89 protein-coding genes and 1 other RNA gene (1 of these 90 only partly in view) are annotated in these 102,812 nt (G+C 68.6%); 35 read left to right on the forward strand and 55 right to left on the reverse strand.

Annotated elements, in window-relative coordinates; all coding sequences use genetic code 11:
• The 14 genes from AC1D2H_RS20145 to dusB form a co-directional block, all read right to left on the reverse strand.
• A protein-coding gene (locus AC1D2H_RS20145; RefSeq protein ID WP_477930923.1) for a CehA/McbA family metallohydrolase crosses the window boundary here: on the reverse strand, positions 1 to 1,431 show its 5' portion. It extends 951 nt beyond the left edge of the window; 1,431 of the gene's 2,382 nt are visible here — the first part of the coding sequence; it begins with the start codon at positions 1,429 to 1,431; the stop codon falls past the left edge of the window.
• 95 nt (positions 1,432 to 1,526) lie between these two features.
• Entirely contained in the window at positions 1,527 to 2,222 is a 696-nt protein-coding gene (locus AC1D2H_RS20150; RefSeq protein ID WP_478012207.1) for a PEP-CTERM sorting domain-containing protein, read from the reverse strand.
• A gap of 454 nt (positions 2,223 to 2,676) precedes the next feature.
• The gene (gene ruvC, locus AC1D2H_RS20155) at positions 2,677 to 3,225 is read right to left on the reverse strand and encodes a crossover junction endodeoxyribonuclease RuvC (protein ID WP_477930926.1); all 549 of its coding nucleotides are present in this window, start codon (positions 3,223 to 3,225) and stop codon (positions 2,677 to 2,679) included.
• Positions 3,222 to 4,202: a phosphatidate cytidylyltransferase gene (locus tag AC1D2H_RS20160; RefSeq protein ID WP_478012208.1), complete on the reverse strand. Its 981-nt coding sequence runs from the start codon at positions 4,200 to 4,202 to the stop codon at positions 3,222 to 3,224. Before AC1D2H_RS20160 ends, ruvC begins: the two co-directional genes overlap by 4 nt.
• Positions 4,202 to 4,852, reverse strand: coding sequence for a lysophospholipid acyltransferase family protein (locus AC1D2H_RS20165; RefSeq protein WP_477930929.1), 651 nt, complete (start codon positions 4,850 to 4,852; stop codon positions 4,202 to 4,204). Before AC1D2H_RS20165 ends, AC1D2H_RS20160 begins: the two co-directional genes overlap by 1 nt.
• Before the next feature lie 45 nt (positions 4,853 to 4,897).
• Positions 4,898 to 5,785, reverse strand: coding sequence for a tetratricopeptide repeat protein (locus AC1D2H_RS20170; RefSeq protein ID WP_478012209.1), 888 nt, complete (start codon positions 5,783 to 5,785; stop codon positions 4,898 to 4,900).
• A gap of 82 nt (positions 5,786 to 5,867) precedes the next feature.
• Positions 5,868 to 6,257, reverse strand: coding sequence for a GFA family protein (locus AC1D2H_RS20175; RefSeq protein ID WP_478012210.1), 390 nt, complete (start codon positions 6,255 to 6,257; stop codon positions 5,868 to 5,870).
• The gene (locus AC1D2H_RS20180; protein ID WP_478012211.1) at positions 6,254 to 6,784 is read right to left on the reverse strand and encodes an N-acetyltransferase family protein; all 531 of its coding nucleotides are present in this window, start codon (positions 6,782 to 6,784) and stop codon (positions 6,254 to 6,256) included. Before AC1D2H_RS20180 ends, AC1D2H_RS20175 begins: the two co-directional genes overlap by 4 nt.
• Positions 6,785 to 6,801: 17 nt before the next feature.
• A complete protein-coding gene (locus AC1D2H_RS20185) occupies positions 6,802 to 8,406 on the reverse strand; it encodes a GMC family oxidoreductase N-terminal domain-containing protein (RefSeq protein ID WP_478012212.1) in 1,605 nt (534 codons plus the stop codon).
• Positions 8,407 to 8,482: 76 nt separating this feature from the next.
• A complete protein-coding gene (locus tag AC1D2H_RS20190) occupies positions 8,483 to 8,974 on the reverse strand; it encodes a hypothetical protein (RefSeq protein WP_478012213.1) in 492 nt (163 codons plus the stop codon).
• Positions 8,974 to 10,383, reverse strand: coding sequence for a coniferyl aldehyde dehydrogenase (locus tag AC1D2H_RS20195; protein ID WP_478012214.1), 1,410 nt, complete (start codon positions 10,381 to 10,383; stop codon positions 8,974 to 8,976). Before AC1D2H_RS20195 ends, AC1D2H_RS20190 begins: the two co-directional genes overlap by 1 nt.
• Positions 10,384 to 10,634: 251 nt before the next feature.
• Entirely contained in the window at positions 10,635 to 12,215 is a 1,581-nt protein-coding gene (purH, locus tag AC1D2H_RS20200; protein ID WP_478012215.1) for a bifunctional phosphoribosylaminoimidazolecarboxamide formyltransferase/IMP cyclohydrolase, read from the reverse strand.
• Positions 12,216 to 12,222: 7 nt separating this feature from the next.
• Positions 12,223 to 12,471 carry a helix-turn-helix domain-containing protein gene (locus AC1D2H_RS20205; RefSeq protein WP_478012216.1) on the reverse strand — a complete coding sequence of 83 codons (249 nt, stop codon included), beginning with the start codon at positions 12,469 to 12,471 and terminating at the stop codon, positions 12,223 to 12,225.
• Positions 12,472 to 12,494: 23 nt separating this feature from the next.
• Positions 12,495 to 13,544, reverse strand: coding sequence for a tRNA dihydrouridine synthase DusB (gene dusB, locus AC1D2H_RS20210; protein WP_478012217.1), 1,050 nt, complete (start codon positions 13,542 to 13,544; stop codon positions 12,495 to 12,497).
• Between the two features lie 62 nt (positions 13,545 to 13,606).
• On the opposite strand from dusB, the gene AC1D2H_RS20215 reads away from it, so the two are divergent.
• Together AC1D2H_RS20215 and AC1D2H_RS20220 are read left to right on the forward strand one after the other, a co-directional pair.
• Positions 13,607 to 14,104, forward strand: a complete 498-nt coding sequence (locus AC1D2H_RS20215; RefSeq protein ID WP_477930946.1) for a YqaA family protein — start codon at positions 13,607 to 13,609, stop codon at positions 14,102 to 14,104.
• Positions 14,105 to 14,275: 171 nt separating this feature from the next.
• Positions 14,276 to 15,763 carry a carboxypeptidase M32 gene (locus AC1D2H_RS20220; protein ID WP_478012218.1) on the forward strand — a complete coding sequence of 496 codons (1,488 nt, stop codon included), beginning with the start codon at positions 14,276 to 14,278 and terminating at the stop codon, positions 15,761 to 15,763.
• Between the two features lie 273 nt (positions 15,764 to 16,036).
• Here the strand turns inward: AC1D2H_RS20220 and AC1D2H_RS20225 are convergent, their stop codons facing one another.
• The 4 genes from AC1D2H_RS20225 to AC1D2H_RS20240 form a co-directional block, all read right to left on the reverse strand.
• Positions 16,037 to 16,222, reverse strand: a complete 186-nt coding sequence (locus AC1D2H_RS20225) for a hypothetical protein (RefSeq protein ID WP_478012219.1) — start codon at positions 16,220 to 16,222, stop codon at positions 16,037 to 16,039.
• Positions 16,223 to 16,232: 10 nt separating this feature from the next.
• Positions 16,233 to 17,168 carry a UDP-3-O-acyl-N-acetylglucosamine deacetylase gene (gene lpxC / locus AC1D2H_RS20230; RefSeq protein WP_477930951.1) on the reverse strand — a complete coding sequence of 312 codons (936 nt, stop codon included), beginning with the start codon at positions 17,166 to 17,168 and terminating at the stop codon, positions 16,233 to 16,235.
• Positions 17,169 to 17,185: 17 nt separating this feature from the next.
• Positions 17,186 to 19,147, reverse strand: coding sequence for a sensor histidine kinase (locus tag AC1D2H_RS20235; protein ID WP_478012220.1), 1,962 nt, complete (start codon positions 19,145 to 19,147; stop codon positions 17,186 to 17,188).
• Between the two features lie 98 nt (positions 19,148 to 19,245).
• Complete coding sequence (locus AC1D2H_RS20240; RefSeq protein WP_478012221.1) at positions 19,246 to 19,806, reverse strand: TetR/AcrR family transcriptional regulator; 561 nt, start codon at positions 19,804 to 19,806, stop codon at positions 19,246 to 19,248.
• A gap of 112 nt (positions 19,807 to 19,918) precedes the next feature.
• Here AC1D2H_RS20240 and AC1D2H_RS20245 point away from each other — a divergent pair, with 112 nt between their 5' ends.
• From AC1D2H_RS20245 to AC1D2H_RS20255, 3 genes are read left to right on the forward strand one after another with little or no spacing between them, the layout of a single operon-like run.
• Positions 19,919 to 20,614, forward strand: a complete 696-nt coding sequence (locus AC1D2H_RS20245) for an SDR family oxidoreductase (protein WP_478012222.1) — start codon at positions 19,919 to 19,921, stop codon at positions 20,612 to 20,614.
• 18 nt (positions 20,615 to 20,632) lie between these two features.
• Positions 20,633 to 21,457, forward strand: coding sequence for an alpha/beta hydrolase (locus tag AC1D2H_RS20250; RefSeq protein WP_477930957.1), 825 nt, complete (start codon positions 20,633 to 20,635; stop codon positions 21,455 to 21,457).
• Positions 21,454 to 22,638 (forward strand): Bcr/CflA family efflux MFS transporter, encoded by a 1,185-nt coding sequence (locus AC1D2H_RS20255; protein ID WP_477930959.1) that lies wholly within the window; start codon positions 21,454 to 21,456, stop codon positions 22,636 to 22,638. Before AC1D2H_RS20250 ends, AC1D2H_RS20255 begins: the two co-directional genes overlap by 4 nt.
• A 55-nt stretch (positions 22,639 to 22,693) precedes the next feature.
• On the opposite strand, the gene ftsZ is transcribed toward AC1D2H_RS20255, so the two are convergent.
• From ftsZ to AC1D2H_RS20330, 15 genes are all read right to left on the reverse strand, one after another.
• Entirely contained in the window at positions 22,694 to 23,929 is a 1,236-nt protein-coding gene (gene ftsZ, locus AC1D2H_RS20260; RefSeq protein WP_478012223.1) for a cell division protein FtsZ, read from the reverse strand.
• A gap of 94 nt (positions 23,930 to 24,023) precedes the next feature.
• The gene (gene ftsA, locus AC1D2H_RS20265; protein WP_057296799.1) at positions 24,024 to 25,253 is read right to left on the reverse strand and encodes a cell division protein FtsA; all 1,230 of its coding nucleotides are present in this window, start codon (positions 25,251 to 25,253) and stop codon (positions 24,024 to 24,026) included.
• 8 nt (positions 25,254 to 25,261) lie between these two features.
• Positions 25,262 to 26,089, reverse strand: coding sequence for a cell division protein FtsQ/DivIB (locus AC1D2H_RS20270; RefSeq protein WP_478012224.1), 828 nt, complete (start codon positions 26,087 to 26,089; stop codon positions 25,262 to 25,264).
• Positions 26,086 to 27,057, reverse strand: a complete 972-nt coding sequence (locus AC1D2H_RS20275; protein ID WP_477930965.1) for a D-alanine--D-alanine ligase — start codon at positions 27,055 to 27,057, stop codon at positions 26,086 to 26,088. The genes AC1D2H_RS20270 and AC1D2H_RS20275 overlap by 4 nt, the downstream gene beginning before the upstream one ends.
• Positions 27,054 to 28,442: a UDP-N-acetylmuramate--L-alanine ligase gene (gene murC / locus AC1D2H_RS20280; protein ID WP_478012225.1), complete on the reverse strand. Its 1,389-nt coding sequence runs from the start codon at positions 28,440 to 28,442 to the stop codon at positions 27,054 to 27,056. Before murC ends, AC1D2H_RS20275 begins: the two co-directional genes overlap by 4 nt.
• Before the next feature lie 106 nt (positions 28,443 to 28,548).
• Entirely contained in the window at positions 28,549 to 29,625 is a 1,077-nt protein-coding gene (gene murG, locus AC1D2H_RS20285) for an undecaprenyldiphospho-muramoylpentapeptide beta-N-acetylglucosaminyltransferase (protein ID WP_478012226.1), read from the reverse strand.
• The gene (gene ftsW, locus AC1D2H_RS20290) at positions 29,622 to 30,878 is read right to left on the reverse strand and encodes a putative lipid II flippase FtsW (protein ID WP_477930971.1); all 1,257 of its coding nucleotides are present in this window, start codon (positions 30,876 to 30,878) and stop codon (positions 29,622 to 29,624) included. The genes murG and ftsW overlap by 4 nt, the downstream gene beginning before the upstream one ends.
• 73 nt (positions 30,879 to 30,951) lie before the next feature.
• Positions 30,952 to 32,634 carry a UDP-N-acetylmuramoyl-L-alanine--D-glutamate ligase gene (gene murD / locus AC1D2H_RS20295; protein ID WP_478012227.1) on the reverse strand — a complete coding sequence of 561 codons (1,683 nt, stop codon included), beginning with the start codon at positions 32,632 to 32,634 and terminating at the stop codon, positions 30,952 to 30,954.
• A gap of 4 nt (positions 32,635 to 32,638) precedes the next feature.
• The gene (gene mraY / locus AC1D2H_RS20300) at positions 32,639 to 33,817 is read right to left on the reverse strand and encodes a phospho-N-acetylmuramoyl-pentapeptide-transferase (protein WP_477930975.1); all 1,179 of its coding nucleotides are present in this window, start codon (positions 33,815 to 33,817) and stop codon (positions 32,639 to 32,641) included.
• Positions 33,807 to 35,177 carry a UDP-N-acetylmuramoyl-tripeptide--D-alanyl-D-alanine ligase gene (locus AC1D2H_RS20305; protein ID WP_478012228.1) on the reverse strand — a complete coding sequence of 457 codons (1,371 nt, stop codon included), beginning with the start codon at positions 35,175 to 35,177 and terminating at the stop codon, positions 33,807 to 33,809. The genes mraY and AC1D2H_RS20305 overlap by 11 nt, the downstream gene beginning before the upstream one ends.
• Before the next feature lie 8 nt (positions 35,178 to 35,185).
• The gene (locus AC1D2H_RS20310) at positions 35,186 to 36,652 is read right to left on the reverse strand and encodes a UDP-N-acetylmuramoyl-L-alanyl-D-glutamate--2,6-diaminopimelate ligase (RefSeq protein WP_478012229.1); all 1,467 of its coding nucleotides are present in this window, start codon (positions 36,650 to 36,652) and stop codon (positions 35,186 to 35,188) included.
• On the reverse strand, positions 36,652 to 38,409 hold the full coding sequence (locus AC1D2H_RS20315) for a peptidoglycan D,D-transpeptidase FtsI family protein (protein ID WP_477930980.1): 1,758 nt from the start codon (positions 38,407 to 38,409) through the stop codon (positions 36,652 to 36,654). The genes AC1D2H_RS20310 and AC1D2H_RS20315 overlap by 1 nt, the downstream gene beginning before the upstream one ends.
• Positions 38,406 to 38,669, reverse strand: coding sequence for a cell division protein FtsL (ftsL, locus tag AC1D2H_RS20320; protein ID WP_477930981.1), 264 nt, complete (start codon positions 38,667 to 38,669; stop codon positions 38,406 to 38,408). Before ftsL ends, AC1D2H_RS20315 begins: the two co-directional genes overlap by 4 nt.
• An 80-nt stretch (positions 38,670 to 38,749) precedes the next feature.
• Positions 38,750 to 39,706, reverse strand: a complete 957-nt coding sequence (gene rsmH / locus AC1D2H_RS20325; protein WP_478012230.1) for a 16S rRNA (cytosine(1402)-N(4))-methyltransferase RsmH — start codon at positions 39,704 to 39,706, stop codon at positions 38,750 to 38,752.
• An 11-nt stretch (positions 39,707 to 39,717) separates the two neighbouring features.
• Positions 39,718 to 40,158 carry a division/cell wall cluster transcriptional repressor MraZ gene (locus AC1D2H_RS20330; RefSeq protein ID WP_477930985.1) on the reverse strand — a complete coding sequence of 147 codons (441 nt, stop codon included), beginning with the start codon at positions 40,156 to 40,158 and terminating at the stop codon, positions 39,718 to 39,720.
• 425 nt (positions 40,159 to 40,583) lie between these two features.
• Between AC1D2H_RS20330 and AC1D2H_RS20335 the strand changes: the two genes are divergently transcribed.
• The 3 genes from AC1D2H_RS20335 to AC1D2H_RS20345 all read left to right on the forward strand — a co-directional run bounded on the left by AC1D2H_RS20335 (position 40,584) and on the right by AC1D2H_RS20345 (position 45,177).
• Positions 40,584 to 42,140 (forward strand): methyl-accepting chemotaxis protein, encoded by a 1,557-nt coding sequence (locus AC1D2H_RS20335; protein ID WP_478012231.1) that lies wholly within the window; start codon positions 40,584 to 40,586, stop codon positions 42,138 to 42,140.
• 39 nt (positions 42,141 to 42,179) lie between these two features.
• Entirely contained in the window at positions 42,180 to 42,767 is a 588-nt protein-coding gene (locus AC1D2H_RS20340; protein WP_477930991.1) for a chalcone isomerase family protein, read from the forward strand.
• A 91-nt stretch (positions 42,768 to 42,858) separates the two neighbouring features.
• Positions 42,859 to 45,177: an ATP-binding protein gene (locus tag AC1D2H_RS20345; RefSeq protein WP_478012232.1), complete on the forward strand. Its 2,319-nt coding sequence runs from the start codon at positions 42,859 to 42,861 to the stop codon at positions 45,175 to 45,177.
• Here the strand turns inward: AC1D2H_RS20345 and AC1D2H_RS20350 are convergent.
• The 4 genes from AC1D2H_RS20350 to rnpB form a co-directional block, all read right to left on the reverse strand.
• Positions 45,174 to 46,058 (reverse strand): carbonic anhydrase, encoded by an 885-nt coding sequence (locus AC1D2H_RS20350; protein ID WP_478012233.1) that lies wholly within the window; start codon positions 46,056 to 46,058, stop codon positions 45,174 to 45,176. The two genes, AC1D2H_RS20345 and AC1D2H_RS20350, sit on opposite strands and share 4 nt — an antisense overlap.
• A 30-nt stretch (positions 46,059 to 46,088) precedes the next feature.
• Entirely contained in the window at positions 46,089 to 47,297 is a 1,209-nt protein-coding gene (locus AC1D2H_RS20355; protein WP_478012234.1) for a multidrug effflux MFS transporter, read from the reverse strand.
• Positions 47,298 to 47,395: 98 nt separating this feature from the next.
• A complete protein-coding gene (locus AC1D2H_RS20360) occupies positions 47,396 to 48,976 on the reverse strand; it encodes a methyl-accepting chemotaxis protein (RefSeq protein WP_478012235.1) in 1,581 nt (526 codons plus the stop codon).
• A 346-nt stretch (positions 48,977 to 49,322) separates the two neighbouring features.
• Positions 49,323 to 49,660: RNase P RNA component class A (gene rnpB, locus AC1D2H_RS20365), an RNA gene on the reverse strand.
• Between the two features lie 68 nt (positions 49,661 to 49,728).
• Here rnpB and AC1D2H_RS20370 point away from each other — a divergent pair.
• Together AC1D2H_RS20370 and cysK are read left to right on the forward strand one after the other, a co-directional pair.
• Positions 49,729 to 50,793: a flavodoxin family protein gene (locus AC1D2H_RS20370; protein ID WP_478012236.1), complete on the forward strand. Its 1,065-nt coding sequence runs from the start codon at positions 49,729 to 49,731 to the stop codon at positions 50,791 to 50,793.
• Positions 50,794 to 50,842: 49 nt separating this feature from the next.
• A complete protein-coding gene (gene cysK, locus AC1D2H_RS20375; protein ID WP_478012237.1) occupies positions 50,843 to 51,760 on the forward strand; it encodes a cysteine synthase A in 918 nt (305 codons plus the stop codon).
• Between the two features lie 13 nt (positions 51,761 to 51,773).
• On the opposite strand, the gene AC1D2H_RS20380 is transcribed toward cysK, so the two are convergent.
• The 4 genes from AC1D2H_RS20380 to pyrC form a co-directional block, all read right to left on the reverse strand.
• The gene (locus tag AC1D2H_RS20380; protein WP_477931005.1) at positions 51,774 to 52,808 is read right to left on the reverse strand and encodes an FHA domain-containing protein; all 1,035 of its coding nucleotides are present in this window, start codon (positions 52,806 to 52,808) and stop codon (positions 51,774 to 51,776) included.
• Positions 52,781 to 54,238, reverse strand: a complete 1,458-nt coding sequence (locus AC1D2H_RS20385; protein WP_478012238.1) for a S1 family peptidase — start codon at positions 54,236 to 54,238, stop codon at positions 52,781 to 52,783. The genes AC1D2H_RS20380 and AC1D2H_RS20385 overlap by 28 nt, the downstream gene beginning before the upstream one ends.
• 88 nt (positions 54,239 to 54,326) lie before the next feature.
• On the reverse strand, positions 54,327 to 55,181 hold the full coding sequence (locus AC1D2H_RS20390; RefSeq protein WP_478012239.1) for an NYN domain-containing protein: 855 nt from the start codon (positions 55,179 to 55,181) through the stop codon (positions 54,327 to 54,329).
• Complete coding sequence (pyrC, locus tag AC1D2H_RS20395) at positions 55,181 to 56,221, reverse strand: dihydroorotase (protein ID WP_478012240.1); 1,041 nt, start codon at positions 56,219 to 56,221, stop codon at positions 55,181 to 55,183. Before pyrC ends, AC1D2H_RS20390 begins: the two co-directional genes overlap by 1 nt.
• A gap of 82 nt (positions 56,222 to 56,303) precedes the next feature.
• Between pyrC and AC1D2H_RS20400 the strand changes: the two genes are divergently transcribed.
• The 4 genes from AC1D2H_RS20400 to AC1D2H_RS20415 are packed head-to-tail and all read left to right on the forward strand — an operon-like array spanning position 56,304 to position 60,938.
• Positions 56,304 to 57,428 (forward strand): hypothetical protein, encoded by a 1,125-nt coding sequence (locus AC1D2H_RS20400; protein ID WP_477931013.1) that lies wholly within the window; start codon positions 56,304 to 56,306, stop codon positions 57,426 to 57,428.
• Positions 57,428 to 59,086, forward strand: a complete 1,659-nt coding sequence (locus AC1D2H_RS20405) for a substrate-binding and vWA domain-containing protein (protein WP_478012241.1) — start codon at positions 57,428 to 57,430, stop codon at positions 59,084 to 59,086. The genes AC1D2H_RS20400 and AC1D2H_RS20405 overlap by 1 nt, the downstream gene beginning before the upstream one ends.
• Positions 59,087 to 59,091: 5 nt before the next feature.
• Positions 59,092 to 59,736: a hypothetical protein gene (locus AC1D2H_RS20410; RefSeq protein ID WP_478012242.1), complete on the forward strand. Its 645-nt coding sequence runs from the start codon at positions 59,092 to 59,094 to the stop codon at positions 59,734 to 59,736.
• Positions 59,733 to 60,938, forward strand: coding sequence for a toxic anion resistance protein (locus AC1D2H_RS20415; RefSeq protein ID WP_478012243.1), 1,206 nt, complete (start codon positions 59,733 to 59,735; stop codon positions 60,936 to 60,938). Before AC1D2H_RS20410 ends, AC1D2H_RS20415 begins: the two co-directional genes overlap by 4 nt.
• On the opposite strand, the gene AC1D2H_RS20420 is transcribed toward AC1D2H_RS20415, so the two are convergent.
• Positions 60,935 to 61,867 (reverse strand): LysR substrate-binding domain-containing protein, encoded by a 933-nt coding sequence (locus tag AC1D2H_RS20420; RefSeq protein WP_478012244.1) that lies wholly within the window; start codon positions 61,865 to 61,867, stop codon positions 60,935 to 60,937. The genes AC1D2H_RS20415 and AC1D2H_RS20420 overlap by 4 nt on opposite strands.
• Positions 61,868 to 61,946: 79 nt before the next feature.
• Here AC1D2H_RS20420 and AC1D2H_RS20425 point away from each other — a divergent pair, with 79 nt between their 5' ends.
• Complete coding sequence (locus AC1D2H_RS20425; RefSeq protein ID WP_478012245.1) at positions 61,947 to 62,711, forward strand: SDR family NAD(P)-dependent oxidoreductase; 765 nt, start codon at positions 61,947 to 61,949, stop codon at positions 62,709 to 62,711.
• 62 nt (positions 62,712 to 62,773) lie between these two features.
• On the forward strand, positions 62,774 to 63,178 hold the full coding sequence (locus AC1D2H_RS20430) for a nuclear transport factor 2 family protein (protein ID WP_478012246.1): 405 nt from the start codon (positions 62,774 to 62,776) through the stop codon (positions 63,176 to 63,178).
• On the opposite strand, the gene AC1D2H_RS20435 is transcribed toward AC1D2H_RS20430, so the two are convergent.
• From AC1D2H_RS20435 to AC1D2H_RS20460, 6 genes are all read right to left on the reverse strand, one after another.
• Positions 63,175 to 64,152, reverse strand: a complete 978-nt coding sequence (locus AC1D2H_RS20435) for a catalase family protein (protein ID WP_478012247.1) — start codon at positions 64,150 to 64,152, stop codon at positions 63,175 to 63,177. The genes AC1D2H_RS20430 and AC1D2H_RS20435 overlap by 4 nt on opposite strands.
• Positions 64,153 to 64,162: 10 nt before the next feature.
• Entirely contained in the window at positions 64,163 to 64,897 is a 735-nt protein-coding gene (locus AC1D2H_RS20440; RefSeq protein WP_478012248.1) for an amino acid ABC transporter ATP-binding protein, read from the reverse strand.
• A 13-nt stretch (positions 64,898 to 64,910) separates the two neighbouring features.
• Positions 64,911 to 65,573, reverse strand: a complete 663-nt coding sequence (locus AC1D2H_RS20445) for an amino acid ABC transporter permease (RefSeq protein ID WP_477931028.1) — start codon at positions 65,571 to 65,573, stop codon at positions 64,911 to 64,913.
• Positions 65,573 to 66,313, reverse strand: coding sequence for an amino acid ABC transporter permease (locus AC1D2H_RS20450; RefSeq protein WP_477931030.1), 741 nt, complete (start codon positions 66,311 to 66,313; stop codon positions 65,573 to 65,575). The genes AC1D2H_RS20445 and AC1D2H_RS20450 overlap by 1 nt, the downstream gene beginning before the upstream one ends.
• 80 nt (positions 66,314 to 66,393) lie before the next feature.
• The gene (locus AC1D2H_RS20455) at positions 66,394 to 67,284 is read right to left on the reverse strand and encodes an amino acid ABC transporter substrate-binding protein (RefSeq protein ID WP_477931032.1); all 891 of its coding nucleotides are present in this window, start codon (positions 67,282 to 67,284) and stop codon (positions 66,394 to 66,396) included.
• Positions 67,285 to 67,392: 108 nt separating this feature from the next.
• The gene (locus tag AC1D2H_RS20460; protein WP_477931033.1) at positions 67,393 to 68,310 is read right to left on the reverse strand and encodes a LysR substrate-binding domain-containing protein; all 918 of its coding nucleotides are present in this window, start codon (positions 68,308 to 68,310) and stop codon (positions 67,393 to 67,395) included.
• A 211-nt stretch (positions 68,311 to 68,521) separates the two neighbouring features.
• Here AC1D2H_RS20460 and AC1D2H_RS20465 point away from each other — a divergent pair, with 211 nt between their 5' ends.
• From AC1D2H_RS20465 to groL, 3 genes are all read left to right on the forward strand, one after another.
• Complete coding sequence (locus tag AC1D2H_RS20465; RefSeq protein WP_477931035.1) at positions 68,522 to 69,181, forward strand: hypothetical protein; 660 nt, start codon at positions 68,522 to 68,524, stop codon at positions 69,179 to 69,181.
• A 291-nt stretch (positions 69,182 to 69,472) separates the two neighbouring features.
• Positions 69,473 to 69,763, forward strand: a complete 291-nt coding sequence (locus AC1D2H_RS20470) for a co-chaperone GroES (protein ID WP_056202831.1) — start codon at positions 69,473 to 69,475, stop codon at positions 69,761 to 69,763.
• 98 nt (positions 69,764 to 69,861) lie between these two features.
• Positions 69,862 to 71,511, forward strand: coding sequence for a chaperonin GroEL (gene groL / locus AC1D2H_RS20475; protein ID WP_477931036.1), 1,650 nt, complete (start codon positions 69,862 to 69,864; stop codon positions 71,509 to 71,511).
• Between the two features lie 80 nt (positions 71,512 to 71,591).
• On the opposite strand, the gene AC1D2H_RS20480 is transcribed toward groL, so the two are convergent.
• Both AC1D2H_RS20480 and AC1D2H_RS20485 read right to left on the reverse strand, forming a co-directional pair.
• Positions 71,592 to 72,452 carry a MipA/OmpV family protein gene (locus AC1D2H_RS20480; RefSeq protein ID WP_478012249.1) on the reverse strand — a complete coding sequence of 287 codons (861 nt, stop codon included), beginning with the start codon at positions 72,450 to 72,452 and terminating at the stop codon, positions 71,592 to 71,594.
• Complete coding sequence (locus tag AC1D2H_RS20485; protein ID WP_478012250.1) at positions 72,449 to 74,572, reverse strand: tetratricopeptide repeat protein; 2,124 nt, start codon at positions 74,570 to 74,572, stop codon at positions 72,449 to 72,451. Before AC1D2H_RS20485 ends, AC1D2H_RS20480 begins: the two co-directional genes overlap by 4 nt.
• 148 nt (positions 74,573 to 74,720) lie before the next feature.
• On the opposite strand from AC1D2H_RS20485, the gene AC1D2H_RS20490 reads away from it, so the two are divergent.
• Positions 74,721 to 76,769: a DUF1631 family protein gene (locus AC1D2H_RS20490; RefSeq protein ID WP_478012251.1), complete on the forward strand. Its 2,049-nt coding sequence runs from the start codon at positions 74,721 to 74,723 to the stop codon at positions 76,767 to 76,769.
• A gap of 3 nt (positions 76,770 to 76,772) precedes the next feature.
• Here the strand turns inward: AC1D2H_RS20490 and yihA are convergent, their stop codons facing one another.
• Entirely contained in the window at positions 76,773 to 77,522 is a 750-nt protein-coding gene (yihA, locus tag AC1D2H_RS20495; RefSeq protein ID WP_478012252.1) for a ribosome biogenesis GTP-binding protein YihA/YsxC, read from the reverse strand.
• A gap of 70 nt (positions 77,523 to 77,592) precedes the next feature.
• Between yihA and AC1D2H_RS20500 the strand changes: the two genes are divergently transcribed.
• From AC1D2H_RS20500 to AC1D2H_RS20550, 11 genes are all read left to right on the forward strand, one after another.
• Positions 77,593 to 78,213: a c-type cytochrome gene (locus AC1D2H_RS20500; protein WP_478012253.1), complete on the forward strand. Its 621-nt coding sequence runs from the start codon at positions 77,593 to 77,595 to the stop codon at positions 78,211 to 78,213.
• A 76-nt stretch (positions 78,214 to 78,289) separates the two neighbouring features.
• Complete coding sequence (locus tag AC1D2H_RS20505) at positions 78,290 to 80,368, forward strand: cytochrome c biogenesis protein ResB (protein WP_478012254.1); 2,079 nt, start codon at positions 78,290 to 78,292, stop codon at positions 80,366 to 80,368.
• Positions 80,365 to 81,714 (forward strand): c-type cytochrome biogenesis protein CcsB, encoded by a 1,350-nt coding sequence (gene ccsB, locus AC1D2H_RS20510; protein ID WP_477931050.1) that lies wholly within the window; start codon positions 80,365 to 80,367, stop codon positions 81,712 to 81,714. Before AC1D2H_RS20505 ends, ccsB begins: the two co-directional genes overlap by 4 nt.
• Before the next feature lie 237 nt (positions 81,715 to 81,951).
• Complete coding sequence (locus AC1D2H_RS20515; RefSeq protein ID WP_477931052.1) at positions 81,952 to 83,625, forward strand: PAS domain-containing sensor histidine kinase; 1,674 nt, start codon at positions 81,952 to 81,954, stop codon at positions 83,623 to 83,625.
• A gap of 216 nt (positions 83,626 to 83,841) precedes the next feature.
• The gene (locus AC1D2H_RS20520; RefSeq protein WP_477931054.1) at positions 83,842 to 84,489 is read left to right on the forward strand and encodes a response regulator; all 648 of its coding nucleotides are present in this window, start codon (positions 83,842 to 83,844) and stop codon (positions 84,487 to 84,489) included.
• Between the two features lie 83 nt (positions 84,490 to 84,572).
• Entirely contained in the window at positions 84,573 to 86,159 is a 1,587-nt protein-coding gene (locus tag AC1D2H_RS20525) for a hybrid sensor histidine kinase/response regulator (protein ID WP_477931056.1), read from the forward strand.
• A 28-nt stretch (positions 86,160 to 86,187) separates the two neighbouring features.
• Positions 86,188 to 88,137 carry an ATP-binding response regulator gene (locus AC1D2H_RS20530; protein ID WP_478012255.1) on the forward strand — a complete coding sequence of 650 codons (1,950 nt, stop codon included), beginning with the start codon at positions 86,188 to 86,190 and terminating at the stop codon, positions 88,135 to 88,137.
• Between the two features lie 37 nt (positions 88,138 to 88,174).
• Positions 88,175 to 89,146 carry a response regulator gene (locus AC1D2H_RS20535; RefSeq protein WP_478012256.1) on the forward strand — a complete coding sequence of 324 codons (972 nt, stop codon included), beginning with the start codon at positions 88,175 to 88,177 and terminating at the stop codon, positions 89,144 to 89,146.
• Entirely contained in the window at positions 89,143 to 90,123 is a 981-nt protein-coding gene (locus AC1D2H_RS20540) for a diguanylate cyclase domain-containing protein (protein WP_478012257.1), read from the forward strand. The genes AC1D2H_RS20535 and AC1D2H_RS20540 overlap by 4 nt, the downstream gene beginning before the upstream one ends.
• A 54-nt stretch (positions 90,124 to 90,177) precedes the next feature.
• Complete coding sequence (locus tag AC1D2H_RS20545; RefSeq protein WP_478012258.1) at positions 90,178 to 91,158, forward strand: ABC transporter substrate-binding protein; 981 nt, start codon at positions 90,178 to 90,180, stop codon at positions 91,156 to 91,158.
• A gap of 160 nt (positions 91,159 to 91,318) precedes the next feature.
• On the forward strand, positions 91,319 to 94,576 hold the full coding sequence (locus tag AC1D2H_RS20550; protein ID WP_478012259.1) for a hybrid sensor histidine kinase/response regulator: 3,258 nt from the start codon (positions 91,319 to 91,321) through the stop codon (positions 94,574 to 94,576).
• Here the strand turns inward: AC1D2H_RS20550 and AC1D2H_RS20555 are convergent.
• Together AC1D2H_RS20555 and AC1D2H_RS20560 are read right to left on the reverse strand one after the other, a co-directional pair.
• Complete coding sequence (locus AC1D2H_RS20555; protein WP_478012260.1) at positions 94,548 to 95,558, reverse strand: sensor domain-containing diguanylate cyclase; 1,011 nt, start codon at positions 95,556 to 95,558, stop codon at positions 94,548 to 94,550. The genes AC1D2H_RS20550 and AC1D2H_RS20555 overlap by 29 nt on opposite strands.
• A 39-nt stretch (positions 95,559 to 95,597) precedes the next feature.
• The gene (locus AC1D2H_RS20560) at positions 95,598 to 96,068 is read right to left on the reverse strand and encodes an Lrp/AsnC family transcriptional regulator (RefSeq protein WP_477931069.1); all 471 of its coding nucleotides are present in this window, start codon (positions 96,066 to 96,068) and stop codon (positions 95,598 to 95,600) included.
• A 196-nt stretch (positions 96,069 to 96,264) separates the two neighbouring features.
• On the opposite strand from AC1D2H_RS20560, the gene AC1D2H_RS20565 reads away from it, so the two are divergent.
• Complete coding sequence (locus tag AC1D2H_RS20565; RefSeq protein ID WP_478012261.1) at positions 96,265 to 99,801, forward strand: indolepyruvate ferredoxin oxidoreductase family protein; 3,537 nt, start codon at positions 96,265 to 96,267, stop codon at positions 99,799 to 99,801.
• A 24-nt stretch (positions 99,802 to 99,825) separates the two neighbouring features.
• Here AC1D2H_RS20565 and AC1D2H_RS20570 read toward each other — a convergent pair whose 3' ends face one another.
• A complete protein-coding gene (locus tag AC1D2H_RS20570) occupies positions 99,826 to 100,755 on the reverse strand; it encodes a hypothetical protein (RefSeq protein ID WP_478012262.1) in 930 nt (309 codons plus the stop codon).
• Between AC1D2H_RS20570 and AC1D2H_RS20575 the strand changes: the two genes are divergently transcribed.
• Both AC1D2H_RS20575 and AC1D2H_RS20580 read left to right on the forward strand, forming a co-directional pair.
• Complete coding sequence (locus tag AC1D2H_RS20575; protein WP_478012263.1) at positions 100,737 to 101,177, forward strand: DUF6537 domain-containing protein; 441 nt, start codon at positions 100,737 to 100,739, stop codon at positions 101,175 to 101,177. The two genes, AC1D2H_RS20570 and AC1D2H_RS20575, sit on opposite strands and share 19 nt — an antisense overlap.
• A gap of 106 nt (positions 101,178 to 101,283) precedes the next feature.
• A complete protein-coding gene (locus AC1D2H_RS20580) occupies positions 101,284 to 101,835 on the forward strand; it encodes a pyridoxamine 5'-phosphate oxidase family protein (protein WP_478012264.1) in 552 nt (183 codons plus the stop codon).
• A gap of 10 nt (positions 101,836 to 101,845) precedes the next feature.
• On the opposite strand, the gene AC1D2H_RS20585 is transcribed toward AC1D2H_RS20580, so the two are convergent.
• Positions 101,846 to 102,391, reverse strand: a complete 546-nt coding sequence (locus tag AC1D2H_RS20585) for a DinB family protein (RefSeq protein ID WP_478012265.1) — start codon at positions 102,389 to 102,391, stop codon at positions 101,846 to 101,848.
• A gap of 103 nt (positions 102,392 to 102,494) precedes the next feature.
• Between AC1D2H_RS20585 and AC1D2H_RS20590 the strand changes: the two genes are divergently transcribed.
• Positions 102,495 to 102,812 (forward strand): hypothetical protein (locus tag AC1D2H_RS20590; protein ID WP_478012266.1); only part of this gene is annotated, 318 nt, incomplete at its 3' end.

Genomic DNA, 102,812 nt, shown 5'->3' on the forward strand with positions numbered 1-102,812 from the left:
GCGGGCGCGCAGCGCCTCGACGAAGCTCTCACGGGTCAGAGCTGTGCCGTTTGGGACGAGGATGGCCGTTCGGTTCGTGTACGAGGCACCCCAGTTGGCGCAGTGGTTGTCCTGATTAGTGGCTGGTGCGACGTGGAATCCGCGCTCGAGGATCTTCTTGTAGGCGCTCTCGTAGCCTCCGCCAGGGAGCTGGGTTTCGTCTTCCTTGTTAGAGAAGGCGCTGGTATTGGACACCTCGGCCAGCACCATGACCTCGTCGCCGTCGGCGGTGTAGCCAAAGTCAGTGCCGTTCACAACGAACTGGCCGGACGTATCAGGGTGATTGAATTGCCCCACTTGACCGGCTGCCCGCATCACGGTGTAGAGCGACGCGTAGTCGTTCTTGGCGATGAATCGATGGCCGTAAAGCTGATTGCTTGGGTCGTACTCCCAAGAGTAGAGCTCATCGCTGTTAAAGATGTTCAGATGGCCACCGCCGCTGATGACGCCCCATTCCATGCCGTACATGGCGAGGAAGCCGGGATTGGCGGCGGTGTAGCTGGCGGCGATGCTCACGCCGTTTGTGTAGCGGGTCTTCGCAGTAGCGGCGGGGATATTTCCCAAGCCAGAGCTGCCATCGAAATAATGGTTGTGATCGGTATTGCCGAAGAAGTCCAGACCGCGGTTCTTGGCGTAGGGGAAGGCCGCATCGGGACCGTACTGGCCAGTCTGCGCAGGCTGCGACTCGTTGCATGTCGCCACGTTGCCGCCGCCGTCTGAGTCATTGGTCTGCCCGTGCAGGGAACCATAGAAGACGGTGTAGGGCCAACTGGCGATCGCGCCGGCAGACTGAGCTTTCGCACGAGGCACTTCGCCGCCACTCAATTGGCTGCCCAGAGCCATGGCACGGTAGGCCGGCATCTTGGCAACTGGCGCAGCGCCCATGACGAACTGGAAGGACTCGGTATGGGCGTGACCGTCCGCCGGAGCCAGGGATTGCACGCGCGCCTCGGCGGTATCGCCCTTGGAGGCGATGCCAGCATCGACCGCAAAGGCGGTCAAGCGAGCCTCATAAACACCATCGGCGAGGTTGGCCTTGTCGGTGCGACCGGCCCAATCAAAGTTCAGCGCCACAGGCTTGCCGCTGAAGCGCTCCACGCCGGCATAGGTCTGCACGACCTTGCCGGCCGGAGACACCAGCTCAAGCTTGTAAGCGAACTGCTCGCCCTCCGGGGCTCCCAGGTAGTGCATCGTCACGCTGAAGCGGCGAGCGCCGCTGGCTTGCTCGCTAACAAATGGAGCATTCAGCTCAGCCTCGAACTCGTGATGGTCCGGGTACTTGACGCTCGGGTGCACAGCAGCGGCTTGCGCCATGCCGTCCGTAGCGGCGGGCGTGACCGAAGCGGTGGGCGAGTTGGCGCCGCCGCATGCTGCCAAGAGCAGCGGCAGCATGCACGCGGCAAGCGGGCGCAGGGGGAAGGATTGATCTTTCACAACATCCTCGACGAGAGAGTGAATCTGGGGCTTGGAAGGGCGGGCAGCAACGCTCAGATCGCGCGACGACGGCGGGCCAGCATGCCCACGACGGCGAGGCCGCCCAGCATCAGCGCATAAGTCTGAGGTTCGGGCACAGGCAGCGGGTCGGGGATGGCGGTGCCGCTGAGCAGCACGTTGTCATAGCGGATGGTGCCGGCGGTGCCGTAGGTGGAGCTGAGGCCCGTGGCCAGGTAGGTGCTGGTGCCAGGGGCGAAGCTGGCCAGGAAGCGGATGCCGAAGTGGTCGTTGTTGTCGACTGCAGGGATAGCACTGAAATCGAACGTCAAGCCGGAAACAAACTGGGTGGACTGCGCGGCCGGCATCTGGAAGCTCGCAGCGTTGAGCCAGCTGCTGCCGTCGAGGGTGTACTGAAGCGTCGTCCAGGCCGAGGCCGTGGCGCTGTTGCGCTGGGCGAACGTCAGCACGAGGTCGGTGTAGCCGGTGGTGTCGATCAGGAATTGAACGCCACGCGTCAGGTTGCCTGTCCCTTGTGCGGCGTAGGAGGCAGTGTTCAGCGCTTGGTTCGTCACGCCACCAGCGAAGCTGGTCGTGATCGCACCCACGGTTGCGAAGGAGGCGCCGTTCGCGGTTTGCGTGTGCTTGGTAGTAGTGGGTACGGCGCTGTAGTCCCAAAGCGCGACGGTGTCGGCTTGGACGTTGAGACTGGCGATGGTCAGCGCGGCGAGGGCAAGAAAGCGGTATTTCATGGCGAAGCGGAGGTAAAGGGTTGAGGCTGAATTGACCGCCGTGAAACGCCTTTAGGCCCAGCGGACCGAGGGAGAGTAGTGATGCTTTTTTTACGGAGTAGGAAGACATTCCCGGGGGTATCCCCCCACCGAAGCCGTCACAGAGCCGTCACAGAGCCGTCGAACCAACGCAAATGCTTGTTTTTCCTAGGAAAACCGTGATTTTTCACAACCAGCCCGAACACGCCTATGGCAATTGACTCCCCGCATCCGAGGGGTTACCTACCCTGCGCTCGTTGCGAGGAACACACGTCGGTTGACCTCGGATTACCGCTCCGCAGGGGCGCCCGAGTTTGAGATGGCGGGCGAATAGCGCGGGCCGTTCTTCGTCCGGAAGAAGGCATGCCCCGAGTGCCCTCCGTCAGACTTGTGCGGCGCGCACTGGCAGACCGGCTCGTCCCAACAAACCGACTTCCTAGTACGTCCGGCCGCCCTTGAATGCCGCGTGCTGCCGGCGTGCCAGCGTCGTGTGCCGGCTCATCGCCTCGAAGCTGATGCGCGCATGCGCATGCATGATGGCCAACCCGAGAGCATCGGCGGCGTCCTTGCCCGGGATGCCGGGCAGGTTGAGCAGCCGCTGCACCATGGCCTGGACCTGCTCCTTCTTGGCCTGGCCGTGGCCGACGATGGCCTTCTTCATCTGCGTGGCCGTGTACTCGCTGACGAGCAGATCAGCCGACACCAGCGCCGCCAGCGCCGCACCGCGGGCCTGGCCCAGCAGCAGCGTGGACTGCGGGTTCACGTTGACGAAGACGATCTCGACGGCCGCGCACTGCGGCTGGTAGCGCGCCGTGACCTCGCGGATGCCGTCGAACAGGATCTTCAGCCGTGCCGGCAGGTCGCCGATGTCGACCGCACTGGTCTTGATCGTGCCGCTGGCGACATAGGCGAGGCGCGGACCGTCGGCTTCAATCACTCCGAAGCCTGTGGTTTGCAGACCCGGGTCGATGCCCAGAATCCTCATCGGTAGTACCAGCGCGCCGAGTGGAACAGCACCGGTGCGGCAAAGCACAGCACCGCGATGCGGTCGAGCAGGCCGACGGCGCCGGTGATGGAGCTGCGGTTGCCCCAGTACAGCACGCCGGCGTCCTTCTTCAGGGCTTTCATGACCAGGCCACCGAAGCCCGCGGCACCGGCGGTCAGGAAGGCCATGGCCAGCGCCTGGCCGGCCTTGAACGGCGTGATCCAGTACAGCAGCAGGCCGGCCAGTGCGCCGGTCAGGGTGCCTATCCACCAGGCCCGCATCGAGTAGCTGCGGCTGATCTGCCGGGCCACCGGGCGGCGGCGCAGCGCGCGGGTGGCGATCTCCTGCGCGATCTGCGAGGCGGCCACCACCATGACGAGGAAGAACAGCAGGAAGGCGCCACGGCCGGTGTTGCCCGGGATGTCCAGCAGCAGCAGGGCCGGCGCATGCGACAGGCCGTAGACGCAGACCATCACGCCCCACTGGATCTTGGCGTTGCGCTCCAGGAAGCGGCGCGGGTCGCCCGCCAGCGCGCTGACGATGGGCAGCACCAGGAAGCCATAGACCGGCAGGAAGACCGTGAACAGGTCGAAGAAGCGCGTGCCGCAGATCATGTACTGGACAGGCAGCAGCACGAAGAAGGCGACGATGAGGGTGCGGTGATCGCTGCGCTCGGTGTGCACCAGGGTGATGAACTCGCGCAGCGCCAGGAAGGAGAACAGCGCGAACAGCAGCGTCGCGCCGAGCGGCCCGGAGATCCAGGCGACCCAGAACATGCAGCCGCCGATCCAGGCGGCGCGCAGGTCACGGCGCACGCGTTCCCAGGCGAGCTGGGACTTGACGCGCTCGTCCTCGCTCTCGCGCTCGCGCAGCGAGTTCAGGAACAGCCCCACCGTCAGCAGCATCAGAAAGCCGAACAGCACGACGAAGAGCAGCGCCACCTGCTCGCTGGAGGTCAAGGCCTTGAGCCAGCGCATCAGCCGCCCTCCGCCTCGCGGCCGACCCAGTAGGGGTCGGGCCGTTGCTCCATGACGGCCTCGCGGGCGCGGCACAGGAAGTCGGCCTTGGTTTCGTCAGGGCGCAACTGGATGGGGGCGCCGAAGGTCACCGTGCACAGGATGGGCACGGGCACGACCTCGCCCTTGGGCATGACGCGCTGCACGTTGTCTATCCAGGTCGGGATCAGCTGCACATGCGGGAACTGCTCGGCCAGGTGGTAGATGCCGGACTTGAAGGGCTGCGGGTTGCCCTTGTTGGAGCGCGTGCCCTCGGGAAAGATGACGAGGGAGTCGCCATTGGCCAGCGCTTCGGCGAGAGGTTCCAGCGGGTCTTCGTCGGGGTTGCTGCGCGCGCGGCTGACGTAGATGGCGTTGAAGACCGAGGTGGTCAGCCAGCGCTTGAAGGCGCTGGTGGTCCAGTAGTCGCGTGCGGCGATGGCGCGGGTGCTGGCGCGCAGATCGTGCGGGAAGGCCGCCCAGATCAGGACGAGATCGAAATGGCTCTGGTGGTTGGCGATGTAGATGCGCTGCTCCGCCGTCGGCGGGCAGCCCTTCCAGTGGCCCTGTGCACCCGTGATGAGACGGGCGATGAAGGAGAGCAACTGGCCGGTGAAAGCGGCTGGCGTCATGGGGGCGGATTATCAGGGTCCGCCCTGGCGCCAGCCCGTGACAACTTACCAGTCGTCGCCGCCGCCGCCTCCGCCGAGGTCGCCACCGCCGGCATCACCGCCGCCCCAGCCATCGCCGCTGCCGAAGTCGACATCACGGCGGGCCAGTTCGTCGCCGGCGCCACCGGAGCCGCCGGAATCGAAGCTGCCAGGCAGATAGCCACTGCCCCCGCCGTTGTCGCGCGGGATGCTGCGCTCGTCATGGCCGCCATGCAGCAGCTTCTCGGCCAGCATGCCGGCCGCGACACCGCCCGCCACACCCAGGCCGACGCCCAGCATGCCCGGGCCGCCCGAGCCCGGGGCCTGCATGCCGCCAGGCCCGTAGCCAGCACCACCGTAGCCACCCGGGCCATAACCGCCCGCCATGGCGGGTTGCGCCGCCTGCGCGGCAGTGCGGTTGCGCATCCAGCGCATGGCCAGCCAGATGAAGACGACGACGCCACCGATCAGCAGCCAGATCGGCACGCCACCGCCGCTCTCGCTGCGCTCCACGGGCGCTGCGCGCGCCGGTGGCGCCGCGTTGACGACGGCCGGCGTCGTCACCGATGACTTGGCCACGCCGGCCTGCTCACGCTGCAGCAACTGCTCGAAGGCATTGAACTTGGCCGGGTCGGCGAACTTGATGGCCGGGTCCAGCGCGCGAGCGCGGCGCACCTGCTCGGCGGCCTCGTTGAACTGGCGCTGGTGGGCCAGGATCTCGGCCAGCACATAGCGGGCACGCGGGCTGTCGGGCTTGGCCGCGACCACCTCGCGCATCATCTTCTCGGCGCCGGGGTAGTCGCCGCGTTGCACGGCCGACTGCACCTCGTCGAGTTGAGGCAGGGCCTGGGCCGTACCCAGCCAAAGGCCGGACAGCAGGGCCATGCACAAGAGCAGGAATCGGGGGAACTTCATCGCAACACTCCTCAAGCCATGCGGCAGTTTGCGCCCCTGATCTTGCGGTGGGGTGTCCGGTTTCAAGACCTTACGCGTAGGACTAGAACCAATAATCCCTGACACAGCGCCCGTCACGCGGCAGATCGTCGAATTTGTCGAAGCCGTCGAAGTGATCGATGGGGATGTCCGCCACGGCCTCGGGTTCGGCCAGGCGCAGATTGACGGCAATGCGCCGCCGCCCCGCTTCGTCAAGGCGCAGGCCGCGCCAATGCGTCACGCAGCCGCAGCTTGGGCAGAAGTGGAATTCCAGCGCCTTGCCGCGCACATAGGCCTGCGTCGGGCCGGTGACGTGGATGCCCTCGTCCACATAGTCATAGGCCCAAAGCGTGCCGTAGCGGCGGCAGGCCGTGCAGTTGCAGGCGGTCGCGCCGTCGGGCTGGCCATCGAAGCGCCAGCGCACGCTGCCACACAGGCAGGAACCTTCGATCATGATGAGACCTCTTGAGGGACGGCGACCGCGTAAACGGGGTCGATGTAGATCTGGCCGCCGAACTCGAACTCCTGGCCGCCGACCTTGGCAAAACCGAAACGCTCATAGAACTCGACGGCGCGCACATTGCGATCGTAGACGCCGAGCCAGAGCGTGCGAGCACCGCGCTGGCGGGCCTCGGCATGCACCGCCTGCATCAACCGGGCGCCCAGGCCCTGGCCGATGAAGCCCGCGCCCAGATAGATGCGCCACAGCTTCAGCGGCGCCGGGCCCGTCACGCAGTCGGGCGGCGGCGCGGCGCTCAGGATGGCATAACCGGCCAACTCCTCACCCACCCAGGCCAGCAGCGTCGTGCAGGCCGGGTCGGCGATGACGCCGGCCATGAATTCGGGCTGGAAGTGCTCGCCGACATAGTCGGCGATCTCCTGCGCGTCGCTGAGCTCGCGGTAGGTGTCGGCAAAGGCCTGGGCGGCAAAGGACGCCAGCAGCGTGGCGTCCCCGGGTGTGGCGTGGCGGATCGTCGGCATGCCGACGATTCTCGCCGTCAGGCCAGCATCACCGCCTTGGCACCCAGGCGCTGGATCAGGCCGCTCGTCAGCCGTGTCGCCAGGCCGTAGACGGTCAGCTGCGGGTTGGCGCCCAGGCTGGTCGGGAACAACGAGCCGTCGTGTACCGACAGATTGCCGACTTGCCAGTGCTGGCCGTCGGGCCGCACGACGCCGCGGCCGGCGTCGGCCGCCATCGTGCAGCCGCCCATCACGTGGGCACTGCCAACGGTGGCGAGGAAGGGCTTCATCGTCAACGCGGCGATACCGGCCTTGGCCTCGGCCAGGCTGGCATAGCCCGGTGCCTGCTCGTGCACCGGCCGCACGGTCTTGGCGCCGGCGGCGAACTGGATCTCGGCCATCGTCAGATAGGCGCGGCGGGCGCCTTCGAGCAGATAGTCGGTCAGCGCGTAGTCCAGCACCGGCGAGCCATCGCCGCGCAGCTTGACGGCGCCGCCGGCCGCGTCGGCATGGAAGCCGTCGCGCAGCAGGGCGATCATCAGCTGGGTGCGGGGCATGTCCTTGGCACGCTGGGCCAGTTCGGCGCCGATGCCGCCGCCGTTGGTCAGCGCGAAGGCCGGGTGCACGGGCGCGACCTCGAGCTTGTAGCCCACCGGGCCATCGATGGGGCCGGTGTGCAGGTAGTGGTCGCAGAACACCGACAGCGGCGCGCCCGCCCAGCCGGCCACCTCGTGATCGAACAGCGCCACGCCACCGGCCGTCGGGTGCAGGAAGGTGCGCTTGCCGAGCAAGCCGTTGGGGTCGGGGGCGTTGGAGCGCAGCAGCAGGGCCGGCGAGTTGATGGCGCCGCCGGCAACGACGTAATGCTTGGCGGTGATGCGCACGGTCGCACCCGTGACGGCACCATCGAGCGCCACCGGCTCGGCGACCAAGGCAGTGACCTTGTCGCCCTGCAACTCCAGCTTGGCCGCGCGTGTCTGAACCAGCATGGTCGCACCCAGGTCCAGCGCCGCCGGCAGCGTGCTGACCAGCATGGACTGCTTGGCATTCGTCGGGCAGCCCATGCCGCAGGAGCCGAGGTTCCAGCAGCCCTTGACGTTGCGGCGCACGACCTTGGTCGGGATGCCGAGCTTCTCGGCGCCACGACGCAGCACGTCGTTGTTCTCGTTGGGTTCGGTCAGCCAGTCGCCGATGTTGAGGCGCCGCTCGGCCTGCTCGAACCAGGGCGCCATCGCGGCCTCGTTGAAGTCGGTCAGGCCGAACTCCTCGCCCCAGTAGGCCAGCGCATCGGGTGGCGTGCGAAAGGAGCCGGTCCAGTTGATCGTCGTCGAGCCGCCCACGCAGCGGCCCTGCAGGATGTTCATGGCCTGGTCGACCGTCTTGCGGCCGCCGGCTTCCTGGTAGAGCTGCGGGTAGGCATCGGCCTCGCGCTGCTTGAACTGGCTGCTGGAGCGCAGCGGGCCTTCTTCGACGATGACGATCTTCAGGCCGGCGCGGGCCAGCATCTCGGCCGTGATGCCGGCACCGGCGCCGCTGCCGATGATGGCGACGTCGCAGTCCAGCGTGGCGGGCAGCGCGGCATGCGGGCCGCCGTGGACCTTCCAGCCGCGTTGCAGGCCTTCAAGGATGGGATCGGGAATCATGGGTGCACCCTTCGGCCTGCGGCCTGTCCCGCCAGGCGGGAGTGATCTTGCTTGGGACGGCCCTGCGCGTCGATCCTCATGGGATCTCTCTCGGGCCGGCGTAGCCTGCCGTCTTCCAGTTCGCCGGTTCGGTGAAGAAGGCGATCGCGTTCAGGTCCCGCAGCGCGTGATAGATCTGCTGGCGGGTGTTGGAGGTGGACAGGCGCATGGCGTCGAAGGCCTGCTGGATGTCCTGAGTGCTGGCTTCGGCCCAGGGTTTGGACAGGCCGACGAGGGCATAACGGCCAGCGGCAGTGGACAGCAGGCCCAGCGCATCGGACAGCTCCTTGCGGGTGGCAGCGGGCAGGGCCGCAATGGAGACGTCCAGGCGCGCGAGCTGGGCATCCACGCCATCGGCAGCAAGCAGGTCACCCAATACGGCATGCGCAGCTGCGGCCATCAGCTCGCGCGCACCCGGGCTGAGCTTGCCGTCGACCAGCCCAGGCTTGATGAGGGCGACACCGGCGCCAGCTACACCGATGACGACGGCGGCACCAATGCCCAACTTCAGGAATCCACGGCGCTTCATCACACCACTTTCTTCAACAGGGACAGCAGGCGCTCGAAGGTCGCGCCATAGGGGGGCTGGAACAGCTTGGTGCCGGCGAAGCGCGACTGGATGAACAGCGGCTTCTCCTTGCTGAAGGTGCGGAAGCCCCACTCACCGTGGTAGGAGCCCATACCGCTGGCGCCGACGCCGCCGAAAGGCTGCTCCTCCTGGCCCAGATGCCAGATGCAGTCGTTCACCGTCACGCCGCCGGCGTGGGTCTGGGCCATCACATGGTCGCGCGCCACACCGTCCTGGCCGAACCAGTACAGAGCCAGCGGGCGCTCTCCGCGGTTGATGTGGTCCAGCGCCTCGTCCACCTTGTCGTAACCGACGATGGGCAGCAGCGGGCCGAAGATCTCTTCCTGCATGACGGTCGCTTCGGGCGGCACGCCCAGCAGCAGGGCCGGCACGAGGCGTCTGTCGTCGGGTTGCTCGTCATGGCTGCGCAGCACGCGCGCACCGCGCTCGGCGGCATCGGCGATCAGGCCTTGCAGCCGCGCGTGATGGCGCGGCGTGGCGATGCTGGTGTAGTCGGCATTGCCGGCGATGCGCGGATACATGCGGCGCATCTCGGCCAGGATCTGCTGGCTCAGCGGCTCGACCATCTCCCTGGGCACCAGCAGGTAGTCGGGTGCGACGCAGGTCTGGCCGGCATTGAAGAGCTTGCCGAAGGCCAGGCGCGAGGCGGTCAGCTCGAGGTTGCAGCTGCGGTCGACGATGACGGGCGACTTGCCGCCCAGCTCCAGCGTCACCGGCGTCAGGTTCTTCGCCGCGGCCTGGGCCACGTGGCGGCCCACGGCGGTGGAGCCGGTGAAGAAGAGGTGGTCGAAGGGCAGCTCGGTGAAGGCCTTGCCGACCTCGGCGTCGCCGGTGATGACCTGCATCTCCTCGGGCTGGAAGTGTTCGGCCACGATGCGCGCCATCAGCTCGCTGGTGGCCGGCGTCAGCTCCGACGGCTTGATGAGCACGCGGTTGCCCGCGGCCAGGGCCGCGACCGCTGGCTCCATGGCCAGGTAGTAGGGGTAGTTCCAGGGCGACACGATGCCCACGACACCCAGCGGCTGGCGCATCAGGACATTGCGGCCGGGCAGGAAATGCAGCGGTGTCTCGACGCGCCTGGGCTTCATCCAGCGGCGCAGGCGCTTGAGCGCGTGGCTGGCGCCGGACTCGACGGTGAAGATGTCGGCCAGCAGCGACTCCTGGCGGGCGCGGTGACCGAAGTCCTGGGCCATGGCCGCGGCGAGGGCCTCGCCATGCTTGCGCGTCATCGCGATCAGCCTCTGCAGGCGGTCGCGGCGCACCTCGTAGGAGGGCATGCGCTCGGCCTCGTAGGCGCGGCGCTGCGCCGTCAGCGCCAGATGCAGGCGCTCCTGCAGGGCGGTGTCCATGGGCATGTCTCCGGTTCTCGATCTAATGCATCGAGGCTAACCGCAAGACGGGCCCCCACCATCGGGAGAGGCCCTGGACTAGAGGACTGCGTCTAGTCGCGTTGGTGACAGGTGGATTAACAGGGATTTGCGGGCCGAGCGCTGGGCCGCTCCCGAGCCGGCCCGCCTCAGGCGATGCTTGCGGCTCAATGCCGCAAGCATCGCCGTCCCCTCGGGGGACCGGCCAAGGTACTCCTTGGACGAGGGGCTCGTTAGTGCCGGAAGTGGCGCACGCCGGTCACGACCATGGCGATGCCGCGCTCATTGGCTGCAGCGATCACTTCGTCGTCGCGCATGGAGCCACCGGGCTGGATGACGCAGCTCGCGCCCGCATCGGCCAGCACATCCAGGCCGTCGCGGAAGGGGAAGAAGGCGTCGCTGGCGACGGCAGAACCCACCAGGCTGAGGCCGGCATGCTGGGACTTGATGGAGGCAATGCGGGCCGAATCCAGGCGGCTCATCTGGCCGGCACCGACGCCCAGCGTCATGCCGCCGCCGCAGAAGACGATGGCATTGCTCTTCACATACTGCGCCACCGTCCAGGCGAACATCAGGTCATCGAGCTGCTGGGCCGTGGGCTGCAGCGTCGTGACAACCTTCAGGTCTTCCTTCTTCAGGAAGTGGTTGTCGGAGGTCTGCAGCAGCAGGCCGGAGCCGACACGCTTGCTGTCACCGGCGTTGCGCCCCTGGTCCCAGGGGCGCGAGCCGCCCGGCGGCAGCGCGATCTGCATGAGGCGCACATTGGCCTTGGCCCTGAAGATCTCCAGTGCCTCGGCGCTGAAGCTCGGCGCCATCAGCACCTCGACGAACTGCTTGGCGACGAGCTGGGCCGCAGCACCGTCCACTTCGCGGTTGAAGGCGATGATGCCGCCGAAGGCGCTGGTCGGGTCGGTCTTGAAGGCCTTGCTGTAGGCCTCGGCCGCGCTGGCCGCCACGGCCACGCCGCAGGGGTTGGCGTGCTTGACGATGACGCAGGCTGGCGTGTCGAAGCTCTTCACGCATTCCCAGGCCGCGTCGGCGTCGGCGATGTTGTTGTACGAGAGCTCCTTGCCCTGCAGCTGCTTGCCGGTGACGAGCGATCCCGGTGCCGGGAACAGGTCGCGGTAGAGGGCCGCGCTCTGGTGCGAGTTCTCGCCATAGCGCAGGTCCTGCACCTTGACGAAGGTGGCATTCATCTGCGCCGGGTACTCGGCCTTGCTGCCGTCTTCCTGCAGCGCGGACAGGTAGTTGCTGATGGCGGCGTCGTACTGGGCGATGCGGTTGAAGGCGGCGACGGAGGCCGCAAAGCGCGTCTTGTCGCTGGTCTTGCCATGGGCCTTGAGCTCGGCGAGCACGGCGGCGTACTGGGCCGCGTCGGTCAGCACCGTCACGTCCTTCCAGTTCTTGGCCGCGCTGCGCACCATGGCCGGGCCGCCGATGTCGATGTTCTCGATGGCGTCCTCCAGCGTGCAGCCGGGCTTGGCCACGGTCGCCTCGAACGGGTAGAGGTTGACGGCCAGGATGTCGATGCGCGTGATGCCGTGCTTCGCCATCGCCGCGACATGCTCGGGCGTGTCACCACGGGCCAGCAGGCCGCCGTGGATCTTGGGATGCAGCGTCTTCACGCGGCCGTCCATCATCTCGGGGAAACCGGTGTGCTCGGCCACTTCCGTCACCGGCAGGCCRTTGTCGGCCAGCAGCTTGGCGGTGCCGCCGGTGGACAGCAGTTTGGCGCCGAGGGCGTGAAGCTCCTTGGCGAATTCGAGGATGCCAGTCTTGTCGGWGACCGAGAGCAGTGCAGTGAGTTGGGTCATGAAGGGCTTAGAGGTTGTGATCGGTCAGCTTGCGCCGCAGCGTGTTGCGGTTGATGCCCAGCCATTGCGCGGCCTTGCTCTGGTTGCCGCCGGCTTCGCGCATGACGATCTCGAACAGCGGTTTCTCCACCAGCTTGATCAGCATCTCGTGCATCGAGTGCGGCTCCTGGCCGTCGAGGTCACGGAAGAAGGCTTCGAGGTTTTCGCGCACGCAGGCGTCGATGGGGTTGGGCGGGGTGTTCTTCTGGGCACTCATGACAGGGGAGCGAATGGGTTTCGTCAGGCGGCGCAGGCTTCTTGGGCCTCGGCATCGTCGTCGTTGGCGGCCGCAGCAGGCGGCAGCCGGTCGTGGGTCTGGCCGAGTTCATCGAACCAGTCCCGCAGAGCCTGCAACTGCAGGTCGCAGCTCTGAAGTGTGTTCATGTGCTGGCGGAAGGCTTCGCCGCCGGGCAGGCCGCGCACGGCCCAGCCGATGTGCTTGCGCGCACTGCGCATGCCGCTCAACTCGCCATACAGGCCGTAGTGGTCGTGCAGATGCTCGGTGAACCAGTCGCGCGCTTCGCCGACGGTCGGCGCCTCTAGGTGTTCGCCCGTCGCCAGAAAATGGGCCACCTCGCGAAAGATCCACGGGCGACCCTGGGCGGCGCGGCCGATCATCAAGGCGTCGGCGCCCGTGTAGGCCAGCACGTCGCGCGCCTTCTCGGGCGAGTCGATGTCGCCGTTGGCGACGACGGGGATGGTCAACGCTGTCTTCACCGCCGCGATCGTGTCGTATTCGGCCAGGCCCTTGTAGCCCTGCTCGCGCGTGCGGCCGTGGATGGTCAGCATCGCGATACCCGCGGATTCGAACAACCGCGCCAGGTGCAGCGCATTGCGCTCGTCTTCGCTCCAGCCGGTGCGCATCTTCAGCGTGACGGGCACGCCGCGTGGTGAACACACGGCAACGACGGCCTCGACGATCGCCAGCGCCAGCGCCTCGTTGCGCATCAGCGCCGAGCCCGCCCATTTGTTGCAGACCTTCTTGGCCGGGCAGCCCATGTTGATGTCGATGATCTGCGCGCCGCGGTCGATGTTGTGCAGGGCCGCCTCGGCCAGCATGGCCGCGTCGGTGCCGGCGATCTGCACGGCGATCGGCCCGGGCTCGCCGCTGTGGTCGGCGCGGCGCGAAGTCTTGAGGCTGTTCCACAGCTCCTTGCGCGACGTCACCATCTCGCTGACCGCGTAGCCCGCGCCCAGGCGCCGGCAGAGCTGGCGGAAGGGCCRGTCCGTCACCCCTGCCATCGGCGCCACGAAGAGCCGGTTGGGGAGAAGGTGGGGGCCGATTTGCACGAGAGGTCTGCTTAAAAAAGAGGCGAGATTGTAGCCATCCGGCCGCACCGACAATGACCGCCATGGAAGCCTGGCTCGGTCATTTCATCAGCGAACTGCTCGCCGCCCTCGCCCTGCCCCAGATCGGGCTGGTGGCGGTCTTCGTCATTGCTTTCGTCTCGGCGACGCTGCTGCCCCTAGGCTCGGAGCCGGCCGTCTTCCTCGTCGTCAAAGCCGATCCCAGCATGTTCTGGCCCGTCATCGCCGTCGCCACCATCGGCAACACGCTGGGCGGCGCGGTGTCGTGGTGGATGGGTTATGGCGTCGAGAAGGCGGTCGAGGCCGTCAAGCACCACGAGCCTTCGCATTCGCGCGCGATGCGGTGGCTGCAGCATTTCGGCCCCAAGGCCTGCCTGCTGAGCTGGCTGCCCGTCGTGGGCGACCCGCTCTGCGCCGTCGCGGGCTGGCTCAAGCTGCCGTTCTGGCCCTGCCTGGGCTGGATGGCGCTGGGCAAGTTCCTGCGCTTCCTCTTCTATACCGCCGCCTTGTTGTGGCTCGTTCCGGAATCCTGGCTGTCATGACGATGCCCCTCGCCCAGTCCCGTACCGCTGAACGCGGGCGGGCCCGGTCGGTCCCCCGCGGGGACGGCGATGCTCGTGGCATCGAGCCCCGAGCACATCGCCAGCGCGGTCCGGCTAGGGAGCGGCCCGGCGCTCGGCCCGCAAACTCAAACTCAACACATCGAGACTGACATGACCTCTGCCTACCAAGACCTCGCCGCGCGCCAGCAGCGCCTGCACCACCTCGGCCATTTGCAGGCCATCGCCCAATGGGACCAGGCGGCCAATATGCCGGCCAAGGGCAACGAGGCGCGCAGCCTGGCCCTGGCCGAGATGGATGGCCTGCTGCACCAGTTGGCCACCGACCCGGCCCTGCCCGGCCTGCTGGAGGCCGCCGGCGCCGAGCCGCTGGACGAGGGCCAGCGCGCCAATCTGCGCGAGATCCGCCGCGTCTGGCGTGCCGCCAACGCGCTGCCGCAGGCCCTGGTGGAGGCCAAGAGCCTGGCCAACAACCGCTGCGAGCACGCCTGGCGCAGCCAGCGCCCGGCCAATGACTGGGCGGGCTTCGCTCCCAATCTGCGCGAGGTGCTGAAGATCGCGCGCCAGGAGGCAGAGCTGCTGTCGCAGAGCGCGGGTCTGTCCAAGTACGACGCACTGCTGGACAACTACGAGCCGGGCATGCGCAGCGCCGACGTGGAGGCCGCCTTCGCCCCGCTGCGCGGCTGGCTGCCGGGGCTGATCCGCGACGTGACCGCCAGGCAGGCGAGTGAGACCGTCATCTCGCCCGTCGGCCCCTTCCCCACGGCAGCCCAGAAGGCGCTGGGGCTGGACGCGATGAAGCTGATGGGCTTTGACTTCGCGGCCGGCCGCCTGGACGAAAGCACCCACCCCTTCTGCGGCGGCGTGCCCGAGGACGTGCGCATGACGACGCGCTACCGCGAGGACGACTTCCTGCCCAGCCTGATGGGCACCATCCACGAGACCGGCCACGGCCGCTACGAGCAGAACCTGCCGCGCGACCTGCTGGGCCAGCCGGTCGGCCGGGCGCGCTCCATGGGCATTCACGAGAGCCAGAGCCTGTCCTTCGAGATGCAGCTGGGCAGCCACCCGGCCTTCGCGGGCCTGCTGGCGCCGCTGCTGGTCGAGCATTTCGGCGACCAGCCCGCTTTCGAGGCCGGCAATCTGCACAAGCTGCTGACGCGCGTGAAGCCCGGCTACATCCGCGTCGATGCCGACGAGGTGACCTACCCCGCCCACATCCTGCTGCGCTTCGACATCGAGCGCGCCCTCATCGAAGGCCAGGCCGAGGTCGACGACATCCCGGCCCTGTGGGACGCCAGGATGGCCGAGCTGCTCGGCCTGGACACCCGCGGCAACTTCAAGGACGGGCCGATGCAGGACGTGCACTGGCCCGCCGGCCTGTTCGGCTACTTCCCCTGCTACACGCTGGGCGCGATGTATTCGGCGCAATGGTTCGCGGCAATGCGGGCGCTGCGGCCCGACCTCGACGCGCAGATTGCCCGCGGCGAGCTGGGCCCGGTGTTCGACTGGCTGTCCACCCATGTCTGGCAGGCCGCCAGCCGCTTCGAGACGCCCGAACTGGTGCGCCGCGCCAGCGGCGAGACGCTGAACCCGGCTCACTTTGAAGCCCATCTGCGCGGTCGCTATCTGGGCGCCTGATCGACAGCTTGCCGACAGCTTGAGCTGTGGCGTGCAAACAAAAAAAGGGCCACCCCGGTAGGAGCGGCCCAATGTTTCAACAACGATTTCTCTCTTTCAATCCACTGCGTTTCCCCGGCCCCCCGGCCATCTCCACGCGTGGCGCCCGGGTTAATGACCTCCCGGACTGGGCCGCCGCAACTCGAACAGCGACCTTGATTGCATTCTGAGCACATGGCGCCGGGCTGGCATCCCCGCAAGCCCAGGGGTGCCAGCGCCGAGCCGTGATGCGCGTCACAGCAGCAGGGCCAATCGCTCCAGGATCAGCACGCCGAAGAAGGCCAGGCCGGCCACCAGCGTCCATTTGATGATGACCAGGCCCAGGCGCCGCCAGCGTGCCTGGCCCGTCGCGATGGACCAGGCGAAGCAGACGACCGCCGAGAACAGCAGCAAGCCGACGACGAGGCGGGCGATCAGCATGAGCGAGCGCTCACCAAGCCGGGGCGAGTTCGGCGAAGCCCTTGGGCGCGGCACGCTCGTCGTCGAAGCTGACGACTTCGTAGGCGGACTCGTCGGCCAGCAGCGCGCGCAGCAGCTTGTTGTTCAGCGCGTGGCCGCCCTTGAAGGAGGTATATGCCGCCAGCAGCGGCATGCCGGCCACCTGCATGTCGCCGATGGCGTCAAGGATCTTGTGCTTGACGAACTCGTCGTCATAGCGGAGCCCGTCGGCGTTCAGCACCTTGTAGTCGTCGACGACGATGGCGTTGTCCATCGAGCCGCCCAGCGTCAGGCCGCGCGAGCGCATCAGGTCGATGTCGGCCGTCATGCCGAAGGTGCGGGCGCGGGCGATTTCCTTCTTGTAGGTGCCCGAACCCATGTCGAAGACGAAGCTGCTGCCGGTGGCCGCCACGGCCGGGTTGTCGAACTCGATCTCGAAGCTCAGCGTGTAGCCGTGGTGGGGCTCGAGCCGGGCCCACATCAGCTTCTTGCCCTCGCCCTGGCGCACCTCGACGGACTTCTTCACGCGCAGGAAGCGCTTGGGCGCGTCCTGCATGACGATGCCGGCCGACTGCAGCAGGAAGACGAAGGCGGCCGCCGAACCGTCGAGCACGGGCACCTCGTCGGCATTGATGTCGATGATGAGGTTGTCCAGCCCCAGGCCGGCGCAGGCCGACAGCAGGTGCTCGATGGTCTGCACCTTGGGGCCGCCCGGGTCGCCGCCGGGGCTGATGGTGGTGGCCATGCGCGTGTCGCTGACCGACATGACGCCGACCGGGATGTCGACCGGCGGGCAGAGATCGACGCGGCGGAAGACGATGCCGGTGTCGACCGGCGCGGGACGCAATGTCAGCTCGACCTTCTGGCCGCTGTGGATGCCGACGCCGACGGCGCGTGTGATCGACTTCAGGGTGCGTTGCTTGACCATCCCTGGATTGTCCCGGATCAGGGCTCGCCCTTGCGCTCCACGGGCAATCTGAGCGACAGCCGCGTGCCCATGCCAGGTTGCGAGTCGATGCGCAGCTTGCCGCCCAGGCGCTGGGCGCGCTTGATCTGGCTCTTCAGGCCGCGGCCGTGCTGGATGCTCTGCAGGTCGAAGCCGGCGCCATCGTCCTCGACGCGGATCTCGACATAGCTGCCATGGTGGCGCGTGACCATGCGCACGCGGCTGGCCTGGGCGTGCTTGAGCACATTGTTCAGCGCTTCCTGCATCAGGCGCAGCACATGCAGCGCATCGGGCGGCTCCAGCCAGGCCAGCGGCGGCAGGTCCTGCACGTCCCAGTCCAGCTTGAGGCCGCCGATCTGCAGCCGCTTGCCCAGGCGGTAGCGCATGGTGGCCAGCAGCGAGACGAGGTCGTGGCCGACGGGTTCCAGCGAGTCGATGACGAGGCGCAGGTCGTCCACGCACTCGCGCAGCACCTCCACGCACTGCTCGTGCGACATGCTGCCCTGCTCCATGGCCACCAGGGCCGACAGCAGCGACGAGCCGAGACCGTCGTGCATGTCGGCCATGATGCGCTGGCGCTCCAGCAGCAGGGCCTGCTGACGCTCGGCCTCGCGCAACTGGACGTTCTGCGCCTGCAGCACCGAGACCTGCTCGTCCAGGTCTTCCTGCAGCTGGCTGTTCTCGGCCTGCACCTGCTCGACGGCGCCCACATAGCGGCGCTGCACCGCATGCAGGAAGCTGAGCATGACGGCCAGCGTCGCGAACGGCATCAGGAAGAAGTGCTCGGGCCAGGCCCAGCCGGCCAGCACGGCGAGGTCGTGGCCACCGATGACGACGCCGACGACCAGCGCCACCGCCATGATGCGCAGCTCGGCGCGGCGCTCGCGCCAGGCGAGGAAGGCCACCCAGGCCGTGCCGATGGCGGCAACGGCGGCCGTCACCGTGTACTGCATGACGACCATGTCGAGCTGGCGCAGCCACAGCGGCATGCTGAGCAGGCTGACCAGCGCCACGCTGGCGGTCAGGGCCCACTCCAGCCAGGGCGTGCGCCGGCTCGCGAAGCGCAGCGCAAACAGCAAGGCCGTCAGCATCACCCAGCCCATGGACGCGTGCGTGGCCCACCAGAACCAGTCCTGCCCTGCCGGTGAGGCCGGCAGGCTGACGTAGTAGTGCAGATTGCGCACCATCCAGGCCGCCGCGCCGAGGGCGAAGAGGCCGTAGATCGCCTCGGGACGGCGCAGCCACAGCGTCAACGCGAACAGACCGAGGACCGCCAGCGTCAGGCTGACGGCCTGGGGCAGGCCGGTCTGGGCGCGCACCCGCCACAGCCAGCGCTTCTCCAGCTGCTCGCGCGGGGCGATCCAGATGCGCGACACCGCGTGATAGCTGCCCGCAGGCACCGGCAGCGCAACCACCAGGTCCAGCCCCTGGGCGCCAATGCCCGGCAGGGGCAGCCACAGGGGCTGCACCCATTGCTCGCGCTCGGCATGCTGGTTGTCCAGCAGCACCTGCCAACCCTTGTCGGTACGGGCCAGCACGGCGGCGGACAGCGTCACCAGTCGCGGCATGTACAGGGCCATGGCCTCGTCGCGGTCGGCCGGCACATGCAGCCGGTACCAGCGCATCTCATAGCCGCGCGTATCGCTGACCATCGTCGCGCCGGGGCGGGACAGCACATCGGGCATGGCCACGGATTTCCAGGCGGCGCCATCTTCCGGCGGCAGCAACTCGGGCGGCAGCTCGAGGCGATCACCGCCCGCCACCGTGTGGCGGCGCAGCGCGGCCCACCAGGTGTCGAGCTGCTCACGCGTCCAGGCGGTGGTGGCGAGCTCGGTCGGGGCGGCACCGTCATCGGCCACGCGCGCGCTGGGCTGGGGCAAGCGCTGCGCCTGCAGAGGCAGGCAGGCCAGCAGGGCCAGCAGCAGCAGGCCACGGCGCAGCATCGGGCCCAGCTCAAGCATCCCGATTTCTTCTAGGCGTTGACATGGGGCGCGAGCATGCCACAGGGGTCGGCGCCGGCTCAATGTCGCGGCGCCGCCTGGCGGCGCTCGGCAACCGTTCAGCCGCCGGCGGGCAGACTCTTGCGCGCGGCCTCGCGCAGCTCGCGTGACAGCGCTGCATCCCCCACGGCGCGCGACAACAGCAACGCCCCCACCAGCGTGGACAGCATGGCCAGCGCCTGCTCGCGCTTCTCGGGAGCCTGGTCGGCGGGCATCTGCGTCTGCAGCGTGGCCACCAGGTTGGCGACGCCCTCGGCAAACGCCTCCTGAACGGCCGGCCCGCCGCGCGCCGCGTCGCCCGCCAGCGCCACCAGGCCGCAGCCCGCGCCGATGTGGTCGCGGTGGGCGTCCGACAAATAGGTCTTGACCCAGGCCTGCAGGCTGCGGTCGGCCTGCTTCTTCCACTGCTCGCGGTTGGCCTGCAGCGCGCGCCGCGTGGCCTGGGCGGCCAGGTCGTCCTTGGATTCGAAGTGCCCGTAGAAGCCGCCGCGCGTGAGGCCGGCGGACTGCATCAGGTCGTTCAGGCCGATGCCGTCGAAGCCACGCTCGCGAAACAGCTGCGCGGCGTTGTCGAGGATGCGTTCACGGTTCTCTTCGGCTTGGGCGCGGGTGACCTTCATCGCTCTCTCCTGGGGGCATTCGGTGAACGGGCTTGACGAAGTTTACATGTTGACCGACATTTATACCATTCATGTCGGTCGACATGAATAAACGCATCGAGAAGGAATCGCCATGCAGCTCAAGAACGCCGTCGTCTTCATCACCGGCGCCAACCGCGGCCTGGGTCGTGCCTTTGCCGAAGCCGCGCTGGCCGCCGGCGCCGCCAAGGTCTATGCCGCCGCGCGTGACCCGGCCTCGATGGCCCTGCCCGGCGTCGTGCCGATTGCGCTGGATGTGACCGACCCAGCCCAGGTGGCCGCCGCGGTCGCGCAATGCACCGACGTGACGCTGCTGATCAACAACGCTGGCATCTCACAGGGCGCCGGCGTGCTCGCCGATGACGCCATCGCCACCGCGCGCCGGCATCTGGACACCAACTTCTTCGGCGTCTGGGCCCTGACCCAGGCCTTCGCCCCGGTGCTGCAAGCCAATGGCGGCGGTGCGGTGCTGAATGTGCTGTCCGTGCTGAGCTGGGTGACCCTGCCCGGCCTGACGCCCTACAGCGCCAGCAAGGCCGCCGCCTGGGCCCTGAGCAACGGCCTGCGCAGCGAGCTCAAGGCCCAGGGCACGCAGCTGACCAGCCTGCACGTCGGCTATATGGACACCGACATGACGCGCGGCGTGGAAGGCCCCAAGTCCTCACCCGCCGACGTCGCCCGCCTGGCCCTGGCCGGACTGGAARCCGGCGCCTTCGAGGTGCTGGCCGACGACATCAGCCGCCAGGTCAAGCAGAGCCTGTCCACCGCCACACCGGCCTACGCCGGCTGAAGCCCCGAGGAGACCGCCATGCTCGCCTCCCCCGCCCTGGCCGCGCCGTTTGCAGCGCATGACGACGGCCATCTCGCCGCAGCCCGCCACGCCTTCTCGGCACCCGAGCGTGTGCCGCTGACGGCCGAGGAGCGCGGCGCGCTGGCCGGCCATGCCGAGCCGCCCTTGCGCCACGAAGGCCACAAGCTCGCGCGCTGGACGCTGGGCGCCGGCCCGCGCATCGTGCTCGTGCATGGCTGGAACAGCCGCGGCGCCCACCTGCTGGGCTTTGCCCGCGCGCTGGTCGATGCCGGCTTCTCGGTGACGCTCTTCGACCTGCCCGCCCATGGCGACTCGACCGGCCATGCCGCCAGCGTCGTCCATGCGGGCCGCGCGCTGCGCGCCGTGGTGTCCGACATCGCCGAACCGGTGCATGGCGTCATCGGCCATTCGATGGGCTCGGCCGCGGCGCTGCTCGCCTTCGCGCACGGCTGGCGAGTCCGGCGCAGCGTGCATCTGGCCGGTCCGTCCTCGCTGACGCCCATGATCAAGGGCCTGGCCGCCGCCCAAGGCCTGGGCCCCGCGGATGCCGCTGCTTTCGCGGGCTGGGTGGAGCGCTTCATCGGCACGCGCATCACCTATGTGGATCTCGAACGCCTGCAGCATGGCCTGCACCACCCCGGCCTGATCTTTCACGACCCCGAGGACCGCACCGTGCCCTTCGCCGCCTCAGAGGCCCTGCATGCGGCCTGGGCCGGCTCGCGCTTCGAGCCCGTGCGCGGCCTGGGCCATCGCCGCCTGCTGGCCGATGCCGACGTCATCGCGCGCAGCGTCGCCTTCATCGCCGAAGGGAGGGCCTCATGAGTGCCGTGCCCTTGCGTTGGCTGCTGACGCTGGCTGCCCTGTCGGCGCTGGCGACGCTGTCCACCAACATCCTGCTGCCCTCCCTGCCCGTGATGGCGTTGGCCCTCGGGTCGAGCGAGGCGGCGATGACGGCCGTGCTCAGCCTCTTCCTCGCCGTGTTCGCGCTGGCCCAGCTCATCGTCGGCCCGCTGTCGGATCGCATGGGTCGCCGGCCCGTCGTGCTGGGCGGCCTGGCCGTCTTCATCGTCGGCAGCATGGTGGGCGCGTTGGCGAACGATCTGCCGTGGCTGCTGGTCGGCCGCGCGCTGCAGGCCGTCGGTGTGGCCGCCGCCTCCGTGCTGGCGCGCGCCGCAGCACGCGACCGCTTCGAAGGGCCGCAACTCGCGGCGCTGCTCGGGCGCATCATGGTTGTCATGGCCGCGGCGCCGGGTTTCTCGCCGCTGCTCGGCGGCCTGCTGCAGGCTGCCTGGGGTTGGCGGGCGCTGTTCGTCGCGCTGGTGCTGGCGGGGCTGGCGCTGGCGGCGGCCTATGTGGGCATCGTTGGCGAGACCCTGCCCGTCGAGAGGCGACGCCACCAGCCGGTGGGTGCGCTGGCGCGCGGCTATGTCGTGCTGCTCGGTGATGCGCGCTTCATGCGCCCGGCGCTGGCGACCGCCGCCATCCTCGGCGCGCTGTTCGCCTTCTTCGGTACCGCGCCACTGGTGCTGGCGCGCGACTTCGGCTTCAGCGCGCTGCAGGTCGGGCTGTTCTTCGCCACGTCCGTGTTCGTCGTCTTCGCGGCGGGGCAGACCGCGCCGCGCTGGGCCGCGCGTTGGGGTGGCCCCACCGTGCTGCGCATTGGCGCGGTGCTGGCAACACTCGGCGGCCTGACGATGCTCGTCGCAGGAGGCGCCGGTCTCGCGGGCTTTGCCGTCGCGGTGGCCATCTTCCTGTTCGGCATGGGTCTGGTCTCGCCCACCGGCACGGCGCTGGCGCTGACGCCGTTTGCGTCACAGGCCGGCCAGGCGTCCGCGCTGCTGGGCTTTCTGCAGATGGCCGCTGCGGCATGCCTGACGACGGCGGCCGCAAGCCTGCCGGGCGCGCGCGTGGGCGCGTTGGCGCTGGTGCTGGCCGGTGGCGGCGTACTGGCGCTGATCTCAGGCGCTGCAAGACCGGCCGCAGCGGTGGCTCGCGCGTCCTGACAAAGCAAAAGGGCGAGCCTTGCGGCCCGCCCTTTCTCAACAGAGTGACCTGTTCTCAGTCGGCTTGCTTGCGCAGGAAGGCTGGGATCTCGATCTCGTCCATGCCGTTGGACGACAAGGCCTCGACCTTGGCCGCGGCGCTGCCCGAACGGCCATGGCGCCAGACGCTGGGCACATTGGCGTTGGCGAAATCACCCAGGCCCAGGCCGACATTGGCCTGCTGCGCCGTCGGCGTGGCCATGGCCACCGCCTGCGTCAGCACGGGCATGCCGTCGGTGCCGTTGCGCACGACCTGCTGGGTCTGCACGACCTGCAGCGGCGCTTGCTGGCGGGCACGGCCGGCCGTCAGGCCGGTAGCGATAACGGTCACGCGCAGCGCGTCACCCAGGCTCTCGTCGTAGGCCGTGCCGAAGATGACATGGGCCTCCTCCGACGCGTAACGCTTGATCGCATTCATCGCGTTGCGCGACTCGCTGAGCTTGAAGTTGCTGYGGCCCGCGGCAATCAGCACCAGCACGCCACGCGCGCCGGACAGGTCGATGCCTTCCAGCAGCGGGCAGGCCACGGCGGCTTCGGCGGCCTTGGCGGCGCGGTCCGGGCCGGTGGCTTGCGCCGTGCCCATCATGGCCTTGCCGGGCTCGCTCATCACCGTCTTGACGTCTTCGAAGTCGACGTTGACGAGGCCGGGGATGTGGATGATGTCCGAAATGCCGCCAACGGCGTTCTTCAGCACGTCATTGGCATGCGCGAAGGCCTGATCCTGCGTGACGTCGTCGCCCAGCACATCGAGCAGCTTGTCGTTCAGCACGACGATCAGCGAGTCGACATTGGCTTCGAGTTCGGCCAGGCCGGCGTCGGCCGCCTTGGCGCGCCGGCCGCCTTCGAAATCGAAGGGTTTGGTGACGACGCCCACCGTCAGGATGCCCATTTCCTTGGCGACGCGGGCAATTACCGGCGCGGCGCCCGTACCGGTACCACCGCCCATACCGGCGGTGATGAACAGCATATTGGCGCCGGCGATGGATTCGCGAATGCGGTTTTCAGCTTCTTCAGCGGCCGCCCTGCCCATTTCGGGTTTCGCGCCAGCGCCGAGGCCGGAGGTGCCGAGTTGCAGCAGCTGGTCGGCCTTGGACCGATTCAGTGCCTGCGCGTCGGTATTCGCGCAGATGAATTCCACGCCCTGAACGCCCTGGGCGATCATGTGGTCGACGGCGTTGCCGCCACCACCACCGACCCCGATCACCTTGATTTGGGTGCCTTGGTCAAACTCTTCGATCATCTCGATGGGCATATCGATCTCCTAACTGCTGCAATTGTGCCGTGGCACTCAATGGATGACTAGTTGCTGAAACAAATTTTTCGTGGCCACTGTTGGTTTTGGGGGGTCAAAAATTCCCCATGAACCAATCCTTGACCCGGCCAAGCAGGGTTTGCACCGAACCGGCCTGCTGTGCGGCCTTGAAACCCCGGCTGCGCGACAGCCGCGCCTCCTCCAGCAGCCCCATGACGGTCGCCGAGCGGGGGTTGGCGACCATGTCGTAAAGGGCCCCTGAATAGGTGGGTAGGCCACGCCGGACGGGTTTCAGGAAAATGTCCTCGGCGAGTTCCACCATGCCCGGCATGACGGCCGATCCGCCGGTCAGCACGATGCCGCTGGACAGCAATTCCTCATACCCGCTCTCGCGAATGACCTGGTGCACCAGGGAAAATATTTCCTCGACGCGCGGTTCGATGACGCCGGCCAGCGCCTGCTTGGACAGCATCCTGGGGCTGCGGTCCCCCAGGCCGGGCACTTCCACCTGGTCGGACGGGTCGGCCAGCAGCTGCTTGGCGACGCCATATTCGACCTTGATTTCCTCGGCATCCTTGGTCGGGGTGCGCAGGGCCATCGCGATATCGCTGGTGATCAGGTCGCCGGCAATCGGGATGACCGCGGTATGGCGGATGGAGCCGCCGGTGAATATCGCCACATCGGTGGTGCCGGCGCCAATATCGACCAGCGCCACCCCCAGATCGCGTTCATCGGCGGTCAGGGCGGCATGGCTGGAAGCGCTTGGGTTCAAAACCAGCTGATCCACTTCCAAACCACAGCGGCGCACGCATTTGACGATGTTTTCCGCCGCGCTCTGGGCGCCGGTCACGATATGGACCTTGACCTCCAGGCGCCCGCCGCTCATGCCGATGGGTTCCTTCACCTCATGGCCGTCGATGACGAATTCCTGGGGTTCGACCAGCAACAGGCGCTGGTCGTTGGGGATATTGATGGCCTTGGCGGTTTCGACCACCCGGGTCACATCGACGGGCGTGACCTCCTTGTCGCGCACGATCACCATGCCGGTGGAGTTCTGGCCGCGGATATGGCTGCCGGTGATCCCCGTGTAAACCCGGGATATTTTGCAGTCAGCCATCATTTCGGCCTCTTTCAAGGCCTGCTGGATGGACTGGACGGTCGCGTCGATATTGACGACGACGCCGCGCTTCAGGCCATGCGACGGCGCCACGCCCAAACCGGCGATGCGCAAATCACCCCCGGGCAAAACCTCGGCCACGACGGCCATGATCTTGGCCGTCCCGATATCCAGCCCGACGACCAAATCCTTGTATTCCTTGGCCATGTCCGTCCTCAGCGTTTTCTATTTACGGGTTTACCCGGGGTGTTCGTCGTCACGCCGCGCAGCTTGACCGCGTAGCCGTCGGCGTGGCGCAGGTCGGCGGACAGCAGCGGGCTGCGGTAGGTCGCCGTGACCTGCGTGATGGATTGGGCAAAGCGGCCGAAGCGCTCGACGACATCCGCCTCGCTGCCGCGGCCCAGTTCGATGACGGCGCCGCTGCCCAGCGTCGCGCGCCAGGAGCCGCGGCCGGACAGGTCCAGGCGGTCGATGCCTTCACCGAGTTTTTCGGCGGCCGGCGACAAGGCCCGCCACATCTGCAGCATCGCGCCGGCGCTCTGGGCCGGGCCCGCGAGCACGGGCAGGGTCTCGTCCTCGACGTCGCCGAGGTTGGCCTGGAAGACCTCGCCGAAGCTGTTCACCAGCGCGCGCTCGGCCGCGGCCTCGGTGGCGGAATCGGCGCCGTCGGTGCGCGCCTCCCAGTAGGCGGCGGGGCGGTGCTCCTCGAGATTGACCTTGAGCCGCATCGGCCAGATGCGCGTCAGCTGTGCATGGCGCACCCAGGGCACGGCCTCGAAGGCGGCGCGGCCGTCCCTCAGGCTCATGCTGAGGAAGGAGCCGTGCAGCCGAGGCAAGGCATTGGCGCGCAGCGAGGCGACGCTGTTGCGGTTGACATCACCCTCGACCTGGATGGCGCGGAAATTGAACGTCGGCAGCCGAACCACCCAGCGCAGAGCCGCCCACGCAGCCGTTGCCACCAGCGCAGCCACGAGCAGCGCCGACACCGCATTCATCAGGCGGACGTCGGACGGCAGCGCGGCGGTGGCGGCGGCTGAATTCATGCGCGGTCGAGGCGGGCCTGGGCCAGCAGCCACAGGCACAGATGCGGGTAGTCCACGCCCACGGCCTGCGCGGCCTTGGGGACCAGCGAATGCGAAGTCATGCCCGGGCTGGTGTTCATCTCCAGCAGGAAGGGCTTCATGTCGGACTTGCGCAGCATCAGGTCGGCGCGGCCCCAGCCGCGGCAGCCGAGCAGGCGGTAAGCGTGCAGCACGAGGCGGCGGATTTCGGCTTCGAGCGCAGCGGGCAGCGAACCGAAGACGTACTGCGTCGTGTCGGTCTCGTACTTGTTGGCGAAGTCGTAGTTGCCGGCCTCGGCGCGGATCTCGATGACCGGCAGCGCAACGGCGCTGTCGCCTTCACCGAGCACGGCGCAGGTCAGTTCGGGGCCTTCGATGCATTGCTCGAACAGCAGCTCGTCGTCAAAACCCAGCGCCAGCTCGACCGCCCCCTGCATGTCCGAGTAGCCGGCCGCCTTGGTGATGCCGATGCTGCTGCCTTCGTGCGGCGGCTTGACGACGACGGGCAGGCCCAGCGTGTCGGGAATCGTGCGGATGCGTTCGCGCGTCAGCTCGGCGCGCGACAGCGCCAGGTACTGCGGCGTCGGCAGGCCTTCGTTGGCCCACAGCCGCTTGGTCATGGTCTTGTCCATCGCGACACCGGAGGCCGTCACGCCGGAGCCGGTGTAGGGAACGCCCAGCCATTCAAGGGCGCCCTGGATGGTGCCGTCCTCACCGCCGCGACCATGCAACGCGATGAAGGCGCGATCAAAGCCTTCGTCCTTGAGCGCTTGCAACGGGCGCTCGGCAGGGTCGAAGGCATGGGCGTCGACGCCGATGGACTGCAGCGCCGCGAGCACCCCATTGCCGCTCATCAGCGACACCGGCCTCTCGGCACTGTGACCACCGAAGAGCACGGCAACCTTGCCAAGACCCTTGGCATCGATGTTCAGATCGATCGGCGTGTTCATGCCGAAGCTCCTTGGAAATGCGCCGCGACGCGGCCCGGCAGGCTGCTCATCGAGCCCGCGCCCATGCCGATGACGACATCGCCGTCGCGGGTCAAGCTGGCCAGTGCCGCCGGCATGTCCGCCACGCCGGCCACGAAGTTCGACGTGCCCACGGCCTGCGCGAGCGCCGTACCGGTCGCACCTTCGATGCGTGCTTCGCCGGCCGAATAGACCTCGGTCAGCAGCACGACGTCCGCACCCTTCATGACCCGCACGAAGTCGGCGAAGCAGTCCCGCGTGCGCGTGTAGCGGTGCGGCTGGAAGGCCAGCACCAGGCGACGGCCCGGGTAGGCACCGCGTGCGGCGGCCAGCACGGCAGCCATCTCGACCGGGTGGTGGCCGTAGTCGTCGACCAGTTCGAAGCGGCCGCCATCGCCCGCCGGCCATTCGCCATGCTTCTCGAAGCGGCGGCCGACGCCGGAGAAATTCTTCAGCGCGCGCTGGATGGCCTCGTCCGGGCAGTCCAGCTCCATCGCGATGGCGATGGCCGCGAGCGCATTGCGCACGTTGTGCTCGCCGGCCAGGTTGAGCAGCACGTCCAGGTCTTCGGCACCTTCGCGCTGGCAGCTGAAGCGCATCTGCGCGCCGGCCAGCGCCTGCACATCGACCGCGCGCACGCCGACACCCGCGGACAGGCCGTAGCTGACGACCGGCCGCTCGATGCGGCCGAGGATGGCCTGCACGCCGGGGTCGTCGGCGCAGACCACCGCCGCGCCGTAGAAGGGCATGCGGTGCAGGAACTCGATGAAGGCCTCGTGCAGACGCTCGACCGAGTGGCCGTAGGTGTCCATGTGGTCCTCGTCGATGTTCGTGACGACGGACAGCACCGGGCTGAGCTTCAGGAAGGAGGCATCGCTCTCGTCGGCCTCAACGACGATGAACTCGCCCTTGCCCAGGCGCGAGTTGGCGCCGGCGGCGTTGAGCTTGCCGCCGATGACGAAGGTCGGGTCCAGGCCCGCCTCGACGAGGATGGCCGTGACGAGGGAGGTCGTCGTCGTCTTGCCATGCGTGCCGGCGATGGCGATGCCGCGGCGCAGCCGCATCAGCTCGGCCAGCATGACGGCGCGCGGCACGACCGGCACCTGGCGACCGCGAGCCGCCTGCACTTCGGGGTTGTCGGCGGCGACGGCGGTGCTGGTGACCAGGGCCTGCGCTTCGCCGATATTGGGCGCGGCGTGGCCGATCTCGACCCGCAGGCCCAAGGCGCGCAGGCGCTCGGTCGTCGTGCTCTCGACGGCGTCCGAGCCGCTGACCGTGAAGCCCAGGTTGTGCAGGATCTCGGCGATGCCGCTCATGCCGGCGCCGCCGATGCCCACGAAATGCAGTCGTTGAACCGCGTGCTTCATGTCAGCCCCTCGTCCAACGAGTACGTTGGCCGATCCCCCGAGGGGATACGGGCCGGCTCGGGAGCGGCCCAGCGCTCGGCCCGCCATGCACTACGGCCTTCGCGGCTCATTTCAGCATTCCTTCGATTTCATCGGCTACACGGGCGGCGGCACGGGGCCGTGCCAGGCCACGAGCTTTCTCGCCCATGGCGAGCAGCGCGCCACGGTCCATGCCGCTCAAGAGTTCGTGCAACTTGGCCGGCGTCAATTCGCCCTGCGGCAGGTGGATGGCCGCGCCGTGCTGGGCCATGAAAACGGCGTTGTCGCGCTGGTGCGAGGTCGTGCTGACGACCAGCGGCACCAGCACCGCCGCGCAGCCTGCCGCGCAGAGTTCGCTGACGGTGATGGCGCCGGCCCGGCAGACGACGACGTCGGCCCAGGCCAGGGCCGCGGCCATGTCGTCGATGAAGGGGCGCACTTCGGCCGACAAGCCTGCATCGGCATAGGCCTGCCAGACAGCGCCGAGATGGTCCTGACCCGACTGGTGCAGCACCAGCGGCCGCTGCTCCTGCGGCCACAGCGCCAGCGCCTGCGGCACCGCCTGGTTCAGCGCGCGTGCGCCCAGCGAGCCGCCCAGCACCAGCACGTGCAAGGGGCCGGCGCGCTCGGCCATGCGCTCGGCCGGCAGTGGCAGTTCTTCGATCTCGGCACGCACGGGGTTGCCGCTGACGATGGCGCCCGACGTCGAAGCCGCCGCCGCACCGTCGAAGCCGAATGCAATCCGGCGCGCAAAAGGTTTCAGCGCGAGGTTGCTCTTCAGCATCGCCGCGTCGGCATTGACCAGCATCAGCGGCCGGCCGGTGAAGGCCGCCGTCAGCCCGCCGGGCAGGCAGACATAGCCCCCCATGCCCAGCACGGCCGTCGCGCGGCGCTCGGCGTAGACACGGCGCGCCAGGCCCAGCGACTTGAAGAAGCCGACGATGCCGCGCAGCGCGTGCTTGAACCCCTTGCCGCGCAGACCGGCGAAGGGCAGCGCGTCCAGCTCGATGCCACGCGCCGGCACGAGGCGGTTCTCCATGCCGGTCGGCGTGCCTATCCACGACACGGTCCAGCCGCGGCGCTGCATTTCTTCCGCGACCGCGAGGCCCGGAATGATGTGGCCGCCGGTGCCGGCGGCCATCACGACGAGGTGGCGATCGCTCACGAGCGCCCTCCCCGCATCATTTGCCTGTTCTCGAGATCAATCCTCAACACGACTGCCAACGCCACGCAGTTCATCAAGATCGCCGACCCCCCAAAGCTCAGCAGCGGCAGCGTCAGGCCTTTGGTCGGCAGCGCGCCGAGGTTCACGCCCATGTTGATGAAGGCCTGGCCGCCCATCCAGATGCCGATGCCCTGGGCATAGAGCCCGGCAAAGACACGGTCCAGCGCGATGGCCTGGCGGCCGATCAGGAAGCAGCGGCGCGTCAGCCAGAAGAAGGCGAGGATCACCACGGCAACTCCTGCAAAGCCCAGCTCCTCGCCGATGACGGCGAGCAGGAAATCGGTGTGGGCCTCGGGCAGGTAGTGCAGCTTCTCGACGCTGCTGCCCAGGCCCTGGCCCAGCCACTCGCCGCGGCCGAAGGCGATCAGGCTGTGCGTCAGCTGGTAGGCCTTGCCCTGGGCGTATTTCTCGTCCCAGGGATTCAGGTAGGCAAAGATGCGCTCGCGGCGGAACTCGCTGAAGGTGATCATCAGCGTGAAGGCGCCCACCAGCACCAGCGTGATCAGCAGGAACATGCGGCCGTTGACGCCGCCCAGGAAGAGGATGCCCATCGCGATCGCCGCGATGACCATGAAGGCACCCATGTCGGGCTCGGCCAGCAGCAGCAGGCCGACGAAGGCCAGCGAGATCGCCACCGGCGTGACGGCCTGGAAGAAGTTCTCCCGGGCGTCCATCTTGCGCATCATGTAGTTGGCCGCGTACAGCGCGATGCCGAACTTGGCCAGCTCGCTGGGCTGGAAGTTCATGACGCCCAGCGGGATCCAGCGACGCGCGCCGTAGACGACCTTGCCGATGCCGGGAATCAGCACCGCGACGAGCAGCACCAGCGCCACGACAAAGACCCAGGGCGCCCAGCGCTCCCAGATGGCGACGGGGATCTGCACGGTGACCAGGCCCGCCACCAGCGCAAAGCCGATGGCGATCATGTGGCGCGTCAGGAAATGCGTCGGCAGGTATTTCGCGAAGCGCGGGTTGTCGGGCAGCGCAATGGAAGCCGAATAGACCATCAAGAGGCCAAAGGCCATCAGCGCGAGCACGACCCAGACCATGGTGATGTCGAAGCCCTGCAACTGCGTGGGGCGGCCGGCCGAGGTCGACACCCAGTCACGCACGGGCACGCTGGCGTCCTCGGCGTCGCCCTTTTTCCAGAACGACTGCAGCCTGGTGGTGAAACCGCTCAGCACCGCAGTCATTGGTGCACCCTTCGCGCTGCGCGCTGTCCCGCCGAGCGGAAGCGAGCTTGCTTGGGACGGCCCGGCGCGGCGCTCATAGCGCCACCCCGCGTTCGTCGGCGAGCTGCTGCACCGTCGCGACGAAAACCTCGGCGCGGTGGGCGTAGTTCTTGAACATGTCCAGGCTGGCGCAGGCCGGCGACAGCAGCACGCTGTCACCGCTCTGGGCTTGCTGCAGGCACCAGGCCGTCGCAGCTTCCAGCGTCGCGTGGTGCTGCATCGGCACGCCCGCGTTCGCTAGCGCCGCTCCGATCTGCGGCGCATCGCGGCCGATCAGTGCGATGGCGCGCGCATGGCGGGCGACGCCGTCGGCCAGCGGCGCGAAGTCCTGGCCCTTGCCGTCGCCCCCGAGGATGAGCACGAGCTTGGCCGGCGCGCGGTCGGCGCCCAGGCCCGAGATGGCGGCGACGGTGGCGCCAACATTGGTGCCCTTGCTATCGTCGAAGAACTCGATGCCGTCGATGCTGCCCACCGGCTCGACGCGATGCGGCTCGCCGCGGTATTCGCGCAGGCCGTGCAGCATGGGCGCCAGCTCGCAGCCGGCGGCGGTTGCCAATGCGAGGGCGGCCAGCGCATTGGCGGCGTTGTGGCGGCCGCGCACGCGCAGCGCATCGGCGGGCATCAGGCGCTGGATGATGAGGGGCTCTTCCGCGTCGCTCTTCTTGCGCTTGATCGTCGGGTCCAGCTCAAGCGCTCGCACCAGCCAGGTCAGGCCGCCCTCTTCCGTCAAGCCGAAGTCGCCCGCAACCTTGGGCGGGTTCAGGCCGAAACGCACGACGTGGCGCGACACCGTGCGGCCGGCCTTGCCGCGGCTGCCCTTGACGAAGACCGGTGCGGGCACCAGGCCCTCGACCTCGGCGTCGTCACGGTTGACGACGATGACGGACTCGCGGCCAAAGATTCGCGCCTTGGCAAGGCCATAGGCGGCCATGTCGCCATGCCAGTCGAGATGGTCCTGGGTCAGGTTCAACACCGCACCGGCGGTGGGCTCGAAGCCGGCGACGTTGTCGAGCTGGAAGCTGGAGAGTTCGAGCACCCAGACCTCGGGCAGGGTCTCGAAGACCGGGCCGCGCGGCGGCGGCGGGTCGATGGGCAGCGGCGTGTCCTCGTCGGGCAGCACGGCAGCTTCTTCGATCGTCTCCTCCTCGACGGGTGCATCCTCGATCGCCTCGGCGATGGCTTCGGCCGGCGTTTCGACCGGCGCCGGATCGGGCTCCTTGGCCAGCGCCTCGGTCAGCGTGTCCAGCAAGGTCGGGCCGATATTGCCGGCGACGGCGACGCGCCTGCCGGCGCGCTCGACCAGCAGGCCAGTCATGCAGGTCGTCGTCGTCTTGCCATTGGTGCCGGTAATGGCCAGCACCGCCGGCGCATAGCCATGCTGGGTCTTCAGCGCGGCCAGTGCATCGGCAAACAGGTCCAGCTCGCCGCGCACGGCGGGGCCGTGGGCGTAGACAGCGGCGAGGCGCGCATCCAGTGGCGACAGGCCCGGGCTTTTCAGCACTGAATTGAAGCCAGCAACGATCTCGGCTGTCAGCTCGCCGGTAATGAAAGCCGCTGTTTCACCGAGCGCTCCCAGTTGCGGGGGCTGCGCGCGCGAGTCCCACACCGTGACCTGCGCACCGAAGCGCGCGCACCAACGCGCCATCGCCAGGCCGGAGTCACCCAGGCCCAGCACGAGCACGCGCTGTTCGAGCAGTTGCGGCAGGTCCAGCTTCATCGGCTTACCGCAGCTTCAGGCTGGCCAGGCCCACCAGGCACAGCAGCATGGTGATGATCCAGAAGCGGATGACGACCTGGGTCTCGTTCCAGCCGCTCTTCTCGAAATGGTGGTGCAGCGGCGCCATCTTGAAGATGCGCCGGCCCTCGCCGAACTTCTTCTTCGTGAACTTGAACCAGCTGACCTGCAGCATCACGCTCAGCACTTCGGCCACGAAGATGCCGCCCATGATGCCGAGCAGGATTTCCTGGCGCGTGATGACGGCCAGCGTCCCCAGGCCACCGCCCAGCGCCAGCGCGCCCACGTCGCCCATGAAGACCTGGGCCGGGTGGGCGTTGAACCACAGGAAGGCCAGGCCGGCGCCGGCCATCGCCGCGCAGAAGATCAGCAACTCGCCGGCGCCGGGGATATAGGGCAGCAGCAGGTATTTGGAGAACACCGACGAGCCGGTCAGGTAGGCGAACAAGCCCAGGGCCGAACCGACCATGACGACGGGCATGATGGCCAGGCCGTCCAGGCCGTCGGTGAAGTTGACCGCGTTGCTGGTGCCGACGATGACGAAGTAGGCCAGTGCCACGAAGCCCCACACGCCCAGCGGCATGCTGATGGTCTTGAAGAAGGGGATCAGCAGGTCGGCCTTGGGCGGCAGCTCGGTGGAGAAGCCGCTGGACACCCAGCGGAAGAACAGCTGCACGACACCGAGGAAAGACGTCTCCGACACGCTGAACGCGAGGTAGAGCGCGGCGACCAGGCCGATCAGCGACTGCCAGAAGAACTTCTCGCGGCTCTTCATGCCCTCGGGGTTCTTGTCGACGACCTTGCGCCAGTCGTCCACCCAGCCCACGGCACCAAAGCCCATGGTCACCAGCATGACGACCCAGACGAAGCGGTTGCTCCAGTCGAACCACAGCAGCGTCGACACGCCGATGCCGATGAGGACGAGGACGCCGCCCATCGTCGGCGTGCCGGTCTTGGCCAGATGGGCCTGCACGCCATAGGCACGCACGGGCTGGCCGATCTTCATCGCGGTCAGCCGACGGATGACCCAGGGCCCGAAGGCCAGGCCGATCAGCAGCGCCGTCATCGCGGCCATCACGGCGCGGAAGGTGATGTACTGGAAGAGGCGCAGAAAGCCGAGGTCGGGGTAGAGGCCCTGCAGCCATTGGGCGAGGCTAAGCAGCATGGGAGCCTCCGGATTGCAGTGCAGCGACCACTTGTTCCATCTTCATGAAGCGCGAGCCCTTGACCAGGGTCTGGGCCACGCTGGGTTGTTCCTTCAGGGCCGCGATGAGGGCGGCCGTGTTGTCGAAGGCGCGGGCTCTCGACCCGTAAGCCGCCGCCGCGTCGCGGGCGGCGGCGCCAGCGGTCCAGAAATGAGCGATGCCGCGTTCGGCCGCATAGGCACCGACTTCGCGGTGGAAGGCCGGGCCTTCGTTGCCCACCTCGCCCATGTCGCCGAGGATGAGCCAGCCTTCGCCCGGCATGCCGGCCAGCACGTCGATGGCGGCGCGCACGCTGTCGGGGTTGGCGTTGTAGCTGTCGTCGATCAAGGTGCGGCCACGCGCATCGAGCTTGAGTTCCGAGCGACCCTTGACGGCGCGGAAGGCCTCCAGGCCCTGGGCAATCGAGGCCAGCGGTGCGCCGGCAGCCAGCGCGCAGGCAGCGGCCGCCAGTGCATTGCGCACGTTGTGTTCGCCGGCCATGTGCAGAGCCACCGGCGCGGTGCCGGCCGGCGTGTGCAGTTCCAGCGCCCAGTGCGTGCCCATCCAGGCGGCGTCGCCGGTCACGTCGGCCTCGCCGCGCAAGGCAAAGCTCAGGTGGGGGCGCGAGCCCGCCAGTTCCAGCCAGATCGGCGCACAGGCGTCCTCGGCGGGGAAGACGGCGCAGCCGCTGCCGGCCAGCGCCTCGATGACGGCGCCGTTCTCGCGCGCAACCGCCTCGACCGTCGCCATGAACTCCTGGTGCTCGCGCTGCGCGTTGTTCACGAGGGCCACAGTCGGCTGCGTCATCGCGGCCAGCGGCGCGATCTCGCCGGGGTGATTCATGCCCAGTTCGACGACGGCGGCGCGGTGGCTGGTCTCGTCGTCATGGCGCAGGCGCAGCAGCGTCAGCGGCACGCCGATGTCGTTGTTGTAGTTGCCTTCGGTGGCCAGGGCCGCATCACCCACCCAGGTGCGCAGGATGCTGGCGATCATCTGCGTCGTCGTCGTCTTGCCGTTGCTGCCGGTGACGGCAACGACGGGCAGCTGCTGCTGGCGGCGCCAGGCGGCGGCGAGCTGGCCGAGGGCGAGCTTCGCATCGGGCACGAGCAGACCGGGCAGACCCGCCTCCGCCAGGCCACGCTCGGCCAGTGCCGCGACGGCGCCCGACGCCTTGGCCTGGCTCAGAAAGTCGTTGGCATCGAAGCGCTCGCCACGCAGCGCGACGAAGAGGTCGCCGATGCGCAAGCTGCGCGTGTCGCTGTGCACGCGGGCAAAGCCGGTCGCGCCGTTACCGACCAGCGTCGAGCCTGGCAACAGCGCCTGTGCTTCAGCGAGCGTCATGAACAGGCTCACAGACCCGCCCTTTCCAGCAGCGCCGCACGCGCCTCGCCGACGTCGGAGAAAGGCCGGCGCACGCCGTTCACTTCCTGGTAGTCCTCATGGCCCTTGCCGGCGATCAGCACGATGTCGCGCGAGCCGGCCTGGGTGATGGCCATGCGGATGGCTTCCTCGCGGGCCTCGATGACACTTGCCGCCGGCGCAGCCACGGCGATGTCGCCCATGATCTGGGCCGGCGCTTCGCTGCGCGGGTTGTCGGTCGTGACGACGACGCGGCCCGCCAGGCGTGCAGCGATGGCACCCATCTGCGGGCGCTTGCCGCGGTCGCGGTCGCCGCCGCAGCCGAACACGCAGACCAGCTCGCCGCCGCGCGCCTGCGCCAGGCCCTGCAGTGCCGAGAGCGCCTTGTCGAGGGCGTCCGGCGTGTGGGCGTAGTCGACGACGACCTGCGGCAGTTCGCGGCCATTGCCAACGCGCTGCATGCGGCCCGGCACCGGCGTCACGCGGCCCAGCACGCGCGCCACGTCGGCCAGCGCATGGCCTTGCGCGCGCAGGGCGCCGGCCACGCCGAGCAGGTTTGCGGCGTTGTAGTCGCCGATCAGGCTGGTCTGCACGGCCAGGGCTTCGCCGCCCTCATGCAACATGAAGGCCAGGCCTTCGCCGGTGTAGTGCAGACCTCGGGCCGAGAGGCGCGCATCGCTGTGCTCGACACCGGTGGTCCAGACGTCCAGCGAGGCCAGTTCAGCCGCGAGCTCCGCGCCCTTGGGATCGTCGAGGTTGATGACGGCGGCACGCAGGCCGGGGAAGCTGAACAGCGCACGCTTGGCTGCCCAATAGGCGTCCATCGTGCGGTGGTAGTCGAGGTGGTCTTGCGTGAAGTTGGTGAACACCGCGACACGCACCGCGCTGCCGGCCAGGCGACCTTCGACGATGCCGATGCTGCTGGCCTCGATGGCGCAGGCCGAGAAACCGTCGTCGCGCATGCGGGCGAAGGCGGCCTGCAGCAGCACGGGGTCGGGCGTCGTCAGGCCGTTGTAGTCCAGCTTGGGCGGCTCGCCGATGCCGAGCGTGCCCACCACGCCGCAGCGCTTGCCGAGCTGGGCCGAGGCCTGGGCAATCCACCAGGCCGACGAGGTCTTGCCATTGGTGCCGGTGACGGCGATGACGTCCAGCGTGTCGGTCGGCTTGCCGAAGAAGGTGGCGGCAATCTCGCCGGTGCGGGCCTTCAGCCCGGGCAGGGAGGCCACGCGCGCATCCACGAAGCCGAAACGCTCGACATCGGCCTCTTCGACCAGGCAGGTGGACGCGCCGGCTTCCAGCGCCGCAGCGACGAATTCGCGGCCGTCGCGCGCATAGCCGGGCCAGGCGATGAAGGCATCACCGGGTCGCACCTGGCGGCTGTCGGTGCGCAGCGTGCCGGTGCACCATTCGGACAACCAGCGCGCGGCGGCATCGGGGGATTTGAGGCGGGTGAGCATCAGAAGCTTTCTTCCACGGCCGTGGCCTTCTGGTTGGCGACGATCTGGCTCTTCACGTCCAGGTCGGGCGGCACGCCGAGCAGGCGCAGCGTCTGCGCGGTGACCTGGCTGAACACCGGGCCGGCGACCTTGCCGCCGTAGTACACGCCGGCAGTCGGGTCGTCGACCATGACGGCAACGACGATGCGCGGCTTGCTGATGGGCGCGATGCCGACAAACCATGAGCGGTATTTGTGGCTGGCGTAGCCGCGGCCTTCCTGCTTGTGGGCCGTGCCGCTCTTGCCGCCGATGCTGTAGCCCGGCACCTGGGCGTCGGGCGCCGTGCCGCCGGGGCCTGCCGCGGCCTGCAGCATCAGGCGCAGGTCCTGCGTGACCTTGGGCGAGAACACACGGATGCCGGGCACCGGGTGGTCATGCGGCTGGCGCAGCATGCTGACGGGGATGATCTCGCCGTCGCGCGCGAACACCGTGTAGGCCCGCGCCAGCTGGAACAGCGACGCCGACAGGCCGTAGCCATAGCTCATCGTCGCCTGCTCGATGGGGCGCCAGGTCTTGTAGGGGCGCAGCTTGCCGGTCACCGCGCCGGGAAAGCTGATCTGGGGCCGCTGGCCCAGGCCGATGGCCGTGAACATCTCGTGCATCTCGCGCGGCTGCATCTGCATGGCGAGCTTGGTGGCGCCGATGTTGCTCGAGAACTTGATGACCTCGCGCACCGGAATGACGCCATGCGGCTTGGTGTCGCTGATGACGGCACCCTGGAAGGCGTATTTGCCGTTGCCGGTGTCGACCATGCTGTCGGGTGTCGTGCGGCCGGTCTCCATCGACAGGCCGGCGATGAAGGGTTTCATCGTCGAGCCGGGCTCGAAGACGTCGGTCAGCGCGCGGTTGCGCAGTTGCTCGCCCGACAGGTTCTGGCGATTGCCGGGGTCGTAGCTCGGGAAGTTGGCCAGCGCCAGCACCTCGCCGGTCTGTGCGTCCAGCACGACGACGGAACCGGCCTTGGCCTTGTTCTCGGCCACCGCGTCGCGGATGCGCTGGTAGGCGAAGAACTGCACCTTGGAATCCACCGCCAGGTCGATGTCGTGACCGTTGGCCGCGGGCACGATGTCGCCGATGTCCTCGACGACGCGACCCAGGCGGTCGCGCACGACGGAGCGCGAGCCGTCACGGCCCTGCAGCTCCTTCTGGAAAGCCAGCTCGATGCCTTCCTGGCCACGGTCCTCCACATTGGTGAAGCCGACGACATGGGCCGCCGCCTCGCCCTCGGGATATTTGCGGCGGTACTCGCGGTCCTGGAAGATGCCCTTCAGGCCGATGGCCTTCACGCGCGCGGCGGTCTCGTCGTCGGCCAGGCGCTTGAGCCAGACGAAGCGCGTCTCGGGGTTGAGCTTGGCTTCCAGTTCCTTGTTGGACAGGCCCAGCGCCTTGGCCAGGGCGCGGCGCTTGTCGGCGTCGGCGTCGACTTCCTTGGGGATGGCCCAGATCGACGGCACGGCCACGCTGGCGGCCAGCACCTGGCCCGTGCGGTCGTTGATGCGGCCACGGCTGGCCGGCAGCTCCAGCGTGTGGGCGTAGCGGGCTTCGCCCTGCTTCTGGAAGAAATCGGTGTTCAGTACCTGCACATAGACGGCGCGCGCCAGCAGGCCGAGGAAGGCCAGGCCGACGAGGGCGACCAGGAAGCGCGAGCGCCACGGCGGCGTCTTGGACGCGAGCAGCGGGCTGGTCGAATAGCTGACGGACTTGTTGGCCTTGTTCATTGGCCAACTCCCGATGCCACGACGGCAGGGCTGATGACGCGCATGCCCAGGCGCTCACGCGCGACCTGCTCGACGCGCAGATTGGTCGCCTGCGCGTGGCGCTCGGCGGCCAGGCGCTCGGCGTCGGCGGCCAGGCGCTGGCCCTCGGCCTTGGCCTTGTCGCGCTCGGCGAACAGGCGGCGCGACTCGTAGGCGCTGTGCACGAGGACGACACCGCTGGCCAGCACGGCCAGGATGAGGATGAAGTTGACTTTCGCCACGTCAGCGCCGCCCGGCCGCCCGAAGGCGCGGACGCACCCCCTCGGGGGGCAGTGAACGAAGAGAGCGTGGGGGCTTCATGTCAGCGCCTGGACGTGACCGGTGGCAGCGGCGCGTCGGTGCGCTCCGCCACACGCAACACGGCGGAGCGTGAGCGCGGGTTGGCGGCCACCTCGGCGTCGCTCGGCTTGATGCGGCCCAGCGCATTCAGGATCAGCGGCGCGGCTTCGGCGAACGGCGCGCGGCGGTCGAACACGGCCTTGCTGCGCTCGGCGATGAAGGTCTTGACGCGCCTGTCCTCCAGCGAATGGAAGCTGATGACGGACAGCCGCCCGCCCGGCGCCAACAGGCGCAGCGCGGCGTTCAGGCCTTGCTCAAGCTCCTCAAGCTCGCCATTGACATGAATCCGAAGGGCTTGAAAGGTGCGTGTGGCCGGGTCTTGGCCGGGCTCGCGGGTCTTGACCGTGCGAGCCACGAGTTCGCGCAGCTCGTCGGTGCGCGTGAGCGGCGTGCCGGCTTCCCGGCCAGCAACAACCGCCTTTGCAATCTGTGCAGCAAACCGTTCTTCGCCATAGTCTCGAATCACCCGTGCAATCTCGCGCTCGTCGGCGCCGGCCAGGAAGTCCGCCGCGCTCATCCCCCGCGTCGTGTCCATGCGCATGTCCAGCGGGCCGTTGAAGCGAAAGCTGAAACCCCGCTCAGGGTTGTCGATCTGAGGACTGGACACACCCAGGTCCAGCAGCACACCATCCACCTGATGAACACCCAGCGCTGCCAATCGATCGGCCATGTCGGCAAAGGCGCTGTGGACGATGGAGAAGCGCGGGTCGGTGATGGCGGCGGCCGCGGCAATCGCCTCGGGGTCGCGGTCGATGGCGATCAGGCGACCCTCGGGCGCCAGCTTGCTCAGCAGCAGGCGCGAATGGCCGCCGCGGCCGAAGGTGCCATCCACATAGACGCCGTCCGGGCGCGCGAGCACGCCGTCGACCGCCTCGTTCAGCAGCACGGTGGTGTGGCGGAACTCGGCGCTTTCGCTCATCTCGGCGCCCATCAGAAGCTGAAGTCCTTGAGCGCATCGGGCAGTTCGCCGGCCATCACTTCGGCCTCGTGGGCGGCATGGGCATCAACGTCCCAGAGCTCGAAGTGGCTCCCCATGCCCAGCAGCATCACGTCGTTCTTCAGCCCGGCGCTCTTGCGCAGCTCGGGCGAGATCAGCACGCGGGCCGCCGAGTCGACCTCGACGTCCATCGCGTTACCAAGGAAAACACGCTTCCAGCCGGCGGCCGACATCGGCAGGCCGGCAACCTTGTCGCGGAAAGCCTCCCAGGTGGGCCGCGGAAACAGCATCAGACAACCATCCGGATGCTTGGTGACGGTCAGGCGCCCCTGGCAGAGCAACTGCAGCACTTCACGGTGTCGACTGGGCACACTCAGGCGGCCCTTGGCATCTAAGGCCAAGTTGGAGGCACCCTGAAAGACGAATTCCGACACTTTTCACCACTGAACGACACTTCCTCCCACTTTAAGGCCCGCACCCCACCGGGTCAAGGTTCGGCACAAGTTTTTTCAATGAAATCAAGCACTTAGCCACAGCTGTAAATTTATACAGATATGGGAAAAAATCTCTTTAATAAATAAGGACTTGCCAAGATATTGCGAAGTGGTGCTTGAAGTGACGCACGCAACGGGATCGCGTTTGCCCCCATGCTTGAAGCGGCTCGGCGGCCTGGTGTCGCCGAGGCGACGCCAGGTCTGACAGGGTTTTGCCGCACAAATCACGGCAAGCCTCGCCAGCTGGCCGCCCAGAATGCATGCGGCCCAGTGATTTCTGCTGAAATTTCGTGCTGTTTCAGCCCCTTCAGCCAAGAACTCAAAACCGGGGCTCCCACCAAATATCAAAACCGAGGCAGCCCCCCATGAATTTCTTGTCCCATATGCGCATCGGACAACGCCTCACCGCCGGCTTCACGGTCGTGATCGTCGCCCTGGTCGCCATCACGCTGCTGGGCTACTTCGGCATCCAGACCCTGAACAGCGAAATCAGCCAGCTGATCAGCACCGACTACAAGACGGTGGCCCTGGCCAACCGCGCCAAGGCGGAGCTGGGTGATGCCTCGCGCAGCATGATGACGACGCTGATCATGACGGGCGAGGAGCAGATCAAGAAGGAGCTGGACACCGTCGCCAGCCTGATGGCCGCCCACGAAAAGACGATGGCCGAGCTCAAGCCCCTGCTGACCGACGAGGCCAGCCAGGAGCAGCTCAAGGCGGTGGAAGAGGCGCGCGCCAAGTTCATGACCGGCCAGGCGGCCTTCGTGAAGACCGTGGCCTCCGGCGACACCGAGGGCGCGCCGCTGAAGTACCAGTTCTCGGTGCGCGCCGCCCAGGGCAAATACATGGCCGCGCTGGACAAGCTGGTCGAGACCCGCAACGCCGGCATGGACGCGGCCGGCCAGAAATCCAACCAGGTGGCTCAGAAGACCGCCCTGCTGCTGCTGGGCCTGGCCATCGCCGCCATCATCGCCAGCGCGCTGACCGGCGTGCTGATCACGCGCGGCATCGTCAACCCGCTGCGCGGCGCGGTGGCCGTGGCGCGCAAGGTGGCCTCGGGCAACCTGACCAGCGAGATCGAGGTGCGCAGCCGCGACGAGACCGGCGAGCTGCTGCAGGCCCTGCATGACATGAACGAAAGCCTCAAGGGCATCGTCGGCCRCGTGCGCGAGGGCACGGAATCGATCTCGTCGGCTTCCAGCGAGATCGCCAGCGGCAACATGGATCTGTCGGTGCGCACCGAGGCCCAGGCGGCATCGCTGGAGCAGACGCTGTCGGCCATGAAGACGCTGACCGACGCCGTGCAGCAGAACGCGCAGAACGCCCAGCAGGCCAACCAACTGGCCAAGGCGGCCTCCCAGGTCGCCGGCGAAGGCGGCGCCGTGGTGGCCAAGGTCGTGACGACCATGGGCAGCATCGACGCCTCGAGCAAGAAGATCGTCGACATCATCAGCGTCATCGACGGCATCGCCTTCCAGACCAACATCCTGGCGCTGAACGCCGCGGTGGAAGCCGCGCGCGCCGGCGAACAGGGCCGCGGCTTCGCGGTCGTCGCCGGCGAGGTGCGCTCGCTGGCCGGCCGCAGCGCCGACGCCGCCAAGGAGATCAAGCGCCTCATCAGCGACTCGGTCGAGAAGGTCGCCCAGGGCAGCCAGCTCGTGGCCCAGGCCGGCAGCACCATGCAGGGCGTGGTGGCGAGCGTGCAACGGATGACCGACATCATGGGCGAGATCACCCACGCCAGCGCGGAACAGAGCTCCGGCATCGAGCGCGTCACGCATACCATCCACGACATGGACAAGAGCACGCAACAGAACGCCGCCCTGGTGGAAGAAGCCGCCGCGGCCGCTGACTCGCTGCGCGCCCAGGCCCATGGCCTCGAAGAGGTCGTCAGTCTGTTCAAGCTCGAAGCCGCGCACTGAGCCGCGGCCATCCCTATCCCCCCAAGATCAGGAGACTTCATGAAGATGCAGAAAGCGACCCGCTGGATGACCGGCCTGGTCCTCGCCCTGGGTCTGGGCGGTGCCGCCCAGGCCATCGAAGTGGGCGGCCTCAAGTTCGATGACACGGTCAAGGTCGGCGGCAAGGAACTGAAGGTCAATGGCGCCGGTGTGCGCGTGCGCATCGTCGTCAAGGTCTATTCCCTGGTGCTCTATCTGCCCGAGAAGAAGGACACCACGGCCGGCGTGCTGGAAACCACCGGCCCGCGCCGCTTCAGCCTCGGCCTGCTGCGCGAGGTGACCGGTGACGAGCTGGGCCAGGCCTTCATGGCCGGCATCACCGCCAACACCGACAAGGCCGAACGCTCCAAGTTCGTCAACCAGCTCGCCCAGTTCGGCGAGACCTTCGTCAACATTCCTCAAGGCAAGAAGGGCGACGTCATCACGGTGGACTGGGTGCCCGACACCGGCACCGTGATGTTCCTCAACGGCAAGCCGATCGGCGAGCCGATGAAGGACATCGCCTTCTACAACGCGGTGCTGAAGATCTGGCTGGGCGACAAGCCGGTCGACTCTTCGCTGAAGCCCCAACTGCTGGGCAAGGGCTGACGCTCATGCACCACGAAACACGCCACGCCGCCACCGCGTCGTGGCGTGTTTCGCTTTCTGGCAGCCCAACTCATGGCAGCATGACCGCATCTTGAGCCGCAAGCCCTCGTCCTCGCTCTTTGCCGCCCTGGCCCTCGGCGCCAGCATCGGCCTGTTGCTGCCGGCCCTCATCGTCGGCGGCCTCTTCATCGGGCTGCGCGAGTCCAAGGTCGCCGAGCAGGCGCTGCAGCGCGACCTCGACGCCAAGCTCGACGTGCTGGCCAGCAGCCTGCCCGAACTGCTGTGGAACCTGGACGCCGTCGCCGCGCGCGAGGTCGTGTCGGCCATCGTCAAGTCACCCGAGGTCGTGCGCGTCAGCGTCAGCGACGCGTCCCAGGGCCTGCCCTTCATCGAGAACCACCTGCCCGAGCGCCGCCTGGGCCAGACGCTGACCGGCGAGCGCGACATCCTGCGCGGCGCGACGCGCATCGGCCACATCCAGATCGAGATCGACGACCATCTCAGCACGACGGCCGTGCTGCGCCAGCGCTGGCTCTATGGCGCCACCGTCGGCGGCCAGTTGCTGGCCTCGCTGGCCCTGGTGCTGTGGCTGCTGAACTCGCGCCTGTTCCGCCCGCTGCGCGAACTCGGCGATTTCGCCAACGACCTCGCCGAGGGCCGCTTCAACGCCAAGCTGGAGCACACCCGCCAGGACGAGATCGGCCTGCTCGGCGGCCACCTCGAACACATGCGCGACGCGCTGCAGCAGCAGTTCGATGCCCAGCGCAACCTCATCGAGCGCCTGCGCGGCATGGCCGAGACAGTGCCCGGCGTCGTCTACCAGCTGCGCCTGGCCGTCAACGGCGAGTTCTCCTTCGCCTATGTCAGCGAAGCGGTGCGCGAGTACTTCCTGCTCGGCAGTGCCGAACTCGGCCGCAGCGCGGCGCCCTGGTTCGAGCGCGTGCACCCCGACGACCGCGCCGCCGTGCGCGAGAGCCTGCTGGCCTCCGCACGCAACCTCAGCCCCTGGCAGCAGGAGTTCCGCACCCCGCTGGCCGACGGCAGCGAACGCTGGATCTACGGCAATGCCATCGCCCAGCGCGAGGCCGATGGCAGCGTGCTCTGGCATGGCTTCCTGACCGACATCTCGCGCCAGCGCCGCGACGCGTTGGAGCTGGAGCGCTACCGCCACCACCTCGAGGAGCTGGTCGAGGCGCGCACCGCCGAGCTGGCCGAGGCCACCCAGGCCGCCCAGGCGGCGAGCCTGGCCAAGAGCGCCTTCCTGGCCAACATGAGCCACGAGATCCGCACGCCGATGAACGCCATCATCGGCCTGACCTATCTGGCCCAGAGCGACACCATCGAGCCCGAGCAGCAGAAACGCCTGCAGAAGGTGGCCAACGCGGCCGAGCATCTGCTCAGCGTCATCAACAACGTGCTGGACTTCTCCAAGATCGAGGCCGGCAAGGTCAGGCTGGAGCAGCGCGAGTTCACCGTCGGCGAGGTGCTGGACAACATCGCCAACATGACGACCCAGACGGCCGCAGCCAAGCGGCTGCGCGTCGAGAGCGACGTCGCACCGACCCTGCGCGGCCGCCCGCTGATCGGCGACCCGCAGCGCATCTCCGAGGTGTTGCTGAACTTCGCCGGCAATGCCGTCAAGTTCACCGACAGCGGCTTCGTGCGCCTGGGTGCGCGCCTGGACGAGACCCAGCCTGGCGCCGCACTGACGCTGCGCTTCGAGGTGCAGGACAGCGGCATCGGCATTGCGTCAGACGCGCAGGCGCGGCTGTTCCGCGACTTCGAACAGGCCGACAGCTCGACGACGCGGCGCTACGGCGGCACCGGCCTCGGCCTGGCGATCTGCCGGCGCCTGGCCGAGCTGATGGGCGGCCACGTCGGCGTCGACAGCACGCTGGGCCGCGGCAGCACCTTCTGGTTCACGCTGCCCGTCCAAGCCGCAGCCCATGCCCCGGTGGCGCCGGTGGCGGCCCCGCGGCCGCATTCGGCGCGCGAGCGTCTGGCCGAACTGGCGCGCGCCCAGCCCCGCCGCCTGCTGCTGGCCGAGGACAACCCGGTCAACCAGGAAGTGGCCGTCGCCCTCATCGGCAGCGCCGGCCTGACGGTGGACGTCGCCGCGGACGGCCAGCAGGCCGTCGACATGGTCAAGGCCGGCGACTACGCCCTGGTGCTGATGGACGTGCAAATGCCCATCATGGACGGCCTGGACGCGACACGCGCCATCCGGCGCCTGCCTGAAGGCGCCGACCTGCCCATCCTGGCCATGACGGCCAATGCCTTCGACGACGAGCGCCAACGCTGCCTGGACGCCGGCATGGACGACCACGTCGCCAAGCCCGTCGTCGCCGAGCAGCTGTTCGCCACGCTGCACGACTGGCTGTCCGGGGTCCGCAAAACCCGCCGAGGCTAAGGCGTCCCCAGCGATTCCTTGATGAGGCGCCCCGAGCCGGCCTGCAACGGCCGCGCATTCATCGGATAGAGCTTGGCGAAGATGCCCAGCTGCTGGGCCGTCATGGCGACGGGCTGGCGCAGCACCATCCACAGCACGCCCTCGCTGCAGGGCGGCGTCGTCAGCGATCCCATATAGGTGTAGTAGCCGCGCTCGACGGGCAGCAGCTGGTTCAGGTCAATCTGTACCTGGGCCGCCAAGGCCTCGCCCTTTTCCAGCGGCAGATTGGCCCAGACGGTCTGGATCAGCGGCTGGGGCTTGTTGTCGGGCCCGCGCTCCAGCAGCACGGCGACGACGGCGAGCTTGCCCTGCGCATCCTTGTGCACGAGGTGGGCCACCATGTCGGACTGCTTGCCGTTGACGCGCTCTTCGCTGGGCCGGTGGAAGTGGAACTGCACCAGCTCGTAGCGCCGACCCATCACCGTCAGGCCGTTGCCGGCGCCGACGTTGACCTGGATGGTGTGGCCGTTGTCCTGCACCGAGAAGCTGCTGGCGCGGTAGTCGAAGCTGATCTTCTCCAGCTCGACGGCAATGCCCTCGCGGATGTCGATGGGGCTCTGGCGCGTGCCGACGGCGCAGAGCTTGTTGTCCGGCGCCAGCTCGGCCCAATGATCGGGGCCGACGTCGCCGGCATAGCCCCAGTGCACGGGCTTGGCCGCCTCGGCCTTGGCGGGCTTGCCGGCCTTGGCGGGCGATTTGGCGGTGGCCGCGCCCTCGCCCTTGGTGGACAGGCGCTCCGCCAGGCGCTGGCGCAGCACCTCCACCGGTTCCTTGGGTTCATCTGCCTGCGCAGCCGCGCAGGCGGCCAGCAGCGCGGTGATCAGCCAGCGCTTTTTCATCATGTCGGTGATTTCGGCAAGTGATCGCCAGGCTTAAGTCACGACGGAGCGCCTGACGCCGTACCAGGCCACCAGGCCCACCATCATCAAGCCGGCGGATGTGAGGGCCAGGGCCACCGTCGAATGCATGACCAGGGGCACCAGCACGCCGGCGACGAGGCCGTTGGCGGCCGAGCCGATGCAGGCCTGCAGCGACGAGGCCATGCCGCGGCGCTCGGGCACCTGGTCCAGCACCAGCAGCGTGACGACCGGCACCATCATCGCCCAGCCGAAGGCGAACAGGCCGACCATGGGCAAGGCCCAGAAGGCACTCAGCGGCGCGAACAGGTTGAGCAGCACATTGGTGATCGACACGGCCACCATGATGCGAAAGCCGCGCATGATCTGGCGCTTCGCGCTCATCTTGCCGGCCAGCCGGCCGCTGACCGCCGCGCCGGCCATGATGCCGCCGATGGAGCACAGGAAGAACCAGAAGAACTGCTGCGGCGCGAAGTGCAGGTGCTCACCGAGGAAGACCGGCGTCGCCAGCACGTAGAGGAACATGCCGTTGAAGGGAATGCCGCTGGCCAGCACCAGCATCATGAACTTGCGGCTGCTGCACAGCCGCCAGTACTCGCGCATCAGCGCGCCGACGTGAAAGGGCTGGACCAGGCCGGGGTGCAGCGTCTCGGGCAGCAGCCGCCAGTTGGACACCAGCAGCGCCGCGCCGACAAAGGTCAGGAACCAGAAGATCGAGTGCCAGTCGGCGTGCACGAACAGGAAACCGCCCACCATGGGCGCAATCGCTGGCGCCACGCCGAAGAAGAGGGTCACCTGGGACATCACGCGCTGCGCGTCCGCCGGCGGGAACATGTCGCGGATGATGGCCCGCGACACGACGATGCCGGCGCCGGCCGACATGCCCTGCACTGTGCGCCAGAACACCAGCTGGCCGATCGAGCCCGCCACCGCGCAGCCGATGCTGGCGCCCGTGAACACCGCCAGGCCGATCAGCACGACCGGCCGGCGGCCGAAGCAGTCCGACAGCGCGCCGTGGAAGAGGTTCATGAAGGCGAAGCCGAGCAGATAGGCCGACAGCGTCTGCTGCATCTGCACCGGCGTCGCATCCAGCGCCGCGGCGATGCCGGCGAAAGCCGGCAGATAGGTGTCGATGGAGAAGGGCCCGACCATGGCCAAACAGGCCAACAGCACGGACAGGGCCCAGCGAGGCGCGCGCCAGAGGCGGCTGGCTTCAGGATTCATCGGGGCGGTCGGGTGGACGTGCTGGCAGCCGCGGGTTGCGGCTGCCAGCGAGTGTATCGACCGATCCCCACTCTCGGCGTCGCGGGGTTGACGCTGGCTCAGGCGAAGCCGCGTCCCGGCCGCGCCGTCTTGAATTGCGAGATCACATCCAGCAGGCCGGCCGCCTGGTGCTGCAGACTCTCGGCGGCGGCCGCACTCTGCTCGACGAGGGCCGCGTTCTGCTGCGTGCCCTGGTCGATGGAGGCGACGGACTGGTTGACCTGGCCGATGCCGCTGCTCTGCTCGTTGGCCGAGGCGTTGATCTCGGCCATCAGGTCGGTCATGCGGCGCACCTGGCCGACGATGTCGCCCATCGTGGCGCCGGCCTCGCCGACGAGCTGGCTGCCCGCCTCGACCTTCTCTACGCTGGCGCCGATCAGGCCCTTGATTTCGCGCGCGGCCTGGGCGCTGCGCTGAGCCAGCAAGCGCACCTCGCCCGCCACGACGGCGAAGCCGCGGCCCTGCTCGCCGGCGCGCGCCGCCTCCACGGCGGCATTCAGCGCCAGGATATTGGTCTGGAAGGCGATGCCATCGATGGTGCCGATGATGTCGGCAATCTTGCGGCTGGACGCGCTGATCTCACCCATGGTCGTGACGACGCGCTGCACGACATCGCCACCGCGACCGGCCACCTCGGTGGCGGCGCTGGCCAGCTGCGTGGCCTGGCGCGAACTCTCGGCCGTCTGCTGCACGGTGGAGGTCATCTGCTGCATGGACGCCGCCGTCTGCTGCAAGGCGCTGGCCTGCTGTTCAGTGCGGCTGGACAGGTCGTGGTTGCCGCTGGCGATCTCCTGCGACGCCGTCGAGATGCTGTCAGCCGACTGGCGCACGCGGCCGACCATCTCGACCAGGCCGTCATTCATGCGCTTGAGGGCCGCCAGCAGCTGGCCGGTCTCGTCGTTGCTGTCGATGACGATGTGCGAGCTCAGGTCGCCCGACGCCACCGCTTCGGCCAGGTGCACGGCGCGCTGCAGCGGCCGCGTGATGGCATTGCTCAGCGCCCAGCCCAGCAGCACGGCGGCGGCCACGGCGGCCAGGCTGACGCCCACCATCAGGATGCGGTCGTTGCCATAGGCGCCCTCCGCCTGCTGCACGCGCAGGACGGCCTGCTGGCTCTCGTAGGTCAGGTAGTCATCGGTCGCCTTCAGCAGGGCGGCCAGCAAGGGGCGGCATTCGGCGTTCATCTTGGCGATGGCCTCATCGCGCTTGCCGTCCAGCGCCATGCCGACGATGGCCAGCGCCACCGGCCCGTACTGGGCTTCGACGCGCTGCATTTCGCCGAGCAGCGCGTTGTCGCGATCACCCAGATCGCCGGCCTTGGCCAAGGCCTGCTTGAGCTTGGCCATGGATTGCTGCATGTCCTCATGCGCCTTGGTGACGGCGATCTTCTCGACGTCGCGATCGGCTGGCGTCGTCACCAGCACCAGATTGCGCGCCGCGATGGCCCGCCGCGCCGCGGCGTCACGCACATCGTTGACCAGGCGCTCGCGCTCGCCCACGCCCTCCAGGTAACCGGTGAAGCGCCCATTCGAGCGGCTCAAGGAGTTCAGGGACAGGCCCGACACCAGCAGCACGACGGCCGCGAGCAGCGCGAATCCCAGCATCAGCTTGGAACGCAGGCGCAGGTTGTTCAGCTTCATCACAGCACTCCCTTTGGCATGGCCCGTCATGGGGTCGGCATCCGTTGCGGCCAGATCGGATGCCGCGACTTCAATCCGGAACTTCCGGCGATTTCTGAAGGGGAGGAGAAAGAACTGACCGGCACGCGATCCGCCCGGCCAAGCATGAATCGGCCCGGCACCGCCGTTGGCGCCCGTTCTGGCCTGACTCGAGACTCGATCCTCGGTGGTCCGGGATCATCGTTTTTCTCCCCTGCCGGGGCTTTCGCCCGACATGGCGATGCTGCGCCAAACCTAACGCCGTGACAACGTGAAATCTAGCTATCGCCGCGGCACTTTTCCACGGGAGAAAGGTATGAGAAAGAAAGAGTGAAGCAAGCCGATAGGCCGGATTCTGTGCACCGCCCTCCCCTTGCGGTTCGGACGGCGTGACCGCCATTCCTCTGGGCCGGGCATCACTGCCCGGCTCGGTGCCACCTACCCGCCAGCTCTGCGAGCCGCATCAACGCTGGCCTACTTGGTGTTGCTGCGCGTAGAGATTGCCCGTTTCACCTCTGTCGGGCGAACCCGACAGAACTCGTCTCTGTTGCTCTGATCCTCGGCTTTCGCCGGGCAGCCGTTAGCTGCTACGCCGCTCTTTGCAGTCCGGACCTTCCTCCAGGGCCATGTTTCCATGATTGCCCCAGCGGCGGTCTGGCTTGCTTCACGGGGTGATTATCGCAGCCGCGGGCATATGGCTTGCCGAGCGAGATGACCACTGAGGAGATCTCGCCATGACTTCACCCGTGAGAACCGGCCAGGCGCAACCAACCGGGCGCGAAGAATTCGGACAACGCTTCCGCCAGCGCTTCGTCGACCCCGCCTACGATCCGGAACGCGAAGCGCTCGAGCGGCTGGAGCAGATCGCCTGGGAGGCCTTCGATGAGGGCCGCAAGGCCCCGATCAAGGTCAAGGCGGGCGCGGGCTTTGCCGACCCCGGCTACGACTTGTCGCGCGAGTGGCGCGACCTCCACCTGCGGCTGAAGCAGGCCCAGGACGCCTGGGCGGGTTCACCGCCGCGAGTTCTCGTCATCAACGCCTCGCCGCGCAACGACGGCAGCTGCCCCGGCGAGATGTCCAAGACCTGGCGGCTCACGCAGCTGGCCCGCAGCGCCTGCGAGGCCGAGGGCATGGCCGTGGACGTACTCGACCTGAGCCGCCTGACCTCCGACTACGACCGCCACATCCACCCCTGCAAGGGCTGCGTGTCCACGGCGATGCCGCTGTGCCACTGGCCCTGCAGCTGCTATCCCAACCACGCGTCGGGCCAGACCAACGACTGGATGACCGAGATCTACGAGCAATGGGTGCGCGCCCACGGCGTGCTGCTGCTGACGCCGGTGCATTGGTACCAGGCCCCCAGCCCCCTGAAGCTGATGATGGACCGGCTCGTCTGCGCCGACGGCGGCAACCCCGACCCGACGTCCACCCAGGGCAAGAAGGCCGAGCTGGCGCGCGAGATGGAGTTGAAGGGGTGGGACTATCCCAAGCACCTCGCCGGCCGCGTCTACGGCCTGGTCGTGCACGGCGACGTGGCCGGCATCGAGGGCACGCGGCGGGCGCTGTCGGACTGGCTGGACTGGATGGGGCTGCTGGACGCCGGCTTCGGCGCGCGGCTGGACCGCTACATCGGCTACTACGGACCCTATGCGACCAGCCATGACGCGCTGGACAAGGACACCGATGTGCAGGAGGAAGTGAAGCGCGCCGCCCGCGCGGTGGCCCTCAGCGTCGGCCTGATGCGCGAGCGCCGCATGCAGCACGGCGATGAGGGCCTGCCCAAGCCCCGCACGAAGTAGGAAACGACTGCTGGCACACTGTTCCGATTCGCAGAACCGGAGCCCACCGATGAAAGCCGCCAGCATCCTCGACACCATCGGCAACACGCCCCACATCCGCCTGCAGCGCCTGTTCAGCGGCGCCGAGGTCTGGGTCAAGTCCGAGCGCGCCAACCCGGGCGGCTCCATCAAGGACCGCATCGCGCTGTCCATGATCGAGGACGCCGAGGCGCAGGGCCTGCTGAAGCCCGGCGGCACCATCATCGAGCCGACCTCGGGCAACACCGGCGTCGGCCTGGCCATGGTGGCCGCGGTGAAAGGCTACCAGCTCATCCTCGTCATGCCCGACAGCATGAGCGTCGAGCGCCGCCGGCTGATGCTGGCCTATGGCGCGAGCTTCGACCTGACGCCGCGCGAGAAGGGCATGAAGGGCGCCATCGCGCGCGCCCGCGAGCTGCTCGAGCAGCATCCGGGCTCCTGGATGCCGCAGCAGTTCGAGAACGCGGCCAACCCGGCCATCCATGTGAAGGCGACGGCGCAGGAAATCCTGAAGGACTTTCCCGAAGGCCTGGACGCACTGATCACCGGCGTCGGCACCGGCGGCCACATCACCGGCTGCGCCCAGGTGTTGAAGGCCGCCTGGCCGCAACTCAAGGTCTACGCGGTGGAGCCCAGCGCCTCACCGGTCATCAGCGGTGGCCAGCCCAGCCCGCATCCCATCCAGGGCATAGGCGCGGGCTTCATCCCGGCGGTGCTGGACACCGCCCTGCTGGACGGCGTCATCCAGGTCGAGGCCGAGGCGGCGCGCGAATATGCGCGGCGCTGTGCCCGCGAGGAGGGCCTGCTCGTCGGCATCTCCAGCGGCGCCACGCTGGCCGCCATCGCGCAGAAGCTGCCCGAGCTGCCCGCGAATGCGCGAGTGCTGGGCTTCAACTACGACACCGGCGAGCGCTATCTGTCGGTCGACGGCTTCCTGCCGCAGACCTGAGCGCGCCGCGGCATCACTCGCTGCCGCTGTCGTCGTCGACGGCGCCTTCGTTGTCCTTGCGCGCCTGCTTGGCCAGTTCGGCCTTCAGCGGCTTCAGGGACTCGATCAGCGTCTCCGGCGACTGCGGCGACACCAGACGCAGCGCTGGCGGCGGCAGGCTGGCCAGATAGGGCGGGCCGAAGACGTATTGCTGCTCCTGGCGGCCGCCAACCTGCAGGCCCAGGCCCAGCAGCAGCAGGACCGCGATGCCGCCGTTCAGGATGCGCCGTGCGCCAGGCCAGACGAGGCCGGCATGCCAGGCGATCAGCGTCGCGACGGCCACCGGTGTCGCCAATGACTCCAGCACCATCAACCGCGGCCAGGAGAAGGCATAGGCCAGCGCCGGCAGCAGCCACTCCAGCAGCTGCAGCGCGACGATGACGACGAGGGCGCGGCGCAGATGCGTCGTGAACGGGAAGCGGTGATGGAAGAGCTGGCTGGCCAGCGACCACAGGCCGGCCCAGCCAAGCACGAAGGCCAGCGGGCCCAGCAGCGGCGAGGCGTAGTCGATCCAGCGCGCGTCGGGATCGACGGCGCTCCAACGGTCCAGCCACTGGAAGAACACCATGGACAGCAGCAGCAGCGGCAGCAGGGTCCAATGGCGTACCGGATGGATGACCATCGCCTGCTCCGGGGCCAGCACGTCGGCACTGGTGCGCAGGCGCAGCGAGCAGCCGGCGAGCTGGAAGGCGCCGCCCTCGGGCAGGGTGGCCTGCTCGCCCGCGGCCAGGCGCTTTCCGGCGACGCTGCCGCCGTTGCGGCTGTCCAGCAACCTGAGGCTGACGCCACCGCCGGGCGCGAGTTGCAGCTCGGCATGCTCGGCGGCCAGATGGCCGTCGTCCAGCACGATGTCGCAGGCCGGCGAGCGGCCGATGCGCACCGGCCAGTGCGTCACGCGCTGCACCAGGGCGGCGCGGCCGTCGCGGCCCAGCAGCTCGACGACGGCAGCAGCAGGCGTGGCGAGCGCCACGGCGGCCGGCGTCACTTGGTCTTGCTGCTCTTGGTCCACGCGAAGCCCTCCAGGTAATGCGCAGCCAGCTTGAGCGCGTTGTCGAAGCTGACGCCACGGGCGTCGAAGCGGCCCAGGGCGCCTTCGGTGGGCGAGTCCACCGTCGTCACGAGGACGCTGAGGTCGTGCAGGCCGTCCAGCTTGCGGTAGGCGCGCAGGCAGACGACGGCGCGCAGCGGCAGGACGTCGCCCGGGCCGCTCCGGCTCTGCCGGGCTACCGGCGCCCCCCCGGGGGGTGATGCGGGCTCGCCCGCATCTGGGGGCGGCATCCCTACGAATTGTTCTTTGCAATAGGGCGCGGTGCGGGACTTGTCCGCCGCGCCCAGGCGCTCGTTGCGAAAGCTCCCGGAATACTGGCGCGCGAAACGCAGCGCGCCGAGCTTGGTCCCGTCATAGGCCTCGTGGGACATGTCCAGCCAGCCGGTCTGCAGATTGCCGCTGACGAAGAGGGCATGGTCCATGCGGCATTGCGAGCGCTCGAAGTCCAGGCCCTTGGTGTCGGCCGAGGTGCCGCGCCCCCAGCAGCGCATGAAGTCCTGCTTGGGCACCGGCAGGCGGTAGCGGTCGTGGTTGGCGCTCTCCCAGGGGGCGGCGAGGAAGCGGGTGACGAGTTCGTCCTGGTAGCGCGTCAGCTGGTCGCGCAACCGGCCCCAGGCCGCACTGCGGATGGGCTTGGCGGCCAGGCTGCGCTTGACCAGGCCCTCGGCGAACTCGCCCGGCACCAGGAAGCTGACCTGCTGGGCGAACAGCAGCGTCGACACATTGACGCCGACGACGAGGCCGTCCTCGTCCAGCACCGGGCCACCGCTCATGCCGGGGTTGATGCCGCCGGCGTAATAGATCAGCGGGTCGAAGCTGCGCTCCACCAGGCCGTTGTAGTTGCCCTCGACGACGGCAAAGGCCACGTCGTGCGGGTTGCCCATGGAGTAGATGCGCTCGCCCTTGGCCAGCGGCTGGCTTTGCGGCCTGAAGCCCAAAGCGCCACGGCCCTTCAGCCCTCCGCCCTTGCCGTCATCGACGGCACGCAGCAGCGCCAGGTCGCGGCGGGCATCGAAATCCAGCAGTTCCAGCGCCCCGCCCTGGCCGTCGGTCGTGGCATAGCGCAGCCGGTAGCTGTCGGGCTCCAGCGCGAACTGGCTGATGACGTGATAGTTGGTGACGATGTGGCCGTCGTTGCTGACGAGAAAGCCCGAGCCGACCGAGGCCTGGCTGTCCTGGGTCTTCAGCAGCGTGCGGATCTGCAGCAGCTGGCCCTTGCTGCGCTCGTACAGGCGCCGCGCACTGGCCGACACCGTGGGCGGCTGCTGGGCTTGCGGCTGCTGCGGGTTGGGGGCTGCGACAGGCGCGGGCGGCGGCGATTGCGCGCCGGCGACGAGGGCCAGGCCGGCAAGCGCCGSGCCCAGCAGGGACTTCAGACAGGACTTCAGCAAACAAGACCTCCGGTGGAGGCCGCCGATGCTAGCCGCTTTGCGCGCGGCGGCCTCTCGTCAGGGTGCAAGGCCCGTGAAGCTTTCAGGATCATCCGTGGCCGAAGCGGACCTGGTTGGGCTGTTTGGCCGGCTGCAGCTGGAAGGCCTGCGGGTGCTTGCGGAACAGCTTGGTGGCCGGTGCGGACTTGGCCAGCAGGCCGGCGTCCTTCAGCGCCTTGGCGGCGGCGCCGAGGTCATGCCACTGGCCGTCGGCCAGCCTGGGCAGCAGGGCCAGCACGGCGTTGATCTCCTTGGCGGCAGCGACGTTGGCGTCCACCGGCTTGGGCTCGGCCTTCGGCGCGGGCTTGGCCGCGGTGGTCGGCGCGGGCGCGGGCTTCGCGGCCGCGGTGAGGGCCGGCGCGGGCGTCGGCTTGGGCGCGGGCGCAGCAGCCTTGGGCTCAGCCGCCTTCTTTGCGGCCGGCTTGGGCGTGGCGGCCTTGCGAGCCGGCCGTTCACGCTTGGCCGAGGGCTTCGGAGCGGACCGGCCGCTGTCGTGGGCCAGCTCGTTGAACTGGTCGTAGATCTGGATCACGCCGTCGCCCGTCTTGCCGTACTGGCCGAAGCCGCGCAGCCAGGCGCCCTTCTCACGCAGCCTCAGCACCAGCGGCGCGAAGTCGCTGTCGGACGACACCAGCACGATGACGTCGGGCTTCTCAGTGATGGCGATGTCCATCGCGTCGACGGCCAGCGCGATGTCGGTGGAGTTCTTGCCGATGGCCAGGTTGACGACGGCACGCAGGCCCAGGCGCTTCATGAAGGCCTGCTGGTGGTGGGCCTGCTCGGCATTGCAGTAGGCGCGGCGAATGTGGACGGCGTCGTAGTCCTTGAAGCACATCTGCAGGGCCTGCTCGATGACGTCGGTAGCGACGTTGTCGAAGTCGACGAGGAAGGCAACTTTCTTCATCAGATCAATTTCCAGTTCAGGGTTTCGCCGCCGCGCAGGGGCTTCAGCTGGGCTTCGCCGAAGGGCACGGCGCTGGGCAGAGTCCAGGGTTCGCGCTTCAGCGTGACGGTGCCGGTGTTGCGCGGCAGGCCGTAGAAATCGGGGCCGTGGTGGCCGGCGAAGGCGTCGAGCTTGTCCAGCGCGCCAATGCCCTCGAAGGCTTCGGCATACAGCTCCAGCGCCGAGATGGCCGTGAAGCAACCGGCGCCGCAGACCGAGCTCTCCTTCAGCTGGGCGGCGTGCGGGGCGCTGTCGGTGCCGAGGAAGAATTTGGGCAGGCCGGAGGCCGCGGCCTTCAGCAGCGCCTGGCGGTGCTCCTCGCGCTTGAGCACCGGCAGGCAGTAGTAGTGCGGGCGCAGGCCACCGGTGAAGATGGCATTGCGGTTGTAGAGCAGATGCTGAGGCGTGATGGTCGCAGCCGTGAAGCGGTCGGACGCGGTCACGTACTCGGCGGCTTCCTTGGTCGTGATGTGCTCGAACACGACCTTGAGCTCCGGCATGGCGGCACGCAGCGGCGTCATGACGCGGTCGACGAAGACGGCCTCGCGGTCGAAGACGTCGATGTCGGCGTCGGTCACCTCGCCGTGCACGAGGAACAGCAGGCCCTCGCGCTGCATGGCTTCCAGCGTCTTGTAGGTCTTGCGGATGTCGGTCACGCCGGCATCGCTGTTGGTGGTGGCGCCGGCCGGGTAGAGCTTGAGCGCGACGACGCCGGCCTCCTTGGCGCGCTTGATCTCGTCCGGCGGCGTGTTGTCCGTCAGGTACATCGTCATCAGCGGCTGGAAGGCCGAGCCTTCCGGCAGGGCGGCCAGGATGCGCTCGCGGTAGGCCACCGCCTGGGCGGCCGTCGTGACCGGCGGGCGCAGATTGGGCATGACGATGGCGCGGGCGAACTGGCGTGCGGTGTAGGGCAGCACGCTGGCGAGCGCCACCTCGTCACGCAGGTGCAAGTGCCAGTCGTCAGGCCGGGTGAGGGTGAGCTGTATGGGAGCTTGGGTCATAAAACCGCATTGTCGTCGCCGCGCCGCGCCGCTGTGCAGGCACACTGCGCATCTCGCCATTGCAAGGAGCTTGCTTCCCCCCATGAACACCCCGAAACGACTGGCCGGCACCCTGGTCCTGTTGGCCCTGTTTGGCGGCGCGCTGTTTTTTGCGCTGCGCGCCAATGACGAAACCAAGCAGATCGCACAGGAGCAGGCGGCCGTCGCGAGCGCCGAGCCGCTCAAGGGGCTGATCGCCGTCGACGTGGAGGCGTTCTTCAAGGATGAGAGGGTCAGCAAGGTCCTGAACCAGGGCAAGCTGCCGGTGCAGGTGGCCCGCGTGGGCAGCCGCGACATGGCGGCCAAGATAGGCGCGGCCGACCAGCCCGACTTCTTCATTGCCAGCGGCGTGGTGGCCGCCAACATGATTGCCGACGCCGCCCGCAAGGCCGGCAAGACGGCCACGCAGACCTCACCCTTCCACACGCCGCTGGTCGTCGCTTCCTGGGAGCCCGTCGCCAAGATCCTGGCGACCAATGGCATGGCCAAGGCCATGGCACCCAAGGTCTACAGCCTGGACATGGAGAAGCTGACCCAGGCCATGCTGGCCAAGCAGCGCTGGCGCGACCTGAAGGGCAGCGGCGACTACGCGGTGTCGCGCAGCGTGCTGGTGAGCACGACCGACATCCGCCGCAGCAACTCGGCCGCCATGTATCTGGCGCTGACTTCGGCGGCGCTGAACGGCGACGTGGTGGCCGACCGCACGGCAGCGCAGAAGTACGCGACGCAGCTGGCCGAGCTCTTCAAGCGCCAGGGCTTCCAGGAGAACTACGTCAACGGCGCCTTCGACGACTATCTGTCCATTGGCATGGGCAAGACGCCGCTGACCTTCATCTACGAGGCCCAGATGGTGGCCCAGGCGCAAAAGGGCGGCGTGCGGCCCGAGATGGTGCTGATGTACCCGCAGCCCACCATCGTCAACAAATGGGTGCTGGTGGCGCTGAACGAGCGCGGCAAGCAACTGGCCGAACTGCTGGCGACGAACAAGACGCTGCAGGCCGTGGCGCTGGAGCAGGGTTTCCGCACCGGCGACACGGCCGCGTTTGCCGCCGCCACGCAAAAGGCCGGCCTGGCCGTGGACGTGAAGATGAACCAGGTCATCGACCCGCCGGGCTTCGACCTGATGTTTGAAATGATCGACATCGTCAGCCGGGAGATGAACCAGTGATGCGCCGTGCCCTACTGCTGTTGAGCTTCACGCTGCTGGCCGCCTGCGGCAAGAAGCCGGAGCCTGATGCCCCCGCCGCACCTGCCCCGACAGCGCAGGCCAGCTCTACGCTGCAGGTGCTGGCCACCAGCGACCTCAAGGACATCGAACCGCTGGCCGCCCAGATCAAGGCGGCCACCGGTGTGGACGTGCAGTTCCGCTTCGGCGGCACGATGGAGAGCACCCAGGAGGTGCTCAGCGGCGACAGCGGCAGTGCGCCCAAGCCCGACGTGGCCTGGTTCGCCAATGCCAAATACCTGCTCAGCGACGCGGCCGGCCAGGGCAAGGTCAAGCTGCAGGAAAAGATCATGCTGTCGCCCATGGCGGTGGGCGTCAGCAAGAGCGACGCCGCCAGGAACGGCTGGGACAAGCCCGATGCGAAGCTGACCTGGGCCGACATCACGCGCGCCGCCAAGGCGGGCAAGCTGCAGTACGCGCTGTCCAACCCCGCCACCAGCAACCAGGGCTTCATGGCCTTGCTGGGCGTGGTGGCCGCGGCCGGCGGCAAGGGCGAGGCGCTGAGTGCCGCCGACGTGGACCGCGGCGCGATTGCCGACTTCCTGAAGGGCTACAGGATCGTCGGCGACAACTCGACCTATCTGGCCGAGCAGTTCATCAAGGGCCAGGGCACGCGCGCCAATGCCTTCATCAACTACGAGAGCTGGCTGCTGACGCTGAACGCCAGCGGCAAGCTGCGCGAGCCGCTGCACCTGATCTACCCCTATGAAGGCGTGGCCACGGCCGACTACCCCTTCATGCTGCTGAACGACGCGCGCCGCGCCGACTACTTGAAGGTCGTCGAGTACCTGAAGGGCGACACCGCCCAGCTGTGGCTGGCGCGCCAGACGCTGCGCCGCCCGATGCGGGCCGAGGTGGCTGCCAAGGTGGCCGACATCCTGCCGGCGCGCGGCTTCCAGGTCGAGCTGCCCTTCTCGCCCGACCGCCAGCTGGCCGACGGCCTCATCGACGCCTATCTGAACGAGTTCCGCAAGCCCATCGCCAGCACCTTCGTGCTGGACACCAGCGGCAGCATGCAGGGCAAGCGCCGCGAGCAGCTCGTCGAGGCCATCCATTACCTGGCCGGCGCCGATGTGTCGCTGACCGGCCGCGTCGCCAAGCTGACCAACCGCGAGCGGCTGTGGTTCCTGCCCTTCAGCGACCGCCCGCGCGTGCCGGTGGCTTTCGAGATCCCGGCCGGCAGCAAGGTGGCCAAGGGCGTGCTGCCCCAGGCCGACACCGAGGCCAAGCGGGCCGAGCTGCAACGCGTGCGCGACGCCGCCGACGAGCTGAAGATGGCCGGCGGCACGGCCCTGTACGACGCCGTGCTGGCCGGGCTGCAGCAGATGCTGGAAGAGCGCAAGCGCAACCCCGAGTACCAGTACTCCGTCGTCGCCTTCACCGACGGCAAGAACAACATGGGCCGCAAGCTCGAGGACTTCAAGCGCGCCTACGAGCAGCTGCCCGAGGACGTGCGCGGCATCCCGGTCTTCATGGTGCTGTTCGGCGAGGCCCAGGAGGGCGACCTGAAGGAACTGGTGAGCATCACCGGCGGCCGCGTCTTCGATGCGCGCAAGACGCCGCTGTATGCGGTGTTCAAGGACATCCGGGCGTATCAATGAACGGCGTGATTCGATGGCTGAACGCGCCGGCCAACTGGGCCGGCCTGCTGACGGCAACCGGCGTATTGGTGCTGAAGGCGCTGGGCTTGCTGGGCGGCTGGGGCCTCGGCGTGGCGGCACTCGGCTATGTCGCCGGCCTGGTCGGCGGTTCGCTGTGGTGGGGCTGGCCCACCACCAAGGAAGACGCCTGGGAGGCGCTGAACTTCGAGGACGAGGGCGACGCCCGCGAGGCCATGGGCCGCGCGCTCAGTGGCGTGCGCGGCCTGACCGAGCACAACCCCGGCGGCCGCATTCCGGCGCCGCTGGCCCAGCGCATCAAGCAGCTCTGCCAGCGCCTGGAAGGCCTGCTCGACCAATGGGAGCGCAGCAAGGGCCAGCTCAGCCTGCAGGAGACCTTCCATGCCCGCCACATCGCCATCAGCTATCTGCCGCAGGCGCTCAACACCTACCTCAGCATCCCGGCCCAGTTCGCCACCACCAAGCTGCTGGCCAACGGCAAGACGGCCCAGACCACCTTCGAGGGCGTGCTGGCCGAGCTGGAGACCAAGGTCGAGCAGCTCGGCGACGATCTCGCCTCGCAGGACGCCCAGGCCTTCCTGCGCCACAGTGAATTCCTGAACCAGAAGTTCGGCAACAAGGACATCGCATGAATACGACGACCACCGCGACCGCCACCCCCACGTTCACGCTGACCCCGCCCGAGGTCATCACGCCGGTGCAGCCGGTCCAGGCCGTCGAGGCCGTGCCGCTGAAGGCCGACGTCGCCGACAAGGTCGACGAGCAGGTGCAGCGCTTCATCGAGGCGCTGGAGAAGGAAGACCTGCACAGCGAACCCTTCAAGGCCAAGCTGGACAGCGCCTTCCAGTTGGGCCGCCAGGAGATCAGCTTCGCCGCCGGCCTGATGCAGGGCAGCCTGATGCAGCGCAACTTCATCGGCGCGACGGACACGCCGGCCTACAAGGCCATCGCCGCCATCCGCGGCCAGCTCGACGAGCTCAACCCCGGCAAGGACGGCGACCTGCTGCAGCCGCGCAAGCTGCTGGGGCTGATCCCCTTCGGCAACAAGCTGGAGGCCTATTTCCGCCGCTTCCAGTCCGCCAGCTCGCAGCTGCAGACGGCCATGACCCAGCTCTACGCGGCCAAGGACGACATCCAGCGCGATGTCGTCGACATCGAGGCCACGCGCGCCAAGCTGTGGGATGCGATGCAGAAGCTGGCCGGCGCCGCGCGCTTTGCCCGCGTGCTGGACGAACGCCTGGCCACGCGCGTGCAGCAGCTGCAACCCACCGACCCGATGAAGGCCAAGGCGCTGGAGCAGGAGGTGCTGTTCTATGCGCGCCAGAACCTGGCCGACATCCAGACCCAGCAGGCCGTCTGCGTGAACGGCTATCTGGCCCTGGACGTGCTGAAGAAGACCGGCCGCGAAATGATGATCGGCTGCGACCGTGTCGCGACGACCGGCATGAGCGCCCTGGCCGTGGCCCAGACCGTGGCGCGTGCCACCGGCAACCAGATCGAGGTCATGCAGATGCTGCAGGGCGTCAACAAGACCATCGGCGACCTGATCCAGCAGACCGGCACGGCGCTGAACCAGCACGTCGACGCGACGGCCGAGTTCTCGTCCAACCCCATGCTGGGCATCCAGCAGATCCAGTCGATGTTCGACCAGACCTTCCAGGCCATGGACGCGATGGACAACTTCCGCAGCAAGGCCATCGAGACCATGGGCACCAACAACAAGCTCATCCAGGAGCAGCTGCAGCGCTCCGAGGGCTATCTGGACCGCGTGCGCCAGCAGCAGGCCAAGGCGGCGGTGGCCGGAACGGCGATCGACGGCCCGGTGAAGCTCTAAGGATCCAGGCGGTCGGCCAGCCGCTCCGCCAGCCAGTCCATGAACACGCGCACCCGGCGCGGCGTGTGGCGGCGCTGACTGAGCACCAGGCGCACCGGCAGCGGCGCGGCATCGAAACCCTCGAGCAGCTGCACCAGACGGCCCTCGGCCAGCAGATGGCGCACGCCCTGGAGGGGGAACTGCGCCACGCCGGCGCCGGCCACCGCGGCGGCCTGGTAGGCGTCGGTGTTGTTGACAGTGACGCGTGACGGCAGGGTCAGCGTGTGCTCCTGCCCGCTGGCGTCCACCCAGTCGAAGCGCGGTCGACGGTCGGCCCAGCTCTGGCTGTAGTGCACCAGGTAGTGGCCCTGAGTGACCAGGTCCTCCGGCGTGGCCGGCGTGCCGTGCGCGGCGAGGTAGCCGGGGCTGGCCACGTTGACCATGCTCATCTGGCCCAGCGGCCGCGCCACCAGCAGCGGGTCGTGCACGGCACCCACGCGCAGCACGCAGTCGAAGCCCTCTTCCACCAGGTCCACGCGGCGGTCGGTGCAGCTCAGCTCCACCGTCACGCCGGGGTGGGCGGCCAGGAATTCCGGCAAGGCCGGCAGCACAGCGTCCAGGGCCAGGCGCACCGGCATGTCCACGCGCAGCCGGCCACTGAGCTGCTGGTCCTGCTGGAACAGCGCCTCGATCTCGCCCGCGTCGGCCAGCAATGCCCGGGCGCGCTCGGCCAGCAGCTCGCCGTCCGACGTCAGGCTGACGCGCCGCGTCGTGCGCTGGAACAGCCGCGTGCCGAGCTGCGCCTCCAGGTCGCGCACGACCTGGCTGACCCGGCCCTTGGGCAGGCCCAGCTCGTCGGCCGCGCGGCTGAAGTGCGCCAGTTCAGCCACCTGCAGGAAGACACGCAGCGCGGCGAGGTCCAGATTGAATGCCATTCGAAGCACAGTCATTTCAGTTACGGCCACTTTATCCATTTCGGCGTGAACAATAAATTTCAGTCCGTCCCAATCTTTCCCTGACGGAGCTGACATGACTTCTTCCTCCTCCCCCATCACCCTGATCACCGGTGGCAGCCGCGGCCTGGGCGCCCAGATGGCACTGTCCCTGGCCCGCGACGGCCACGACATCGTGCTGACCTACCGTGAAGCCGCGGCGGCCGCCGACGCCGTCCTCACCCAGATCCACGCCCTGGGCCGCCGCGCCCTCGCCCTGCCGCTGGACGTGGCCGACCCGACCAGCTTTCCCGCCTTTGCCGAGCGCGTCAGCGCGGGCCTGAAGACCTGGGGCGCGACCCAGCTCGATGGCCTCATCAACAACGCCGGCACGGGGGCCCATGCCAGCTTTGCCGAAACGACTTCGACCCAGTTCGACAGCATGGTCGCCATCCACCTGAAGGGCCCCTTCTTCCTGACCCAGGCCCTGCTGCCGCTGCTGGCCGACAACGCCCGCGTGCTGAACATCTCCAGCGGCCTGGCCCGCTTCACCATCCCGGGCTATGCCGCCTATGCCGCGATGAAGGGCGCCGTCGAGGTGCTGAGCCGCTACCAGGCCAAGGAACTGGCCGCGCGCGGCATCCGCGTCAACACGCTGGCACCGGGCGCGATCGCGACCGACTTCGGCGGCGGCGCGGTGCGCGACAACGCGGAGCTGAACCGCTTTGTCGCCTCGGTCACGGCGCTGGGCCGCGTCGGTGAAGCCGAGGACATCGGCGGCGCCGCGGCCGCGCTGATGCGCCCGGGCGCCGGCTGGATCACCGGCCAGCGCATCGAAGCCTCGGGCGGCATGTTCTTGTGAGATGACGCATCCGCGGCCGGCCGGGTCGCGTACAGGCGAATACCCCCACCAAGGAGACCGCCATGACGACGAGCCCGGCCGCGCTGGTCCAGTCCATCTACGCCGCCTTCGGCCGCGGCGACATCGAGGCCTTGCTGGCCGCCTGCAGCGACGACGTCGACTGGACCATGCTGGGCAGCATTGACCTGCCCTACCTCGGCCAGTTCCTGGGCAAGCCGGCGTTGCTGCGCTGGTTCGGCCTCGTCGCCGAGTTCGACGACATCCAGGCCTTCGAGCCGCGCGAGTTCTTCGCCGGCGAGGACCACGTCACCGTGCTGGGTTGGGAGCGCACGCGCGCCAAGCCCAACGGCGGCGTGTTCGAAACGCCCTGGGTGCACCTGTTCACGCTGCGCGACGGCAAGGTCGCGCGCTTCGTCGGCCTCTACGACACGGCGGCTGCCCAGGCGGCGCAGCAGGCCCGCGCCTAGGCCGCGCCGCGCACCTGCTGGCTGCTGAAGTAGGCCACCTTGCGGGCGCGCATGACCTCGCCCAGCGGGCGGTGTGCGGCCAGGGACTGCCAGGGGTCGAAGACACCGGCCTCGACGAGGGCGATGAAGTCGGCATCGGTCGACGGCGCGTCCAGCGTGAGTTCCGCCACGTCGACAAAAGGCGCGATGGACTCGGGCCATTCGACGGACGCGTCCTCAAGGGGCGTGCGTGCCTCGTCGACGAAGAACTGCAGCTGCAGCCGGTACTTCAGCGGCCCCGCGGCGGCCTGGGCGGTGAGATCACCGGCCCAGTCGCCATTGACTTCGGCGCGCGGTTTCAGGCCGGCCGGCGGCAGCAGGCGCACCTTGACGGCCGCCGGGCCGCAACTGATGGGCAACGTGCTGGCAAAGGCCTCGGTTGCGAAACCCGTGAAGGGCTTGCCGGCCGTCGCGGCCAGCTTCTTCAGCTGCTTGAAGCCGCCGACCAGGCCGAAGGTCTTGAACACCCAGCCCAGCAGCGCGCCCGGGCTGCGGCCGGCGGCCAGCACGAGGCCGAAGAAGTGGCGGCTGTCGGGGAAGGCAAACGCCGTCTGGTTGATCAGCGACAGGTCCTGGTGGTCCGTGCGTCCGCCCAGGGCGGCTTCGCCCTCGACACCGAAGACGCGCATCGCGAAGCCGCGGATGTCGGGCCGGCGGTTGCTTTGCCTGTCCATCGCGCCATTGGACAGGCGCACCCAGACCTCATGCATGCCCGGCGCAGCGAACAGCCCGTGGCGGGCCTGCTCGGGCAGGCCGTCCAGCACACGCAGCCGGCCGCGCACGGCGGCCAGGGGCTTGCGGTGCAGGGCGCGGCCGGCGCCGAAGCGCTCGTCCTTGCGCTTCTGCATCTCGGCCATGGCCTTCGCAGCCTCGGCGTGCCGCACTGCCTCGTCAGCGCCGATGATCTCTTTCCAACCGGTGCCAACGCTGCTCATAAGGCTTTCCTCAGTGTTGGAGGATCTTCGCCAGGAAGTCCTTGGCGCGCGGCGAGCGCTCCTCGGGCTTGGTGAAGAAATCGCTGCTGCTGCAGTCCTCGACGATCTTGCCGGCGTCCATGAAGATGACGCGGTTGCTGACGCGCTTGGCGAAGCCCATCTCGTGGGTCACGCACATCATGGTCATGCCCTCGTGGGCGAGCTGCACCATCACGTCCAGCACTTCGCCGACCATCTCGGGGTCCAGCGCCGAGGTGGGTTCGTCGAACAGCATGACGATGGGGTCCATCGACAGCGCCCGCGCAATCGCTACGCGCTGCTGCTGGCCGCCGGAGAGCTGGCCGGGGAACTTGTCCTTGTGCGCCGACAGGCCGACGCGGTCGAGCATCTTCAGGCCGCGCGTCTTGGCGTCGTCCGCCGAGCGGCCCAGCACCTTGATCTGGGCGATGGTCAGGTTCTCCGTCACCGACAGGTGCGGGAAGAGCTCGAAATGCTGGAACACCATGCCGACGCGCGAACGCAGCTTGGGCAGGTTGGTCTTGGGGTCGGCGATGGAGATGCCGTCGACGACGATGTCGCCCTTCTGGAAGGGCTCCAGCGCGTTGACGGTCTTGATCAGCGTCGACTTGCCCGAGCCCGACGGCCCGCAGACGACGACGACCTCGCCCTTCTGGATGGTGGTCGTGCAGTCGGTCAGCACCTGGAAGGCGCCGTACCACTTGGAGATGTTCTTGATGTCGATCATGGTGATGCTCGGCTCAACGAATGATGGCGATCTTCTTCTGCAGGCGGCGCACGAGCTGCGACAGGCCGAAGCAGATGACGAAATAGACGATGGCGGCGACGAGGTAGGTCTCGACCGGGCGGTTGAAGTTCTTGCCCGCGACCTCGAAGCCCTTCAGCAGGTCGTACATGCCCACCGCATAGACCAGCGACGTGTCCTGGAACAGGATGATGGTCTGCGTCAGCAGCACCGGCAGCATGTTGCGGAAGGCCTGCGGCAGCACGACGTAGCGCATGCTCTGGCCATAGGTCATGCCCACCGCATAGCCGGCATTCACCTGGCCCCGGGACACGCTCTGGATGCCGGCCCGCATGATCTCGGAGTAGTAGGTGGCCTCGAACAGCGTGAAGGTGATGAAGGCCGACGCCTCTGCGCTGACCGGCACGACCTTGGGGATCAGCAGGAAGAACCACAGGATCACCATCACCAGCGGGATGGAACGCAGCGTGTCCACATAGACCGCCGCCGGCGTGGCCAGCCAGGGCTTGCCGGACAGCCGCATCATCGCCAGCACCGTGCCGAGCACGATGCCGCCGATCATCGAGACAAGCGTCAGCTGGATGGAGAACCAGAAGCCCTTGGCGATGAAACTCTGGATGACCGCCCAGTTCAGGAAGGAATAGTCGAGGTTCAGCATCACTTGCCTCCCGACTGGCCGGGGATGCGCACGCGCGCCTCGATGAACTTGGCGACGCGGTTGACGGCGAACGCGGAAACGAAATACAGCAGCGTGACGGGGATGAAGATCTCCTCGAAATGAGACGTCTCTTCAGAGGCCTGCTGCGCAAACTGCGCCAACTCGGGAATGCTGACCGCGAAGGCCACGGCCGAGTTCTTGACGATGTTCATGCTCTCGCTGGTCAGCGGCGGGATGACGATGCGAAACGCCATCGGCAGCAGCACGAAGCGGTAGGTCTGGGGCAGGGTCATGCCCACGGCCAGGCCCGCATAGCGCTGGCCGGTCGGCAGCGTGCGGATGCCGGCCTTGACCTGTTCACCGATGCGCGCGCTGGTGAAGAAGCCCAGCGCCAGCACCACCAGCACCGACGAAGGAACTTCCTTGAGTACAGGAATGAAGGCGGGCAGCACGTGGTACCAGAGGAAGACCTGCACCAGCAGCGGGATGTTGCGGAACAACTCCGTCCACGCCTCGCCGAAGCGCGCCAGCCATTTGTTGGGTGCCGTGCGCGCGATGCCGATCAGCGAGCCCACGACCAGCGCGAGCAGCAGGGCCAGCACCGAGACATACAGCGTCCAGCCCCAGGCATTCAGCATCCATTGCAGATAGGTCTGCTCCTTGCCCCCGGGGCCGAAGCAGCCGGCGACGGCCTCCCCGGTGGCGGTGTCATTGCAGTAGAACTGCCAGTCCCAACTCATGGCCCTCTCCTCAAGCCTTGCATCTAAAGCAAAGCGGGTGCCAGGCACCCGCTTTGCAGCCGTTCAGGTCAACGCGCGAATCACTTCTTCGCGGCGTAGTCTTCCATCGGCTTGTCGTTGGGGTTGGCCCAGGCGTCCTTGGTGGCAGCCGACAACGGCAGGCCGATCTTGGTGTTGGTCGGCGGGATGGGCTGCAGGAACCACTTGTCGTAGATCTTGGCCATCTCGCCCGACTTCATCATGGCCTTGATGCTGTTGTCGACGGCGGTCTTGAAGCCGGGGTCGTCCTTGCGGATCATGATGGCGATTGGCTCGACCGACAGCACCTCGCCGACGATCTTGAAGTCCGCAGGGTTCTTGGACGTGGCGATGTTCTTGGCCAGGATGGAGCCGTCCATGACGAAAGCGTCGGCGCGGCCGGAATCCAGCAGCAGGAAGCTGTCGGCGTGGTCCTTGCCGAAGACTTCCTTGAAGTCGACGCCGGTGGCGCGCTCGTGCTTGCGCAGCGTCTGCACCGAGGTGGTGCCGGTCGTCGTCGCGACGGTCTTGCCGTTGAGCTGATTGATATTGGTGATGCCCGAGTTGGCCTTCACCGCGATGCGCACTTCTTCCACATAGGTCGTCACGGCGAAGGCGACGTCCTTCTGGCGGGTGGCGTTGTTGGTGGTGGAGCCGCATTCCAGGTCGACGGTGCCATTGACCGTCAGCGGGATGCGGTTGGCCGACGTGACCGGCTGGTACTTGACGTCGATCTTGCCGCCCAGCTGCTTGCGCAGATCGGCGATGACGTGCTCGCAGACATCGATGTGATAGCCGACGTATTTGCCATCGCCGATGGTGTAGGACAGGCCAGAGGATTCGCGCACACCCATCGTGATCGCGCCGCTGTCCTTGATCTTCTTCAGCGTGTCTTCGGCATGCACGGCAGAGACGCCGGCGAACAGGGCCGCGACGAGCAGAACTTTCTTCATGGAGACTCCAACAACAGGAAGTGGATATCGATAACAGGCACTAGCAGACCACGCCCCGCGTTCAGCCCGAATCCGGGTTTACACGATGCATGCCGAAGCTGGATGAGCTCATGCCTGAGACAGCAGATAGTCCCACAAAGCCAAGGAGGCAGGCTTGAGCCGGCGCGAAAGCTCGGGCTTCTCGCGATAGATGCGCAGCTCCATGCTGACGCTGAAAGTCCCTGGCGCCGCGGCTGGCACGAGACGGCCGCTGGCGATCTCCTTTTGCACCGAGCTGGCAGGCAGGAAGGCGAAGCCATGGCCTTCGAGCGCCATCGCCTTCAGGCCTTCGGCCATGTCGGTCTCGTAGATGGCATCCAGGTTCAGCGCGCAGTCGGCTTCCTTGACGATCAGCTCGACGAGGCGGCCGAGATAGGCGCCGGCGGCATAACTGAGAAAGGGGATCTTCTGGCCAGGCCGACCGGGCAGGCGGAACAGCGGCTCGCCATTCGTGTCGGCCTTGGCGTAAGGCGACAGGGTCTCATGGCCGAGCGACACCATCTGGTAGCGCTCCGGGTCCAGCTGCAGCGGCTGGCTGGCGTGGTGGTAGACCAGCAGCAGATCGCAATTGCCTTCACTGAGCTGCAGCATGGCGTCGTGCACATTGGCCGCGTTGAGCCGGCACTTGATGGCGCCGAAGCCGCGGCGCAGCCCCATCAGCCAATGCGGGAAGAAGGAGAAGGCCAGCGAGTGCGGCACGGCGAACTCGATCATGTCCTGGTCCGACGCCTGGTGGCTGCGCAACATATTGCGCGTGGCCTGCAGGTTGCCGAGCAGCTCGACGGCCTGGGCGAGCAGCGTCGCGCCGGCGGCCGTCAACCGGGTCGGATAGGACGAGCGGTCCACGAGGTCGACCCCCGCCCAGGCCTCCAGCGCCTGGATGCGGCGCGAGAACGCCGGCTGGGTCACGTGGCGCAGCTGGGCGGAGCGGGAAAAGCTGCGCGTCTCGGCCAGGCTGACGAAGTCTTCAAGCCATTTGGTTTCCACCGGCGGCAGTGTAGCCAAGGCCTCCCGGCCGGCCGCAACCGCCCTGCCCGAGCCCGACTTCACGCCGCCAGCACGCTTGACCCCCCTCAAGCGCGGCCCCTAGGTACTTGACTCCCCCTCAACTGAAGGGGCGTCAGCCGGCCCGGCGGGAGGACGCTTGTTTAAAGTCCAGCCACAACCCCAACTCGAACAAACCCGGACGGAGAACGCCATGCGCGCGACGAGCAAACTTCTGGCACTCGCCTTGACAGCCACCATGCAGTCGGCCATGGCCGGTGCGGTCTTCCTGGACTTCGAGGACCTGCAGACCACTGCAGCGCTGACCACCCGATACTCCGCCCTGGGCGTTGTCGCCAGTGGCGACTCCTGGGGGGCTACCTCGGCTGCCTGCAACTACGGCCCCAACAACACCCCTGGCAAGGTGAGCTTCTTCCGCGACAGCAGCTGCGGCGCGCTCTATCTCGCCCAGGACCCGACCAAGCCCGTCGGCGTCGGCGCCAGCTTGACGCTGGACCTGGCCGGCGGCTTCGTCGACACCCTGTCCTTCGTCTACGCCGGCAGCGTGGGTGCTCCCCACTTCTCGATTCATGTGTACGACGCCGCCGGCAACGATCTCGGCGGGGGTTTGGACAACCAAACCGCCGCCAGCTGCGACACCCTGGTGTTCTGCAACTGGATCAACGCCAAGCTGGACTTCACGGGCGTGGCCCGCAAGGTGGTCTTCTCGGCAGATGACCAGACCATCCTGCTCGATGACATCAGCTTCAAGACGGCCGACGCACCGGGTCGCCTGCCCGAGCCGACGAGCGTGGCTCTGGCCCTGGGTGCCCTCGCCGGCCTGGGCTGGACCCGCCGCCGCGCTGCCCGCTGAGCGCCGCCTGACCCGCAAGAACGACCGCCACGGCGGTCGTTTTTCATTGGCGCCGCCGTTTGCCCGGCGTGCAGCTGCCAGGTCGGACGCCAGCGCTTCGGCGCGATATGGCAAGCCCGGGCCTGGCAAGGCTTGAATCGCCACACTCCGTCCCTATAATGCCTGACTGCTAGCACTCGACTCATTCGAGTGCTAACGAATCGGGCCGACTGGTTTCTGAGCTGGCGGCCCCGTTTTTTCGGCGAGCCGCGGCGTTGCGGCCGCTCCAGTTCCAACTCTCAAGGAGATTCCATGAAGCTGCGCCCCCTGCACGATCGCGTGATCGTTCGCCGTCTGGAGCAAGAAACCAAGACCGCCTCGGGCATCGTCATCCCCGACAACGCCGCCGAGAAGCCTGATCAAGGTGAAGTCCTGGCCGTCGGCCCGGGCAAGCGCAACGACAAGGGCGAGTTCGTGGCCCTGAACGTCGTCGTCGGCGACCGCGTGCTGTTCGGCAAGTATTCCGGCCAGACCGTCAAGGTCGACGGCGACGAGTTGCTGGTCATGCGCGAAGAAGACCTCTTCGCTGTGGTGCAAAAGTAATGTCATGGGGATGGCCCATCACGCAGTGATGCTCCGTCCTCACTGATCAAGAGTTCGAAATTCGACTCTGACCCCAATTTAAGTATCCGGAGAATCAAATGGCAGCAAAAGACGTGATCTTTGGCGGCGAGGCTCGTGCCCGCATGGTTGAAGGCGTGAACATCCTGGCCAATGCGGTCAAGGTGACCCTGGGCCCCAAGGGCCGCAATGTGGTGCTCGAGCGCTCCTTCGGCGCCCCCACCGTGACCAAGGACGGTGTGTCCGTGGCCAAGGAAATCGAGCTGAAGGACAAGCTGCAGAACATGGGCGCGCAGATGGTCAAGGAAGTTGCTTCCAAGACGTCTGACAACGCCGGTGACGGCACCACGACCGCCACGGTCCTGGCCCAGGCCATCGTGCGCGAAGGCATGAAGTACGTGGCCGCCGGCATGAACCCGATGGACCTGAAGCGCGGCATCGACAAGGCGGTCACCGCCCTGGTCGCCGAGCTGAAGAAGGCCTCCAAGGCCACCACCACCTCCAAGGAAATCGCTCAAGTCGGCACGATCTCGGCCAACAGCGACGTGGAAGTCGGCCGCATCATTGCCGAAGCCATGGACAAGGTCGGCAAGGAAGGCGTCATCACCGTCGAAGACGGCAAGAGCCTGGACAGCGAGCTGGACGTCGTCGAAGGCATGCAGTTCGACCGCGGCTACCTGTCGCCCTACTTCATCAACAACCCCGAGAAGCAAGCCGCGCTGCTGGACAACCCGTTTGTCCTGCTGTTCGACAAGAAGATCTCGAACATCCGCGACCTGCTGCCCACGCTGGAGCAAGTGGCCAAGGCCGGCCGCCCGCTGCTGATCGTTGCTGAAGAAGTCGACGGCGAAGCGCTGGCGACGCTGGTGGTCAACACCATCCGCGGCATCCTGAAGGTCGTCGCCGTCAAGGCGCCTGGCTTCGGCGACCGCCGCAAGGCCATGCTGGAAGACATCGCCATCCTGACCGGCGGCAAGGTCATCGCCGAAGAAGTCGGCCTGACGCTGGAGAAGGTCACGCTGGCCGACCTGGGCCAGGCCAAGCGCGTCGAAGTGGGCAAGGAAAACACCACCATCATCGACGGTGCCGGCGCTGCAGGCGACATCGAAGCCCGCGTCAAGCAAGTGCGCATCCAGATCGAGGAAGCCACCAGCGACTACGACCGCGAGAAGCTGCAAGAGCGCGTGGCCAAGCTGGCCGGCGGTGTTGCCGTCATCAAGGTCGGTGCTGCCACCGAAGTCGAGATGAAGGAAAAGAAGGCCCGCGTCGAAGACGCGCTGCACGCCACGCGCGCAGCCGTTGAAGAAGGCATCGTGGCTGGTGGCGGCGTCGCGCTGCTGCGCGCCAAGCAAGCTGCTGGCGCCATCAAGGGCGACAACGCTGATCAGGACGCCGGCATCAAGCTGGTGCTGCGCGCCATCGAAGCGCCGCTGCGCGAGATCGTCTACAACGCCGGTGGCGAAGCCTCCGTCGTCGTCAACGCCGTGCTGGCCGGTTCGGGCAACTACGGCTTCAACGCCGCCAACGACACCTATGGCGACATGATCGAAATGGGCATCCTGGACCCGACCAAGGTGACGCGCACTGCCCTGCAGAACGCTGCATCCGTCGCGTCGCTGATGCTGACGACCGAAGCCATGGTTGCCGAGTCCCCCAAGGACGAAGCTGCCGGCGGCGGCATGCCTGGCGGCATGGGCGGCATGGGTGGCATGGGCGGTATGGACATGTAAGTCCACGCCGGCGACTCACCCGTCGCTGACAAACAAAGGGCTCCCGCGAGGGAGCCCTTTTTCATTGCCTCGTCAGAAGCTCAGTCGGTCGCACGAGCCTCCGAGCGCTTGAACGTGTAGGTCAGCCCGATACCGATGCTGGCGCCCGTCGTCTGGCGCACCAGCGGACTGTCGCGATTGGCGGCCCCGGCCACACTGTCGATGCGGCCGATGGCGAACAGGCGCACATCCGGCGTCAGCTGATGCGACACGCCCCCCTTGAGTCGCCAGGCGATCAGCCCGGCGCGGGCCGCGTAGGCCGGCCGATCCGCCAACACTTCGGTCGGCGCGACGCTGTAATAGGTCGCCCCAAGACGCCGGTCGCCGAACAGCAGGCCCGCGCTGACGCCATAGCTCCAACCCGCCCGCGAACGGTGCTCCAGGGCCAGTTCCGGCTCCAGGCTCATGCCGCGATGCCGGCGCAGGTCGCTGGCCTCGAACACGCCGCGCAGCGGCAGCTCGAAGGTCAGGCTGTCGGCGGCCTTGCGGCCGTTCAGATACCAGCGCCCGACCGGCCCGAACTCCACCAGCGAGTGCAGCCGCGGCATGCCCGCGCGCGCCCGCAGCTCCTTGCCGCCGGCACTCAGCGAGCCGGCGAAGGACACATCCAGCTCGAAGCTCTCGGTCCGCACCGCGCGCAGCCCGGCCCCTTCGTCATCGGCCCGCAGCACTTTGCCGCGGTAGATGACATAGGGCAGCAGCGGCGTGCGCGTGACCTGCTGGTCCGCGCCCGGATAGGCCTGCTGGGACAGGGCGCCGGCGGCCAGGCCCAGTTCCCACAGCGGCAGGTCCGGCTTGGCGGTCGCAGCGTCTTGCGCATGCGCGAGGGTGGCGAGGCAGGCCAGGCTGAAACCGAGAAAGCGCTTCATGGGCGAGGGGTAGGTGGCGACGGCGCGCATCATGCCTGCACCAGCGCCAGCCAGTCTGTGGCAAAGCGTTCGGCATCGCAGAGCGGGCTGGCGGCCATGCGCTCGCGCAGGCCGGCGCGCAGTGCCGCCAGGCCAGTGCGGTCACCGGCCCAGCGCGCCGCCCGGCGCACACAGTCGTCCTCGTCCGCCGCGACCCAGTCCGGCGCCAGCCCCAGGGTCTGCATGAAGCTCAGCCCCTGGCGCGAGATCGGCGCCGCCCCGGGCAGCGTCAGCACCGGCACGCCCATCCAGAGTCCGTCCAGCGTCGTCATGCCGCCGCTGTAGGGCGCCGGGTCGAGGGCGATGTCGACCTGTCCAAAGGCGCCGAGATAGTCGGCCAGCGGCCCCGGCCCCTGCAGGTCCAGCTGCGCCGCGTCGCCCGGCCAGCGCGCCAGCAGGGCGGCGCGACCGGCCTCGTGCTGCAGTCCGGGCGCCTTCAGCAGCAGGCGGCTGCCGGGCGTCGCCTCCAGCACGCGAGCCCACAGCGCCAGCACGCCGTCGCCGAGCTTGTGCAGCGCGTTGAAGCAGCCGAAGCAGACCGGGCCCTCGCGCACGGTCACGGCCGGCGCCTCGGCGGGCGGCGCATAGACGGTGAAGCTGTCAGGCAGGCGCAGCAGGGGCTCGACGAAAGCCGTTTCCGAGCCTGCCGGCAAAAGCCAGCGGTCAGCGATGAAGCCATCCACCTCGGCCAGGCCGGTGCTGCCGGCATAGCCGAGCCAGCTGAACTGGCGAGGCGCCGACCGGCGCGCGAACACACCCAGGCGATGGCCACCCGTGTGGCCGTTCAGGTCGACCAGCACGTCGATGCCATCGGCCGCGATGCGCTGTGCCAGCGCCGAGTCATTCCATGGGGCCACCTGCAGCCAGCGTGGCACCGCGGCCCGCAGCCGCTGCGTCAGGCCGTCGTCGCTGGCATGGCTGGCATAGACGAACAGCTCGCAGCGCCGCGCCAGCGCCGGCAGCCACGCCTGGGCCAGGCGCCCGACCGGATGGGTGCGCAGATCGGCAGACACCAGACCCACGCGCAAAGGCCCGGCAGCGCGGGCAGGCCGCGCCACGGCAGGCGCTGCTGCAGCCCGCCCAAAGGCCTCAGCCTCACCCCGCAGCGCAGCAGTCTGCCCGCGATACGCACGCAACAGCAGACGGTCGCTGCGCGCGGTCAACAGCGCCGGGTCCAAGGCAATGAGGCGGCTCAGCACGGCATCGGCCTCGTCCAGGCTGCCTTGCTGCTTCAAGGCATGCGCGAGGTTGCTCAGCGCCTGCGGCGACGTGGGCGTCTCATCCACGGCCTGGCGGCAAGCGGCCACAGCCTCGGCATAGCGGCCCTGCTGGGCCCTGATGCCGCCAAGATTGGCCAGCACCGCCGCCCGGCGCTCGCCGGCCGGGCCAGCAGCCAGGGCCGCGGTCAACACCGCCTCGCCGCGCTGCGGCCGCAGCAGGGCCAGGTTGCAGGCGGCTTCGGCATGGCCGGCATCCAGGGCCAGCACGGCCTCCCAGGCATCGGCGGCGCCGTTCGCGTCCCCGGTCTCGTTGAGCAGATTGCCCAGGGCGAAGCGGTGGTCGACATCCGCCGGCGCCAGGGCCACGGCCTCGCGCCACCTCGCCAGCGCATCAGCCGGCCGCCCGGCCGCCGCCCAGGCCGTTGCGGCATGGGCACGCAGGCCCGCGTCCGCCGGGCGCGCGGCCATCGCCTGCTCGAAAGCCCGCGCCGCGTCCGCATGCCGCCCCAGCGCCAGCAGCGCCCGCCCGCGGTTGCCCGCGGCGGCAGCCAGGCCCGGCTGCAGGGCCAGCGCCGCGTCGAAGGCGCCCAGTGCTTCGGCGGGTTGGCCAAGCGCCAGCAGCGCATTGCCCAGGTTGTTGTGCGCGCCCGCCAGGCGCGGCTGCAGCCTCAGCGCCCGCTCGTAGGCCGCCTTCGCCTCCGGCCAGCGCCCCCGTGCTGCCAGCAAGGCGCCGAGGTTGGCCGCCAGTTCGGCATCGCCCGGCAGCAGGGCGAGGGCCTGCTCCAGCGCCGGCAGCGCGTCCTCGCCCAGCATCTGCTGAGCGACGGACAGCGCTTTCCACAGCTCGCCGTCCTGTGGGTGGGTGGCCAGCAGGGCACGGGCCTGGGCGGCCATCTCGGCATGGCGCCCAGTCTGGAAAAGCGTGAAAAGGTTCTGAAGTGCGGCGTTTGCCATACGGTTGAGGGGTCAGTAAGAGTGGGCAACACCTCGGGAGGCACCAGCCTGGCGCCGGATAATCTCATCACGCCCCCCGATAGCGTCCATGCCCTTCAGCCCGCATCCTCACGACCTGCTTGACCACGCGCTGACCGAAGCCGGCCCGCTGGCCCGCGACCTGCTCAACAGCATGCAGGACGAACTCGACGCCCAGCCCCAGCACTATCCGCTGCGCGAGGCCTGGCGCAAGGTGCGCGCGCATTTCGCCACCGATTTCGAAGGCAAGCTCATCGAACTGCTGCAGGCCGGCCGCCGCGGCGACKATCCCCTGCACCGCAACCCCGCTCAGTTCGGCGGCCTGGAAAGCCTCAGCCTCGTCGATGAGCACCAGGCGCTGCAGGACGTGGCCATCGCCCACGTCGCCCATGCGGCCGAGGAGATGAGCCGGGCTGAACTGCACCAGATCGGCAACTTCTTTGCCGCGCTGCGCGGCATCGCCCGCGCCCGCGAGCGCGACAACCCGCTGCGCCCCGCCCTCTTCGCCCATGCGCTGCACCATGCGCTGGCCTCCAGCCCCCTCGGCGCCCAGGCCCAGTACGAATTGATGCGCGTGGCCGCGACGCCGCTGGCCCGGGCCCTGAACCGCCTTTATGTGCAGGCCTGCGCGACGTTGCACGCCGCCAACATCAGCGACATGGTGGCCTCCCACGGCCACGCCCAGACCGACCCGCTGGCCCACCAGCGCCTGGCAGCGGCCCGCGGCGTCAGCACGCGGCCGACCGCGCACGGCACGCTGGACGGCCTGTCGCGCCGCGTCGATGCGGTCAATTCCCGGCCCCAGGGTCTGGCGCACCACAGCCCCGTCACGCAGCGCGACCCGCTGGCCCCCGCCCCCTTCGTGCGCTCGACCGGGCCGGACATGCTGAGCCGGCTCTATGACCAGATCCTGGCCGACCCACGCCTGCTGCCGCCGCTGAAGGCCCTGCTGGCGCGGCTGCAGATCGCCGTCGTGCGCCTGGCGCGCAGCGACAGCATGCTGCTGCGCCGCCAGGACCACCCGACCTGGGCGCTGCTGAATCGCGTCGCCGCCCATGGCATGGCCTTCGACCGTGCCGACGATCCGCGCTTCGTCGGCTTCCTGCGCTTCATGGAGGCCGAGGCCCAGCTCCTCGTCGATGCCCCCACGCCGACGGCCCTGCTCTTCCAGCAGGTGCTGGCGCGCGTGGACGCCCACATCGACCATCAAGCCCGCCAGAGCAGCGAACTCAATGCCGTCGCACTGGCCGCGCTGGAGCGCGAGCAGCTGCGCAGCGACTGGCGCGAGCTGATCCGCGAGCAGATCGACCACCAGATCACCGGTGCGCCGCTCGGCCCGCGCATGCACCGCTTCCTGCAGACGCACTGGGTCGACGTCATCGTCACGGCCATGGTGCGCTGGGGCCGCGATTCGCACGAAGCCCATGCCGCGATGGAGATGGTCGACGCCGTGCTGGACAGCCTCACCACGCCGCGCGACCTCGCCGACCGCGAGGCCCTGCGCATGCGCCTGCCGGTCCTCATCGAGCGCCTCGTCACCGGCTGCGACAGCATCCAGCTCTCCGACGCCAAGCGTGAGCCGGCCCTGTCCGAGCTGATGGGCCAGCACGCGCGCCTGCTGCGCGGCCTGCCGGCCCTGGACCCGGCCGATCGCCGCCCCGTGGCACCGCCGCCGGCTTCCAGTGCGGCGAGCAGCGCCCCGGCCTCGGCCGACGAAATCGTCAAGCGCCTGATGGAAGAGCGCGACTCCCAGGTGCCTTCGCACTGGCTGAGCGCCGACGTCGACCGCGGCGAGCTGCCCACCGTGCCGGTGCAGCTCTACAACGAGCACGATTCGCCCGACGCCCGCGCGGCCCTGCAGCGCTGGATCGACGGCCTGCAGATCGGCCGCTGGTTCCATCTCTTCATCCAGGGCGACTGGCATACCGCGCAGATCGCCTGGATCAGCGAAGGCCGGCAGTTCCTGCTCTTCGTCGGTCGCGACTCGGAAGTGCGGCTGCCGCTGACCCGCCGCGCGCTGGAGGCCCTGCTGTCCAACGGCCTCATCACGGCCCTGGAAGACGACAACGTCGTCCAGCGTGCCGTCGATACGCTGATGAGCGACCTCGACGGAGGCTGAAGCTCAGTCTTCCGGCTCGGCGAGCGGCGCTGCGGCGAGCACCTCGTCAGGCACCTCGCCCGGGCTCTGGTGCGCCAGCACCCACTCGCGCAACGCCACGGCGACGTCGCCGACGCCGCTTTTCTTCAGCGCCGAGAACAGCGTCACCGCCACGTCCGAGTTATCGGTCGTCATCGCGGCGAGGAATTCCGTCGTCGAGCGCAGGGCCGCATCGGCTTCCTTGCGATTGAGCTTGTCGGACTTGGTCAGCAGCACCAGCAGCTTGATCTCGCCGGTCGCGACGCGGGCGGCGACGAACTGCAGCAATTGCTTGTCCAGGTCGGTCAGCCCCAGGCGCGAATCCACCATCAGCACGACGCCCGACAGGCTGCGGCGCACCTCGAGGTAGTCGGCCATCACCTTCTGCCAGCGCAGCTTGGCGGACTTGTTGACGGCGGCATAGCCATAGCCGGGCAGGTCGGCGAACAGGGCGTCGGCCGCGTCCTTGGGACCCAGCTCGAACAGGTTGATGTGCTGGGTGCGGCCCGGCGTCTTGGACGCGAAAGCCAGCCGTTTCTGCTGCGCCAGCGTGTTGATGGCGGTGGACTTGCCGGCGTTGGAGCGGCCGACGAAGGCGACCTCGGGCAGCTCGGTGGCGGGCAGGTGCACCAGCTGGCTGGCGGTGGTCAGGAAGCGCGCGGTATGCGTCCAGGCCAGGGCGAGCTTCTCGGTGAGAGGCTCGGCCGGGACGGCCTCAGGGATCTTGTCGGTCATGTCTAGCTCGGGCGCTGTGGTTCAGCATTGTAAAATTCGGAAGTTGCGCCCAACGAAACCGAATAAATCCATGAAGACTGTCGCTCTCCTCCTGTCGAGTCTGATGCTGGCCGCCACGGCTCACGCGAACGAGCCCGCTGCCGCTGCGTCCAAGCCCGATCTCGGCAAGGGCGGCGCCATCTCCTCCCAGGTCTGCGCCGCCTGCCACACGGCAGACGGCTCGCGCGGCAGCCCGGCCAACCCCATCCTGCAGGGCCAGCACGCCGAATACCTGGCCAAGCAGCTGACCGAGTTCAAGAGCGGCAAGCGCAAGAACGCCGTCATGAGCGGCATGGCCGCCCCGCTGTCGGAAGAAGACATCCGCAACGTCTCCGCCTTCTACGCCGCCAAGACCGCCAAGCCGGGCTTTGCCAAGAACAAGGACAGCGTCGCCCTGGGCGAGAAGATCTACCGCGGCGGCATCGCCGAGCGCAATGTGCCGGCCTGCGCGGGCTGCCACGGCCCGTCCGGCTCCGGCCTGCCGGCCCAGTACCCGCGCCTGGGCGGCCAGCATGGCGACTATGTCGAAGCGCAAATGACGGCCTTCCGCGCCGGCGGCCGCGCCAATGGCCCGATGATGGTCGCCATCGCCGCCAAGATGAACGACAAGGAAATCAAGGCTGTGTCCGACTACATCGCCGGCCTGCGCTGAACCTCACGCAAGCCTCGAGGAACGAAGGCCGGTGATCCCCACCGGCCTTTTTTCTTGCCCCTGCCCCTAGCGCCTGATGTCCCAAGCCGCCGTCCCCCGCCAATCGGTCGCCCGTGAACTGCTGGACCTGCTGTCGTCCATGCGCTTCGCCATCACGCTGCTCAGCGTGATCTGCATCGCCTCGGTCATCGGCACCGTGCTGCGCCAGAGCGAGCCCATGGGCAATTACGTCAACCAGTTCGGTCCCTTCTGGGCCGAGGTGTTCGGCAAGCTGGGCCTGTACACCGTCTACAGCGCGCCCTGGTTCCTCGTCATCCTGACCTTCCTGGTGCTGTCGACCAGCCTGTGCATCGCGCGCAATGCGCCCAAGATCCTGGTCGACCTGAAGAGCTACAAGGAGGGCGTGCGCGAGCAATCCCTGCAGGCCCACCACCACAAGGCCATCGGCGAGCTGCACAGCAACCCGCCCATGGCGGTGGCCGAGATCGGCAGGGCCTTGACCGAACTCGGCTGGAAGGCGCGCGTGCAGCAGCGCGAGCACGGCACCATGATCGCGGCCCGCCGCGGCGCGGCCAACAAGATCGGCTACCTCTGCGCCCATTCCGCCATCGTGCTCATCCTCATCGGTGGCGTGCTGGACGGCAACGCCATGGTCAAGCTGGCGATGTGGGCCCAGGGCAAGCAGCTCTACACCGGCTCGGGTTTCGTCTCCGACATCCGGCCGGAACACCGCCTGTCCACCGGCAACCCGAGCTTCCGCGGCAATGTGTCGGTCGCCGAGAAGCAGCGCTCGGGGCTAGCCGTGCTGAGCCTGCCCAGCGGCGTCGTGCTGCAGGACCTGCCCTTCGACATCGAGCTGAAGAAGTTCAGCGTCGACTACTACCCCACCGGCATGCCCAAGAGCTTTGCCAGCGACATCGTCATCCATGACGGAGCGACGCTGCGTGAGGCCACGGTCAAGGTCAACGAGCCCGTCATCCACAAGGGCCTGGCCATCTACCAGAGCAGCTTCGAGGACGGCGGCAGCAAGCTGCAGCTCAAGGGCTTCCCCCTCGCCGGCGGCAGCACGCCCGTGAAGATCGAAGGCCGCGTCGGCACCAAGCTGGCCTTCGGCGACCAGACGCTGGAGCTGGACGGCCTGCGCGTCATCAACGTCGAGAACCTGGCTGGCGACTCGACCAATGCCAGCGGCGCCGATGTGCGCAAGGTCGACCTCGCCGACTCCCTGGGCAAGCACCTCGGCAGCGGCGCCAAGGGCGACACGGCCAAGACCCTGCACAACGTCGGCCCGAGCTTCAGCTACAAGCTGCGCGACGCCGCCGGCCAGGCCCGCGAGTACAACAACTACATGCTGCCCGTCGAACTGGACAGCCACAAGGTCTTCCTCGCCGGGGTGCGTGACACGCCCGCCGAGGCTTTCCGCTACCTGCGCATGCCGGCCGACGAAAACGGTGCGCTGGACGGCTGGCTGCAGTTGCGCCAGGCCCTGGCCACGCCGGCCCTGCGCGACGCCGCCGCCCAGCGTTATGCGGCCGCCGCCACGCCCCCCAACCAGCCCCAGCTGACACCGCAGCTGAAGTTGACGGCCCAGCGCGCGCTGACACTCTTCTCGGGCGCCGCCGCCAAGCCGGGCGACGAAGTCAAGGGTGGCCTGCCGGCCCTGTCGCAGTTCATCGAACGCGACGTGCCCGAGTCCGACCGCCAGCGCGTCTCCGAGGTGCTGCTGCGCATCCTCAACGGCAGCCTGTTCGAACTGCACCAGATCGCCCGCGAGCGCGCCGGCCTGAAGCCGGCCGCCACCGACGCCGCATCCCAGGCCTTCATGACCCAGGCCGTGCTGTCGCTGTCCGACAGCCTCTACTACCCCGCCCCCATGCTGCTGCAGCTGGAAAACTTCGACCAGGTGCAGGCCAGCGTCTTCCAGGTGGCCCGTGCCCCTGGTCAGAAACTGGTCTATCTGGGGGCGCTCTTGCTCATCGTCGGCGTCTTCTCCATGCTCTACATCAAGGAGAGGCGGCTGTGGGTCTGGATTGCGCCCAGCGCCGACATCGGCGGCTCGCAGGTGCGCATGGCCATGTCGAGCACGCGTGAATCGCCCGATAACGCTACGCTCTTCGCTCAGCTCAAGGCTGCAGTGCTCAAGGATCACGCATGAACACGACCACCTTCGACCTGCCGCGCCGCCACGCGCTGCAGCGCCGCGACACCCTCGACTGGCTCTTCGCCGCCCTCGTGCTGCTCGGCGGCGGCTATGCCTTCAGCCGCTATCACGCCAGCATGGATGGCTATGAGCAGGGCATCCTGCTGTGCGCCATGCCGGCCCTGGTCGCGCTGGGCTGGTTCTGGAAACCGCTGCGCTGGCTGAGCGTCGCCGTCGGCGCGGCCACCCTCGTCGCCATCGGCCTCTATGCCCAGCACACCGACGCCTTTGGCGCCGACCTCGCCGCCGGCGAGAAGGTCTTCTGGCTGAAGTACATGCTGTCCAGCCAGAGCGCCATCCTGTGGATGAGCCTGCTGTTCTACATGAGCCTGCTGTTCTACTGGGGCGGCTTCTTCACCGGCGCCGGGCGCAACAGCATGGCCGAGGTGGTCGGCTCCAAGCTCGCCTGGGGCGGCGTCTTCATGGCCCTGGTCGGCACTCTGGTGCGCTGGTACGAGAGCCACCAGATCGGCCCCGACATCGGCCACATCCCCGTCAGCAACCTCTACGAAGTCTTCGTGCTGTTCTGCTGGCTGACGACCACCTTCTACCTCTACTACGAGGCCCGTTTCGCGACGCGCTCGCTGGGCGCCTATGTGATGCTGGTCGTCAGCGGCGCGGTCAGCTTCCTGCTCTGGTACACGCTGGCCCGCGAGGCGCAGGAGATCCAGCCCCTGGTGCCGGCCCTGCAGAGCTGGTGGATGAAGATCCACGTGCCGGCCAACTTCGTCGGCTATGGCAGCTTTGCGCTGGCCGCCATGGTGGCCCTGGCCTTTCTGTTGAAGACGGCCACGACGCGGGCCCTCGTCATCGGCCTCATCGCGATGCCGCTCGGCATCGTCGCCCTGATCCTGGCCGTACGCTTCGGCGCCACGGTCGACGCCGCCACCGTCGCCGGCCTGAACGGCTGGGCCTACAAGATCACCGGCGTCGCGGCCTTCCTCGCACTGGCCGTCGCGCTGCGCAGCCGCATCACGGCCCGCCTGCCCGACCTGCCCCAGCTCGACGACCTGATGTACAAGGCCATCGCGCTCGGCTTTGCCTTCTTCACCATCGCCACCATCCTCGGCGCCTTCTGGGCCGCCGAGGCCTGGGGCGGCTACTGGAGCTGGGACCCCAAGGAGACCTGGGCGCTGATCGTCTGGCTCAACTACGCCGCCTGGCTGCACATGCGGCTGATGAAGGGCCTGCGCGGCATGGCCTCGGCCTGGTGGGCGCTGGTCGGCCTGCTGGTGACGACCTTCGCCTTCCTCGGCGTGAACATGTTCCTTTCGGGCCTGCACAGCTACGGTACTCTTTGATGAGCCCCTCGTCCAAGGAGTACCTTGGCCTGGACCGCGCCGCGGCCAGTGGCCGCAGCGCTTCGGCAAGCACAGCGCACCCACTGGGCGCACTGTGTCCGGCCTCAGCCCCCGAGGGGACGGCGATGCTTGCCGGATCGACCGGCAAGCACATCGCCAGTGCGGGCCGGCTAGGGAGCGGCCCGGCGCTCGGCCCGCGAAATCAGCACCGCAAACACCATACGTCAAGCCGCTGAAATGCCGGACCGCGCGCCCTGGACAAAGGCCGCGCCGGCCATCGCGGCAGCCCTGCCCGATCTGTGCTTCCTGATCGGCCCCGATCTCCGCTTCGCGGCCTGCAATCACCCCGACCACGCTGACCTGCACGCGCCCTGGGCGACGCTGCACGGACGCCCACTGCAAAGCGTCGGCCCGCCCGCCCTGGCGCAGCGCGTCGCCGCGGCCTGCACGTCGACCCCGCAACGCCTGCGCTATGCGCTGCGCACCCAGAGCGGTCGCCTGGCGCGCTTCGAGGCCAGCATCGCGCCCTTGCCCGATGCTGCCGGCTGGCTCTATGTCGCCCGCGACCTCGGCAACGTCGATGCCGAGCAGGCCCGCTATGCCCGCGCCATGCAGGGCGCGGCCGACGGGCTGTGGGAATGGGATATCGCCGCCGACAGCGAGTATTTGTCGCCGCGTGCCCTGGCGCTGCTGGATCGCCCGGGCCGCTTCGCCGAGCAATTGCACGCTGACGACCAGGGCCAATGGCGCGCAGCCCTGCAATCGCATCTGCAGCATGGCGCGCCGCTGGACATCGACCTGCGCCTGGCCGGGCCTGGTGCACGTCCAGCACGCTGGCTGCGCTGCCGCGGCTGGACGGAGCGCGACGCCCGCGGCCAGCCGGCCCGCGTGCTGGCCACGCTGTCCGACATCACCATCGCCAAATTCACCGAGCAGGCGCTGACCGACAGCCAGTCCAAGTTCCGCGCCCTCTTCCACACCGTGCCCATCGGCATCGCGCTGTTCGACGTCGCCAGCGAGACCGTCGTCGAGTCCAACGATGAGCTCGGCCGCCTGCTCGGCTGGCCGACGCTGTCTGTCGTCGGCCAGCACGCCAACGCGCTCGGCCTGGCGCCGCTGCCGGGCGTGGACGGGCGCACCGAGATCGACGACCGCGAGCTGCGCCCGCACTCGGGCTGCCGCCTGCATGCCAAGCTGGTGGCCGAGCCGCTCGAACTGGCCGGCCGCGCGCTGCTGCTGTGCGTCGTCGTCGACATCTCGGTGCAGATCGACGCCGAGGCGGCGCTGTCGGCGCTGGCCGAGCAGTTGATGGACCAGGAGAGGCGCACCACCCAGCGCCTGGCCCAGGCCCTGCACGATCAACTCGGCCAGACGCTGACGGCACTGCGCCTGATGCTGGACCTGGGTGCCGCCGAGGCCCGCCAGCAGGCCCGCGGCCTGGTCGACCAGGCGCTGCGCGATGTGCGGCAGGTGCTCGTCGACCTGCGCCCACCGCTGCTGGAGGACGAAGGCCTGGCCGCGGCGCTGGACAACGAGATCGCCCAGCGCCGCGCCCTGCACCCCGGCGTGCGCCTGGTGCTGGACGCCGAAGAGGAGCTGCTGACCCAGCGCTGGCCGGTGCAGGTCGAGTACGCTCTCTTCATGATTGCCCGCGAAGGCCTGGAAAACGCGCTGCGCCACGCCCGGCCCACCGAGGTCAGGATCCACTTCTACGGCTGCGAGGACGAGATCGAACTCGGTGTCGTCGACGACGGCAGCGGCCTGGAGGCGGGCTTCGAGCGCCGTCCCGGCCATCTCGGCCTGATCGGCATGCGCGAACGCGCCCGCGCCATCGGCGCGACGCTGGAACTCGGTCCGCGCGAAGGCGGCGGCACCCAGCTGACCCTGCGTTGGCAGGCCCCGGAGGAATGAAGCCCCTCGTCCAAGAAATACTTGACCGGTCTTGCAGACCGCGCTGCGGCATGAGCCGCAGCCCTTCGGCAGGCACACGGCGCCCACTGGGCGCCGTGTGTCCGGCCTCAGCCCCCGAGGGGACGGCGATGCTTGCCGGATTGACCGGCAAGCACATCGCCCCAGGCGGGCCGGCTAGGGAGCGGCCCGGCGCTCGGCCCGCTAACACCAACTGACATGACACAAGCTGCTCGCGTCTACCTCGTCGACGACCACGCCATGGTCCGCCAAGGCCTGCGCGCGCTGCTGACCGAGGCTGGCCATGACGTCGTCGGCGACAGCGGCGACATCACCGCTGCCCTGGCCGAACTGCAGCAGCTGACGCCCGACATCGTCCTCGTCGACCTGTCCATCGGCCCGCGCTCCGGCATGGAGCTGCTGGCCGAGCTGCAGCGCCGCCACCTGACCGTGCGGCCGCTGGTGCTGACGATGTCGGCCCAGCCCCGTCATGTCGGCATGGCGCTCAAGCTCGGCGCCTGCGGCTATGTGCTGAAGGGCTCGCCGTCGGAAGAACTGCTGCAGGCCATCGAAGCCCTGCGCGCCGGCCGCCGCCACCTCGGCCAGGGCGTGGCCGAACTGGCCGCGCGGGCGCTGGCTGAAGGCGCAGGCGACGACCCCTTCGCCAGCCTGTCGGTGCGCGAGCGCCAGGTCGTCACCATGGTCGTCGACGGCCATTCCAGCACCGAGATCGCCACCGCCCTGCACCTGTCGCCCAAGACGGTGGACAGCTACCGCAGCCGGCTGATGGCCAAGCTCGGCGCGCCCGACGTGACGGCTCTCGTCAAGTTGGCAATACGTCACGGCTTGGTCAGCAACGACGCCTGAACCGCGCCGACCTAGGCGCCCTGACAACCGACGTCAAGAACTCCCCGCATCGCCGCAGAGGGTGGGCACCTAGATTGCCCACCATGAATGCTGCCGAACTGCCTCTGGACGAAGCCCTGCGCCTGCAATGCCTGGCCGAACTGGGCCTGAGCGAGCCGCCGCGTGAGCCAGAGCCCGACGCGGTGCTCGATGGCCTGGTGCGCTGCGCCGCCCATCTGCTGGGTTATCCCATCGCGCTGATCAGCCTCGTCGGCGAGCGCCGCATGTGGTTCAAGGCCCGCTACGGCACCGAAATCCTGGACGGTGAACGCGACCAGTCTTTCTGCACCCACACCATCCGCGGCGAGAGCCTGTTCGAGGTGGCTGACGCCGCGGCCGACCCGCGCTTCGCCGACAGCCCCTGGGTCGTCGGCGAAACCCGCCTGCGCGCCTATGCCGGCCTGCCCATCCGCCTGGGCAACCTGACGCTGGGCGCCCTGTGCGTCGGGGACACGGTGCCGCGCCGCCTCGATGCCGTGCAAGCCACGCTGCTGGCCGACATCGCCAACGCCGTCAGCGCCTGGTTCGCCCACCGCCGCGAGCATGTCGACCTGCTCGCCAGCCGCACCCATCTGCAGGCCCAGGCCGAGCTGCTCGGCCGCCTCGGCACCGAGACGCCCGGCATGCTGTTCCAGTACCGCAGCACCGCGGGCAGCCCCGGCGAACTCAGCTTCGTCGGCGGCCAGGCCGAGCACATCTTCGGCGCTGTCTCGCCGCTGCAGCCCGAGGGCCTGCGCGTCTTCGCCGAGCGCGTCCACGCCGAAGACCTGCCCGGCCTGCTGGCCGGCATGCGCGAGGCCGAGGCCAGCCTGCAGCCCTGGCAGCGCCTGTTCCGCGTCTGCCTGCCCGGCAGCGACAAGCCGGCCTGGCGCTCCGGCCGCGCCAGCCCTTCGACGCAGGCCGACGGCAGCGTGCTCTGGCATGGCTTCATCGCCGATGTCGACGAGCACATCGAGATCGAAAACCTGCGCCGCGACAAGCTGGCCGCCGAACAGGCCAGCGCCGCCAAGAGCGCCTTCCTGTCGCGCGCCAGCCATGAGCTGCGCACGCCACTGAACGCCGTCATCGGTTTCAGCCAGCTGCTGCTGCTCAACCATGACGACCCGCTGACGCCGCATCAACAGGAGCGCATCGAATGGGTACTGGACTCCGCCAAGCGCCTGCACCAACTCGTCGACGGCTTGCTCGATGTCGACCGCGACCAACCCGGCCGGCCTTCAGGCTCCAGCGCCGGGCCTGGCGCCGACGACGCGTACACGCTGCTCTACATCGAAGACGAGCCGCTCAACACGCTGCTGGTCCAGGAAGCCCTGCGCGACCGACCCGACTGGCGCGTGCTGCACGCCGGTGACGGCCGCGCCGGCCTGGCCCTGGCCAGGACGCGCAAGCCCGAGGTCGTGCTGACCGACATCAACCTGCCGGGCCTGTCGGGCCTGGACGTCGTCCGGGAGCTGCGCGCCGACGCCGCCCTGGCCGGCACGCTGTGCATCGCGCTGTCCGCCGACGCAACGCCGGGGCAGATCGAGCGGGCCATGCAGGCCGGCTTCGACGACTACTGGACCAAGCCGCTGGACATCCTCGAGCTGGCCGGCCGCCTGGCCGACGCGCTGGCCCAGCACGGCGGCCGCTGAGTCGATTGATTCTCAGGGAGAGAACATGATGAATGCCACCACGACGGGCCCCAGGCTCGCACCCGCGTTGCCCAAGCCCCGCGTGATCTGGCGCCCGGCCGCGGCAACGGCCCGCACGCCGGCCGAGCGCGCCTGCCTCATCCACCTGCTCGTCGTCGATGACGACGTGGCCGTCATCGAGTACCTGGGCCAGCTGCTCAAGGGCTTCGCCCAGATCAGCTTCGCCACCAATGGCGAAGACGCGCTGCGCCTGGCCGAGCAGCACCGCCCCGACCTTGTGCTGCTCGACGTCGATCTGCCCGATCTGGGCGGCTTCGAGGTCTGCCGCCGCCTGCGCGCCACGCCGGGCCTGGCCGACCTGCCCATCATCTTCGCGACCTCGCATGCCGACACCGGCACCGAGGCCCGCGCCCTCAACCTGGGCGCCGACGACTTCCTGCGCAAGCCCTTCGACGACGTGCAGGTGCTGGCGCGACTGCGCACCCAGCTGCGCGCCGCCGCCGAGCGGCCGGCCACGACCGAGGCCACCGCCCCGAGCCGCACGCGCATCCTCATCGTCGACGACGACGCCACCAGCATCCAGCTCGTGCGCAGCCTGCTGGCCGAGGTCGGCGAATGCCATTTCGCGCTGAACGGCGCCCAGGCCCTGAGCCTCGTCGGCGAGCTCAAGCCCGACCTCATCCTGCTGGACATCGACCTGCCCGACAGCGACGGCTTCCGGCTGTGCAAGCGGCTGCGCGCCGACCCCGCGCTGGGCCAGGTGCCCATCATGTTCCTGACCAACTCGCACACCATCGGCCACGAGGCCCGCGCGCTGGCCCTGGGCGGCGACGACTTCGTGCGCAAGCCCTTCAGCGCGCCGGTGCTGTGCGCCCGCGTGCGCCGCCTCGTCGACCGCAAGCGTTCCGTCGAGCGCTATCTCGACCAGGCCGACCATCGCCACCGCCAGATCAGCGATGGCCGCGTCGCTGCCGTCGTCGAGGCCTGCAAGGACGCCATCCTCGTCGTCGACACCGAGGGCCGCGTCGTCATGGCCAATGCGGCTGCCAGCGCGCTGCTCAACCTGCAGGCGGAGCCTCTCAACCGGCTGCACCTGGACGAACTGCTCATCGTCGACGCCCTCGGCCGCCACTGCGTGCAGCGTGCCAGTGGCCAACGCGTGCCGGTCGAGGTCAGCACCTCGACCGAAGGCGAAGGTGCCGACGCCCTGACCGTGCACGTGCTGCGCGACACCCGCGAGCGCGATCGCGAACAGGCCCTGGTGCGCCGCCAGACCGAGACCGCCGCCGCGCGCCGTGCGACCACGTCCATGCTGTCCTATATCGCCCACGAGATCGGCAATCCCGTCAACGTCATCAAGGGCTTCGCCCAGCTGATGCAGGCCGAACGCCTGAGCGCCGGCCAGGCCGACAAGCTCGCCCATATCCTCGATGCCGTCGGTCGCCTCTCGGGGCTGCTCGCCGACGTCACCGATGTGGCGCGCATGGAGTCCGGCCAGTTCCATGTCGAGCTCAAGGACGTCGAGCTGCATGCGCTGGCCGGCCAGGCCTGCGAGCCCGCCGCGGCCCAGGCCGCCGCCGTCGGCATGCTGCTGAACGCGCCGGCACCGGCGGCCCCGGTCCCTGTCCGTGCCGACGCCCGACGCTTGCGTCAATGCCTGGACAACCTGCTGTCCAACGCCATCAAGTACGCCGGCGACGGCCTGTGCATCGAAGTCGAGATCGAAGCCCGCGGCGCCGAGGTCGCGCTGGCCGTGCAGGACCATGGCTGCGGCCTCAGCGAGGACCAGCTCGCCCACCTCTTCGAGCCCTACAACCGCCTCGGCCGCGCCGGCGGCGGCATCCCCGGCACGGGCCTGGGCCTGACGCTGACGCGCGACCTCGTGCAGGCCATGGGCGGCCGCCTGGAAGTGCACAGCCAGCCCGGCCGCGGCTGCCGTTTCGAAATGCTTTTGCAGGCCAGCCAGCCCGCCGACTAGCCCAGCGCCACCGCGTGGCCCCAAAATGGGCCGCGCCATGACCTTGACCCTCCCCAGCGCCATCCACCCCGCCGCACCCAGCCCGCTGGCCAGCCGGCTCGACAGCCTGCTGCCCTCGCTGGCCGATGCCCGCGTGCTGCTCGTCGACGACGACCCCGGCATGATCCAGATGCTGGGACGGCTGCTGTCGGGCTACAGCCAGCTGCGCTTCGCGACCGACGGTGCCCAGGCCCTGGCCATCGCGCGCAACTGGCAGCCCGAACTGGTGCTGCTGGATGCCGAGATGCCCGGCATCGACGGCTTCGAGGTCTGCCGCCAACTGAAGGCCGACCCGCTGCTGGCCGAAGTGCCCGTCATCTTCGTGACCCAGCACACCGATGCCCGCGTCGAATCGGCCGTCTTCGAGCTCGGCGCGGCCGACTTCGTCGCCAAGCCGGTGGCCGGTCCCGCGCTGCGGGCCCGCGTCGCCATGCAGCTGCGCCTGCACCGCACCGCCCAGCGCCTCGTGCGCCTGGCCCGCCGCGACCCACTGACCGGCCTGGCCGAGCGCGCCCAGCTCGACGAGGAGCTGGACCTGGAATGCCGCCGCGCGCGCCGCAGCGGCCAGCCGCTGGCCCTGCTGCTGGCCGGCCTGCAGGGCCTGGCCGCCTACCGCGAGCGCCATGGCCAGGGCGCCGCCGACAACGCGCTGCGCCATGTCGCCGGCCTGGCCCAGCAGGCCCTGCAGCGGCCGGCCGACCTGGTCGCCCGCCACGGCGACGAAAGCTTCGCGCTGCTGCTGCCCGACACCACCGCCGCCGGCGCCGCCGCCCTCGCCGCACGGCTGCAGCAATCCCTGGCCGGCGAACAGGAACTGAGCCTGGCCATCGGCATCGGCCTGCTCGCCCATGACGGCGACCCAGCCGCGGCCGCCGTCGCCGCACTGGCCGCCGCGCGCGCCGACGCCAGCGGCCGTGTCCACGTGTGCGCGGCGACCGCCGACGGCCACGAAGCGCCGCTCGCGACATGAAGCTGCCCGCGCCCGACACCTGGCCCGCCGAGCTCGGCACGCGCCAGAGCCTGCTCCTCGTCGACGATGACCCGGCCAGCGTGCAGGTGCTGGCGCGCATGCTGAACGGCCTGGGCGAGGTGCGCTTCGCGCTCAGCGGTGAAGCCGCGCTGCGCCTGGCCCGCGAGAGCCCGCCCGACCTCGTCCTCGTCGACGCCGAGATGCCCGGGCTGTCCGGCTTCGAGGTCTGCACCGCGCTGCGCGCCGACCCACGCCTGGCCGACGTTCCCGTCGTCATCATCACCGGCCACACCGAAGTCGCCGTCGAGGTGGCGGGCTTTGCGGCTGGCGCCTCCGACTTCATCCGCAAGCCGCCGGTGGCCGAGGTCGTCGTCGCCCGTGCCCGCACCCAGCTGCGCCTGAAGGCCCTGGGCGACGCGCTGCGCGCCTCGGCATTGACCGACGGCCTGACCGGCCTGGCCAACCGCCGCCGCTTCGACCAGGACCTGCGCATCGAATGCGAGCGCGCCCGCCGCGGCCACGAGAGCGTCGCGCTGCTGCTCATCGACGCCGATCACTTCAAGCGCTACAACGACCGCTACGGCCATGTCGCCGGCGACGCCTGCCTGCGCGAGATCGCCGCCGCCATCCGCGCCTGCATCCGCCGCCCGGCCGACCTCGCGGCGCGCTACGGCGGCGAGGAGTTCGCCGTGCTGCTGCCGCAGACCGACGCGGCCGGCGCCCGCGCCATGGCCCAGCGCATCGTCGACGCCATCGCCGACCTTGGCCTGCCGCATGCCGACGCGCCGCCAGGCTGCACCGTCAGCGTCTCGGTGGGCTGGGCCGCGGCCCGGCCCGACAGGGACGCCAGCCTGGTGCGCACGCGCGGCGAGTCCCTCGTCGAGGCGGCCGACCGCGGCCTCTATGCCGCCAAGGCGGCCGGCCGGGGTCGCGTGGGTGAAGTGCCCGAAACCAGCGAGGCGCATGCCGAAGCCTGAGCGCAGGCCGCGGCGGGGCGGCGAAGATCGCGCATCGCCAGACAAGGCCTCGACATGCCCTTGACCTCATCCACCCCACCCTCATGGCGCCGCTGGGCCGCCGGCCTGCTGGTCGCCCTGGCCACGCTGACCGCCCAGGGCGCGCCGCTGGTCATCGCGGTCGGCGAGTCGACGCTGTTCGCGCCCATGCAACTGGCCGCCCAGGAGGGCTTCTTCGCGGCCGAGGGCCTGGATGTGCAGATCATCGGCTGCATCAATGGCCGGCGCTGCCTCAAGCACCTGACCGACGGCGAGGCCCAGATCGCGACCGTGGCCGACACGCCCATGGTGTTCGCCCTGCATGCCGGCCAGCGCTTCGACATCCTCGCCACCTTCGGCAGCTCGACGCGCGACGCCGCGCTGGTGGCACGCACCGACCGCGGCATCCGCACGCCGGCCGACCTCGCCGGCAAGCGCATCGGCGTCGTGCGCGGCACCAGCGCCCACTACTTCACCAATGTCTTCCTGCTCGTCAACGGCGTGCCGCGCGACTCGGTGAGCCTGGTCTTCATCGACCCCAATCGCGGCGCCGACCCGCTGCTGCGCGGCGAGGTCGACGCGGCCAGCCTCTACCGCCCCGCCGGCCCGCAGGCGCTGGAGCAATTGGGCGCCAAGGGTGTGCAGCTGCCCACGCTGCGGCCCTATACCGTCATGGTCAACCTGGTCGCCCAGCGCGGCCTCAGCCAGGACACGCTGCTGCGCCTGCTCAAGGCCGCGCAGCGCGGCGTGGCCCTGCTCAACGGCCAGCCGGGCCGGGCCCATGAACTGCTCGGCGCACGCTGGAAGGTCGACGCCCGCAACGCGGCCGCCCAGCTCGACGGTTATGAATTCCGTCTCGGCCTGGACCAGAACCTGCTGTCCACGCTGGAGGCCGAGTCGCGCTGGGCCGTGCGCGAGGGCCTGGTGGAAGGCAAGGCCATGCCGGACTATCTCGAGCTGATGCGCATCGAGCCCCTGCGCGCCCTCGATCCACGCGCGATGACCCTCGTCAAGTGATGACGAAGCCCCTCGCCTGCCCTCGCCCTGCTGAACGCGGGCGTGTCCAGTCGGTCCCCCTGGGGGACGGCGATACATGCGGCGTCGAACCGCATGTACATCGCCAGAGCGGGCCGGCTAGGGAGCGGCCCGGCGCTCGGCCCGCCGAGAAGAGGCACTGATGCGGTTGCGTCCCGCGCTGATGACCTGCGTGATCGCCGCGCTGGGGGTGGTCGGCGCGCGGCTGACGACGATCGCCATCGAACGCGAGGCCTCGGAGCGCAACGATGCCCAGCGCACGACGGTCGAGATCATCGCCCGCGACGCCGCCGGCCTGCTCGTGCTGACCCAGGACTACGGCCTCTATCACAGCGAACGCGCCGCGCGGCAGTGGAACCTCGTGCACCAGCGCCTGAGCCGGGCCCTCGCCGACTACGCCGCCGCCGATGCGGCCAGCGCGGAGCAGGTCGAGGACCTGCAGCACACGGCCCGCAGCCTGCCGCAGATCTTCGCCACGCTGCGCCAGGCCTCCCAGTCGCCCGTCGTCGACGCCGACGGCGTGGCCCGCCGCGAGACGCTGACCGACCAGCTCGTCAACGAGACGCGCCGCGTCAGCGACGGCGCCTTCGAGCTGTCGCGTGACCTGGTCGAGTCGCGACGCCGAGATGCTGTCAACCAGCGTTGGCTCGCTATTGCCACCCATGTTGTGACCCTGACGCTGACGCTGCTGCTCGCCGGCCTGTTGCTGAAGCGCGTGCTCGCGCCCATCGACAGGCTGCGCGCGGTGGCCAAGGCCGTCGAGGGCGGCGACCTGGCCGCCCGCAGCAGCCTGAACAGCAAGGACGAGCTGGGCCAGCTGTCCCAGGCCCTGGACGCGATGACGGCAGCCCTGCAGCAGCGCGACACGGCGCTGCGCGACAGCAACCGCCAGCTCGAGCGCAACGAGGCCTTCCTGGAGCGCGCCGGCCAGATGGCGGGTGTGGGCGGTTGGGAGCTGGACCTCGTCAGCGGCCACCTCAGCTGGACCGCCCAGACCCACGCCATCCACCAGTTGCCCCCAGGCACCGAGCTCGACACCGAGGCCATGCTGCGCGGCCTCATGCCCGAGTCCGAGCAGAAGCTGCGCGAGGCCATGGCCAGGGCCGCCAGCATGGGCGAGGGCTGGGACCTGGAGCTGGAGCTGCTGGCGCCCGATGGCCGCCTGCGCTGGCTGCATTCCGTGGGGGCCGCGGAGAGACAGGACGGACGCGTCGCCAGGCTGGTGGGCGCCGTGCAGGACATCACCGAGCGCCGCGCCGCCGCCGACAGACTGCGCCGCGCGATGCTGGCGGCCGACGCCGCCAGCGCCGCCAAGAGCGATTTCCTGGCCAATATGAGCCACGAGATCCGCACGCCGATGAATGCCGTCATGGGCCTGAGCTTCCTGCTCGAGCGCACGGCGCTGGACGACGCCCAGCGCGACCTGCTGGCCAAGATGAGCAGTGCCAGCCGCTCGCTGCTGGACGTCATCAACGCGGTGCTGGACCTGTCCAAGATCGAGGCCGGTGAAATGGTGCTGGAGGCCACGCCCTTCGACCCGCAAGCCCTGCTGCGGGACGTCACCAGCCTCTTCCAGCCCCAGGCCGAGGCCAAGCACATCGCCTTGAACCTCGACCTCGATGCCGGCCTGCCGCCGCTGCTGCTGGGCGATGYAGCGCGGCTGCGCCAGATCGTCGGCAACCTCGTGTCCAACGCGATCAAGTTCACCGCCGAGGGTGAGGTCACTTTGAGCGCGCGCTGCACCGAGGCGCAGGCACGGCCGCTGCAGCTCGAGATCGCCGTGCAGGACAGCGGCATCGGCATCCCGGCCGAAGCGCTGTCGCGCATCTTCACGCCCTTCACCCAGGCCGACAGCTCCACGTCGCGCCGCTACGGTGGCACGGGCCTTGGCCTGTCCATCGTCAAGCAGCTGTGCGAGCTGATGGGCGGCCAGGTTGGCGTCAGCAGCAGCCCGGGCGCGGGCACCCGCTTCCTGGTGCGCCTGCCCTTCGCGCCGGCGGTGGGCCTGGCCGCGGCTGCGCGGCCCTTGAAGCTGCTGCTCGCCAGCGACGACGCCACCCAGCGCGACGCCTTGCAGCGCCTGTGCGCCGCCCTCGGCTGGCGGGCCGAGCCGCTGGACGACGCCACCGGGCTGGCCGAACGACTGGACCGCAGCGCGCCCGATCTCGTGCTGCTCGACCACCGCCTGCTGCAGACCCTGACCCCCACCGAGCAGCGAGCCCTGCAAACCCGCCTGGCTGCCCTCCCCTGCGTGCTGATGAGCCGCGCGGCCGGGACGGGTCAGCTGCGTCTGCCGGCCGATGTATCGGCCCTTTTCGATGCCGTGCACGCGGCCCTGGCCGGCCACGGTGCGGCCCGGCATCTGCTGGCCGGCGCGCCCGATGCCACGACCGTGCAGCGCCTGCCCGGCGTGCGTGTGCTGGTGACCGATGACAGCCCCATCAATCTCGAGGTGGCCCAGCGCATCCTGGAGCAGGAGGGCGCCATCGTCACATTGGCCCAGGACGGCGCCATGGCGGTGGCGCACTTGCGCGCCGCGCCGGCCGCTTTCGACGCCGTGCTGATGGACGTGCAGATGCCTGTCCTCGACGGCCTGTCCGCGACGCGCAGCATCCGCGCCGAACTCGGCCTGCAACAATTGCCCATCCTGGCGCTGACGGCCGGCGCCCTGCTCAGCGAGCGCCAGCGCGCGCTGGACGCCGGCATGAACGGCTTCATCAGCAAGCCCTTCGACCCGGCCGGCCTCGTGCAGCTGCTGCGCGAGCATGTCGAGCGCGCGCAGGGCCGGCGGCTGGCCGTGGCCGCGCGCGCCGGCGAGGCCCAGGCAGGCGAGCCCTGGCCGGCGCTGGACGGTGTCGACAGCGACGAGGYCAGCCAGCGCATGCAGGGTGATGTGGCCTTCTACGCCCGGCTGATGGAGCGCCTGCTCGACGAGTTCAGCGACCTGACGGCGCCGWCACCGCTGGATGCCGCGCAGGTGGCGCCCCGGCTGCACAAGCTCGGCGGCAGCGCCGGCCTGCTGGCGGCACGGCCCCTGCGCGAAGCGGCCCAGCGCGGTGAAGCCCTGGCCCGTGCCGGCGGCGACTTCCATGCCGACCTGGCCGAAGTGGCGCGGCTGCTGACCGCCCTGGCGACGCAGGCCCGGCCCTGGTTGCAGCGCCGTCGCCCCGCCCCGCCGGCCGCGGCGGGCGGCCCTCTGGATGCGCTGGCGCTGGCGCGTCTGAAACAGGCCCTGCAGGCCCACGACCTGGCGGCACTCGACCTGTTCCAGCCGCTGGCGCCGGCGCTGCGAGCGGCCTGCGGCGAAGCCGGTTTCGAGACGCTGCGCCGCGCGCTGGACCGGTTGGATTTCGAGGCGGCGTTGCGGGTGCTCAGCCCTGCTGACGCCGGACCAGCTTGACCCGGTACATCGCCGCGTCGGATTCCCTCAGCACCTGCTCGATGTCGGCATCGTTGGGGTCGATGCAGGCCACGCCGACGCTCGCGCCGGCGTAGTCGATGGTGGCGCTGCCCGCCGCATGGCGGCCGACGGTGGCCCCGGCCAGCCGCTGCTGCAGCAGGCGCGCCGCCGCGATGCCGTCGCCGCCGAGCTGGGGGCCGAGGCCGATGACGACGAACTCGTCGCCGCCCATGCGGGCCAGCACGTCGCCGCCGCGCAGCCCCGCCTGCAGGCGCGCAGCCAGGGCGCGCAGGAAGTCGTCGCCGGCGTCGTGGCCATGCACGTCGTTGACCTGCTTGAAGCCGTCCAGGTCGATGGCGCCGGCCAGCAGCCAGCTGCCGGTGCGCTGGGCCAGCGCGCGCAGCCGGGTCAGCTCCAGCATCAGCGCGCGGCGGTTCAGCAGGCCGGTCAGTGAATCGGTCAACGCCTGCGTCTTGAGCTCGGCATTGGCCCGCTGCAGCTTCTCGACGAGGCGCTCGCGCTCCACATGCTGCTCGATGAGGCGGGCGAACAGATGCAGCACATGCTCGGCCGACGCCGTCATCGCGCGGCGCTGCGAGCTGGCCGCGCACAGCGTGCCGTAGAGGGCGCCGTCGTCGGTGCGCACCGGCGTGCTGACATAGGTCTGGATGCCGAGGTCGCGCGCCGCGCCGGAGTCGCCCCAGAGGCCGGCCACGTCATCGGTATAGGGGCGGTTCTCGTCCAGCGCGCGCTTGCACAGCGTGTCGCCCCAGGGCACGGTCAGGCCCTCGGGGATCTGCAGCTCGCGCGAGTTGCGCGCATACATGACGTGCTGCAGGCCCTCGGTGAGGTCGATGGTCGTCAGATAGGTCGACTCCAGGCCCGTGACGGCCTCCAGCATCTCCAGCAGCGGCCGGGTCAGCTCCTCCAACGTGCGGGCGGTGGCGACGGAATCGGAAAGCTGGGCGAAGAAGGAATCCATGGGCTCGGTCGAGTCGCGACGAGCCCACTGTAGGACAGCTCAGCCCACCGGCAACGCCGTCTCGTACTTGACCTCGCGCAGCACCACGTTGCTGCGCACGCTGCTCACGCCCGGCAGCTTGAAGATGTGCTGCTGCAGGAACAGGTCATAGGCCTTCATGTCGGCGGCAACGACCTTGATGACGTAGTCGGCCTCGCCGGTGATGGCATGGCATTCGATGATCTCGCGCCGCGTGGCGATGAGCTGCTCGAACTGCTCGACCGCGCCCTCGCTGTGCCGCACCAGGCTCACATTGGCCAGCACGAGGATGGACAGGCCGATCTTTTCGCGGTCCACCAGCACGACCTGGCCGCGGATGACGCCGCGGTCCTCCATGTCCTTGACGCGCCGCCACACCGGCGTGGCCGACAGGCCGACCTTCTCGGCCAGGGCCTGGGTCGACAGGCCGGCATCGGCCTGCAGGGCCTCCAGGATCTGCAGGCTGGCGCGGTCGAGTGGGTTTGTTTCCATGTCAGTGGCGCCCGGCCGCCCGAAGGCACTGACGCGCCCCCTCGGGGGGCAGCGAGCAGCGCGAAGCGTGGGGGCGTTTCGTTAAATAGCCTCTTTGGAGAAGAATCATCTCATTTGGCCGGCGCTGACCCGGCAATGAGGCAAGTTCTTCCGCCCCCGGGAGGGAAGAATTTCCCGCCCCCAAGGAGACAGTTAGATGGCCGACACCCCCGCCCTGCGCCCCTACCAGCTCAGCGACAACCTCGCGGCCGACAACGGCGCCGTCTTCCTGACCGGCACGCAGGCCCTGGTGCGGCTGCTGCTGGCGCAGAAGGCGCAGGACGAACGCGCCGGGCTGAAGACGGCCGGCTTCGTCTCCGGCTACCGCGGCTCGCCGCTGGGCATGGTCGACCAGCAGCTGTGGAAGGCCAAGAAATTTCTCGAGAAGGCCCACATCGAGTTCCTGCCCGCCATCAACGAGGACCTGGCCGCGACGGCCTGCCTGGGCGTGCAGCGCGTCGCCCTGGACCCGCAGCGCACCGTCGACGGCGTGTTTGCGATGTGGTACGGCAAGGGCCCGGGCGTGGACCGCTCCGGCGATGCGCTCAAGCATGGCAATGTCTACGGCACGTCGATGCAGGGCGGCGTGCTCGTCGTCTGCGGTGACGACCATGGCTGCGTGTCCAGCAGCACACCCCACCAGAGCGACCAGGCCCTGCAGGCCTGGAGCATGCCGCTGGTGCACCCGGCCAATGTGGCCGAGTACCTGGAGTTCGGCCTGTACGGCTGGGCGCTGAGCCGGTTCTCGGGGGCCTGGGTGGGCTTCAAGGCCATCTCCGAGGTCGTCGAGAGCGGCATGACGGTGGACCTGGACGCGGTGGCGCTGAACTTCGACCACGCCGTCGATTACGTCGCGCCGACCAATCTGCACATCCGCTCGGTCGACCTGCCCTCGCTGGAGTTGGAGTCGCGCCTGGCGCACAAGATCGAAGCGGTGAAGGCCTTCGCCGAGGTCAACAGCATCGACAAGCACATCGTCACCAGCCCGGCCGCGACGCTGGGCATCGTGACGGTGGGCAAGGCCCACTACGACTTCATGGAGGTGCTGCGGCGCCTGGATCTCGACCCCAACGCGCTCGCCGCGGCCGGCGTGCGGGTCTACAAGGTCGGTCTCGTCTACCCGTTGGAGCCGACGCGCATCGTGGAGTTCTGCTCCAACCTGACCGACGTGCTGGTCATCGAGGAGAAGGGCCCGGTCGTCGAGCGCCAGATCAAGGAGCTGCTCTACCACCTGCCGGATTTCCAGCGCCCGCGCGTCGTCGGCAAGACGGATGAGCATGGCTGCGCGGTGCTGAGTGCCCTGGGCGAGTTGCGCCCCAGCCGCATCATGGGCACGCTGGCCGACTGGCTGGCGCGGCTCAACCCCGCGCTGGACCGCCGCCATCTCGTCGTCGACTTCCTGACGCCGCAGCTGCTGTCCAACGCGGCCGACGCGGTGCGCCGCCAGCCTTACTTCTGCTCGGGCTGCCCGCACAACACGTCCACCAAGCTGCCCGAGGGCTCGCGCGCGCTGGCCGGCATCGGCTGCCACTTCATGGCGAGCTGGATGGAGCGCGGCACCTCCGGCCTGATCCAGATGGGTGCCGAGGGCGTGGACTGGGCGGCGCATTCGCGCTTCACGACCGAGAAGCATGTCTTCCAGAACCTGGGCGACGGCACCTACTACCACTCGGGCTATCTGGCCATCCGCCAGGCCATCGCGGCCAAGACCAACATCACCTACAAGATCCTCTACAACGACGCCGTCGCCATGACCGGCGGCCAGCCCGTGGACGGCCAGACCAGCGTGCCGCAGATCGCGCGCCAGGTGGAGGCCGAGGGCGTCAAGCGCCTGGTGGTCGTTTCCGACGAGATCGGCAAATACGACGGCCACCATGGCCTCTTCCCGACCGGCACGACATTCCATGACCGCAGCGAGCTGGATGCGGTTCAGCGCGAGTTGCGCGAGATCGAAGGCGTCACGGTGCTGATCTACGACCAGACCTGTGCCGCCGAGAAGCGCCGCCGCCGCAAGAAGAAGGAATTCGCTGACCCGCCCAAGCGCATCTTCATCAACGAAGCGGTCTGCGAAGGCTGCGGCGATTGCGGCGTGGCGAGCAACTGCATGAGCGTGGTGCCGGTCGAGACCGATTGGGGCCGCAAGCGCGCCATCGAACAGAGCAGCTGCAACAAGGACTTCTCCTGCGTGAACGGCTTCTGCCCGAGCTTCGTGTCGGTGCACGAGCCGGTGTTGAAGAAGAAGGCCGGCGGGAGCTACACGGCGCAGGACCTGGCGCGCGAACTCGCCGCCATCACGCCACCCGCGCCCTGGCAGTGGACGGGGCCGTTCGACCTGCTGGTCACCGGCGTGGGCGGCACGGGCGTCGTCACGGTCGGCGCGCTGGTCTCCATGGCCGCCCACCTGGAAGGCAAGCAGGCCTCGGTGCTGGACTTCATGGGCTTTGCGCAGAAGGGCGGCGCGGTGCTCTCCTTCGTGCGCGTGGCGCCGACGCTGGACCTGCTCAACCAGGTGCGCATCGACACCCAACAGGCCGATGTGCTGCTGGCCTGCGACATGGTCGTGGGCGCGTCGCCCGATGCGCTGGGCACCATCAAGGCCGGCCGCACGGTCATCCTCGCCAACACGCACGAGCTGCCGACCGCGACCTTCGTGCGCAACCCGGATGCGTCGCTGCAGGGCGACTCGCTGATCGCCAAGATGAAGTTCGCCGTCGGCGAGCAGGGTGAGCTCAGCACCATCGACGCCCAGGACATCTCCCAGCGCCTGATGGGCGACACCCTGCCCAGCAACATCATCATGCTGGGCGCCTGCTGGCAGCGCGGCCTGATCCCCGTCAGCGAGGCGGCGCTGATGCGCGCCATCGAACTCAACGGCGTCGCCGTCGAAGGCAACAAGACAGCCTTCGCGCTGGGCCGGCTGGCCATCGCGGCACCCGACGCCATTGCGAGACTGGCCGGCGACGTCAATGTCGTCAAGCTCTTCAACTTCGACCAGCTCGACGGGCCTGACGGCCTGATCGAGCGGCGCGCCCAGTTCCTGACCGACTACCAGGACGCTGCCTACGCCCAGCGCTACCGCGCCCTGGTCGAGCAGGTGCGCGCTGCCGAATCTCAACTCGGCAAGGGTCAGCGCCTGACCCAGGCCGTGGCCCGCTATTACGCCAAGCTGCTGGCCATCAAGGACGAGTACGAGGTGGCACGCCTGTACACCGACGGCCGCTTCGAGAAGGCCATGAAGGACCAGTTCGAGAACTGGGAGCGCCTGAGCTTCCACCTCGCCCCGCCGCTGATCTCCAGGCCCGGCGCCGATGGCCGCGCGAAGAAGATCGAACTGGGCAGTTGGACCTTCACCGCCTTCAAGTGGCTGGCCAAGTTCAAGGGCTTGCGCGGCGGCGCGCTGGACATCTTCGGCAAGACCGAGGAGAGGCGCATGGAGCGCCAGCTGATCGTCGACTACGAAAAGCTGGTCGACGAGATCCTGGCCTCACTGACCGCCGACAAGCTCAACACCGCCGTCGAGCTGGCCCGCCTGCCCGAGAAGATCCGCGGCTACGGCCATGTGAAGCATGCCAATGTCGTCGCCGTGAAGAAGCAGTGGCAGGCCCTGCTGGACCGCTTCCACGGCCGTGCGGCCGAGGTGGTAGCCCAGCCGGTGGCGCTGCCGGTGCGGGTCAAGGGCGTGGCGGAGCTCTGAGAAGAGCGCCAGGCGCTCAGCACGTCACGCAAGCGCCTTCACGAGGACCGTCACCAGACCCACTAGAGTCACAACGATCAAGATGACGAGCGCAACTTTCGAGAAAACGTAGGGGCTTTCGCCGCGCTTGACCCGTGCCCACTCAGCCTTCAAAACCGGCGCTGCCTTTTCGTGCAAGCTATCTAGCGCCGCCTCTGCTTCATCGTACAGATCAGCATTGACAGCCCTGCGAATGTTCGCGATCGCAGCAAGCAGTGTGTCGTTGCGGCCCTTCATGGCGGAATCTGTTTCTGCCGGATTGATCCTCAGGCGGATTCGAGACTGCGAGTGAACGAGCTGCTCAAAGGTTTCCTTGAGCATCTTTTCATACTCAATGGCCTGAGCCCCTCCCTGTGTTTTCGTCCGTTTGGCGTCAGCCAGCAGTGACTCGTAATAGAGGAACGATTTTCCGGACGATGAAAAATCTGCAAGATCATTTCGCAAGGCATCAATCCAGGCCTGACGGAACTCCGAAGTCTTTTGCTCCTTGGCAATGATCAGCCCGAGCAGGCCAAACAACCCCGCGACAAACGCCGCCGCAATCGGAGCGATAACGGAAGCCGGAGCGTTCGACGGCGGCTGACTGGGGCAACTTGCACAACCTGCGACCACATGAACCACACCATTCGCACCCGGTGGCCCGGGCGGTCCTGACGGCCCCTGAGGTCCTCGAACACGCGCGACTCCTGTGCCGATGACATTGGTAATACGAACTTCGGAATTGCGACAGTCGAGTCCGCCTGTATCACAGGCTACCCCACGGACAGAAGATGCATGCAAAGCAGCACTGGCCGGGTTCTCTGGCTGAGCCTGCGCCATAGACAGCGCCGAAAAAAACAACCCGACGGCAAAGCCGGTGGCGCACCCGAAGCTACGAAGCGTCCACGGCCGCACTCTTGAGAATTCTTGTTTCACGAAGACCCTCCCTGGATCTGTCAGTTCTGATCGTCTCTTGGCGCCTAAAACCGCATCAGCGCCAATCTGCGCGGTGTCCAAACTGTAAGTGGCGGGCGGATCTGAAAGATCAGCGCGGCGACGCGCTCGACATCTTCGGCAAGACCCAGGAGAGGCGTATGGAGCGCCAGCTGATCGTCGACTACGAAAAGCTGGTCGACGAGATCCTGGCCTCACTCACCGCCGACAAGCTCAACACCGCCGTCGAGCTGGCCCGCCTGCCCGAGAAGATCCGCGGCTACGGCCATGTGAAGCATGCCAATGTCGTCGCCGTGAAGAAGCAGTGGCAGGCCCTGCTGGACCGCTTCCACGGTCGTGCGGTCGAGGTGGCGGCCCAGCCGGTGGCGCTGCCGGTGCGGATCAAGGGCGTGGCGGAGCTCTGAGCGCCTCGCGCCGTCTGGCCTGACAGCCACATGGCGTGAAGGCTGACACGGCCTGCCGCGGGCGCGACCTATCTTGAGGGAACCGTTGTTCAGCCAAGGATTCCCCATGACCGCCCCCATCCTGAATTCGTCGACCCAGGACATGCATCCCACCCACCCCAGGGATGCCGACGCCTTCCACGACCGCTCGGGCGCCGAAGCCCTCGAGAAGATCCGCGAGGTCGCCAAGAAGGCCGAGACCTGCTTCCTCGTCACGCATGGCGGCGTGCGCCCGATGGGCGTGCGCGAGATCGACGAGGACGGCACGATCTGGTTCCTCAGCGACAAGCACAGCCACAAGAACGCCGAGATCGAGGCCAACCCGCAGGTGGAGCTGTACTTCCAGGCCACCGAACATTCCGGCTTCATGCACCTGAGCGGCCAGGCCGCGGTGCTGCACGACAAGGCCCTCATCGACAAGCTCTGGACGCCGCTGGCCCGCGTGTGGTTCGAACAGGGGAAGGACGATCCCTGCGTCAGCGTCATCCGCGTGCAGCCCACCGGCGGCCAGTACTGGGACAACAAGCACGGCGATGCCGTGGCCGGCGTGAAGATGCTGATCGGCGCGGTCGTCGGCAAGCAGTTCGACGACGGCGAGGTGGGCAGCCTGCGCCCCTGAGCGCGAGGGCCTAGACGGGCTCGGCCCAGCCGAGCGCGGCCATGTCGTCGACGCGGTGCTTGTCGTCCCCCAGCAGGATGAAGTCGTCCAGCTGGGGCGGCTTCACGGCCGTGCCGGCCAGCATGGCGTGCGCCTGCCCGCGGTGGTGGGTCTGGTGCATGAAGAGGTGGCCCAGCACCCGGCCCACCGGCTCGCGCGGACCGTTCTCGATGCCGGCGCCGCGGTCGAAGGCGACGATGCGCTCTTCGTCGCCCGACGCCAGGCCTGAACAGACCTCGATCAGGCGCAGGTCGCTTTCATCCTGGCGCGCCGCCAGCTCCAACACGGTCTTCGCTGGCACATAACTCGCCCAGATGCTGCGCATCGCCGCGTCGCCCCGCAGCGCGGCGATGTAGTAGTGGTCGACGTTGAGCACATGGTTCAGCGTCAGCGCCAGACTGGGGAAGAAGCTGGTGCGCGGCGCATGGAAATCGGCGTCGGACAGCTGTGCCAGCGCGCCGAGCAGGCGGCGGTTCATCAGGCGGTTGGCGCGGGCCTGGATCAGGAAGAGATTCATGGCGGGCATTGTGCGCGGGCCGGGGTCGCCAGGGGCTGACGGCGCGGGCCGGACATGCTTCAATCGATGCGCAGGCATTGCGCCGCCAGACAAGAGAGACAGCTTGCGCATCGGAGACGGCTATTCCGGGCCAGAGATGGTCAGCACGACCGCATGGGTGGCCGCTGCGGCGGTGCTGTCCCTCGGTCTCGCGCTGACGGCCGCGGCGGTCATCTGGCAGCAGCACCGCGCCGGCGCCGAGGCCCGCGGCCTGCAGGAGCGCCAGGTCGAGCGCCTGCAGGCCGACGTCGTCAAGCGGCTGACGATGCCGGTCTACGGCCTCAAGGGCGCGCGCGGCGCGCTCGCGGCGTTGGAAGGCAAGTTCAGCCGCGCCGCCTTCGATGCCTATGTCGAGTCGCGCGACCTGCCCATGGAGTTCCCC

This window comes from Roseateles sp. P1_C1_2 (assembly GCF_056406535.1).

What these genes read in the sequence shown, in the direction of transcription:
- AC1D2H_RS20150 (WP_478012207.1), bottom strand. Translation starts at nt 2,222, where the DNA reads ATGAAATACCGCTTTCTTGCCCTCGCCGCGCTGACCATCGCCAGTCTC.
- ruvC (WP_477930926.1), bottom strand. Translation starts at nt 3,225, where the DNA reads ATGAGGATTCTGGGCATCGACCCGGGTCTGCAAACCACAGGCTTCGGA.
- AC1D2H_RS20160 (WP_478012208.1), bottom strand. Translation starts at nt 4,202, where the DNA reads ATGCGCTGGCTCAAGGCCTTGACCTCCAGCGAGCAGGTGGCGCTGCTC.
- AC1D2H_RS20165 (WP_477930929.1), bottom strand. Translation starts at nt 4,852, where the DNA reads ATGACGCCAGCCGCTTTCACCGGCCAGTTGCTCTCCTTCATCGCCCGT.
- AC1D2H_RS20170 (WP_478012209.1), bottom strand. Translation starts at nt 5,785, where the DNA reads ATGAAGTTCCCCCGATTCCTGCTCTTGTGCATGGCCCTGCTGTCCGGC.
- AC1D2H_RS20175 (WP_478012210.1), bottom strand. Translation starts at nt 6,257, where the DNA reads ATGATCGAAGGTTCCTGCCTGTGTGGCAGCGTGCGCTGGCGCTTCGAT.
- AC1D2H_RS20180 (WP_478012211.1), bottom strand. Translation starts at nt 6,784, where the DNA reads ATGCCGACGATCCGCCACGCCACACCCGGGGACGCCACGCTGCTGGCG.
- AC1D2H_RS20185 (WP_478012212.1), bottom strand. Translation starts at nt 8,406, where the DNA reads ATGATTCCCGATCCCATCCTTGAAGGCCTGCAACGCGGCTGGAAGGTC.
- AC1D2H_RS20190 (WP_478012213.1), bottom strand. Translation starts at nt 8,974, where the DNA reads ATGAAGCGCCGTGGATTCCTGAAGTTGGGCATTGGTGCCGCCGTCGTC.
- AC1D2H_RS20195 (WP_478012214.1), bottom strand. Translation starts at nt 10,383, where the DNA reads ATGGACACCGCCCTGCAGGAGCGCCTGCATCTGGCGCTGACGGCGCAG.
- AC1D2H_RS20205 (WP_478012216.1), bottom strand. Translation starts at nt 12,471, where the DNA reads ATGAGTGCCCAGAAGAACACCCCGCCCAACCCCATCGACGCCTGCGTG.
- AC1D2H_RS20215 (WP_477930946.1), top strand. Translation starts at nt 13,607, where the DNA reads ATGGAAGCCTGGCTCGGTCATTTCATCAGCGAACTGCTCGCCGCCCTC.
- AC1D2H_RS20220 (WP_478012218.1), top strand. Translation starts at nt 14,276, where the DNA reads ATGACCTCTGCCTACCAAGACCTCGCCGCGCGCCAGCAGCGCCTGCAC.
- AC1D2H_RS20225 (WP_478012219.1), bottom strand. Translation starts at nt 16,222, where the DNA reads ATGCTGATCGCCCGCCTCGTCGTCGGCTTGCTGCTGTTCTCGGCGGTC.
- lpxC (WP_477930951.1), bottom strand. Translation starts at nt 17,168, where the DNA reads ATGGTCAAGCAACGCACCCTGAAGTCGATCACACGCGCCGTCGGCGTC.
- AC1D2H_RS20235 (WP_478012220.1), bottom strand. Translation starts at nt 19,147, where the DNA reads ATGCTTGAGCTGGGCCCGATGCTGCGCCGTGGCCTGCTGCTGCTGGCC.
- AC1D2H_RS20240 (WP_478012221.1), bottom strand. Translation starts at nt 19,806, where the DNA reads ATGAAGGTCACCCGCGCCCAAGCCGAAGAGAACCGTGAACGCATCCTC.
- AC1D2H_RS20250 (WP_477930957.1), top strand. Translation starts at nt 20,633, where the DNA reads ATGCTCGCCTCCCCCGCCCTGGCCGCGCCGTTTGCAGCGCATGACGAC.
- AC1D2H_RS20255 (WP_477930959.1), top strand. Translation starts at nt 21,454, where the DNA reads ATGAGTGCCGTGCCCTTGCGTTGGCTGCTGACGCTGGCTGCCCTGTCG.
- ftsA (WP_057296799.1), bottom strand. Translation starts at nt 25,253, where the DNA reads ATGGCCAAGGAATACAAGGATTTGGTCGTCGGGCTGGATATCGGGACG.
- AC1D2H_RS20270 (WP_478012224.1), bottom strand. Translation starts at nt 26,089, where the DNA reads ATGAATTCAGCCGCCGCCACCGCCGCGCTGCCGTCCGACGTCCGCCTG.
- AC1D2H_RS20275 (WP_477930965.1), bottom strand. Translation starts at nt 27,057, where the DNA reads ATGAACACGCCGATCGATCTGAACATCGATGCCAAGGGTCTTGGCAAG.
- murC (WP_478012225.1), bottom strand. Translation starts at nt 28,442, where the DNA reads ATGAAGCACGCGGTTCAACGACTGCATTTCGTGGGCATCGGCGGCGCC.
- ftsW (WP_477930971.1), bottom strand. Translation starts at nt 30,878, where the DNA reads ATGACTGCGGTGCTGAGCGGTTTCACCACCAGGCTGCAGTCGTTCTGG.
- murD (WP_478012227.1), bottom strand. Translation starts at nt 32,634, where the DNA reads ATGAAGCTGGACCTGCCGCAACTGCTCGAACAGCGCGTGCTCGTGCTG.
- mraY (WP_477930975.1), bottom strand. Translation starts at nt 33,817, where the DNA reads ATGCTGCTTAGCCTCGCCCAATGGCTGCAGGGCCTCTACCCCGACCTC.
- AC1D2H_RS20305 (WP_478012228.1), bottom strand. Translation starts at nt 35,177, where the DNA reads ATGACGCTCGCTGAAGCACAGGCGCTGTTGCCAGGCTCGACGCTGGTC.
- AC1D2H_RS20310 (WP_478012229.1), bottom strand. Translation starts at nt 36,652, where the DNA reads ATGCTCACCCGCCTCAAATCCCCCGATGCCGCCGCGCGCTGGTTGTCC.
- AC1D2H_RS20315 (WP_477930980.1), bottom strand. Translation starts at nt 38,409, where the DNA reads ATGAACAAGGCCAACAAGTCCGTCAGCTATTCGACCAGCCCGCTGCTC.
- rsmH (WP_478012230.1), bottom strand. Translation starts at nt 39,706, where the DNA reads ATGAGCGAAAGCGCCGAGTTCCGCCACACCACCGTGCTGCTGAACGAG.
- AC1D2H_RS20340 (WP_477930991.1), top strand. Translation starts at nt 42,180, where the DNA reads ATGAAGATGCAGAAAGCGACCCGCTGGATGACCGGCCTGGTCCTCGCC.
- AC1D2H_RS20350 (WP_478012233.1), bottom strand. Translation starts at nt 46,058, where the DNA reads ATGATGAAAAAGCGCTGGCTGATCACCGCGCTGCTGGCCGCCTGCGCG.
- AC1D2H_RS20355 (WP_478012234.1), bottom strand. Translation starts at nt 47,297, where the DNA reads ATGAATCCTGAAGCCAGCCGCCTCTGGCGCGCGCCTCGCTGGGCCCTG.
- AC1D2H_RS20360 (WP_478012235.1), bottom strand. Translation starts at nt 48,976, where the DNA reads ATGAAGCTGAACAACCTGCGCCTGCGTTCCAAGCTGATGCTGGGATTC.
- AC1D2H_RS20370 (WP_478012236.1), top strand. Translation starts at nt 49,729, where the DNA reads ATGACTTCACCCGTGAGAACCGGCCAGGCGCAACCAACCGGGCGCGAA.
- cysK (WP_478012237.1), top strand. Translation starts at nt 50,843, where the DNA reads ATGAAAGCCGCCAGCATCCTCGACACCATCGGCAACACGCCCCACATC.
- AC1D2H_RS20390 (WP_478012239.1), bottom strand. Translation starts at nt 55,181, where the DNA reads ATGAAGAAAGTTGCCTTCCTCGTCGACTTCGACAACGTCGCTACCGAC.
- pyrC (WP_478012240.1), bottom strand. Translation starts at nt 56,221, where the DNA reads ATGACCCAAGCTCCCATACAGCTCACCCTCACCCGGCCTGACGACTGG.
- AC1D2H_RS20400 (WP_477931013.1), top strand. Translation starts at nt 56,304, where the DNA reads ATGAACACCCCGAAACGACTGGCCGGCACCCTGGTCCTGTTGGCCCTG.
- AC1D2H_RS20405 (WP_478012241.1), top strand. Translation starts at nt 57,428, where the DNA reads ATGCGCCGTGCCCTACTGCTGTTGAGCTTCACGCTGCTGGCCGCCTGC.
- AC1D2H_RS20415 (WP_478012243.1), top strand. Translation starts at nt 59,733, where the DNA reads ATGAATACGACGACCACCGCGACCGCCACCCCCACGTTCACGCTGACC.
- AC1D2H_RS20420 (WP_478012244.1), bottom strand. Translation starts at nt 61,867, where the DNA reads ATGACTGTGCTTCGAATGGCATTCAATCTGGACCTCGCCGCGCTGCGT.
- AC1D2H_RS20425 (WP_478012245.1), top strand. Translation starts at nt 61,947, where the DNA reads ATGACTTCTTCCTCCTCCCCCATCACCCTGATCACCGGTGGCAGCCGC.
- AC1D2H_RS20430 (WP_478012246.1), top strand. Translation starts at nt 62,774, where the DNA reads ATGACGACGAGCCCGGCCGCGCTGGTCCAGTCCATCTACGCCGCCTTC.
- AC1D2H_RS20435 (WP_478012247.1), bottom strand. Translation starts at nt 64,152, where the DNA reads ATGAGCAGCGTTGGCACCGGTTGGAAAGAGATCATCGGCGCTGACGAG.
- AC1D2H_RS20440 (WP_478012248.1), bottom strand. Translation starts at nt 64,897, where the DNA reads ATGATCGACATCAAGAACATCTCCAAGTGGTACGGCGCCTTCCAGGTG.
- AC1D2H_RS20445 (WP_477931028.1), bottom strand. Translation starts at nt 65,573, where the DNA reads ATGCTGAACCTCGACTATTCCTTCCTGAACTGGGCGGTCATCCAGAGT.
- AC1D2H_RS20450 (WP_477931030.1), bottom strand. Translation starts at nt 66,313, where the DNA reads ATGAGTTGGGACTGGCAGTTCTACTGCAATGACACCGCCACCGGGGAG.
- AC1D2H_RS20455 (WP_477931032.1), bottom strand. Translation starts at nt 67,284, where the DNA reads ATGAAGAAAGTTCTGCTCGTCGCGGCCCTGTTCGCCGGCGTCTCTGCC.
- AC1D2H_RS20465 (WP_477931035.1), top strand. Translation starts at nt 68,522, where the DNA reads ATGCGCGCGACGAGCAAACTTCTGGCACTCGCCTTGACAGCCACCATG.
- AC1D2H_RS20470 (WP_056202831.1), top strand. Translation starts at nt 69,473, where the DNA reads ATGAAGCTGCGCCCCCTGCACGATCGCGTGATCGTTCGCCGTCTGGAG.
- groL (WP_477931036.1), top strand. Translation starts at nt 69,862, where the DNA reads ATGGCAGCAAAAGACGTGATCTTTGGCGGCGAGGCTCGTGCCCGCATG.
- AC1D2H_RS20480 (WP_478012249.1), bottom strand. Translation starts at nt 72,452, where the DNA reads ATGATGCGCGCCGTCGCCACCTACCCCTCGCCCATGAAGCGCTTTCTC.
- AC1D2H_RS20485 (WP_478012250.1), bottom strand. Translation starts at nt 74,572, where the DNA reads ATGGCCGCCCAGGCCCGTGCCCTGCTGGCCACCCACCCACAGGACGGC.
- yihA (WP_478012252.1), bottom strand. Translation starts at nt 77,522, where the DNA reads ATGACCGACAAGATCCCTGAGGCCGTCCCGGCCGAGCCTCTCACCGAG.
- AC1D2H_RS20500 (WP_478012253.1), top strand. Translation starts at nt 77,593, where the DNA reads ATGAAGACTGTCGCTCTCCTCCTGTCGAGTCTGATGCTGGCCGCCACG.
- AC1D2H_RS20505 (WP_478012254.1), top strand. Translation starts at nt 78,290, where the DNA reads ATGTCCCAAGCCGCCGTCCCCCGCCAATCGGTCGCCCGTGAACTGCTG.
- ccsB (WP_477931050.1), top strand. Translation starts at nt 80,365, where the DNA reads ATGAACACGACCACCTTCGACCTGCCGCGCCGCCACGCGCTGCAGCGC.
- AC1D2H_RS20515 (WP_477931052.1), top strand. Translation starts at nt 81,952, where the DNA reads ATGCCGGACCGCGCGCCCTGGACAAAGGCCGCGCCGGCCATCGCGGCA.
- AC1D2H_RS20520 (WP_477931054.1), top strand. Translation starts at nt 83,842, where the DNA reads ATGACACAAGCTGCTCGCGTCTACCTCGTCGACGACCACGCCATGGTC.
- AC1D2H_RS20525 (WP_477931056.1), top strand. Translation starts at nt 84,573, where the DNA reads ATGAATGCTGCCGAACTGCCTCTGGACGAAGCCCTGCGCCTGCAATGC.
- AC1D2H_RS20530 (WP_478012255.1), top strand. Translation starts at nt 86,188, where the DNA reads ATGAATGCCACCACGACGGGCCCCAGGCTCGCACCCGCGTTGCCCAAG.
- AC1D2H_RS20535 (WP_478012256.1), top strand. Translation starts at nt 88,175, where the DNA reads ATGACCTTGACCCTCCCCAGCGCCATCCACCCCGCCGCACCCAGCCCG.
- AC1D2H_RS20540 (WP_478012257.1), top strand. Translation starts at nt 89,143, where the DNA reads ATGAAGCTGCCCGCGCCCGACACCTGGCCCGCCGAGCTCGGCACGCGC.
- AC1D2H_RS20545 (WP_478012258.1), top strand. Translation starts at nt 90,178, where the DNA reads ATGCCCTTGACCTCATCCACCCCACCCTCATGGCGCCGCTGGGCCGCC.
- AC1D2H_RS20555 (WP_478012260.1), bottom strand. Translation starts at nt 95,558, where the DNA reads ATGGATTCCTTCTTCGCCCAGCTTTCCGATTCCGTCGCCACCGCCCGC.
- AC1D2H_RS20560 (WP_477931069.1), bottom strand. Translation starts at nt 96,068, where the DNA reads ATGGAAACAAACCCACTCGACCGCGCCAGCCTGCAGATCCTGGAGGCC.
- AC1D2H_RS20565 (WP_478012261.1), top strand. Translation starts at nt 96,265, where the DNA reads ATGGCCGACACCCCCGCCCTGCGCCCCTACCAGCTCAGCGACAACCTC.
- AC1D2H_RS20580 (WP_478012264.1), top strand. Translation starts at nt 101,284, where the DNA reads ATGACCGCCCCCATCCTGAATTCGTCGACCCAGGACATGCATCCCACC.
- AC1D2H_RS20585 (WP_478012265.1), bottom strand. Translation starts at nt 102,391, where the DNA reads ATGAATCTCTTCCTGATCCAGGCCCGCGCCAACCGCCTGATGAACCGC.